This is a genomic window from Variovorax sp. GW821-FHT09D05 (genome assembly GCF_059416325.1).
This window is the reverse complement of the sequence record NZ_JBWKOZ010000017.1, coordinates 1-96,766: the sequence shown is the minus strand read 5'-3', so window position 1 is coordinate 96,766 and position 96,766 is coordinate 1. Positions and strand designations below refer to the sequence as shown.

The 96,766-nt window shown below is 67.1% G+C and carries 78 protein-coding genes; 18 read left to right on the top strand and 60 right to left on the bottom strand.

Annotated elements, in window-relative coordinates:
- Positions 1–345 precede the first annotated feature (345 nt).
- Entirely contained in the window at positions 346–1,896 is a 1,551-nt protein-coding gene (locus AC07O3_RS33105; protein WP_495341365.1) for a YifB family Mg chelatase-like AAA ATPase, read from the top strand.
- Between the two features lie 31 nt (positions 1,897–1,927).
- On the opposite strand, the gene AC07O3_RS33100 is transcribed toward AC07O3_RS33105, so the two are convergent.
- The 6 genes from AC07O3_RS33100 to tssJ form a co-directional block, all read right to left on the bottom strand.
- Positions 1,928–3,967: a serine/threonine-protein kinase gene (locus AC07O3_RS33100; RefSeq protein ID WP_495341364.1), complete on the bottom strand. Its 2,040-nt coding sequence runs from the start codon at positions 3,965–3,967 to the stop codon at positions 1,928–1,930.
- Positions 3,968–4,019: 52 nt separating this feature from the next.
- Complete coding sequence (gene tagF, locus AC07O3_RS33095) at positions 4,020–4,733, bottom strand: type VI secretion system-associated protein TagF (RefSeq protein WP_093058945.1); 714 nt, start codon at positions 4,731–4,733, stop codon at positions 4,020–4,022.
- Position 4,734: 1 nt separating this feature from the next.
- Positions 4,735–8,394, bottom strand: coding sequence for a type VI secretion system membrane subunit TssM (tssM, locus tag AC07O3_RS33090; RefSeq protein ID WP_093058946.1), 3,660 nt, complete (start codon positions 8,392–8,394; stop codon positions 4,735–4,737).
- Positions 8,394–9,794 (bottom strand): DotU family type VI secretion system protein, encoded by a 1,401-nt coding sequence (locus AC07O3_RS33085; RefSeq protein WP_093082808.1) that lies wholly within the window; start codon positions 9,792–9,794, stop codon positions 8,394–8,396. Before AC07O3_RS33085 ends, tssM begins: the two co-directional genes overlap by 1 nt.
- Positions 9,795–9,802: 8 nt before the next feature.
- Positions 9,803–11,098, bottom strand: coding sequence for a type VI secretion system baseplate subunit TssK (gene tssK, locus AC07O3_RS33080; protein WP_256217028.1), 1,296 nt, complete (start codon positions 11,096–11,098; stop codon positions 9,803–9,805).
- A gap of 255 nt (positions 11,099–11,353) precedes the next feature.
- Positions 11,354–11,872, bottom strand: coding sequence for a type VI secretion system lipoprotein TssJ (gene tssJ / locus AC07O3_RS33075; protein ID WP_093058949.1), 519 nt, complete (start codon positions 11,870–11,872; stop codon positions 11,354–11,356).
- Between the two features lie 150 nt (positions 11,873–12,022).
- Here tssJ and AC07O3_RS33070 point away from each other — a divergent pair, with 150 nt between their 5' ends.
- Genes AC07O3_RS33070 through AC07O3_RS33060 form a run of 3 tightly spaced genes read left to right on the top strand, consistent with a single transcriptional unit; the run spans position 12,023 to position 15,186 of the window.
- Entirely contained in the window at positions 12,023–12,409 is a 387-nt protein-coding gene (locus tag AC07O3_RS33070) for a TssQ family T6SS-associated lipoprotein (RefSeq protein WP_256217027.1), read from the top strand.
- Between the two features lie 58 nt (positions 12,410–12,467).
- Positions 12,468–14,402 carry a type VI secretion system-associated FHA domain protein TagH gene (gene tagH / locus AC07O3_RS33065; RefSeq protein WP_495341363.1) on the top strand — a complete coding sequence of 645 codons (1,935 nt, stop codon included), beginning with the start codon at positions 12,468–12,470 and terminating at the stop codon, positions 14,400–14,402.
- On the top strand, positions 14,395–15,186 hold the full coding sequence (locus AC07O3_RS33060) for a PP2C family protein-serine/threonine phosphatase (protein WP_093082813.1): 792 nt from the start codon (positions 14,395–14,397) through the stop codon (positions 15,184–15,186). Before tagH ends, AC07O3_RS33060 begins: the two co-directional genes overlap by 8 nt.
- 12 nt (positions 15,187–15,198) lie before the next feature.
- On the opposite strand, the gene AC07O3_RS33055 is transcribed toward AC07O3_RS33060, so the two are convergent.
- The 28 genes from AC07O3_RS33055 to AC07O3_RS32920 form a co-directional block, all read right to left on the bottom strand.
- Entirely contained in the window at positions 15,199–15,579 is a 381-nt protein-coding gene (locus tag AC07O3_RS33055) for a DUF4150 domain-containing protein (RefSeq protein ID WP_093058952.1), read from the bottom strand.
- A gap of 15 nt (positions 15,580–15,594) precedes the next feature.
- Positions 15,595–16,239: a DUF3540 domain-containing protein gene (locus AC07O3_RS33050; protein WP_495341362.1), complete on the bottom strand. Its 645-nt coding sequence runs from the start codon at positions 16,237–16,239 to the stop codon at positions 15,595–15,597.
- Positions 16,240–16,292: 53 nt separating this feature from the next.
- Positions 16,293–17,342, bottom strand: coding sequence for a pentapeptide repeat-containing protein (locus AC07O3_RS33045; protein ID WP_093180114.1), 1,050 nt, complete (start codon positions 17,340–17,342; stop codon positions 16,293–16,295).
- Positions 17,339–20,050: a DUF2169 family type VI secretion system accessory protein gene (locus AC07O3_RS33040; protein WP_495341361.1), complete on the bottom strand. Its 2,712-nt coding sequence runs from the start codon at positions 20,048–20,050 to the stop codon at positions 17,339–17,341. Before AC07O3_RS33040 ends, AC07O3_RS33045 begins: the two co-directional genes overlap by 4 nt.
- Before the next feature lie 19 nt (positions 20,051–20,069).
- Positions 20,070–20,501 (bottom strand): hypothetical protein, encoded by a 432-nt coding sequence (locus AC07O3_RS33035; protein WP_495341360.1) that lies wholly within the window; start codon positions 20,499–20,501, stop codon positions 20,070–20,072.
- A gap of 11 nt (positions 20,502–20,512) precedes the next feature.
- Positions 20,513–22,882 carry a type VI secretion system Vgr family protein gene (locus AC07O3_RS33030; protein ID WP_495341359.1) on the bottom strand — a complete coding sequence of 790 codons (2,370 nt, stop codon included), beginning with the start codon at positions 22,880–22,882 and terminating at the stop codon, positions 20,513–20,515.
- Between the two features lie 20 nt (positions 22,883–22,902).
- Positions 22,903–25,638, bottom strand: a complete 2,736-nt coding sequence (gene tssH / locus AC07O3_RS33025) for a type VI secretion system ATPase TssH (protein WP_495341358.1) — start codon at positions 25,636–25,638, stop codon at positions 22,903–22,905.
- Positions 25,635–26,840: a type VI secretion system baseplate subunit TssG gene (gene tssG, locus AC07O3_RS33020; RefSeq protein WP_495341357.1), complete on the bottom strand. Its 1,206-nt coding sequence runs from the start codon at positions 26,838–26,840 to the stop codon at positions 25,635–25,637. The genes tssH and tssG overlap by 4 nt, the downstream gene beginning before the upstream one ends.
- Entirely contained in the window at positions 26,837–28,708 is a 1,872-nt protein-coding gene (gene tssF, locus AC07O3_RS33015; protein WP_495341356.1) for a type VI secretion system baseplate subunit TssF, read from the bottom strand. Before tssF ends, tssG begins: the two co-directional genes overlap by 4 nt.
- Complete coding sequence (gene tssE, locus AC07O3_RS33010) at positions 28,709–29,236, bottom strand: type VI secretion system baseplate subunit TssE (RefSeq protein ID WP_042673168.1); 528 nt, start codon at positions 29,234–29,236, stop codon at positions 28,709–28,711.
- A gap of 11 nt (positions 29,237–29,247) precedes the next feature.
- Entirely contained in the window at positions 29,248–30,108 is an 861-nt protein-coding gene (locus tag AC07O3_RS33005) for a type VI secretion system accessory protein TagJ (protein ID WP_093082835.1), read from the bottom strand.
- Positions 30,109–30,236: 128 nt separating this feature from the next.
- The gene (locus AC07O3_RS33000) at positions 30,237–30,719 is read right to left on the bottom strand and encodes an Hcp family type VI secretion system effector (protein ID WP_097197420.1); all 483 of its coding nucleotides are present in this window, start codon (positions 30,717–30,719) and stop codon (positions 30,237–30,239) included.
- Positions 30,720–30,766: 47 nt separating this feature from the next.
- Positions 30,767–32,275: a type VI secretion system contractile sheath large subunit gene (tssC, locus tag AC07O3_RS32995; RefSeq protein ID WP_093059305.1), complete on the bottom strand. Its 1,509-nt coding sequence runs from the start codon at positions 32,273–32,275 to the stop codon at positions 30,767–30,769.
- A 33-nt stretch (positions 32,276–32,308) separates the two neighbouring features.
- Complete coding sequence (gene tssB / locus AC07O3_RS32990; protein ID WP_093081718.1) at positions 32,309–32,887, bottom strand: type VI secretion system contractile sheath small subunit; 579 nt, start codon at positions 32,885–32,887, stop codon at positions 32,309–32,311.
- Positions 32,888–32,978: 91 nt separating this feature from the next.
- The gene (gene tssA / locus AC07O3_RS32985) at positions 32,979–34,073 is read right to left on the bottom strand and encodes a type VI secretion system protein TssA (protein WP_495341355.1); all 1,095 of its coding nucleotides are present in this window, start codon (positions 34,071–34,073) and stop codon (positions 32,979–32,981) included.
- Between the two features lie 151 nt (positions 34,074–34,224).
- Entirely contained in the window at positions 34,225–35,406 is a 1,182-nt protein-coding gene (locus AC07O3_RS32980; RefSeq protein ID WP_495341354.1) for a fumarylacetoacetate hydrolase family protein, read from the bottom strand.
- An 89-nt stretch (positions 35,407–35,495) separates the two neighbouring features.
- Positions 35,496–39,197, bottom strand: a complete 3,702-nt coding sequence (locus AC07O3_RS32975; protein ID WP_495341353.1) for a molybdopterin cofactor-binding domain-containing protein — start codon at positions 39,195–39,197, stop codon at positions 35,496–35,498.
- Positions 39,194–39,694 (bottom strand): (2Fe-2S)-binding protein, encoded by a 501-nt coding sequence (locus AC07O3_RS32970; protein WP_495341352.1) that lies wholly within the window; start codon positions 39,692–39,694, stop codon positions 39,194–39,196. Before AC07O3_RS32970 ends, AC07O3_RS32975 begins: the two co-directional genes overlap by 4 nt.
- Entirely contained in the window at positions 39,672–40,832 is a 1,161-nt protein-coding gene (locus AC07O3_RS32965) for an ABC transporter substrate-binding protein (protein ID WP_307617430.1), read from the bottom strand. The genes AC07O3_RS32970 and AC07O3_RS32965 overlap by 23 nt, the downstream gene beginning before the upstream one ends.
- Before the next feature lie 55 nt (positions 40,833–40,887).
- Positions 40,888–41,613, bottom strand: a complete 726-nt coding sequence (pncA, locus tag AC07O3_RS32960; RefSeq protein ID WP_093059292.1) for a bifunctional nicotinamidase/pyrazinamidase — start codon at positions 41,611–41,613, stop codon at positions 40,888–40,890.
- Between the two features lie 31 nt (positions 41,614–41,644).
- Positions 41,645–42,379, bottom strand: coding sequence for an ABC transporter ATP-binding protein (locus AC07O3_RS32955; protein WP_093059290.1), 735 nt, complete (start codon positions 42,377–42,379; stop codon positions 41,645–41,647).
- The gene (locus AC07O3_RS32950) at positions 42,376–43,185 is read right to left on the bottom strand and encodes an ABC transporter ATP-binding protein (RefSeq protein WP_097197427.1); all 810 of its coding nucleotides are present in this window, start codon (positions 43,183–43,185) and stop codon (positions 42,376–42,378) included. The genes AC07O3_RS32955 and AC07O3_RS32950 overlap by 4 nt, the downstream gene beginning before the upstream one ends.
- A complete protein-coding gene (locus tag AC07O3_RS32945; protein ID WP_093081733.1) occupies positions 43,182–45,116 on the bottom strand; it encodes an ABC transporter permease in 1,935 nt (644 codons plus the stop codon). The genes AC07O3_RS32950 and AC07O3_RS32945 overlap by 4 nt, the downstream gene beginning before the upstream one ends.
- A 30-nt stretch (positions 45,117–45,146) precedes the next feature.
- Entirely contained in the window at positions 45,147–46,352 is a 1,206-nt protein-coding gene (locus tag AC07O3_RS32940; protein WP_097197429.1) for an ABC transporter substrate-binding protein, read from the bottom strand.
- A 67-nt stretch (positions 46,353–46,419) separates the two neighbouring features.
- Positions 46,420–47,004, bottom strand: coding sequence for an amino acid synthesis family protein (locus AC07O3_RS32935; protein ID WP_495341351.1), 585 nt, complete (start codon positions 47,002–47,004; stop codon positions 46,420–46,422).
- Between the two features lie 32 nt (positions 47,005–47,036).
- Positions 47,037–47,678, bottom strand: coding sequence for an amino acid synthesis family protein (locus AC07O3_RS32930; RefSeq protein ID WP_093059280.1), 642 nt, complete (start codon positions 47,676–47,678; stop codon positions 47,037–47,039).
- Positions 47,679–47,699: 21 nt separating this feature from the next.
- Positions 47,700–48,605: a UPF0280 family protein gene (locus tag AC07O3_RS32925; RefSeq protein WP_495341350.1), complete on the bottom strand. Its 906-nt coding sequence runs from the start codon at positions 48,603–48,605 to the stop codon at positions 47,700–47,702.
- Between the two features lie 2 nt (positions 48,606–48,607).
- Complete coding sequence (locus tag AC07O3_RS32920; RefSeq protein WP_495341349.1) at positions 48,608–50,227, bottom strand: 6-hydroxynicotinate reductase; 1,620 nt, start codon at positions 50,225–50,227, stop codon at positions 48,608–48,610.
- Between the two features lie 311 nt (positions 50,228–50,538).
- Between AC07O3_RS32920 and AC07O3_RS32915 the strand changes: the two genes are divergently transcribed.
- Genes AC07O3_RS32915 through AC07O3_RS32905 form a run of 3 tightly spaced genes read left to right on the top strand, consistent with a single transcriptional unit; the run spans position 50,539 to position 53,259 of the window.
- Entirely contained in the window at positions 50,539–51,312 is a 774-nt protein-coding gene (locus AC07O3_RS32915; RefSeq protein ID WP_093059274.1) for a ferredoxin--NADP reductase, read from the top strand.
- Between the two features lie 19 nt (positions 51,313–51,331).
- The gene (locus tag AC07O3_RS32910; protein ID WP_093059272.1) at positions 51,332–52,105 is read left to right on the top strand and encodes a TetR/AcrR family transcriptional regulator; all 774 of its coding nucleotides are present in this window, start codon (positions 51,332–51,334) and stop codon (positions 52,103–52,105) included.
- Entirely contained in the window at positions 52,060–53,259 is a 1,200-nt protein-coding gene (locus AC07O3_RS32905; protein ID WP_093059271.1) for an amidohydrolase family protein, read from the top strand. The genes AC07O3_RS32910 and AC07O3_RS32905 overlap by 46 nt, the downstream gene beginning before the upstream one ends.
- A 21-nt stretch (positions 53,260–53,280) precedes the next feature.
- On the opposite strand, the gene AC07O3_RS32900 is transcribed toward AC07O3_RS32905, so the two are convergent.
- The 4 genes from AC07O3_RS32900 to metH are packed head-to-tail and all read right to left on the bottom strand — an operon-like array spanning position 53,281 to position 59,291.
- Positions 53,281–53,682: a GtrA family protein gene (locus AC07O3_RS32900; protein ID WP_426391055.1), complete on the bottom strand. Its 402-nt coding sequence runs from the start codon at positions 53,680–53,682 to the stop codon at positions 53,281–53,283.
- Positions 53,679–54,674: a glycosyltransferase family 2 protein gene (locus tag AC07O3_RS32895; RefSeq protein ID WP_495341348.1), complete on the bottom strand. Its 996-nt coding sequence runs from the start codon at positions 54,672–54,674 to the stop codon at positions 53,679–53,681. Before AC07O3_RS32895 ends, AC07O3_RS32900 begins: the two co-directional genes overlap by 4 nt.
- Positions 54,671–56,500, bottom strand: coding sequence for an ArnT family glycosyltransferase (locus AC07O3_RS32890; protein WP_495341347.1), 1,830 nt, complete (start codon positions 56,498–56,500; stop codon positions 54,671–54,673). Before AC07O3_RS32890 ends, AC07O3_RS32895 begins: the two co-directional genes overlap by 4 nt.
- Positions 56,501–56,552: 52 nt before the next feature.
- Entirely contained in the window at positions 56,553–59,291 is a 2,739-nt protein-coding gene (metH, locus tag AC07O3_RS32885; RefSeq protein ID WP_093059265.1) for a methionine synthase, read from the bottom strand.
- 224 nt (positions 59,292–59,515) lie between these two features.
- On the opposite strand from metH, the gene AC07O3_RS32880 reads away from it, so the two are divergent.
- Together AC07O3_RS32880 and AC07O3_RS32875 are read left to right on the top strand one after the other, a co-directional pair.
- Positions 59,516–60,487, top strand: a complete 972-nt coding sequence (locus tag AC07O3_RS32880) for an esterase/lipase family protein (RefSeq protein WP_495341366.1) — start codon at positions 59,516–59,518, stop codon at positions 60,485–60,487.
- A 7-nt stretch (positions 60,488–60,494) separates the two neighbouring features.
- A complete protein-coding gene (locus AC07O3_RS32875; protein ID WP_495341346.1) occupies positions 60,495–61,424 on the top strand; it encodes a lipase secretion chaperone in 930 nt (309 codons plus the stop codon).
- Here AC07O3_RS32875 and AC07O3_RS32870 read toward each other — a convergent pair.
- Positions 61,414–61,857 carry a PACE efflux transporter gene (locus tag AC07O3_RS32870; RefSeq protein WP_093081758.1) on the bottom strand — a complete coding sequence of 148 codons (444 nt, stop codon included), beginning with the start codon at positions 61,855–61,857 and terminating at the stop codon, positions 61,414–61,416. The two genes, AC07O3_RS32875 and AC07O3_RS32870, sit on opposite strands and share 11 nt — an antisense overlap.
- Before the next feature lie 101 nt (positions 61,858–61,958).
- Here AC07O3_RS32870 and AC07O3_RS32865 point away from each other — a divergent pair, with 101 nt between their 5' ends.
- From AC07O3_RS32865 to curA, 3 genes are all read left to right on the top strand, one after another.
- A complete protein-coding gene (locus AC07O3_RS32865; protein WP_093059259.1) occupies positions 61,959–62,891 on the top strand; it encodes a LysR family transcriptional regulator in 933 nt (310 codons plus the stop codon).
- A gap of 33 nt (positions 62,892–62,924) precedes the next feature.
- Positions 62,925–63,545, top strand: a complete 621-nt coding sequence (locus AC07O3_RS32860; RefSeq protein WP_495341345.1) for a TetR/AcrR family transcriptional regulator — start codon at positions 62,925–62,927, stop codon at positions 63,543–63,545.
- A 116-nt stretch (positions 63,546–63,661) separates the two neighbouring features.
- Positions 63,662–64,696 carry an NADPH-dependent curcumin/dihydrocurcumin reductase gene (curA, locus tag AC07O3_RS32855; RefSeq protein WP_495341344.1) on the top strand — a complete coding sequence of 345 codons (1,035 nt, stop codon included), beginning with the start codon at positions 63,662–63,664 and terminating at the stop codon, positions 64,694–64,696.
- A gap of 11 nt (positions 64,697–64,707) precedes the next feature.
- On the opposite strand, the gene AC07O3_RS32850 is transcribed toward curA, so the two are convergent.
- Positions 64,708–65,439 (bottom strand): SH3 domain-containing protein, encoded by a 732-nt coding sequence (locus AC07O3_RS32850; RefSeq protein ID WP_097197443.1) that lies wholly within the window; start codon positions 65,437–65,439, stop codon positions 64,708–64,710.
- Positions 65,440–65,517: 78 nt separating this feature from the next.
- Positions 65,518–66,570, bottom strand: a complete 1,053-nt coding sequence (locus tag AC07O3_RS32845) for a homocysteine S-methyltransferase family protein (protein ID WP_093059252.1) — start codon at positions 66,568–66,570, stop codon at positions 65,518–65,520.
- Between the two features lie 113 nt (positions 66,571–66,683).
- Here AC07O3_RS32845 and AC07O3_RS32840 point away from each other — a divergent pair, with 113 nt between their 5' ends.
- Entirely contained in the window at positions 66,684–68,543 is a 1,860-nt protein-coding gene (locus tag AC07O3_RS32840) for a DUF1963 domain-containing protein (RefSeq protein ID WP_495341343.1), read from the top strand.
- A gap of 12 nt (positions 68,544–68,555) precedes the next feature.
- Here AC07O3_RS32840 and hutG read toward each other — a convergent pair whose 3' ends face one another.
- From hutG to AC07O3_RS32770, 14 genes are all read right to left on the bottom strand, one after another.
- A complete protein-coding gene (hutG, locus tag AC07O3_RS32835; protein ID WP_097197446.1) occupies positions 68,556–69,380 on the bottom strand; it encodes an N-formylglutamate deformylase in 825 nt (274 codons plus the stop codon).
- A 7-nt stretch (positions 69,381–69,387) separates the two neighbouring features.
- Positions 69,388–70,770, bottom strand: coding sequence for a formimidoylglutamate deiminase (locus AC07O3_RS32830; RefSeq protein WP_495341342.1), 1,383 nt, complete (start codon positions 70,768–70,770; stop codon positions 69,388–69,390).
- Entirely contained in the window at positions 70,767–71,993 is a 1,227-nt protein-coding gene (hutI, locus tag AC07O3_RS32825) for an imidazolonepropionase (RefSeq protein WP_495341341.1), read from the bottom strand. The genes AC07O3_RS32830 and hutI overlap by 4 nt, the downstream gene beginning before the upstream one ends.
- A gap of 27 nt (positions 71,994–72,020) precedes the next feature.
- Positions 72,021–72,593, bottom strand: coding sequence for a HutD/Ves family protein (locus tag AC07O3_RS32820; protein WP_495341340.1), 573 nt, complete (start codon positions 72,591–72,593; stop codon positions 72,021–72,023).
- Positions 72,590–73,258, bottom strand: a complete 669-nt coding sequence (locus AC07O3_RS32815) for an amino acid ABC transporter permease (RefSeq protein ID WP_495341339.1) — start codon at positions 73,256–73,258, stop codon at positions 72,590–72,592. The genes AC07O3_RS32820 and AC07O3_RS32815 overlap by 4 nt, the downstream gene beginning before the upstream one ends.
- 7 nt (positions 73,259–73,265) lie before the next feature.
- Positions 73,266–74,018: a transporter substrate-binding domain-containing protein gene (locus tag AC07O3_RS32810; RefSeq protein ID WP_495341338.1), complete on the bottom strand. Its 753-nt coding sequence runs from the start codon at positions 74,016–74,018 to the stop codon at positions 73,266–73,268.
- Positions 74,019–74,063: 45 nt separating this feature from the next.
- A complete protein-coding gene (locus AC07O3_RS32805; RefSeq protein WP_097197449.1) occupies positions 74,064–74,798 on the bottom strand; it encodes an IclR family transcriptional regulator in 735 nt (244 codons plus the stop codon).
- Between the two features lie 122 nt (positions 74,799–74,920).
- Positions 74,921–75,772: a phytanoyl-CoA dioxygenase family protein gene (locus tag AC07O3_RS32800; protein WP_495341337.1), complete on the bottom strand. Its 852-nt coding sequence runs from the start codon at positions 75,770–75,772 to the stop codon at positions 74,921–74,923.
- Complete coding sequence (gene hutU, locus AC07O3_RS32795) at positions 75,772–77,508, bottom strand: urocanate hydratase (protein WP_307617412.1); 1,737 nt, start codon at positions 77,506–77,508, stop codon at positions 75,772–75,774. The genes AC07O3_RS32800 and hutU overlap by 1 nt, the downstream gene beginning before the upstream one ends.
- Positions 77,509–77,536: 28 nt before the next feature.
- On the bottom strand, positions 77,537–79,096 hold the full coding sequence (gene hutH / locus AC07O3_RS32790; RefSeq protein ID WP_307617411.1) for a histidine ammonia-lyase: 1,560 nt from the start codon (positions 79,094–79,096) through the stop codon (positions 77,537–77,539).
- Between the two features lie 60 nt (positions 79,097–79,156).
- Positions 79,157–79,894, bottom strand: coding sequence for a histidine utilization transcriptional repressor HutC (hutC, locus tag AC07O3_RS32785; RefSeq protein WP_093081817.1), 738 nt, complete (start codon positions 79,892–79,894; stop codon positions 79,157–79,159).
- An 8-nt stretch (positions 79,895–79,902) separates the two neighbouring features.
- Positions 79,903–80,700, bottom strand: coding sequence for an ABC transporter ATP-binding protein (locus AC07O3_RS32780; RefSeq protein WP_093059229.1), 798 nt, complete (start codon positions 80,698–80,700; stop codon positions 79,903–79,905).
- Positions 80,685–81,539, bottom strand: a complete 855-nt coding sequence (locus AC07O3_RS32775) for an ABC transporter permease (RefSeq protein WP_093059309.1) — start codon at positions 81,537–81,539, stop codon at positions 80,685–80,687. Before AC07O3_RS32775 ends, AC07O3_RS32780 begins: the two co-directional genes overlap by 16 nt.
- A 13-nt stretch (positions 81,540–81,552) precedes the next feature.
- Complete coding sequence (locus tag AC07O3_RS32770; RefSeq protein ID WP_093180024.1) at positions 81,553–82,527, bottom strand: ABC transporter substrate-binding protein; 975 nt, start codon at positions 82,525–82,527, stop codon at positions 81,553–81,555.
- Between the two features lie 303 nt (positions 82,528–82,830).
- Here AC07O3_RS32770 and recQ point away from each other — a divergent pair, with 303 nt between their 5' ends.
- Together recQ and AC07O3_RS32760 are read left to right on the top strand one after the other, a co-directional pair.
- Entirely contained in the window at positions 82,831–84,723 is a 1,893-nt protein-coding gene (recQ, locus tag AC07O3_RS32765) for a DNA helicase RecQ (protein ID WP_354339326.1), read from the top strand.
- Between the two features lie 28 nt (positions 84,724–84,751).
- Positions 84,752–85,633: a LysR family transcriptional regulator gene (locus tag AC07O3_RS32760; RefSeq protein WP_093081796.1), complete on the top strand. Its 882-nt coding sequence runs from the start codon at positions 84,752–84,754 to the stop codon at positions 85,631–85,633.
- A gap of 12 nt (positions 85,634–85,645) precedes the next feature.
- Here the strand turns inward: AC07O3_RS32760 and AC07O3_RS32755 are convergent, their stop codons facing one another.
- From AC07O3_RS32755 to AC07O3_RS32735, 5 genes are all read right to left on the bottom strand, one after another.
- Positions 85,646–86,638 (bottom strand): tripartite tricarboxylate transporter substrate binding protein, encoded by a 993-nt coding sequence (locus tag AC07O3_RS32755; protein ID WP_495341336.1) that lies wholly within the window; start codon positions 86,636–86,638, stop codon positions 85,646–85,648.
- Positions 86,635–87,474: an amidohydrolase family protein gene (locus AC07O3_RS32750; RefSeq protein WP_495341335.1), complete on the bottom strand. Its 840-nt coding sequence runs from the start codon at positions 87,472–87,474 to the stop codon at positions 86,635–86,637. Before AC07O3_RS32750 ends, AC07O3_RS32755 begins: the two co-directional genes overlap by 4 nt.
- A gap of 125 nt (positions 87,475–87,599) precedes the next feature.
- Positions 87,600–88,793 (bottom strand): nucleoside hydrolase, encoded by a 1,194-nt coding sequence (locus AC07O3_RS32745; protein WP_495341334.1) that lies wholly within the window; start codon positions 88,791–88,793, stop codon positions 87,600–87,602.
- Positions 88,794–88,963: 170 nt separating this feature from the next.
- Positions 88,964–90,595 (bottom strand): S41 family peptidase, encoded by a 1,632-nt coding sequence (locus AC07O3_RS32740; protein WP_495341333.1) that lies wholly within the window; start codon positions 90,593–90,595, stop codon positions 88,964–88,966.
- Between the two features lie 64 nt (positions 90,596–90,659).
- Positions 90,660–92,984 carry an ATP-binding protein gene (locus AC07O3_RS32735; RefSeq protein ID WP_093180033.1) on the bottom strand — a complete coding sequence of 775 codons (2,325 nt, stop codon included), beginning with the start codon at positions 92,982–92,984 and terminating at the stop codon, positions 90,660–90,662.
- Positions 92,985–93,105: 121 nt separating this feature from the next.
- Here AC07O3_RS32735 and AC07O3_RS32730 point away from each other — a divergent pair, with 121 nt between their 5' ends.
- The 3 genes from AC07O3_RS32730 (at position 93,106) to AC07O3_RS32720 (ending at position 96,596) form a co-directional block, all read left to right on the top strand.
- Positions 93,106–94,305 carry a threonine ammonia-lyase gene (locus AC07O3_RS32730; RefSeq protein ID WP_176929023.1) on the top strand — a complete coding sequence of 400 codons (1,200 nt, stop codon included), beginning with the start codon at positions 93,106–93,108 and terminating at the stop codon, positions 94,303–94,305.
- 119 nt (positions 94,306–94,424) lie between these two features.
- Positions 94,425–94,577, top strand: coding sequence for a hypothetical protein (locus AC07O3_RS32725; RefSeq protein WP_177142503.1), 153 nt, complete (start codon positions 94,425–94,427; stop codon positions 94,575–94,577).
- Positions 94,578–94,730: 153 nt separating this feature from the next.
- Entirely contained in the window at positions 94,731–96,596 is a 1,866-nt protein-coding gene (locus AC07O3_RS32720; protein WP_495341332.1) for a phosphoenolpyruvate carboxykinase (GTP), read from the top strand.
- Positions 96,597–96,766 lie beyond the last annotated feature (170 nt).

Sequence of the window (96,766 nt, the reverse complement as noted above, 5' to 3'; positions counted from 1 at the left end):
ATTCGGGGCGGGAGCGGCTGCCGGTGCTGCTGCGGCATCCGTCGTTGCTGTTTGCGCCAGGGCTGCGCCCGAAGCGGTCAATGCAGCGGCCAGAACGATCAGCGCCTGGGCGGCGGTACGGTGCGTCATCAGGGAACTCCTCGCAAGTGTGTTGTTGGACCTGTGAGGCTCAAAGCAGGGAGCGTGCCAAACTGCACAAATACCGGTCATAACCACCCCCGCCCCCGCATTGGTTGAGAGCCAAATCGTTACAACGTCTGTTGCGAGTGGTTGCAGATATCCGGTGCGCCGCACCACCGCGGACATGTCGAAGATAGGCGCACCATCTTGGGGAGAGGGAGAAGAATGGGATTGTCTTTGGTGCAGAGCCGCGCCTTGCTGGGCCTGGAAGCGGCCAGTGTCACTGTCGAGGTGCATCTGGCGAACGGTTTACCCAGCTTCACGCTGGTCGGGCTGGTGGAAACCGAGGTCAAGGAGGCGCGCGAACGGGTGCGTTCGGCGCTCCAGAACGCGGGGCTGGAGTTTCCGAACAACAAGCGCATCACGGTGAACCTTGCGCCGGCCGACCTGCCGAAGGACTCCGGGCGCTTCGATTTGCCCATTGCGCTGGGCATCCTCGCGGCCAGCGGGCAGATCGACAACGCCCGGCTCGCCGGCCACGAGTTCGCCGGGGAGCTGTCGCTGTCGGGCGAGCTGCGGCCCGTTCGTGGTGCGCTGGCCATGGCACTGGCGCTGCACACGCGCGGCGTTGCCACGCGGCTGGTGCTGCCCCTGGAGAGTGCACAGGAGGCCGCACTGGTGCCGGGCGGCGAGGTGTATGGCGCGAAGCACCTGCTCGATGTGGTGCGCCAGTTCATCGCCGAAGGCAGCGATGCCGCATCGCAGCTGCCCGAATCGCCAGACGACAGTGGCTGGGCGCGCGTCCAGGCCGCGCCCGGCGCGATTCCACCGCAGTACGCAGACCTGTCTGAAGTGAAGGGGCACGCCGGCGCCAAGCGCGCGCTCGAAATCGCGGCGGCCGGCGGCCACAGCCTGCTGATGGTCGGCGAGCCGGGTTCGGGCAAGTCGATGCTCGCGCAGCGCTTCGCGGGCCTGCTTCCGGCGATGCACATCGACGAGGCACTGGAAAGCGCGGCCGTGGCCAGCCTGGGCGGGCGCTTTGCGACCGAGCGGTGGATGAGCCGGCCTACCTGCTCACCGCATCACACATCGAGCGCGGTGGCGCTGGTCGGCGGGGGCTCTCCGCCCCGGCCCGGAGAAATCTCGCGAGCGCACCACGGAGTGCTCTTTCTCGACGAATTTCCCGAGTTCGCCCGCTCGGCACTGGAGGCGCTGCGCGAGCCGCTGGAGACCGGCACCATCACCATCGCCCGGGCCGCGCGGCGCGCCGAATTCCCGGCGCGCTTTCAGCTGATTGCCGCCATGAACCCCTGCCCTTGCGGCTACCTGGGTTCTTCGTCGAGACCCTGCCGCTGCACGCCGGACCAGGTCTCGCGCTACCAGGGCAAGCTCAGCGGCCCGCTGCTGGACCGCATCGACCTGCACATCGAAGTGCCAGCGGTGTCGGCGCAGCTGCTGCTCGAAGCGCCGCCCGGTGAATCGACCGACAGCATCCGCACCCGCGTGGTCGATGCGCGCGAGCGTGCGATACGGCGGCAAGGCCACGCCAACCAGTCGCTGCAAGGCGCTGCCATCGACCGGCATGCCGTGCTCGACGACGCGGCGCGCAAGTTCATGTTCAACGCGGCGAACAAGCTCGGCTGGTCGGCGCGCAGCACGCACCGCGCGCTCAAGGTGGCGCGCACGATCGCCGATCTCGTGGGGGCGGATGCGGTGCAAGCGGCGCACGTGGCGGAGGCGGTGCAGTACCGCAGGGCACTGCGCGGCGCCAAATGAACGCAGGAGCCCAGCCGCGGCGCAGACCGTACTACTTGAACTCGTGGCTCACCACAGGCGCCGACTTGCTGTCCTGCACCGTCACGCGCTGCCGGAACACCTCGAGATCGCCGTTGCGCACTTCGATGTTGTAGATGCCCGGGCGCAGCGACAGCGACTTGAGCGGCGGGCTCACGCCGCGGTCCGCGCCGTCGACGAACACCTGGCCCCAGGGGCGGACGTTGAACAGCACCCGGCCCATGCCGGGCGAGGCCGCAGGCGTGGCGGGAGCGGCAGCAGGTGCGCCCGGCGTGCCGGCGGGTGTGGCACCCGCCACGGTCGTCGTCGTGGTCCCAGGCGGCAACGTGCCGGGCGCGACGGGCACTGACGGCGGCGAGAGCCGGTTGATTTCGGCGATTGCATTGCGCGCCTCGCGCGCATGCACGCCGCGGCGGTAGCGGCGCAGGTAAGCCTCGTAGCCTTCGCGCGTGTTCTCGGTCTGCGCGAGGTTCCAGTCTTCGGCTTCGGCGGTGGCCAGCGCGGATTCGGGCGGCGCGGCCGGTGGGCCGACCGGGACGTTCTCCAGCGGTGTCAGCGGCGCCGTGGCCGTCGCGGCGGGCGCACTGGCCGGTGCAGCGGGCAGCGGCGCTGCTGCACTACCGCCGGCCGCAGGCGTTCCAGGCGCGGCCGGCACGCCATCGGTGGTGGTGGCCGGTGGCATTGCCGCCGGCGGCGCGGTGTTGCTCGACATCGGCGCGGCCGGAGGCGGCACCGGCACCATCGCGGTCTTGGTCTCTTGCGGCTGCATGCCCGAGGTCAGGCGCAGGCCGATCCAGCTGCCCACGGCCACTAGCGCGATCAGCAGCGCGCCCACCATGCCCCACGGCGGGCGCTTGAGCTTGTTCTTCTGCGCGGTTGGTGCTGCGGCTTTGTGCCCTTGCGCCTTGCTGCGGTCCTGCGGTGCGACGCGCGGTGCGGGCGCCGGCACTGGCGTAGGCGCTGCCCTCGGCTGCTCCAGCGCTGCCACCGGCATCGGCTCCAGCGGCACCGGTGCCGACATCGGCGAGAACTGCTGCGGCACCAGCGGCGGAGGTGGCGGCGTCGCCGAAACGGGCGCCGCGGGAATGATCACCGTCGGGGCGCTCATGCCGCTCACGTAGATGTCGCCGAGCTTCACAAGCCCCAGCTCGGCCGCGAAGGCGGCCACGGTCTGCGTGCGGTCCTTGCTGTGCACGGCCAGCGTGTGGTCGACCGCGGTGCAGAAGCTCGGGCTCAGGTCGTCGCGGCCCATCGACGACAGGGGCACGTAGGCGTCCTGCACGCTGCGCACCACGGCCGAAGGCGGCGGATGGCCCGTGACCGCGCGGTACAGCACTGCCCCCAGCGCATACATGTCGGTCCACGCGCCCTGCAGCAGCGTGTTGTCGTCGGCGTACTGCTCGATGGGCGAGTAGCCCGACTTCACCATCACCGCCACTTCGTCGACGAGGTCGGCGATCGACTTGCGCGCCGCGCCGAAGTCGAGCAGCACCGGCAGGTCGTCCTGCTGGATGAAGATGTTGTCGGGCGCGATGTCGCGGTGGAAGCACTGGCTGCGGTGCAGCGTCTCCAGCGCACCCAGCAGCGGCCCCAGCATGCCGAGCAGCCAGGGCTCGGTGATCCTGCCCGGCTCGTCCTCGGCCAGGCGGCGCAGCGTGCGGCCCTTGTAGAGCTGGATCGCCATGTAGGCGGTGGAGTTGGCCTCCCAGAAGCGATGCACGCGCACCAGCGCCGGATGGCTGAATTGCGCGAGCGTGCGCGCCTCGTTGATGAAGCTGCGCAGGCCCGCCTGGAAGGTGGCCGTGAGCCGCTCGGAGCGCACGTGCACGCTGTTGTCGCCCACGCGGCGCGCGAGCATCGAAGGCATGTATTCCTTGATGGCCACCTCGCGCTGCAGCGAGTGGTCGTAAGCGCGGTAGACGATGCCGAAGCCGCCTTCGCCGATCACCTCCAGCAGCTCGAATTCGGCCAGCCGGTGGTTCACGCCCAGCGGGTGCGGCCGTTCGTCATCCGTCTCGGCCGGCGGGCTTCCGATGCCGTGCGTCGTCGTCATGCTTCTCCTCCTGCGGGACTGCTGTGGCCCCTATGGCCGGTCTGGCTCTTCTTCATGCCCATGGCACATGCCCCTGCGAAAACAACTTGGAAAACAGTGGTGTGTTGAGGCCTCCGCCATGGGCAGCGGTCCGCAACGGCGATCCGTCGGCTTGATTGGTCCACCAGTAGCTGGTGCTGCCGAAAGGGTCGAAGCACAGTGGAAGCTCTGGCCAGCCCAGGGGCTGCTGGGCACTCGCGCCACCGGCTGTAGGCCCGAGGATCGAGAGGATGTCGTCCGAGCCGCCGCTGGCGGTCTGGAAGCCGGCACGCCCCGCGGCCAGCACCTGGCTGTCGAACTGGTCGGGCGCCACGCCGTGGCGGATGGCCTGCAGCAGCGCGGTGCCGCACTGCCGGTACCACGCGGCCGAGCCTTCGAGCACCGATGGGCGGTAGTTCTGCGCGGCCACCTGCAGCGTGATGCACACGGGGTAGTAGCGGCCCACGCGGTCGCAGCTCGGCGCAATGCAGCCGAACTGCACGGCGTCCACGCCCTGCGTGGCGGGAATCGCGAAGTTCCATACCGGCGCAACGGCGTAGTGCCGCGTCATCGCGTCAGGCCAGCGCTTGAAGCTGCCCAGGCCGTTCTGCATCCAGCGGTCCCACCACGCCTGCAGTTCGCGCGGCATGCGGCGGTAGAGAAAGTCGCCGGCTGCCGGCAGCTTGCCGTACCAGCCGATCTGTTCGTCGACTGGCACCCAGGCCTGAGGAGGAATGCTGCTGTTCATTTCAGGATTTCCCCGGGCAGGAGAAGCCGTTCATCTGCGGCAGGCGCAGCGGGTTGTAGACGCTGTTGGCCGTCACCGCGAGCACGACCTTCTTGCCCTGCAGGTCGAAGCTGGCGTTGAACGATTCGGGCGAGCTGCCCGCGGAGATCGAGGCCTTGTCGAACAGCCGGTGCAGCGCCCACGGCCCTTCGGTCACGATACCGCCGGCCGGCGTGCCGTTGGCTGTGGTCACCTGCAGGCGCACCTGGTTGCTGTTGCGCGGGCCGGGCCACTTGATGGTGCTGGGCGCCTGCGGACCGTGCGCGTAGCGCACCGTCTGCCCATCGACGTCGAGCGTGAACTGCGTGAGCGCTGCATCCATGTCCTCGGGCCGGATGTCGATGGTGAACGAGGGCGTGCGTCCGCCCGCCATGCCCGAGAAGAACACGTCGCGAATGGCCTGCGCCTTCTGGAACGAATCGAGGTACGCCGAGCGGCCGGCCGCGCTGCCGTCCACGCCGCGCTTGAAAGCCCACGGATTGACCGAGGTGTCGACCTGCGTGACGAGGTTCTTCTGGAAGAAGTCGTCCATCATCCCGCCCGGCGCGAACAGTTGCGCGAAGTCGCCCGAGGCCACGTCGCGGTTCGATCCACGCGTGAACGGATAGCGCCCCGCGATCGCCTGGTTGCAGAACGAGCCGATGCTGGCCGCAGCGCTCTGCCCGATGTTCTGCCGAGTCACTGCCGCCGCCTTCGACGACGCAGTGGCCGACAGGTCGTTCAGCATCCCCTGGAACGGCACCGGCAGGCGCCCGGCTTCTGCCTGCACCTTGGTGACCGAATCGCTGGTCGGCGGGATGTTGCCGCTGCGCAGCGCGGTGTCGGTGGCGGTGAGGTAGTTGTAGAGCTCATTGATGAGCGCGGCCGTCGCGTCGATGGGGGCCTGCCCGCCCTGCTTGGGCGCGGTCACCATGCGGCGCAGCGGCTCGAAGTGGTTGTCCACCAGCGACTCGGGGCGATCTACCCGCGTGTTGCGGCGCTGGCTGCCGTCGGGCTGGCCGATGAGCTGTTCGATGCGCTCGCGCGTGCTCTGCACACGGTTCTGCGCCTGGTCGAGCAGGCTGCGCGCGGCCTCGTCGTGGTTGCGCAGCAGGTCGGTTTCGCGCGCCGCGCCGCGGATGAGCCGCGACATCGGCGACTCCGCGGTCGAGAGCACGCGCGTCATCTGGATGCTCTGCAGCAGCGAGCGGCTGTCGGCCAGGCGGATGTCGACGAGGTAGTCGTCCCACACCTTGATGTAGTCGGTGAGGTAGAGCCGGCGCACTTCGCGCAGCAGCAACTCGCGCGAGGTGATGTCGGTGATGCCGGGCGCGCGGATCTGCAGCACCCAGCGGTCTTCCTGTTCGAGCGACAGCGTGGTCTCGGCGATGCGCTTGTCGAAGATGTCCCAGTAGCCGCGGTAGGTGAACAGCGTGGGAATGCCGTCGGTCAGCGGCTTGCCGCTCGCACGGCGGATGACCAGCGCCGACTCGGCGCCGCCCGCCTCGGCGATGGTGAAGGCATTGGGCTGGCTGGTCTGCAGCAGGATGCGGCGCAGCCGCGCATACGAGCGCTGCGCCAGCGGCACGCCGGCCAGGCGCTCGCGCGTCTGCGTGATGAGCCGGTCGTCCTTTGCGAACGGCGAGGTCAGCACGCGGCCCACGAACAGCGCCTTCAGGTGCGATTCGAGGTTCGCACGCTGCTCGCGCGTGAGCGAGGCGCCGATCTTGCGGTCCACGTCGGCGAGCAGCCAGGCCTGCAGGAAGTCGGCGTCGTAGCGCTCTGCGTCATACAGCATGAGATACGCCTTGAGCGCCTCGTAGCTGTATTCGGCGTCGATCTTCGCGGCGTCGCGCAGCGACTGCTCGACGCGCTGCGCGGCCTGCGGCAGCAGCACCGTCTCCAGCGCGCGCTGGTACACGCCATCAGTTGCGGCCTGCAGCTTCTCGCCCTGGTAGAGGCCGAAGCGGTAGGACGTGGGCGGATCGCCGATGTCGAAGTGGCTGGACTTCGGCAGGTCGCGCAGCTTGTCGAGGATGAGCAGCGAGCTGGCGATGTCGCCACTCGAATCGACCACCGTCGGTAGCTCGCCGCGCGCGGCTGCCTTGTTGAAGGCCTTGGCGTTGGTGTCGACCTCGGCCACGTAGTCTTTGTTGTTGCGCCAGCTGTTCACGCAGGCACCCAGGAACAGCACCAGCAGCACGCCGATGGCGCTGTAGCCCGCGATGTCGATGGCCCGCTTGCGCCGGTACCAGCGCAGGTTGGTGCCGGCCACGCCAGCGTCGCGGAAGATCACCTGCTGCAGCAGCTCCTTCAGGAAGTAGCTCTTGCCCGGGCCCGGCGGCGGCGCCGGCGGCGCGTTGACCTGCAGGTAGCGCTTGATGGCGCCCATCACGCGGTCGAAGGCCGTGCCTTCCTGCGTGCCGCTGGTGAAGTACACACCGCGCAGCATCGACGCGGCCTCGAACTTCGACGGGTTGAACACGTCGGCCAGGAAGGTGCCGAGGATGTCCTCGAAGCTCGCGAACTGCTGCGGCAGCAGGTAGGCCTGCGCGCGGCGCATCGGGTCGGACTCGGCCGCCAGCAGCTCGGGCAGGCGCTCGTCCAGGCGCTGGTGCAGCAGCTTGTATTCCTGGTGGAAGCGCTCGCGCAGGTCGCCGCTACCCACAGGGGCCGCTCCCTTGCCGGCCTTGTTCGCCGGGTTGCCCTGGATCGGGAAGGTGAAGCCCCACACCTGTTGCCGCTCAGCTCGGCCCAGCGAGCCGAAGTACTCGTTGAAGCCGGCCAGCAGGTCGGTCTTGGTGACCAGCACGTACACCGGGAAGTCGATGCCCAGGTCGTTGCGCAGCTCCAGCAGCCGCTTGCGCAGCGCCATCGCATGGCGCGCGCGCTGCGCGTCGTCGGCCAGCGGCAGGTCGGCAATGCTGATGGTGAGGATCGCGCCATTGATCGGCTGGCGCGGGCGGAACTTCTTCAGCAGATCGATGAAACCCTTCCACTCGCCCTCGTCGGTCTCGCGGTTGCTCTCGTGCGTGGTGTAGCGGCCCGCGGTGTCGATCAGCACTGCTTCGTTGGTGAACCACCAGTCGCAATTGCGCGTGCCGCCGATGCCGCGCACGGCAGCCTTGCCGAGCTGGTCGGCCAGCGGAAAGTCGAGGTCGGAGTTCACCAGCGCTGTGGTCTTGCCCGAGCCCGGCGCGCCGATGAAGATGTACCAGGGCAGCTGGTACAGGTACTGCCGGTCGAACAGCGAGAAGCGCCCACCGGACTTACCGTCGGCTCCTTCGCCGAAGCGCATGTTCTTCAGGATGGCCGTGGCGTCGGTGAAGCCGCTTTGCAGCTCCTTGATCTCGGGCGCGTCCTCGGGCTTGGCTTCCTTCTCTTTCTTGGAAGGGGTGCGCAGCTGGTTGAGCAGCTGCGCATTGAGCCGGCGCTCGCGCCACTTGCGGTAGATGACGCGCGCGATCCAGATCGCGAACATCAGCGCGATGACCACGATGCGCACGATCTCGTCTTCGAGCGGGCGGTAGCGGCCCACCGCGATGGCCGGGCCGATGATCCAGATCAGGAAGGCGAGCGCGACCAGGCCCAGAAAGACCCACAGATCGCGGCTGATGAGAAAACGGAAGATGGCGCGCAGCATCAGCGGGTGCCTCCAGGCTGCGGTGCTGCTGGAGCTGTAAGTGGCGCGGAGTTGGCGGGCACGCCGGCCACGGGCGCTACCAGCAGCGTCACCTCGACGCGCCGGTTGCGCGCGCGGTTGGCCGGGGAGTCGTTGGGCACGAGCGGGTCGGCATCGCCGCGGCCTTCGGCTCGCAGGCGTTCGGGGCGCGCAAGGCGCGTGGCGATCATTTTCTTCACCGCGTCGGCGCGGGCCTGCGAGAGTTGCCAGTTGGAGGGAAAGCGCACGCTGCGGATCGGCTGGTCGTCACTGAAGCCGCTGACCAGCACGTTGCCGTCCACGGCGTTGAGCGCATCGGCCACGCGCGCGAGCACCGGCGCATAGCGGTCGAGCACGCGGTCGGAGCCCGAGGCGAACAGGCCGTCGCCGCGCAGCACCACCACGCTGCGGTCGGCCTCGTCGCGCACGGTCAGCAGGCCGTCGCGGATCTCTGGCTCGAGAAAGCGCTGCAGGCGCGGCGTTGGCGCTGGCATGACCACGGCGCGCGTGGTCTGCGGCAGACGTACCGCGTTGACGGCCGCGAAAGCACCGTCGGAATGGCCAGCGAGGTTGAAGGTGAGCAGCGCGAACACGACGAGCAGCAGCACCGCCGCCACCGCGCCCACCGCCCACACGGGCAGCCAGTTGCGCGTGCGGCGCACGGGCGCACTCGCGTCCTGCCAGTGCGGCGACAGCGGCACGGCGATTTCGCCGCGCGTCTGCCGGATGATCTGCAGCAGCCGCTGCTTGAGAGTTTCGAGCTGCGTGCGGCCGTTGTCGATGACGCGAAAGCGCCCCTCGAAACCCATGGCCAGGCAGAAGTAGATGAGCTCGATCAGGTGCAGGTGCTGCTGCGGGTTCTGCACCAGGCGCGACAGTAGCTGGAAGAACTTCTCGCCGCCCCAGGTCTCGTTGTGGAACATCACGAGCAGGCTCTGCGACGACCAGATGCTGCCGCCCCACGGCGTGAGCGCCGCGGCCTCGTCGACTGCCGTGCACAGGCAGTAGCGCGCGCCGATGATCACCTCGGGCGAAATACCCGCCTGCTGCGCGCGCGTTTCGAAGCGGCGCACTTCATCGACAAGGTGCTCGCGCAGCTGCGCCGGCGCGGGATGGTGGCCGGTGGCGCGGATCTGCGGAATCAGGTCGAGCAGCGGATTGGCGGCCGCCACCAGCGGGTTGTTGCCCGCGAGCGCCGTGTCGCCCGCATGCGGGCGCCGCGCGTCGTGCCATGCGGTGAAGGACTCGGGCTGCGCGCCAAGGCCGCTACCACCACGCGAGGCATTCGGCATGCCGCCTGCGTCGCCCATTGCATTGCCGCCGCCGGGATTCGGCGGCACGAAGCCTCCCGGACCGACGGCCATGTCGTTGACACCGTTCATAGAGTCCCTCACGGACGGATGGCCCAGAACTCCATGGCCAGCCCGGGAAAGTCACCGGCCAGGTGCATCGCCACGCCGCCCGATTTTTCGAGCTGGCGCCACATGTCGCCGCTCTTGTCGAGTTCGAAATAGTGGTAGCCCGCGTTGTACGGAATCTGCCGCGGCGCCACCGGCAGCGGCCGCACCACCACCCCCGGCAGTTGCAGTTGCACGAGGTCGCGGATGCGCTCGACCGAGCCGATCTTCACCTGCGTGGGGAAGCGCTGCTGAATTGCATCGGCCGGCAGGTCGGCATGCACCGCGAGCACGAAGCCCGCGTTGCGCACCAGCACCGGGTCGGGCATGCGGCCCACGCGCACGCCGTGGCTGCGCTCTTCGAGTTCGATGGCGATCGCGCTCTGCTCGAGCACGGCCGACAGCGAACGCCGCAGCTCCTCAAGCAGCGGGCGGATGCACTCGTTGAGGTTGTCGTGGTCGTATATCGGCCACAGCACCGGACGGCGCGTGGGCGATGTGTGCGTGGCCAGATGGCAGGCCAGCTTGAGCCAGTCGACGAACAGGTTTTCTGGGTGCACCTGCACCGCCTGCTGCGAATGCCACGTGAGCGCAAGGTAGCGGTTGACCAGCTCGAGCAAAAGGAAGTCAGAGACCTCGCTCACCCCGCCGCGACCCGGCTGCGAGAGCCGCGAGGCCAATGCCTCGGAGCGCTGCGTGAGCAGGCCGTGCAGCTCCGCGATCATGCTGCGCAGCATTGCGTGCGCAGAAGCGTCGAGCACCGGCGGAATGTAGTTGGCATCGACCACCAGCTTGTGGTCGGTGCGCCGCTCGATCACGCGCACCGCGCCAATGGCTTGCCATTCGGCGGTGAGTGAGGAAGCGCGCGCAAGACGCAGGCGCGGCGCGGCGAGCTGCAGCACGGCGGGGCCGAGTGCCACCGCATTGCCGTCGTTCACTTCGCGCTCGATCACGCCGAAGCGCGCGGCCGAACCTTCGTCTTCCGCGAAGATGACCTCTTCGCTGCCGGGCCTGCGCAGCGGCAGCGCGAGCACGATGAGCTCGTCGGTGAGATCGGTCGGCACTTCATAAGGCAGCGGCGCGTCTTCGGCGCCGAACGAGAACGGCGTGCCGTCGGGCATCACCCCCGCGCCTCCGAGCAGCGACACACGGCCCAGCGCATAGGCGTCGCGGTCGATCTCCAGACTCAGCCAACCCCAATAGGCGCCTTGCAGGCCTGCGGTGCGCCGGGTCACGTATTGCTCGACATAGCGTTCCATTTGCTGGAAATGCTGCGGCCGCAGGTACATCCCTTCGGACCACACCACACGATTCGCCAATGCCTGCGGATGGGCGCCATTCTTTGCGGCGCCCGAATTGCGAACTGTCACCAAAAGACCTCCTGGGGAGTGCTCACATCGAAGCGGGAGATGCGCTGAGGAGCGGCCTCCCGGTCCACTTGTTTTGCTCCTGATGCTACACGGCGCGTCTTACGTTTTGCACCGCATTTCGCTCAAGAATTTCTCGCACTTTCGTACTAGCAGGCCAGCACCCCAAGCCGAAAGTTAACGACTTGGTAGCAGCTCTATGCCCGTCTTGCGCACGGCAACGTGCACGGCCTGCTCGCTCGGCGAAAACTGCCACACCTTGTACAGGTTGGTTTGCTTCGGTTCCTTCAACGGCAACACGATGCGCCAGCGCGCGGCCTCGAGTTTGCGATAGCCCGCGATGATGCCGATGGCGCGCGAGTCGAGTCCTGCCTCGCGCTTGAACACGCGCTCTTCGCCGCTGCGCATGATGGCCTGGTCGGCATTCACGAGCTCGGTCATGAGCGTCTCGCGGTCGCGATCCTGTAGTGCAAAGTAGTCTGCGGTTTCGAAGTTACCGGAAGATTTCAGTTCGAAGACCTTCACGAGGATGGGTGCGGCCTGGCCGCGTCCGTCGGGGTTGACGCCATCGTCGATCTTGACTGTGACGGCATAGGGCGTGGGCATGGACTTGGCTGTCGATGCGCATCCGCCGATGAGGCCCGCAAACAACGGTGTGGTGGCAAGTGCGCCTTGTAGCAAGCTTCGTCGATGCATTGAAATCTCCCCGAGGGTTCGCGGCCTATATTATCGAAGTCATGCGCACTTACGATGGCGCATAACGTGCATGTCGCAACACAGCGGCACACTATCTCAAGCATTCCTTTTGCAAGGTAGGAGAGAAGATTGAAGTCATGTCTGCCTGCTTTGGCGTTCGCTCTTTTCGTGGTCGCGGGTTGCACGACCACACCGCCGCCAGAGCCCGCGCCGCAACCCGAACGACTGAGCCAGCAAGTGGCGCGCACCACGCTCGAGAAGGCGCAGCAAGCGTATGACGAAGGCGACTATGCCAAGGCCGTCAGCACGCTCAAGAGCGGCGGCGTGTCGGTATTCGAAGGTGCCGAGCCGGGCACCCGGCTCGATGCGATGAAGCTCGAGGCCTTCAGCTACTGCGTGGCCAACCAGATCGCCGAGTGCCGCAACCAGTTCCGCAAGATCCTCGATGCGTTCCCGACCTTCGAGCTCAACGTGGCGGAGCGCAAGCATCCGGTGTGGGGCCCCGCGTTCGAGGCCGCCAAGCGAATGAAGCGTTGATGAAGAACATCGCGGCCGCACCAGTGCGGCGGCGCGAGACGACGAACACGGAGAAGCCATGCGTTGGACAGTGATCGAACATGCCGGCAGGCCGGTGACCGTGGGCCCCTCGGCATTGCTCGCCGCGCCCGGCGGAACGATCGGACGCAGCCCCGACAACCACCTCGTGCTGCCCGACGAGCAGCGGCAGATCTCGCGCCTGCAGGCCACCGTGCGCTTCGACGAAGATGGCGTGGCGGTGCTGCGCAACATGAGCGCGGTGCTGCCGATCAGCGTGAACGGACACACGCTCGCGCACGAGCAGGAAGCGCGCGTGGCCGATGGCGACCGCGTCGCGATCGGAAGCTATGTGCTGGAGGCCGCGAGCGCGCAGCGCGCGGCGCCCGTAGCGGCTGCGGTTCAGCCACCACCACCTCCTCCCCCGCCGCCGCTGCCATCGACGCAGCCGCCGATGGCCGCGCCGATGTCGGCGAGCCCCATCGACGCACTGCTGCCGTCCTCCGGCGCATCCGACGTGTTCTCCGATCTGTTCGGCGAAGGCGCATTGCCCATCGGCGACACGCAACCCACGGTGGCGATGCCACCGCCGCGGCAGGCAACGCCCGTGCCGCCACCGATGCAGCCGCCCGCATTCGCTCCGGCGCCGCGCGAGTCCTTCGCTGCCCCTTTGCAGCCGTCCGCGCCACCGCCGGCGCCGCAACCCAAGGTGAGCCCGACCCTCGCCTCGTCACAGATCCCTTCTGCGGCTGACTGGGACGCCATCCTCGCCAACGCACCGCGCCGCGTCGACAGCACGCCCGCGCCGATGCCCGACCCGATGGCGCACGAGCCCTTCGAGTTGCCGTCGCAGGCGCGCCGCAACCCGGTCGATCCGCTCGCGGAGCTGAACCCCGACGCGGCCAACGACATGTCGGACATGGCGCTCAAGCGCGGTGTCGATCCGCTTTCTTTCTTCGCAGCCGACGAGAGCGCGCACTCGCCGCTGACCGATCCGCGCCCCACCGCGCTGACGCATACCGACCCGATGCTGCCGGGCGACACGCACCCCGCGCTCGACCTGTTGCAGAACAACAGACCAGCCGTGCAGGGGTACAGCCATTCGAACCATACGCGGGAAGTGGCGGCTCAGTTCCGTCCGCCGACTCCGGTGGCGATGCCGGTGCCAGCACCTGCGCCGGCACCCGTGCCCGCCGTCGAACCTGTGAAGGTGGAGGCGCCACCGCCACCGCCGCCGCCTGCGCCCGCTCCGCCGCCGCCTCCTGCACCACCGCCCGTGGTGCAAGAGAGCCCGCCCGAGCCGCCACCTGTCGCAGTGCCGCCCGTAGTTGCTGAACCTGCGGCTGCACCCGTCGCAGCAGCAACACAACCCGCCGCAGCCCCATCGTCCTCGTCGGAAGCCCTCTTCAAGGCCTTCCTCGAAGGCGCGGGCGTGCCCGAAGTCGCTGGCCAGCAACCGCTCGACATCGAAGCCATGCAGCGCCTGGGCCGCATCATGCGGGCCTTCACAGACGGCACCATCGAGCTGCTGTCCTCGCGCGCCATGCTCAAGCGCGAGGTGCGCGCCGAAATCACGATGATCGTGGACGAGGAAAACAACCCGTTCAAGATCCTGCCCAACGGCCGCGCCGTGCTGATGCAGATGTTCGGCGCGCGCATGCCCGGCTTTTTGCCGCCCGAGGCCGCCGTGCACGACGCGCTCGGCGACCTGCAGTCGCACCAGCTCGGCATGGTCGCCGGCATGCGCGCCGCACTGCTCACGCTGCTCAAGCGCTTCGACCCCGCCGCGCTGAGCCGCGAAACCCCGCACGACGGCAGCCTGGGCGAGAAGCTGCTGCCCGGCGGCCGCGAGGCGCGCCTGTGGCGAGAGCTCCAGCAGCTGCACACCGAAACGACAGCGGCCGTCGAGGACGACTTCCAGGCCGTCTTCGGCCGTGCCTTCCAGCAGGCCTACGACAAGGAAATGGAACGGCTGAAGGAGGCGCGCCGTGCTTGAAGCCACCCGCTCTTTCGCCGTACCCATCTCGACCTCGCAGTTCTCCTGCGTGGGCGAACGCAGCGGCAACCAGGACGCCATCGGCTACCACCTCGACGAGCGCAACGGCTGCTTCGTAGTGAGCGACGGCGTCGGCGGCAACGCAGGCGGCGAACTGGCCTCGCGCATCGCGGTCGACACCGCCCTCAACACCTTTGTCGACGCCCCTTCGCTGGCCGCCGACAACATCCAGCGCTGCGTGAAGGCGGCCAACGACGCCATCCTCGCGAAGCAGCGCGAACTGACCGAGCAGAGCCGCATGAGCGCGACCTTCGTGTCGCTGTTCATCGACCGCATCACCAACCAGGCCTGCTGGGCCCACGTGGGCGACAGCCGCCTCTACTGGTTCCGCCGCGGCGCGCTGATGCAGCGCACAGAAGACCACAGCCTGTCGGAGCGCTCGGGTGATGCGGCCGCGAGCCACCAGAACGGCGGTGAGCGCCTTGTGAAGACCAACCTGCTCTACCGCGCGCTGGGTGCACGCGCCACGGCCGAAGCCACCATCACGGCGCCGCAACGCCTGGCCGATGGCGATGCTTTCCTGCTGTGCACCGACGGGCTCTGGCAGCTGATCTCGCAGCAGGTGATGGAACGCTCATTGCAGCTGGCCGACAGCGCGGAAGAATGGCTCGCGCTGATTCGCCGCGCGGCCGAATCCAAGGCTGATGAATCGCGCGACAACTACTCGGCGCTGGCCGTGTGGGTGGGCTTTCCGCAGCAGGTGACGCTGGCAGGGCCGGTCTGAATCGACGCGCCCTCAGGGCGCCAGCATCAGCACCTTGAACTGGCTCGGCACGATGCGCATGCCGACGATGTTGCAACGGTTCTGCGTCGTGATGCTGGTGACCCGCGTGGCCGGCGTACCCTTGAGAAGCACGGTGAACGCGCCTGTCACATGACGCGATTGCTGCATGAACGTCTGCGACACAACGCCGCCCAGCGCCCCGGGCTGATCCCCCAGGGTGATTGGCGTGGTCGTAGCCATGTTGTGTGCCGGCATCGCCATGAAAAGGATGTTCCAAGCATTCGGAACAGCCATCGGCCCCATAGCCATGTTCGGGTATGGAATGGGCACCGGCGTCTTGCAGACGTCGGGGAATGCCATGTCCATTCCCATGAGCTGACAATTGGCAAACATCTGGTACCTCCTCGCTTAGCCCATGTGGATCTGAGCCGCGTCCACCTTCACCAGCTCCTGGCCGGTGACCATCGTGTGGTGGCCATGAATGCGCACCGTCTCGCTGGCCTTGTAGTCCACGTGGCCCGCACGCACCTGGTCGACTTCATCCGTCAGGCGTAGCGTCTGACGCGCCATCTGCACGATGCGATCGGCCACGGTCTCGAATACCTTGCCGACCAGCCGGACGCTTCCTGCCGCGGCCTGCACGGAGCGCGTCACCAGCCGCAGTTCACCAATGTCACACTCGCCCTCTTCTGCCTTGAGTACGAAGCGCTTGTCCGCGCGAAGCCTGAGCTCCGAAGTACTCGCGATGGTCACCCGGCCGTTGCTGGTAGACGCGAAGGTGATGTCGCCCGCCGCCTCGATGCAGCTTGACGACGCATCGGCCTGCTCGATCACGGCGATCAGGTAGGCTCGCGCGCTGTCGGGACCGGACACCAGCACGGTATCGCCGCTGGCCGGTTTGAGCAGGCAGCTAGCCGCGCGCCGGCAAACCCAGACAGCACCCTGCTCGTCATCGACGCTGATACGTCCATCCGGCAGCAATGCGGCGACCACCCCTTGGAAGTGAACCGGAGCCGTCAGCAACGAGGCTTTGCGCAGTGAAACGACTGACATGGAGATCTCCTTGTTTCGATGGGTAAACAGTGGAACGGGCAGGCCTGGCGGCATCAGCTCGGCGGACGGATCTCTTGGGCCTTGAACAGCTCCGAATCGTTTTCGATGATGCCACCGCTTCCCGAGAAACGCGCACCTTCGCGCGCGGCCCGATGAAAGCGAGTACGCAAAAAGCGTGCATTGCGCAAATCGGCGCCATGAAGATCGGCATAGGAGAGATCGGCATCGTGCAGATCCGCGTCGCGAAAGCTGGCACCCCTCGCCCGCGCGCGATGGAACACGCTCAGCGGCAGGCGCGAGCGGCTGAAATCGGTACCTTCGAGTTTGGCGTCGGACCAGATCGACTGATCGAAGACGGCATCGCTGCAATTCGCTCCACGCAGATCGGCCTGCGGGAACATGGCTTGGGCGGCATCCGCTCCACTGAAGTTCGCATGGGTCAGCGTGGCGCCCTTGAAATTGCTCTGGGTCAGCACGGCGCCGCTGAAATCGACGCCTGCCATCGCGCTGTCGGTGAACTGGCAGCGCAGGAAGGCGGTGTGCGGCAGGCGCTGACCTTCGAGATTGCACTCCATCAAGATCGAACCATCGCATCGGGCCTGAGCGAACTCCACCGTGCGCAGATCCATGCGAAACAACATCAGGTGCAACAGCTGTGCCCCGCGGCAATCGAGCTGATCGACCCTTGATTCGGTGACGACGATCTGATCGCAAATGCTCGGCTTCAGCACGGCATTCCCGAGTTCGCATCTGGCAAAGGCCACGCGTTCCATTTGGGCTTTCCCGAAATCCGCATGAGCCAGCGAAGATTCGAAGAAGTTGGTGTCCTGCATGAACGCGCGGCCGAGTTGCGCAGCCTCCAACCGACACCGAAACACGCGCACGCCTCTCAAGCTGGCCGCCGACAGGTCTGCCCGGTCGAAGTTGCATTGCGTCAGCGAACTGTCGTCGAGGCTGGCGCCACGCAGATTCGTCAGGCTCAGGTCGACGTGCTCCATCTGCGCCCCCGACAAGTCGACGCCGCTGAGGTCCTGACCCGCGAGACTCGCTTTGACCACCGGTTCGCCATGCCGAATCTTGTCCAGAAGTTCTTCGACTGTCATCGAACCGGCTCAGTCCTTCGTGCGGGCAAGGTCTTGGCTCCTTGGGTGTAGGCGCCGATGAAAGTGGTCGAGCCGTCGATGGCGGCCTGCGACACGTCGGCGCGAAACAGATTGGCATCCTGCAGGCTGGCAAAGCGCAGGTCGGCCTTGGAAAGATTGGCGTCGATGAGGTTGGCACCGCGCAACGAGGCTTCGCGAAAGTCCGCGCGAATGAACAGGCTCTCGCCGGCATGCAGTCCCTCGAGCCGCGCGCGCCGCAGGTCGCACTCGGAGAAATCACAGCCTTCGAGGCGCGCCCTCGCGAGATCGGCGCCGACCAATATGGCTCCGCGCAGGCCGCACTGCCTGAGCGAAGCGGCGCAGAACACTGCCTGCACCAGGCTGCAGCCATGGACGAAGGAACAGGTGACGAGGCTGGCCTCGGTGAAGTCGACCCCCTCCCGCGCATCGACGGCGACGAAAGCACAGGCGTTCAGCGAGGCGCGTACGAAGGATGTTTCCTTGAAGCTGCACTCGACCCAGCTCACCTGCTTGAACGCGGCGTCGTCGAAAGCGATGTCTTCCAGTGCCAGCTTCACCATCGCCATCTGCTCCCAGTGCGAGCCGCGCGCGTCGCAGCGCGCCCATTCGCTTTCGAATAGATCGGCTTGATTGAACGCGGCCTTCGCCAGCACGCAGGAACGAAAAATGGTCTTGCTGCAACGCGTCTGCACGAAGCTGGCCGCCGTGAAGTTCGCCCCGTCGCATTGCGCGCCGCCCAGATTGGCCTCGTCCAGCCGCGCATCGGTGAGCGAAGCCCGGACCAGCCGCGCCCGCGCAAGCACGGCACGTGTGAAGTTGCAGCCATCGAGCCGCGCGTCGCTGAAGTCGACGTCTTCGAGGTTCGCTTCCGTGAAGTCGGCACCGCGCAGATCCAGGCCCGAGAGGTCGGCGCCGACGAAGTTCATGCCTGCGAAACGACGCTCGCCGCTGGCTGCGGCCTCGAGGCGCCGGCGCAGCCGCCTGGAGCGCAGGCTGCTGGCCGGCGGCGCCGGCTCGAGCAGGTGTGCGCCGTAGAGGTGCCCCATGCGCGCGCTGCGCCCGGCCTGCTCGCGCAGCCGCGCGTTTTCGGCGGCCTCGTCGGATGTGAGGGGGGTCCGGCGCTCTCGCGCCGCTTCTTCCTCGAGGCGCGCGAGGTCACGCAGCAGGCGGTCCGGGTCGAATCGGCGCTGCACAGGCTTGCCGGTCCGCGCCTCCACCTCGGTCATGGCCTTGTCGATGCTCGCCTTGATCTCGTCGGACAGCTGGCGCGGTTCCATCTGCGACAGCGGTGGGATATCGACGTCGGGTTGAACGGCAGCGGGCATCCCGCGCGCGACGGCCTGAGCGCGCCCCTCGGCGCCGCGGGCAAGGGCCGACTCGCGCATCTGCTCGAGGGCTCGATCGGCCTTCTCGGCGAAGTCTGGCAGATCGTCCATGGAGGCAGGCGGCCGCAGATCCGGTTCGGACACGGGCGGCAGATACTGCTCGGGATCCAGGCCCTGCTCCAGCAGACGGGCACGCATGCGTTCGCGCTCGCGCTGCCGGCCTGCGTGCAGATTGCGCGCCAGCGGAAGCGAAGCGATATCGGGCATCTGGTCGCCTGCCCATGGCCCCATGATCGCCTTGGGGACCAGGTCGCTGTCGCGCAGGACCAGCACCGCCTTGGCTGGATCGATGCGCTGCTGCAGCACCTGTTGGTAGTGGGCGAGCGGCCGCGGCTGCCCGCGCAACTCGAGCGCGGGCATGACGTGCTTGACGTCGGCCGCGTCATCCTCTGCGATGGGCGATACACCGTGCCAGACCAGGATGACGCGCTCGGCGTGCGGAAAGAACCAGGCCGTGCTCATGCGCAGCGAAATTTCCGACAGCGCGCCACCGTCTTTCTGGAAGCTAGCGAAGCAGCGCGCCTGCCAATCGGGCAGCTGGCCGCGCATCACCGGCTGCCGGGGGTGCATGTTCCACAGTTCGTAGGCGGCGCCCGGAGGCAATTCGCTCTGGCCAGGTAGGCGCTGGTCGGCAGGTGCGGCATTGAAGTAGCGCCAGTCCATGTCCTCGGCGAAACCCGGGTACTCGTGCTGCAGCCACTGCTGGTCGTAGGCGCGCCCCATCAGCGCGAGCCGCTGCGGCCGATCGGGAGGCACGGCGCCGAAACCCGCAGGCACGATGCGCCGCCCGGGTGCGTCCTGACGCGCGCCGGGCAACTCGACATTGGGAAGCCGGCGCGCCTGTACGCCGTTGATCGTTTCATCGAAGCTGCCGATGCCTTCCGGGTTTTCAGGCTCGCCCGGGCCGCCATAGGCATGCGCCCAATCCAGCCTCAGGCGCTCGAAAGGCTGCGCGGGCGTGGCGCGGCCGTCGAGCCAGTAGCGATCACCGCTCACCAGCAACGACTTGGCCTGGCCATGGAAGACGGCCTGGGTCGCGCACAGTGTCTTGTCCTCCTGATGCGCGGTGTACGCATAGCCGCTGACCAGCCACTCCGGCTCGATCTTGGGCACGCCCATGTCCAGCACGTTGCCGGGCCCTATCTCGTCGGCCGCCAGCTTCCAGAGATCCTGGTCGGGCATCAGCAGGGGCTCGGGCGCCAGGCTGGCCATCGCGAAGACCGAGACGCCCAGGAAGTCTCGCCGCTGCCGTCGGAAGGGCCGGGTGATGATGCTCAGGCGAAAGGGCTTGATGGTCTTCATCGGGGGCAGCGCACCTGCTTCAGCGCACCGGCTGATCGATGGCGATCTCGCGCGAGACCGGGTCGAAGCGCAGCTTCACGGAGCGCCCTGGTGCAAAGTCGGCGAGCTTCACCGGGCTGATCGGGGCGACCAGTTCGGTCTCGTAGGCGGGCAGTCCACCCTCAGGCCGTACCTGGAACTTGAGCCGCACGAGGATATAGATGCGCTCGACCCGCATGGCCGTGTCATAGCTCTCGAGCACCACCCCTACGGCCGGCTGGCCCGTGCGAAGCACTCTTTCGGCGCGATCCGTCCCCATCACCTGGCGGTTGACCACACTCTGCTGATCTATCACGCGGAATACATAGCGCTTGGCCAGCGTAGTCAGCACGGACGGCAGCAGCACGACGACAGCGATGATGACGATCAGATACCAATACTTGGTGAACCACACGACGAAAAGATCCAACACGCGCTCCAGGCTCAGAGATAGACGGTGATGCCCCTGGGGTTCACCCTGATTTGGGAGTAGTCGATTTTTGTCGCCGGGTTGTCCGTCGTGAAAAGCGTCCGGGTGGCGGTATAGAGGCCGATCGCACCGCTGGCGGAATACATGTCGAACTTGTTGATGGCGCCCGTGAGCGAGTAGGCGTTGAAGCCCAGGTTCTGCGCGGCAACGCTGACCACCCTTCCGTTGGCGAAGACGGCGAGCCCGTTGATGCTCACGTTGATCCCGTTGATCCCCATGTTGAAGCCCTTGAAGGCAATGCCCCAGTCCGTGAAGGTCACCTTCTTGGCCGACTTGTCCTCCACGTGAGGGGCATCCAGGATGATCTTGGTCGGCGACTTGACCGAGATGTCCGCCGCGGTGCTTTCCAGGTTCATGGGGCCATCCGTCGTCGCACTCAACGACGTGTTCGCGTGCACCTTTTGTGCCCCCTCGACGAGATAGTCCTCGTCGCCGTGGACCGTCACCTTCTTCCCCTTGGTTTCCTCGGTGTACAGGCCGACCACCTTGGTGGTCTGCGGACCCGCGATGTCCTCCTTGAGCGACTTGCCGATGATTCGCTCTTCACCGCTGTCTACCGTGTCCGTGCGCTTGCCGGTGACATGGATGGTCTGGTTGCCGATGACGTCGACCTGCTGGTCGCCGCCATCCACCTTGATGAACTGGTTGCCGCCGTTGACGGTGATCGTCTGCGGCCCGCCCTTGTTCACCGTCAGCGTGTGCGGCCCGTTGACCGTCTCGTTGAGCGAGGTGTTGGTCGTGTAGGTGTCCGCGCCCTCGATCAACGTGTCGCGCGTGCCGTCCACGGTGTGCGTTTCATTGTTCTCTACGCTGAGGCTGAAGTCCTTCTGAGCGTGCATCTTGATCGACTCGCTGCCGGGGTCGTCGTCGATCACGAAGTGGTTGGCCAGTTCGCCGTCGCCCTTGATGGTGCGGCTGATGAAGCCGCTGACCGTCGCCTTGGCCGGCAGTTCGAGCGGCGGCATCTGGTCGGCGTTGTAGACACGGCCGATGATGATCGGCCGGTCGGGGCAACCGGCGATGAAATCGACGATCACTTCCTGCCCCACGCGCGGGTGATTCACCGCTCCGAAGTTCGAACCTGCCCATGCGCTGGACACACGCACCCAGCAGGAGCTGTCCTCGTTCCGCTGGCCGTAGCGGTCCCAGCGGAACTGCACCTTCACGCGGCCGTACTTGTCGATCCAGATGTCTTCCCCGGGCGGGCCCACGACCGTGGCGGTCTGCGGGCCGTGCGTGGTCGGCATCCGCGTGACGCGCGGCGCGCGGAACGGAAACGACGTGGGCTGCACGTCGAAGTCGAAGCTGTAGAGACCGTCGGGGCTGCCGGTGGCATAGCCGCCCTCGCGCAGGTTGTACGTCACCGAGACGATCAGGTATTCCTTGTTGTCCTCGTCGCGCGGCGCGTTCTGCATGCTGAAACGGTAGCCGGGCGCCATGCCGCGCACGTTGGAGTGACCGGTGTCGACCTCGGCCTGCGCCTGCGCTTCCTCGAGCCGTATGCGCGCGTAGTGCTCGCCATCCCCGGCGTCGCTGTAGCCGCCGAGCCACTCGTACATCTCGTAGCGGCCGTGATCGTTCTCCCGCGGCTGGCTGCGCGTGTTGAGCAGGTCGGCCTTGGGCTTCTTGAAGTCGAAGTCGTCGACCACGAAGGTGCCGGGGCGAATCTCCTCGGTCACCTCCCACTGGTCGATCACTTCGCGGCCCGTCTCGCCCGCGCGATCGGTGGCGAGATAGCCGATGCGCGGGTAGCCCGGCAGCGTGTCGTGCGCACCCATGTCGTCGGCCAGCACCAGCGTGTGCTGGTTCTTCTCGTGCTTGAAGTAGTAGTAGATGCCCTCGTGCTCCATCAGGCGGCTCACGAATGCGAAGTCGGTCTCCTGGTACTGCACCGAATAGTCGCGCTGGCGGTAGGTGGCGCTGAGCTTCTTCTCGAACGCGAACCCGTACTCGCCGAGCACTTCGTCCAGGATGTCGACCACCGACTTGTTCTGGAAGATCTTGCAATCGCTGGTGCGCGTGAGATACCAGAGCCAGGGCCGCACCAGAGCCCGATACACCACATAGCGCGACGAGCTCTCTTCGCGGCCGATCATCGTGAAACGCGTGATCTGCCCGTTGAGGTAGCGCGGCGTCCCGTCGATCGTCACGATCTCGAGAGTGAGCGGCTTGCCGAGCACCGCCTTCATGTCGACGGAAGTGTTGGGGCTCAGCAGGTCCACTTCGAACTCGAAGAGCTCCGACAGCCCTTCCTTGCCGTGCATCGAACGGAACAGCAACTGGTCCGGTGCAAGCGGCGTGTGTGCAGTGACGACTCTGGCCATGTGGTGCTCCCTTTCTGCGCTCAATGTTCGAAGAATTCGTAGCGGAAGTCGTCATCCGCCGCACTCAGTTGCACACTCGCGAGCTTGCGCGCACTGACCGTGGCCCCGATGACTTCCTCGCTCAGCCTTGGAAGGATCGTGTGCGTGAGGATCGCGTCGATCATCCGGCCGCCCGATTCGATGGCGGTGCAACGGCGCGCGACGAGTTCGACGGCGCTGTCGTCGTAGGCCAGTGCGATGCCGTGGTTCGCCTGCAGGCGCGTCGCGATGCGATCGAGCTGCAGACGGATGATGCGATGCAACGCCTCTGCGTGCAACGGGTAATAAGGCACTACAACGAGGCGGCCGAGCAGCGCGGGCGCGAACACCTTGAGCAGCGGCTCGCGCAGTGCGGCAGCCAGCGGCTCGGGGTCGGGGCGCAGGGTCGGGTCTTCGCACAGCTGCATGACCAGGTCGGTGCCGACATTGGAGGTCATGATGATCACGGTGTTGCGGAAGTCGATGTGGCGGCCCTCGCCGTCTTCCATCCAGCCCTTGTCGAAGACCTGGAAGAAGATCTCGTGCACGTCGGTGTGCGCCTTCTCGATCTCGTCGAGCAGCACCACGCTGTAAGGCCTGCGGCGCACGGCCTCGGTGAGTACGCCGCCTTCGCCGTAACCCACGTAACCGGGCGGTGCGCCCTTGAGCGTGGAGACGGTGTGCGACTCCTGGAACTCGCTCATGTTGATGGTGACGAGGTTCTGTTCGCCGCCGTACAGCGCTTCGGACAAAGCCAGCGCTGTCTCGGTCTTGCCCACGCCCGAGGGGCCGCACAGCAGGAACACGCCGACGGGCTTGTTGGGGTTGTCGAGACGTGCGCGCGCGGTGCGTATGCGGCGCGAAATGGTCTCCAGCGCATCGGGCTGCGCGACCACGCGGGCCGAGAGAATTTCGCCGAGCTTCAACACCGACTGCGCGTCGTCGCGCACCATGCGGCCGATAGGAATGCCGGTCCAGTCGGCCACCACGGTGGCGATGGCTTGCGCATCGACGGCCGCGAGGATGAGTGGCGATTCGCCCTGCAGTTGCACGAGCTTGTCTTGTGCTTCGTTGAGTTCGGCGCGGATCTCCTCGGGCGTGCGCTGGGGTTCAGCGGGCGGTGTGTCGACATCCGCATCGACATTCGCCTCGCTGGCTTCAGCCGTCTCCGTCTCCGTCTGCACCGGAACCGCCGCCGGCGACAGCTGCTTGCGCAGCGCCACGATGCGTTCGACCAGCGCGCTTTCTTCCACGCGCCGCGTCTCCAGCAGATCGAGCTCGGCCTGCGCCGCAGCCACCTGGACCGCGATGTCTTCCACGCGCTGATGCTCGCCCACGCCAATGGCTGCCTCGCGCCCCGCGATGCCCGACTCGATGCCCAGCACCTCGATGCGGCGCTGCAGGTCTTCGATGGCGGCGGGCAGTGCGTGCTGGCTCAGCGCCACGCGCGCGCACGCTGTGTCGAGCAGGCTCACGGCCTTGTCGGGCAATTGCCGCGCGGGAATGTAGCGGTGCGAAAGGCTCACGGCCGCTTCGAGTGCGGCATCGAGAATGAGCACGCCGTGGTGCTTCTCCAGCTCGGCCGAGATGCCGCGCAGCATGATCACCGCCTTGGGCTCGGTGGGCTCGTGCACCTGGATGGTCTGGAAGCGCCGCGTGAGCGCCGGGTCTTTCTCGATGTACTTCTTGTACTCCGACCAGGTGGTCGCGCCGATGGTCCGCAGCCGCCCACGCGCCAGCGCCGGCTTGAGCAGGTTGGCCGCGTCGCCGGTGCCGGCCGTGCCGCCTGCGCCCACCAGCGTGTGCACCTCGTCGACGAAAAGCACGATGGGCTTGGGACTCTTCTCGACCTCGTCGATCACCTGGCGCAGGCGCTGTTCGAATTCGCCCTTTACGCCCGCACCAGCCTGCAGCAGCGTGGGGTCGAGCACCCACAGCGACACGTCTTTCAGTGAAGGCGGCACGTCGCCCGCGGCGAGGCGCGAGGCAAGCCCCTCGACCACTGCCGTCTTGCCGACGCCGGCCTCACCGGTGAGCAGCGGGTTGTTCTGGCGGCGGCGCATGAGGATGTCGATGATCTGTCGGATCTCGTCGTCGCGGCCGTAGACCGGATCGAGCTCGCCTGCGCGTGCCTTGGCGGTGAGGTCGCTCGCATACTTGGCGAGCGCCGAACCACCTGCCGCGGGGCTATCGCCTTGGTGGTGCGCGGCAGCGGCTGCGCCGCCGGCCGCGACGCCGCTTGGTGCGGCATCGAAGTCGTCTTCAGGCGAGCCTTCGGTCCATGCAGCGAGCTGCGCCACCAGCACGTCGGGCACGATCTTGTCGAACTCGCGCGAGATGCCCGAGAGCACCTGGCGCAGCCCCGGCGTCTTGATGATGCCCGCGAGCAAATACGCACCGCGGATCGAGGTAGCCTCGAAGCGCAGGCTCGCATAGACCCACGCGCGCTCGACGGCGTTGTCGACGTGCTCGGAGATGTCGCTGATCGACGTGGCGCCGTGCGGCAGCCGGTCGAGCGCGCGCACGAGGTCTTGCTCGACCGCGTCGAGGTTGAGCCCCGCGCGCTTGATGATGCGCAGCATGTCGCTGTCCTGCAGCTGCAGGATCTGGTGCAGCCAGTGCACCAGCTCGACGTAGGCATTGCCGCGCAGCTTGGCGAAGGCGGTGGCGGTCTCCAATGCCTTGTAGAGCATCGGATTGAGTTTCGAAAAGAGAGAGACGCGGCGGATGTCGGTCATAGAGCCATGGAGGAAGATGCGGGCGCGGCAACGGGTGCCGCCGATGCGGAACGGGAAAACAATGCTTCGGGCTGGAACACCATGTCGCCGGCGTCGGTGTCCGACAGGCGCGTGCCGAGCCAGCTGCCCCAGCCGAGGCGCTGGTTGCTGTTGAGCCGCATGCCGTGCGCGTCCTGCTTCTTGAGCACGAGCCGCAGGTCCCACGCGAACTCGATGCCGACGTACTGGCGCACCCAGTCGACCACTTGCTGCAGTCGCTTGCTGCCCGGCAGGAACTCGCGGAACTCTTCCTGCGAGAGCGGCCCGAGTTCGAGGCGGAACTTGCTCTGCGCATCGCGCACCGCAAGGCCGATGGTGGCGCCGCCGCCGAGCCGGTGGTTGCGGCCGGTGATGCCGATGCGGCTGACCTGACGCTCGTCGATCATCACCCAGTCGCTCACGAACTCATCGACGCGCACGGGCACGTTGAAGTAGAGCTTGAGGATCTGGATCAGGCCCTCGGGGTTGCGCGTCTGGCGCACGAGATGACCCGCCATGAAGGTGCGCGCATGGTCGGCGATGCGGTCGCGCTCCTTGAGGCCGGGCTGCCCCATGTTCATGAGGCTGGCCACGTAGTCGACGAAGCGATGGCCGTCGGGGCGGTCGAGGCTGTTGACTGACTGCGCATCGGCCCAGGCCCGGTAGAACAGCAGGATCAGCCGGTGATGGAACAGGTCGGCGAACGCGCTGATGGTGTTGTCGGCGTGATGCCGCTTGCGTTCGCGCGCGTACTCCGTCAGGTGCAGCGGCAGCGGACCGTTGGGGCCGAACAGGCCGAAGCCGTAGATCGAGATACGCGGCGGGCCGTCGCTGTCGACATCGACGCCCGACACATTCGAGGGCGCGAAGGCCATCGAGGGCTCTTGCCCGAGGCGCAGCGGTTCGTCGAGCGGGCGCGGCGCGCGGCCCAGCAGCGGATGATCGCCCTGCGCGTCGAGCCGGCGCAGCAGCATGAACAGGTCGTGCTCGAAGGGCTGCTCGACCAGCTTGGCCCAGAGCACTGGATCGGCCTGCGGTACGCCGCGCCGCGCCGCGGCACCGTACGCAGGTTGCACAGGCTGCGCGATGTCGTGGCGAGCCTCGGCCGCATCCAGCACCTCCTGGGCCTCCTCAGTCGGCGCTGCGGCCTGTTGCATCCCGTCGGTGAAGCCGGTTTCGCTCATACGGCGGGGCGGCGTCCCACGCGCGGAGTCCACCGCGCGATCTCGCCACGCTGCAGGCTGGACAGCGCGAACTCGGTGAACGCATTGAGCGACACATGCCGGCTGAAGAACTGCTCCAGCACGGCGCCGAAAAGATACGGGCTCGCGCCCGAGAACGCGACCTCGTCGATCTTCAGCGCAATCTCCACGCCGCGCCCGAACACGATGGGGCCCGGCTCCGGCAGGCGACGGAATACCGGCGCCAGCGCCATCGAGCGCACGCCCTGGATCTGGCGGCGCACCGAAGGGTCGGCGAGGTTGCCGTACAGGTCGAGCATCTCGCGCAGCGCGGCCGCGCCCTGCGTCGCATCGACGTCGGTAAGACTCAGGTAGTTGAGGCCGAGGTGGCTGATGAGACGCCACGTAAGCGCGCCTTCGGCCAGTGCGGGGTACGGCCGCGAAGGCCCGCGCAGGATGCGGATCGATCGCACGGGTGCCGACACGCGCAGCGTGAAATCCGACTCGAGCCCGGTCGGCAGCAGCAGCGGCAGGTCGCGGTTGGTGCACAGCGCGTCGAGCGTGATGTGCCGCAGGCTGTGCGGAAACGGCGCGTCGTGCTGGTCGACCAGCGACACATAGACCTCACTGCCGGTGTAGCTGGTGCGCGTACCCTGGGCGCGTGCGCGGTCCGACACCAGGCGCGGCTCGCGGCGCAGCGAGAAGTACGCGCCGAAGTCACCGTCGTCCGCCGCGAACGAACCGAGGAAGGGCCGGAACTCGCGCTCTTCCGAGCCATTGGCCATGTGGCCGGTGACGCGCTCGACGGTGAAGATCTCAAAGTCGCGCGGGCGCGTGCGATCGATCACCGCATGGTGCTCGTGCTGGCCCGGCCCAACCGGAATGCGGTCGCTGCGGCGCGGCACGAGGTTGATGATGGGCGTGCAGAACAGCGAGAAATGCTTGGCGTCTACCAGCCGTTCGAGGTCGCCGTCGGCGCGGTCGAGCAGGATCACGATCTCCATCGTGGTGCCGCCCATGGCCTGCACCGCCGCGCGCAGCTTGTTCACGCTGAAGAACAGATAGCGGTCGGGAAACGCGAAATACTCGTGCAGCAGGCGGTAGCCCTGGAAGGAGCGCGCGTCGTAGGGCAGCAGCGCCTGGTCGGGGTCGAAGCCCTCGTGCCTGATGGCCTCGTCGCCCAGCGGCACGATGCGCGCCGTGCTGCCCGGTCCGCTGCGGCACACGACGCCGATGCTGTGGTGCGCCGCGAGTTCGAGCACGCGCAGCGCATGCAGCTCCGCACCCGAAAGAAAGAACTCGAGCCGGTCGAGCGGCATGTCGGCAAAGCGCGCACCGCCCACCGCTTCGAGCTTGATGGTGATGGCGCTCTTCGCCTGCCGCGCAGCCATGGGCATCGCATGCGCGATTTCCGCGGGCACCGGGCCGATGCCGGCGTCGGCGATGCGAATGGGCCACAGCGTGACGGCATGGCCGGTGCGGAACTCGCAGGCCGTCTGCTCGCCCTTGATCATTCGCCCGCGCAGGATGGTGTGGCGCGGCAGCTCGTAGCCGGCTTTCAGCGAGCCTTCGTTGAGGTTGCCGTCGATCTGCACCACGGCCATGGCGGGCAGCGGCGCGAGGAAGTTGGGGTACACCACTTCGAGCAGCCGCTGCGAGAAGCGCGGAAACTCCGCGTCCATCTTGAGCTGGATGCGCGCGGTGAGAAAGCTGAAGCCTTCGAGCAGGCGCTCCACGTACGGGTCGCTGACCTCGATGCCGCGCATGCCGAGGCGACCCGCGATCTTCGGGTAGCGCTGCGCGAACTCGGCCCCGAGCTCGTGCATGTAGGTGAGCTCGCGGTTGTAGTAGTCGAGCAGCCTGGCATCCATTCAGAGGCCTCCGGTGGGCCGCAGCACCATGTGCCCGCTTTCGAGGTCGAGCTCCGAGCGCAGGATGAATTCGATCGGGTACGGCACCGACCACAGCGTGCCGCGGATCTCCAGCGCGAGCAGGTTGTGGTGTTCGAGATCGGTGGCGTCGGTCACGCAGCGCACGTCGATGCTGTCTTTCATGATGCGCGGCTCGAAGTCGATGATGGCCGAGCGGATGGCCGCTTCGACGTCCGCAAAGTCGACCTCCGACATGCGGCCGCCGGCCCAGCCGCGCACGCCGAAGTTCAACACCGAGCGGCGCGCGCGCGGCATGGTGTTGATGTTGTGGTCCGCACCGAAGTTGGTGGTGTTGAGCAGCCACTGCAGATCGCGCAGCACCGAGTCGCGCAACAGCCTGCCGCTCATGAGGAAGGCGCCCGCGCGCTCCTGGCGGGTCTGCGGCGTCTTGTCGGTGAGGCGGTCGAGCAGCACCGGCTGCAGGCGGTCGCGCGCGACGCTTTCCTGCTGGTCGCCGTCGGTGTCCATGATGCTGCTCATCAGGTCGCGTCCTCGCGCGAGAACTCGATGAGCCGCAGGTCGAGCAGCGAATGGTCACCAGCCTCGCTGATCAGCGTGCGCTGGCCGAGGCCCGCGTATTGATCTTCGCCGGCCAGCGGCAGCCAGTCGGTGCGGCGGCCCAGCGTGGTCTCGTCGTCGAGGCCTTCGAGCGAGCCCGGATAGCGCACCGGCACCAGGCCGTTGAGCGCGCGGCCGTCATGCAGCTCGAATTCGGCAGGCGCCCACAGCAGGTCGACCAGGTGTTGCGGCCGCGAGAACTTGATGCGGCGCACTTCGGGCAGGGGCAGCCATGCATAGCCCGAGGGCGTGAGCAGCTCAAGCACCGCGCCGATGCGCACGTCGCCGTCGCACAGCCACGCGAAAATGCTGCGCTCCACCGGTTCGCCGTCGAGCGCCTGCACGGCGCGCGAATCGGAGCGGTCGACGCTGGTGAGCGCGCCATGCAAGGCGGGCGCGGCCTGCCGCGCGGTCTCGCGCAGGGCGGCGGCTTCCTCGGCACGGTCGGCCGGCAGGGCCGCGGCAGCGATCAGCTGTTCGACCCATTCCGCGTTGCCGCAGATGATGGCCGGAGCGCGTCCGCCGGACCAGAAGTCGCTGCGATGCCGTTCGCCCGAAAGCGCCATCGAACAGGTGACGCTGGCGGGAGTGAAAGTGGGGTCGAGCTTGGTGGCGAGCTTGAGCTGATCTTCAGCCCGCTGCCATTCGCCGCGCAGCGCGAGGAAGTGACACAGGGCAAGACGCAAGCTTGCATTCTGGGGATTGGCGCGGATCTGCCTCTGTACCCATTCGGTGTGCTCGGCCACGGAGCGTTCGCCCAGCACTGCAAACCCATCGCCCATGAAGCTTCCTCGCTGACTGAATGGCACACGGCGCGAAAGGCCTGTGTGCGAAGGACGGCCGTGGAGGCCGTCGGGAAAAACGTCGCGGGCGGCCCGCTGGGCCGGCCGCGCATCGGGGAAAAAGGAAATCAGGCTTCCTTGTTTTCCTTGATGTTCCAGCCCAGCACCGTCTCGGCGCCCTTGCCGCCCTTGTCGGTCTGTTCCCAGTACTGCTGCTTCACCTTCGCGGCCTGGAAGGCGTACTGCACGAACACGGCGTCCGAACCCTGCTCGGCCGTGTACTGCACCGAGGTGACCAGCACTTCTTCGAGTGTGACGCGCGTGTATTCGATCTGCGCGCCGCCGGCCTTGCAGACCGACACTTCCACCTTGCTCAGGTGCTTGCCGCTGGCGCAGTTCTTCAGGACGGACGGCGCCGCCTTGTCGATGCGTGCGAGCACCTGCAGGTCATTGAAGCTCGCCTTGCCCACGCCGCCGCCACCGCCGCTGACCATGTTTCCAGGCTGCGTTGCTCCCCACGCAAACGACTTGATGTCCGTCCACTCCTTGTGGTTCGAGTCCTTCGATTCGCCGTTCGCGCCTTCAACGCGCATGAACATGTCTACTGCCATGATTAACCCCCAAAGTTATATGTGCCCGATTCCGGGACACCGTTGAATTAGCTGCTGTCCTTCTTGTTGGATGGCAGCTTCGAAACCAGCCGCAACGACACCGTCAGCCCTTCGAGCTGATAGTGCGGCCGGAGAAAAAACTTGGCGGCGTAGTAGCCCGGGTTGTCCTCGATGGCTTCCACCTGGACTTCCGCCGCCGCCAGCGGCTTCATTGCCTTCGTGTCCTGCGACGAGGTGCCGGGGCTGCCGTCGACGTAGTTCATGATCCAGTCGTTGAGCCAACGCTCCATGTCCTCGCGCTCGCGGAACGAACCGATCTTGTCTCGCACGATGCACTTCAGGTAGTGCGCGAAGCGGCAGCAGGCGAACAGATACGGCAGGCGCGCCGCGAGGTTCGCGTTGGCCGTTGCGTCGGCGTCGTAGTACTCAGCCGGCAGCTGCAGCGATTGCGCACCGATGAAGGCCGCGAAGTCGGAGTTCTTGCGGTGCACCAGCGGCATGAAGCCGTTCTTGGCGAGCTCGGCCTCGCGCCGGTCGCTGATGGCGATCTCGGTCGGGCACTTCATGTCCACGCCGCCGTCGTCGGTCGGGAAGGTGTGCGTGGGCAGGTTCTCCACCGCACCGCCGGACTCCACACCGCGGATGGAAGTGCACCAGCCGTATTGCTTGAACGAGCGGTTGATGTTCACGCCCATTGCATAGGCCGAGTTGGCCCAGGTGTAGCGGCTGTGCGCGGCCGAGTCGGTCTCTTCCTCGAACTCGAATTCGTCGACCGGATTGGTGCGCGCGCCGTACGGCAGGCGCGCCAGGAAGCGCGGCATGGCCAGGCCGATGTAGCGCGCGTCTTCCGAGTCGCGCAGGCTGCGCCATGCGGTGTGCTCGGTGTTCTGGAAGATCTTGGTCAGGTCGCGCGGGTTCGACAGCTCCTGCCACGAGTCCATCTGCATCACGGTGGGCGATGCGCCGGCGATGAAGGGGCAGTGCGCGGCCGCGGCGATCTTGGCCATTTCGCTGAGCATCTCGACGTCGGGTGGGCTATGGTCGAAATGGAAGTCGCCGATCAGCGCGCCGAAGGGCTCGCCGCCGAACTGGCCGTACTCGGCTTCGTAGATCTTCTTGAACAGCGGGCTCTGGTCCCAGCCGATACCCTTGTGGCGCTTGAGCGAGCGCGCCACTTCACGCTTGGACGCGCACATCACGCGGATCTTGAGCTGCTCGTCGGTCTCGGTGTTGTTCACGAGATAGTGCAGGCCGCGCCACGCGCCTTCGAGCTGCTGGAAGTCCTCGTGGTGCAGGATCTGGTTGATCTGCTCGGAGAGCTTGCGGTCGATCTCGGTGATGATGGCCTGCACCGTGCGGTAGGCATCGTTGGAGACGGTGACGGTGCTTTCCAGCGCCTGCACGGCCAGCGTCTTGACGGCGTTCTCGACCGCCTCGCGGGCCTGGTCGGTCTTGGGCTTGAACTCGCGCTGCAGCAGGTCGGAGAACTCGTTCGGCTCGAGCGTTTCGACGGAGGCGGGTGCGCGCGCGGCGGTCTGTTTGGGGGCGGTGCTCATGATGATGACGGTCCTTGCTGCTCGTGCTCGCGCTTACTCGGAAGAGGTCCCTGGGTTGCCGGGCGTACCGGCCTTTTCGTTGGCGGCTTCCACTGCCTTGGCGACGGCCGGGTTCGGCGCAGAGGCCAGCGACTTGAGAAGCCCCGGGTTCTGCAGTGCCTGCGCTATCAGTTGCTCCGCGCCGTTCTTGCCGTCCATGTAGGACAGCAGGTTCGACAGCTCGGTGCGCGCTTCGAGCAGGTGCTGCAGCGCGCCGACCTGGCGGGCGATGCGCGCGGGCGAGAAGTCGTCCATGCTGTCGAAGGTGATGTCGACGTTCATCTGGCCGTCGCCGGTGAGCGTGTTGGGCACCTGGAAGGCAACGCGCGGCTTGATGGACTTCATGCGTTCATCGAAGTTGTCGATGTCCACCGCCATGAACTCGCGCTCGCCGAGGTCGGGCATCGGGTCGACCTGCTTGCCCGCGAGATCGGCGATGACGCCCATCACGAAGGGCAGCTGGATCTTGCGTTCGCTGCCGTAGATCTCGACGTCGTATTCGATCTGCACACGCGGCGCGCGGTTACGCGCAATGAACTTCTGACCACTGTTTCTGACACGGTTGTCTGCCATAAGCTTCCTCTTGAATCTGTAATGCGTGTGGGTACGACCCCGGCAGTCCTGCCGGCCAGCGGAGTCCGCGACGGCCTCCGCCTTCTTCTTATTACGTGCTGCCCCCACTGTTCAGCGGGCGTCCAGCAAGGCTTTCTATCTTTTGCAATCCCTCGGGCACGAGCTCTTCGATGATCTGGAAGAAGTTGAGATCCAGCAGCCGCTGCGCTCTGCGAATCAGCATGGGCGCCGGATGACTGGGTTCCGTGCGCTCCATGAACTGGCAAGCTTTTTCCAACAACACTTGCACATCATCACGAGTCGATATTTCAATATCTTTAACAAGCACCGTGCGTAGGCCAGCACCACCATTTGCACTGCCGGCAGCAGCACCCTTCGCAGCCGGCCCGGGAACTCCCTCCCCTTGCGGATCGGCTCCAGAGTGGGTTTCGCCAGCCTCGACCCCTTCGCTCTGCGCCTGCTCGGGCAACAGCTGGGCCACGGTGCGCAGCGAGCGTTCGAGCCGCGAGAAATCAGGCGCCCAGCTCTGACCTAGCGCGCGCTCGCAGGTCTCGCGTATGCGCTGCAGCAGGTCGAGCGCAGCACGCAATGCCACCACCGGGGGCGCCGCCTTTTCCTGCGCGCGCCGCGCCGCGTCCCGCAGCCGGCCGATGCCGCCCGGGTAATCGATCTGATGGTCGGTCTTGCTCGAATCGAGCAAGGCTTCGACCTGTCGCAGGCTCATTGATGCGCCGCCGTCTTCGAGCAGCCTTGCATCGCGAACACTGCGCCCCAATCCCTCGGCCTCGGCCAGCGCGGCCAGTGCATTCATGCGCGGCAGCGGGTCTTCGAAGCCATCGTCGACAACGCGCGGATGCACACCGTCCCAGAATTTCTGCAGCACGGCGTCGACGAGTTGCAACCCATCGACATAGCCGGGCAAGCCACGGTTTTCGGTCCAGGCCAGCGTGAGGGGCACCAGCACCCGCAGGTCGCGCGTACGTGTGCACAGCTGCTTCGCGATGCGCTCCACGCGGGCCCAGTCGGGTGGCTCGGCGGGGATGATCGTCGAGCCGAATTGCTGCTCGCGCTTACCGGTTGTTGCTTGGTGCAACGCCATGAAATCGGGGTCGTATTCCAGGTCTTCACCGCACGGATGCGAGCCTTCCACAGGCAACTGCAATAGATCGATTTCGCTCGGCGACAAACCTCTTCTCCCTGTTCAACCGTTTCGTAACAGCGGCAATCTTGAGGGGAACAAGAGGCGCGGTCAACAGCAACAGATTGCAACACGACGCATATGAATTACTAAGAAGTACAACTCCTTTTGAAATTCAAACGGAACGTCTACATGCGAATCACAGCAGACCGCGTTCACTCAAATTGCGCATCAACGCACTGATACCCAAAGTCCACATCGGCGCCTGGTCCGCGTGCACAACGCGATTGACCAGGGCGCCGAGTTCCGGTGCGGCAATGCACACGCGGTCGCCCACGACGTGGGTGAATCCTTGCCCAGGCCCATGACGGTCTTGTGTCGGCGCGAACATCGTTCCAAGAAACAACATGAAACCATCAGGGTAGGCGTGATGCCTACCCACGGTCTGCGCCACGAGGTCGAGCGGATCGCGGCTGATCTTCGACAGCGAGCTCGAACCCTCGAGCGTGAAGCCCTCGGGGCCGGTCACTTCCAGCGCGACGGTGATGCGGCGCACGTCCGCAATGCCGAAGTGCGCATCGAACAGGCGGATGAAGGGGCCGATGGCGCACGAGGCGTTGTTGTCCTTGGCCTTGCCGAGCAGCAGCGCGCTGCGGCCTTCGAAGTCGCGCAGGTTGACGTCGTTGCCCAGCGCGGCGCCAAGCGTCTCGCCGCGGCTGTTGACGGCGAGGACGACCTCGGGCTCCGGGTTGTTCCACACCGAGCCCGAATGAATGCCGACGTCGGCCCCTGTGCCCACGGCGGAGAGCACCGGGGCCTTGGTGAAGATCTCGGCGTCGGGGCCGATGCCGACTTCGAGGTACTGCGACCACGCGCCCTGCGCGATCAGCACTTCCTTGACCTTCATGGCCTCGGGCGAGCCCGGCACGATGTCGGCAAGGTTGTCGCCGAGCACGCCGCCGATGGCCGCGCGCGTGGCCTCGGCCTTCGATGCGTCGCCGCGCGCCTGCTCTTCGATCACGCGTTCGAGCAGGCTCGCGACGAAGGTGACGCCGCTGGCCTTGATGGCCTGCAGGTCGCAGGGTGCGAGCAGCCAGGGCTTGCTCGTGTCGCGCACGGTCTCGTCGCTGTTGGCAAGGACTTCGTCGAGCGCGGCGATGCGCGGCGCGCCCTGCAATGCGTGGCGAACGGCTTCTGCAGGCCCTTTCTTGCCCTCGAGCAGGTCGCTCATGGTCGGCGCGAGCTTCGACAGGTCGTACAGGTCGCCGTCGTGCACGGCCACCAGCACGGGGCCCACGCCGGGTTGCCAGATGCGACCGACGAGGGTGGCGCGTTCGGCGTCGCGGGGCAGGCTGGAAGAGATTGAAAGATCGAGCGGCATGGCGTGGTGTCTCCTTGGATGTGTGCGCTACGTTGCATCGTAGCGGCGCACAGCGGATTGCGACGCGGCCGGCTCTTCTCTTTCTGGTGTCAGTGTCCCGGCGCGGCGCGCACGCGCGCCACGTCGGCAGGCAGGTTGGCCCACGCAGGCTCCTGCGGTGCAAAGCGTGTGCGCATGTAGCCGGCAAGCTCGGCGATCTGCCGGTCGTCGAGCACTTCGCGGAACGCGGGCATGAAACCGATGTCGCGGCTCGCGGGCTCGCGCACGCCGTCGAGGATGGTGCGCAGCAGGTTGTCTGGCCTCGCGCTCGTGAGGTTGCTGTTGAGCGCGAGCGGCGTGTTCACGCCAAGCAGCGCGGGGCCGTTGCCGTCGTGGTGGCAGGAGGCGCAGGCGCTGTCGAACATGCGCTGCGCGGGACCGAGCAACTGGCCCTGCGTGCGTGCGGCGTTATCGACCGCTTGCTGTGCCACGACAGTCGGTTGCACGGACGGTGCTGGATTGAACGAACCGAGATAGGTTGCCATCGCGCGTACGTCTTCATCCGGCACCTGCGCAAGCTCGCGCACCACCTCGGCCATCGGCCCGCCGGCGATGCCATGGCGCTGCGTGTGGCCGTGGCGCAAGTAGCGATAGAGCTCGTCGGCGTCCCACGGCACCGCTGACTTCGACAGGTGCGTGAGTGCCGGTGCTTCCCAGCCATCGATCATGGCGCCCGACAGGAAGGCGCTGCCGCCCTGCTCCGCGCCAAGCGCATTGCGCGGCGTGTGGCAGGCGCCGCAATGACCGAGGCCGTTGACGAGATACGCGCCACGGTTCCATTCCGCGCTCTGCGTGGCCACAGGCCGCATCGGCGCCGGGTCATGGAAGAGCGCATTCCAGCCGGCCATCAGCGGCCGCATGCTGAACGGGAACTTGAGCTCGGACTTCGGCGTTTCCGCACGCACCGCAGGCATCGACATGAAGTACGCATAGAGCGCCTGCAGGTCGTCGTCGCTGGTCTTCGCGAATGCTGTGTAGGGGAACGCGGGGTACAGGTAGTGACCGTCTCGCGAGACGCCTTCGCGCATCGCGCGCTGGAAGGCGCTGAAGGACCAGCGGCCGAGGCCCGTCTCGGGGTCGGGCGTGAGGTTGGTCGTGTAGAGCGTGCCGAAGGGCGTTTCCATCGCGCGGCCGCCCGCATTGGGAGTGCCATTGGGTGCGGTGTGGCACACGGCGCAGTCACCGGCGGCTGCGAGCACGCGCCCGCGGTCGATGGTGGCCTGGCTGTAGACCGGTGCGGTGAGCGATACGGGCGCGATGGCGGAGCGCCAGCCGAGCAGGCCGGCGACAACGCCGATGCCGCCGACGACGAGCGCGGCGCCGGTAGCCCACAAGCCTTTGCGGCGCGGCCAGGCTGCATTGCTCCGCCCCTCTCTGGGGGAAGGTTGGGATGGGGGCACAGCGGCGTCACCAGGCACCCCCCGGTTCAATTCCGCCAGCACCGTCTCCGGCGTAAACGGCGGCGAACGAAACCGCACCCCCGTCGCATCGAAGATGGCATTCGCGATCGCCGCAGTCCCCGGCACCGAAGACGACTCGCCCGCCCCCAGCGAAGGCTCGCCGGGCCGGGGCATGTGCATCACCTCGATCACCGGCACTTCGCGGAAATTGATGATCGGGTAGCTGCCCCACTCGCGGCTCACGACCACGCCCGAAGGCAGCACGCCCGGCAGCTGCGCGCCAGCCGCCGTGCCTTGCTGCTGTTGTTGCGGTGCGAACTGCACCTGCTCCTTCAACGCCCGGCTCGTGGTCTGGATCACATTGCCATGTATCTGATGCTCGACCCCCGCCGGGTTGATCATCAGCCCCGCGTCATGCCCCACCACCACGCGGCGCACATGCACCTCGCCGGTCTTGCGATTGACCTCGACGTCAGCCACCCACGCGGCCCACGCGGCGCCGAAGCCCGGCCACTTGCTGTGGATGTAGCGGGCGTATGCAAAACCCTGCCCGAAGAGGATGTCGCCCCCTTCGCCGAGCCCACCGTCCGCGTTCTCCTGCGGCCCGGTGCGCATGCGCCAGCCGGCCTTCTGCGCGGTGGCCTGCACCAGCTCGACCGCACGCGGATCTTCCAGATGCCGCAAGCGGAACTGCACCGGGTCCACACCCGCAGCAGTCGCCAGCTCATCGATGTACGACTCGTGTGCGAACGAACTGGGCAGCGCCGACACGCCGCGCAACCACGAGGCGCGCACGATCGGCGCCATGTCGTTGACCTTCACGCGCAGGTTGTCGTACGTATAGGGCGGTCGCGCGGTGCGGTCGCCCATCTCGAAAGCCTGCGCCACCGGTTCGATGGTGCGCGTGAGCAGCAGCGCAAGCGTCGGCGCGCCGTTCGACGGATAAGAGGTTTCGAAGTCGTAGGCGGCGACGCGGCCGTCTGCCATGAGGCCGCCGTCGATCTCCATGAGCTGCGCGGCGCCCTTGGGCTCCCACGCATGCTCCTGCTCGCGCGTGAGCTGCACGCGCACCGGCGCGCCGACCGCACGGGCGAGCAGCGCCGCATCGGCGGCCACGTCGTCGGCGCCGTTGCGGCCATAGCAGCCAGCAGCTTCCATGCGGACCACGTCGACCTGAACGTCCTCCACGCCCATGAGCTTCGCGAGATCGGCGCGCAGCACGTGCGGATTCTGCGAGCCGGCCCAGCAACGCAGCTGCATGCCGCTGCCGTCGGCCGGCTGCCAGTCGGCGAGCGCGCACGAAGGGCCAATGGAGGCATGCATCTGGTATGGCCACACGTAGGTGCGATGCATCGGCTGCGCGGCGGCGGCAATGGCGCCATCGACATCGCCTTCGTCGACCAGCAGGCGCTGCGTCGACGGGTTGTCGCGCAGCGCCTGCGCCAGGTCACCCAGGTCAGGCATGCCGGGCCACGCCTTCCATGTGACGCGCAGTTCGCGCAAGGCTTGCTCGGCGTGCTCCTCGCGCTCGGCCACGATGCCGACGAAGTCGCAGATCACGACCACGGCGCGGATGCCGGGGATGTGCGCAATCGACGATTCATCGACCGCCTCGAGCGTGTTGCCGATGAACTCGCCATGGTCCGCACCCGCATACGGCGGGCGCACCACGCGACCGTGCAGCATGCCGGGCACGCGCATGTCGTGCACGAACACGAGCTCGCCTGCCAGCTTGGCCGGAATGTCGACGCGCGCCTGCCGTGTGCCGACGACGCGGTAATCGGCGGGGGTCTTTGGCTGCGCCAGCGGATCGAGCCGAAGCACGGTGCGCTGGCCGGCAACCAGCTCGGCATAGCTGACGTGTCGGTCCGGCGCTTCGGTGACTCGCACCACGCCGTTGTGCACCTGCAGCGCATCGTCGGCCACGCCCAGGCGCTCAGCCGCGCGCGCCATCAGCCACGCGCGCGCCTGCGCAGCGGCAAGCCGCATCGGCTGCGCATGGATCTGGATCGACGCGCTCGCAATCGTCGCGCCCTGGTTGGGCGCGCGCGCGGTGTCGCCGAGCATCACGCGCACGCAGGGCATGCCGAGGTCTAGTTCCTCGGCCGCGATCTGCCCGAGCGCGGTCTGGATGCCGGTGCCCAGGTCGACGTGGCCGTTGAGTGCCGAGGCGCTGCCGTCGTCCCACACGGCGAGCAGGATCTCGTCGCCTTCGATCGGGTTGCCGGCGATGAACGCGGGCTGGCCCTTGGCGGGCGGCGGTGCGAGCGGGGTCTCGCGCACCACCAGCAGCACGCCATTGGCCGACAGGAACTCGGCGCGTGTCCGCGGAAGATCGGCGCGTCGCGTCATGGGGCCGGATGCGCGCGCATGCGCGCCGCCGCGCGTTGCACGGCGTCGAGAATTTCGATGTGGGTGCCGCAGCGGCACAGGTTGCCCGAAAGCTCGCTGCGGATGCGCGCATCGCTCACATCAGGATCGCGCGCAAGCAAGGCCGCCGCCTGCATCACCATGCCGTTGAGGCAGTAGCCGCACTGCGCGGCCTGCGCGTCTTCAAAGGCGGCCTGCACCGGATGCCAGTCGCCGCGCGCGCCCAGCCCTTCGAGCGTTGTGATGGATCGCCCCGCCACGCCACGCGCAGGAATCACGCACGAGCGTGCCGCCACGCCGTCGACATGCACCGTGCACGCGCCGCACTGTCCCAGCCCGCAGCCGTACTTGGGGCCGTTCAGCCCCAGGTCGTTGCGCAGCAGGTGCAGCAGCGTTGCTTCGCGCGGCACGCCCTCGATCGATTGCGCCTGGCCGTTGACCAGCAGGTGCAGCGGCTCAGCGCCGCAACTGGCCGTCACGGGTGTACATCTCCAGGTCCACGAAGGTCGAGCCGTTGTGGTTCTTCGCGCTGTACTCGACGGGGAAGTCGCCGATGCGCGTGCTGCCGATGCTTTCGAGCCCGGCGATGAAGCTGTCGCGCGTGAGTGTCTTGCCCGCGCGGCGCAGGCCCTCGACCATCACGCGCGCGACGATGTAGCCCTCCAGCGCGGTGTAGCTGTCGATCTTCTCGCCGAACTCCGCGCGGTCGCGCTGGTAGTCGGCCACGATGGGCATGCGCTGCGCCTGCGGCGGCGGCACGATGCTGGCCGTGACCAGCCCCGCGAGCTTGCCGTCGAGCCGCTTGGCCGAACCGGCCGCGTCGGTGATGCCGACCGACAGCGTGTACAGCGGCGCGCCCACGCCGTTCGCGCGGTAATCGCGCATGAACACTTCGACCATGCGCCCGGCCATGATCATCACGACCGCGCCCGGCTTGGTTTCAGACAGACCGGTGACGACCTGCTTCGCGTCCTCGGCCGTGATGGCCAGCGGGAAGGTCTTCAGCACCTTCACCTTGTGGTCGGCCGCCAGCTCCTCGCAGGTGGCGAGGTTCGACTTGCCGAAGGCGCTGTCCTGGTAGACCACCGCGATCGACTGGATGCCGATGGTCGAGAGGTGGCTGATGATCTTGCGCAGCTCCAGGTCGTAGCCCGCACGCACGTGGAACAGGTAGCGGTTGACCTTGGTGCGGAACGAGCTGGTGCCCACCAGCGGTGCGAACATCGGCACGCCCGCCTTCTCGGCCAGCGGCATCGCGGCCGCGAGGTTGCCGGTGGCCACGTAGCCGGTGAGCGCGAAGACCTTGTCCTCGTCGATCAGCTTCGCCGTGTTGACGGCGGTCTTTGCGGGGTCGTATGCGTCGTCGTAGGTGACGAGTTCGATCTTGCGACCGTTGACGCCGCCCGACTTGTTGACCCGGTCGAAGTACAGCTTGATGCCCGCGCGGTAGTCGACGCCGAAGTCTTTCGCCGGCCCACTGAACACGGCCGACTGGCCGATGCGGATGGTGGTGTCGGTCACGCCGTTTTCCGCGCGTGCCGAACGCAGCAGGCCGGGGCCGAGGGCCAGGGCCGCACTGCCCGCCACCATGGCGCGCCTTGAGATCGAAAGCTTCATGCGTCGTGTGTCTCGTGTTTTCTTGTTGTTCGTCGTAGTTCTTCGCGGTGCGGTCTCAGGCGGTCTGGATGTCGGCGGACTGTATGCGCTTGACGCCCTTGGCCGTCATCTGCTTCCACGCCGCGGCCAGCGAGCCGTTGAGGTCGATGCCGCGCGTGGCGTCCTCGATCACGTAGGCCTCGAAGCCGGCCTTGCGCGCATCCATCGCGGTCCAGGCCACGCAGAAATCGGTGGCCAGGCCGGTAACGTACACGGTCTTGATGCCGCGCGCCTTCAGGTAGCCGGCCAGGCCCGTGGCCGTCTTGTGATCGGCTTCCTCGAAGGCCGAGTAGCTGTCCATCTCCTTGTGGAAGCCCTTGCGGATGATCAGCTGCGCGGTGGGCACCTTCAGCTCCTTGCCGAGCGCGGCGTCTTCCGTGCCCTGCACGCAGTGGTCGGGCCACAGCACCTGCGTGCCGTAGCTGAGCTTGGTGGTCTCGAAGGGCTTCTTGCCGCTGTAGGTGCTCGCGAAGGATGCATGGCCCGCCGTGTGCCAGTCTTGCGTGACAACGATGTTCTGGAACGCGGGCGCCAGTGCGTTGATGACCGGAATGACTTCGTTGCCGCCCTTCACCGCCAGCGTGCCGCCGTCGAGAAAGCAGTTCTGCACGTCGACCACGATCAGTGCGGCCTTGTCGCCAGGCTTGATCTTGCCCGCCGCGAAGGCGTTGAAACCGACACTGCCCAAACCGCCAACCAGCCCGAGGGCGGCGGCGGATTTCACGAGGGTTCTGCGATGCATGGCGTGGACTCCGATGGGTTGAAGGAAAAACTCAGACGCTGAGGTAGGCGCGGCGAACTTCGTCGTTGGCCGCAAGCTCGGCCATGGTGGCGTGATAGCGGATCTGCCCCTTCTCGAGCACATAGGCCCGGTCGGACACCAGTTCGGCGAAGTGCATGTTCTGCTCCGACAGCAGGATGCTCACGCCCTGCGCCTTGAGCTCCAGGATCATGTTGGCCATCTGCTCAACGATCACCGGTGCCACACCTTCGGAAGGCTCGTCGAGCAGCACGAGGTACGGGTTGCCCATGAGCGTGCGCGCCACGGTCAGCATCTGCTGCTCGCCGCCGCTCATGCGTCCGCCCGGACGGTTCGGCATTTCGCCGAGGTTGGGGAACAGCTTGAACAGGCGCTCGGGCGTCCACAGCGGCGCATCGGTACCGTCGGCCCAGCGGCGCGCGGGCTGCTTGCCGACTTCGAGGTTCTCCATCACCGTGAGGTCGGTGAACACACGGCGGTCTTCGGGCACGAAGCCCAGGCCCAGGCGCGCTGCGTGGTGCGGCTCGCTCCTGGAGATGTCATGACCCAGGAAGCGCACCGCGCCGCGACGCTTGGTCAGCATGCCGATCAGCGTCTTCAGCGTGGTCGACTTGCCCGCGCCGTTGCGGCCCATGAGCGCAACCACTTCGCCGCGACGCACTTCGAGGTCGACGTCATAAAGGATTTGCGCGGCGCCATACCAGGCGCACAGGGCCTTGGCCTGCAGGAGGGGTTCGTGTGTGCTCATGCGGCGACTCCAAGGGCTGCGGCTTTCTCTGCGATCTTCTCGAATGTCTTGCCGCTGCCGAAGTACACCTCCTGCACCTTCGGGTGGTCTCGGATTTCGAGCGGCTTGCCCTGTGCGATGAGGCGTCCGCGCGCGAGCACGATCATGCGGTCGGCATACGCGAACACCACGTCCATGCTGTGCTCGGTGAAGAGCACGGCCATGCCGCGCTGGATGACGAGATCTTTGGTCAGCGCCATGAGCGAGTTGCGCTCCTTGGGCGCCATGCCGGCGGTGGGCTCGTCCATCAGCAGCAGCTTGGGGCTGTTGGCCATCGCGATGGCGAGCTCGACCCGCTTCACGTCGCCATACGCCAGCACGCTGCAGGGCCGGTCGGCCTGCGACTTCATGCCGACCTGGTCGAGCAGCGCCAGTGCTTCGTCGCGCTTGTGGTCGGCCGCGCGGCGCCACATGGAGAACAGCTTGCCGTCGTGCGACAGCAGCGCCATCTGCACGTTCTCGACCACGGTGAGCGAGGCAAAAGTCTCGGCAATCTGGAAGGTGCGGCCCACGCCCTGGCGCCAGATGGCGCGCGGCTTCTGGCCCACGAGCTCGTGCCCGTCGAACAGGATCGAACCCTGGTCGGCCTTGAGCTGGCCGTTGACCATGTTGAAGGTGGTCGACTTGCCGGCGCCGTTGGGGCCGATGAGGGCGAGCAGTTCGCCGGCATGCAGCTCGAAGCTGATGCCGTCGACGGCTTTCACGCCGCCGAAGGACTTGCCGAGGTTCTCGACCTTGAGCAGGGGTGTGTTGGAGGTGGTCGTCATGCCTTGGCCTCCTTCGCCTCGGCGGCCACAGGCGCCGCATCGGGCTTGGTGCGGCGCAGCAGCTTGTCGGTCAGCTGCTTCGCAAAGCCAGCGATACCCTGCGGGAACAGCAGCACGAGGATCAGGATGATGGCGCCGAGCGTCGCGCGCCAGTAGTCGGTGTTGCGTGCCACGGTGTCGTGCAGCCAGCTGAAGGTGACGGCGCCGACCACCGGCCCCGCCAGCGTCTGGATGCCGCCGAGCAGCACCATCACCAGCCCGTCGACCGACTTGTCGACGCTGAGGCTCTCTGGCGAGATGCTGCCCTTGGAGAAGGCGTAGAGCGAGCCGGCCAGCCCGGCCGCGGCGCCCGCGACGACAAAGGCCGTCCACTGCATGCGCTTGACGTCGATGCCGATGGCGTCGGCGCGCAGCACCGAATCGCGGCCCGCGCGCAGCGCGTAGCCGAAGGGCGAGAACAGCACGCGGCGCAGCATCATGACGCCGGCGGCCACGAGCACCAGCGTGAGCCAGTAGTAGGTGCGCTTGTCCGACAGCCACTCCGAAGGCCACACGCCCGTGAGGCCGTTGCTGCCGCCGGTGAACGAATCCCACTGGTAGACGATGGCCCAGGTGATCTGCGCGAAGGCCAACGTGAGCATGGCCAGGTACACGCCCGACAGCCGCACGGCGAACCAGCCATAGATGAAGGCGCCGATGGCCGCGACGAGCGGAGCCACGATGAGCGCCACTTCCATCGGCAGGCCGCTGGAGCGCACCAGCAGCGCGGCGCCGTAAGCCCCGAGGCCGAAGTAGGCGGCATGCCCGAACGAGTGCATGCCGGCCGGCCCCATGATGAAGTGCAGGCTGGCGGCGAACAGCGCGGCAATCAGCAGGTCGATCATCAGCACCGTGGTGTAGGGCGAATCGGCGGTGAGCAGCGGCATCGCCATGAGCACCACGCCGAGCGCGGCGACCAGCCACAGGTAGCCCTTGCTCGCGCGGCGCAGCGGCTCCTCGGCCATGCCCACGTAGCGGCTCGGCGCCTGCGGCCGGCCGAACAGGCCCCACGGGCGCCACACCAGCACGATGGCCATGACGATGAAGTCGACCACCAGCGTGAGCTTCGAGAAGGACACGCTGTAGCCGAAGATTTCGACCACACCGAGCCAGATGCACACGGCCTTGATCTCGGAGATCAGCAACGCGGCCGCGTAGGCGCCCGGAATGGAGCCCATGCCGCCCACCACCACGACCACGAAGGCCGCGCCGATGGTGTTGAGGTCCATCGCAAGCGTGGCCGGCTCGCGCGGCAGCTGCAGCGCACCGCCCAGGCCTGCGAGCATGGCGCCGAGCGCGAACACCGCGGTGAAGAGCCAGGCCTGGTTCACGCCCAGCGCGCTGACCATCTCGCGGTCTTGCGTAGCGGCACGCACCAGCGTGCCCCAGCGGGTGCGCGTGAGCAGCAGCCACATCAGGCCGAGCACGACCGGGCCGACGACGATCAGGAACAGGTCGTAGGTCGGAAACTGCCGGCCCAGGATTTCGACGGAGCCCGACAGGCCCGGCGCGCGCGGCCCGAGCAGTTCGTCAGGCCCCCAGATGTAGAGCACCGCATCCTTGATGACAAGGACCAGTGCGAAGGTCGCCAGCAACTGGAACAGCTCGGGCGACTTGTAGATGCGGCGCAGCAGCACCATCTCGATCAGCGCGCCGAGGATGCCGACCGCGAGCGCGGAAATCACCAGCGCGGGCCAGAAGCCCATGCCGCCGCCGAGCTTCTCGACCAGCGTGTAGGCCAGGTAGATGCCGACCATGAAGAAGGAGCCATGCGCAAAGTTGACGATGCGCGTGACGCCGAAGATCAACGAAAGGCCGGCCCCCACGAGGAACAGCGACGAAGCCGACGACAGCCCGGTGAGGAACTGAAGCAGCAGGGACGAGAGGCTCATGGGTGCAAGCGTTCCGGAAAAGGATCAGGGTCAGTCGGCGGCGCGCGACTTCTTGACGTCGGCGGCGGAGGGCTGGAACTTGGCGCCGTCGAAGTAGGTGTAGTCGACCATCACGCCCTTGCCGTTTTCGTTCTTCGTCTTGCCGACGAAGGCGCCCATGGTGGACTGGTGGTCTTCGGCGCGGTAGCTGATCTTGCCGAAGGGCGTATCGACCTGCAGGCCCTTGAAGGCTTCGAGGAGCTTCGGCGTTTCGGTGCTCTTGGCCTTGGCGGCGCCGGCCGCGACCGACTTGATCATGCTGTAGCCGACCACCGAGCCGAGGCGCGGATAGTCGTTGTACTTGGCGTGGTACGCGAGGAAGAAGGCCTTGTGCTCTGGCGTCTGGATGCCGTACCAGGGGTAGCCGGTCACGATCCAGCCGTTGGGCGTTTCGTCCTTCAGCGGGTCGAGGTACTCGGGCTCGCCGGTCAGCACGCTGACGACGGTGCGGTCCTTGAACAGGCCGCGAGTGTTGCCTTCGCGCACGAACTTCGACAGATCGGCGGCGAACAGCACGTTGAAGATTGCGTCGGGCTTGGCATCGGCCAGCGCCTGGACCACGGCGCCTGCGTCGACCTTGCCCAGCGGCGGCGCCTGTTCGGCGACGAACTCGACGTCGGGCTGCGCGGCCTTCAGCAGCGTCTTGAAGGCAGCCACGGCCGACTGGCCGTATTCGTAGTTGGGGTACACGACGGCCCAGCGCTTCTTCTTGAGCTTGACGGCCTCGGGCACGAGCATCGCTGCCTGCATGTAGGTGCCGGGACGCAGGCGGTAGGTGTATTCGTTGCCGCCCTGCCAGGTCATCTTGTCGGTCAGCGGCTCGCCGGCCAGGAAGAAGATCTTCTTCTGCTTGGCGAAGTCGGCCACGGCCAGGCCGGTGTTCGACAGGAAGGTGCCGGTGAGCACGTCGATCTTCTCGCGCGCCACCAGTTCTTCGGCCACGCGCACGGCGTCGCCGGGGTTGGCGTTGTCGTCGCGCGTGATGAGCTCGATCTTCTTTCCATTCACGCCGCCCTTGGCGTTGATTTCTTCGACGGCCAGCTCCATGCCCTTTTTGTAGGGCTCCAGGAAGGCGGGCTGTGCCTTGTAGCTGTTGACCTCGCCGATCTTGATCACGCCCTGCGCATGCGCGGGAACGAGAGCAGTGGTCAGCGCAGCGAGGGCCGCGGCGCTGAAGACGTGACGCAATGGGTTCATGGGGAAAGCTCCTTGAGATCGAATGAGGAAAGAAAACACCGTGATTGGGCGAGGGCGAAAGACAGCGTCAGCGAAGACCGTCTTCACCCTTGATTTCATGGGCCTGCAGGCCGCCGATGCGCGGCAGCGGACGGCCGCTGTCGGTGACGGCAACCGCCACCACGATCTCGTTGGCGCGCGGCGCATCGCTCACGCGGGCTTCGATCGCGTCGAAGTGACTGCGCACGAAGGCTGCGTCCTTGTGGCCGAGCGGCACGTCGATGGCGGTGCCCAGCGTGCCTTGCTTCTTGGCCGAGGGTACGAGTGCGGCGCCCTTCTCGACCGCAACGCGCAGCGGCGCGCCCAGCTTGGGATGCAGGATGGCGGCGGCGTGTTCGAGCTCGCCGCGCTCACCGACGATGGCGGCCTTGCCGTAGCTCTGCGCCTGGCCGGGCTCGATGCCCAGAGCCTTCACGGCCTTCTGGCCGAGCAGCGCGCCGAGTTCTTCGCCGATGGCGATCAGATCGTCGAGGTTCTCGCTGTAGCGGCCGGCGTAGGGGTTCTCGATCACGGCAATGGCGACGGCGCGGCGCGTGGGCGGCGTGACGTCCCTGCCCATTTCCTTGCGGGTTTCATCGACCTGGATGACGAGCTTGCGGATGTTGGCGGTCATGTTCTGTGTTCCTTGTCTTGTCTCTGTGCGGGTCAGCGCAGGCCGTCCCACTTGCTGATGTTCTCTGCGAGCAGGCCGCCGACACGGGCATGCACGCGATAGCCGGTGCTCATCGCGAGGATGAAGACGATCTCGTCCGCAGCCGGCGCGCCGGGCACTCGCACTTCGATGGCGTCGAACTGGCCGCGCACGTAGCTGGCGTTGATGTTGGTCAGCGGCACGTCGAGCGCGGCGCCGGGCGGGCCGACCTTCTTGGTCGAGGGCACGATGGACAGCGCATTGCCGGGCTGGCCGGTTTTCTCTTCGGCCGTGCCTGCGGTGTAGGCAACGCGGCTGCCCTTCCAGCCGAGCAGCTCGCGCATTGCGTATCCGCCGGGCACGTGCCACAACGCGCCGTGCTCCAGCTCGCCGTCGGCGCCGACGATGGCGCCCTTGCCGTAGGTGGCGATCTGCTCCAGCGGCACGTCCATGGCGGCGTGCAGCTTGTGCGCCATGTCGACGCCCACGGGGTCGAGCAGCGCCATCATCGGCAGGATGTCGGGCTCGTAGCGGCCGGCGAACGGATTGGTCAGCACCGCGCCGATGGCACCGCGCACCAACGGCGTTTCGGCGCGCGGTCCGAACTCGTGGTGGATGTGCTCGACATGGGTGAAGACGCGTCGGATTTCGATCATGAAAAAGAACCTTGCTTTTCGTTAAGCAAATACTGAACCAACTGCTTTCGGCAGCTCGGTCTTGAGCGCCTTCGAGCATAAGGGCTCGACAAGTCGCCACTGCCCCTGACAAACGAGTAGAGCGGCCCACACAAGCCCGCCTTTTTGCAGGACCTTGGCGCACACCACGCCCGTATCGAGTGCGCTGCGCACCTGCCCGGGGGCCAGCGTGGGCACGTCGACGGTGACGAGGGTGTCGCCGAGGTCGCTGTCGTCCTTGCATTCGTTCGCGGGGCGGCGCGCGATGGTGTCGTCGTCGACATCGACGGCGTTGGCAATCACTGTCGCCGCCGCATCGGCCTGCGCCGCAGTGGCGGCCAGGACCGTCACGCTGTCGGCGATGCCCAGCGAGAAGCTGCGCCCGCGCCAGCCGCTGGTGGCGACGCCTCGCACGGGCTGGTCGGCGTGCAGCTCGAACTGGCCGTCGGTGGTGAGGATGCCGCTGTTGTCACGCCAGTCGAAGCGCGCGAGGTCGGCGAACACGCCCACGCGCGCCGATTGGCCGGGCGCGAAATGCAGCGCAATGTCGCCGCCGTTGTTGATCCATGCGCGCTCGATGCCGGGGCGCTCGTAGAACGCGATCAGCTCCTGCGCGACCGAGCCGGCCACCGCCGCCATCGGCGTGATGAACATCGGCGAGAACGCGGCGCAGGCGTCCCACATGCGGCGCGCCACCACATTGCGCGGACGCATCTTGTCGGTGACGGGCAGGCGCAGCAGCGGCAGCTCGTGCACCAGTTCGTCGAGCACGTGGACGAAGCGCGCCCACGCGGCGTCGTGCGCGGCCGCGACGGCGTACGGATCGCCATGCGCCTCGGCCACGATGTCGATCGGGCCGTGGTTGAAATGCCAGCGGTTCTTGTCGAGCGCTGCGCGTTGGGCGGACATGATCAGCCCAGCATGGGAGCGTGGCCGAGCGGCCACGGATTGGCGTCGTCCATCGCGAGCCATTGGCGTGCGAGCGGTGCGCCGTCTTCCTGCCACGCACCGCGCGCGAGCGCCTGTTCGAGCGGGAAGATGTGTTCCATGTGGCCGCCGAGCGCTTCGTAGTCGTCGCGCCGCATGCTGAACTCGATGGGCGCGACGATGGCCGGCGTGGGCACGGTGCCGAAGCTGTTGTCGGGCATGCGCATGACGTCGGCCATCACGGTGATGCCGCCGCCGGGCCACACGTATGCCGGTGCGCCGCCGCAGGTGACGTTGACCAGCGCGCGCTTAATGGCACGCGTGAGCAGCACCGGGTTTTCGGTGACGCCCGCGCGCAGGCTTCCGCCCGCGCCGCCGAGGAACAGCACGGTGCACAGCGAGGGTTCGCAGTTTTCGCCGATGCGGTCGACGATGCGCTTCACCTCCGCAGGCATGGGCTGCTCGACGGGCTTCAGTGCATCGTCGAGCACGTACCACTGCGCGTGCTCGCCGGTGGTCGAGGTCATGAGAAGGCGCAGGCCGGGGCGCGCGACGCCCCCTTCCCAGCCCTCGATGATCGCGAGCGGATCGGCGATGTCGGTGCCGCCCCAGCCGTTGCCCGGATTCGCCACCTGGAAGTAGCGCCCCGGCGTGGACTTGCGCCCCAGCATCTGGATGCCCGAGGGCGCCATGTCGAGGCAGCGACCAGCCTGGTGCTCGGTGAGCACGCCGGTGATGTGGTCGTCGACCACCACCACTTCGTCGGCCACGCCCGCGAACTGGCGCGCGAAGATGCCGACCGCCGCGGAGCCGCAGCCCACGCGCATGCGCTGCTCTTCGACGCCGTTGACGATGGGCGCCTTGCCGGCCTGGATGACGAGGGTGGAGCCGCCGTCGATGGTGCACTCCACGGCCTTCTTGTTGCCCAGCAGCTGCATCAGCTCGGCCGTCATGCGGCCTTCCTTCTTGCTGCCGCCAGTAAGGTGGTGCACGCCGCCGAGCGAGAGCATCTGCGAGCCGTACTCGGCCGTGGTGACGTGGCCCACGACTTCGCCGCGATAGCGCACGTTGGCCTGCTCGGAGCCGAGGAAGCGGTCGGTGTCGATCTTCACCTTGAAGCTGCAGTAGCTGAAGATGCCTTCGGTGACGACGGTGACCATGTCTACGCCCTGGGCCTTCGATGCAACGATGAAGGGCGCGGGCTTGTAGTCGGGGTAGGTGGTGGACGAGCCCACGCCGGTGACGAAGACTTCGTCGGCGTGCAGCAGGTCGCCGCTCCAGTCGGGCTCGGCGGGAGCCGGGGCCGTTTCGGCGCCAGTGCGATTGAAGGGCACCAGCGCAGGCGCTTCGCTTTCGATCGTCCGGCGCAACAGCACCACGGGATCGACGCGCACCAGCACGCCTTCGCGGTTGGCATAGCGGTCGCAGGCGCCGGTGCGGCCGTCGGAGATCTGGCACAGCACCGGGCAGGCGTTGCACTCGACCTTGGCAGTGCTCATGCGCTCGTTGCGCGGCGGCGCCTTGCCGAAGGCGCCGCTGCCGGCTTCAGCCACCACGGGCATGTCCATGCCGGGGAGTCCATCTGTCTTGGTGTGTTCTGTCATCGGGCAATCTCGTGGGCGTATGTGGGCAAATCCTGGCTGTCGGGGTTTGCAACAAACGTGCCGTCCGCCCGCTTGTGCACCGACTTCCGTTTGTGTAGCATTCCCTACACTTTCATGTTGCGTTCACTACATTCGCAGTCAATGTAGCAAACAGGCCCGATGCTTGCAATGGTGTTTTCTCGCGATGTTCATCGGGGTTTTTACGACCAACGACAATGGAGGGTTCGGAGCCGGCCGGCGGTTTTCGCCCCAAAGGCGTGCACGTCGGCTCAGCCAACCTCCCCTGTTACCAACCAACTCTTGAGTTCCGTATGAGTGCATTCAGCGAAGAACGCGTCCTGAGCGTCCACCACTGGACCGACCGCCTGTTCACCTTCACCACCACGCGCGACCCGGCGCTGCGCTTCTCGAACGGTCATTTCACGATGATCGGCCTGAAGGTCAACAACAAGCCCCTGCTGCGCGCCTACAGCATCGTGAGCCCGAACTACGAGGAGCATCTCGAGTTCCTGAGCATCAAGGTGGAAGAAGGTCCGCTGACTTCGAAGCTGCAGCACATCCAGGTGGGCGACACCATCATCGTGGGCCGCAAGCCCACGGGCACGCTGCTGATCGACTACACGCTGCCGGCCAAGCGCCTGTACCTGTTCGGCACCGGCACCGGCCTCGCACCGTTCATGAGCATCATCCGCGACCCGGACACGTACGAGAAGTTCGAGCAGGTCATCCTGGTGCACGGCGTGCGCCAGGTCGACGAGCTGGCCTATCACGACCTCGTGACCGACCACCTGCCCAAACACGAGATCCTCGGCGAGATGATCGCCAAGCAGTTGCTGTACTACCCGACCGTCACGCGCGAGGAGTTCCGCAACCAGGGCCGCATCACCGACCTGATCGAGAGCAACAAGCTCACCGACGACCTCGGCCTGCCGCCGCTCAACGTCGAGGAAGACCGCGTCATGCTGTGCGGCAGCCCCGGCCTGCTGGTCGACCTGAAGCACATCCTGGAGAAGCGCGGCTTCAAGGAAGGCAACACGAGCACGCCGGGCGACTTCGTGGTCGAGCGCGCGTTCGCAGAGAAGTAATCGGCATCTCGCGCGCCCGATGGCCGACAGCCGCTCCGCACCCAAGACCAAGCCCCAGCGTCGCACGGGCGTGCGCGAGGCGGCCGCTCAGGCCACGCGCGACAGCATCCTGAAATCGGCGACCAAGGTGTTCGCCAAGTACGGCTACGACGGCGGCAGCGTGGAGAAGATCTCCAAGGCCGCGAAGTCGTACGACCGGATGATCTATTACTACTTCGGCAGCAAGGAAGGCCTCTTCATTGCGGTGCTCGAAGGCATCTACCAGCGCATGGACGACGCCGAGGCCGCCATCGCGCTCGACGCCTCGCGGCCGGTGGAAGCGCTCACCGAAGTCATCCGCTTCGTGCTGGGCTACTACCGCAAGAACCCCGAGTTCGTCACGCTCTTGAACACCGAGAACCTGCACAAGGGCCGGCACATTTCGAAGTCGCTGCGGGCGCGCGAGTATTCGTCGCGCGCGGTGGCGATCATTGCGGAAATCCTCGCCAGCGGCGCTGCGCAGGGCCTGTTCCGCAAGGAACTGGTGGCGCGCGACATCTACCTGCTGATCGCGTCCACGGGTTATTTCTACACCTCCAACCGCCACACGCTCACCGCCTTCCTCGGTGAACCGCTGGAGTCACCGGAGGCGATCACGCACTGGGAAGACTTCGTGATCGAGACGCTGCTGCGCACGGTGCGCGCTGACGCGGATACAGAAGCGGACGAGCCGCAAGACAACACACCACCCCACGAGGACACATCGAAATGGCAGAAATCGCAGCCGGCGGCAAGTCGGGCAAGGTCGTCATAAAGAACATCGGGCTGCTGCTCTCGGGCGACATCGACAAGCCCATCCTCGACGCCGACACCATCGTGGTGAACGACGGCCTGATCGTCGCGGTCGGCAAAGAGAAAGACTGCGATCTCGAAGGCGCGCAGACCGTCATCGACGCGAAGAAGACCTGCGTGGCGCCCGGCCTGATCGACAGCCACGTGCATCCGGTGTTCGGCGACTGGACGCCGCGCCAGGGCCAGATCGGCTGGATCGACTCCACCATGCACGGCGGCGTGACCACCATGATTTCCGCCGGCGAGGTGCACCTGCCCGGCCGTCCCAAGGACATCGTGGGCCTGAAGGCACTGGCCATCACCGCGCAGCGCGCCTTCGACAACTTCCGCCCCGGCGGCGTGAAGGTTCTGGCGGGCGCGCCCGTCATCGAGAAGGGCATGGTCGAGAGCGACTTCAAGGAACTCGCCGAAGCCGGCGTGGGCCTGCTTGGCGAAGTGGGCCTGGGCTCTGTCAAGGCTGGCTACGAGGCGAAAGAGATGGTGGCCTGGGCGCGCAAGTACGGCATCCAGAGCACCATCCACACGGGCGGCCCGTCGATCCCGGGCTCGGGCCTGATCGACAAGGATGTTGTGCTCGAGGCCGACGCCGACATCATCGGCCACATCAACGGCGGCCACACCTCACTGCCCGAGGCCCACGTGTGTGAGCTCTGCGAGAAGAGCTCGCGCGCCATCGAGATCGTGCACAACGGCAACGAGAAGGTGGCCATCGCGGCGGCCAAGGCGGCGCTGGAGCTCAAGTGCCCGCACCGCGTGATTCTCGGCACCGACGGGCCCGCGGGCTCGGGCGTGCAGCCGCTGGGCATCCTGCGCATGGTTGCAATGCTGTCGTCCATCGCGAACATTCCGGCCGAGCTGGTGTTCTGCTTCGCGACCGGCAACACGGCGAAGATCCGAAAGCTCAACTGCGGCCTGATCGAGGTGGGCCGCGACGCCGACTTCGTGTTCATGGACCGCGCACAGCATTCGCCCGCGCCAGGCCTGCTCGAAAGCGTGCAGCTCGGCGACATTCCGGGCGTGGGCATGGTGATGATCGACGGCATCGTGCGCTGCGGCCGCAGCCGCAACACGCCGCCTGCAACGGAGATTCCGGTCGTCGTTTCCGGCGCGCACTGAGCGCCCCGCGCACCGTCGGCCTCAGCCGCCGCGGTGCGAGCGAAAGACCAGGTAGCGCGCCGACAGGAAGTTGGCGCTCATGCCGGCGAGGCTGCCCAGCGCCACGCCCAGGGCAGCGGCCCAGCGCCCTTCGACCCAATGCAGCGTCAGCACATAGGCGCCGTAGTTCAGCACCGCGCCGGCCGCCATAGTCGCCAGGTAGCCCAGGTACTCGCGCCAGAGGGAGCTGCCAGCCGATGCGCTGGCCGCGAAGGTGTAGCGGCGGTTGAAGGCCCAGGTGGTGGTCGCCGCTGCAAGAAACGACACCACCCGCGCGCCGTACCAACCCAGCAGCGGCGCCAGCAGATACAGCACGACCACGTCGACCACGAGCCCGATCACACCGACGAGGGCGAAGGAGAGGAACTCGCGTCCGATCTTCATCGTGAAGTGCGCGTGCCGCGGGCCGCCTGCTCGCGCACGCTAGGAATCGCGAGATAGCTCAGCCGCTTGGCCTCCCGTCGCCCCAGCGTGATGGCCTGCATGACAACGCCGCACACGAAGGACAGCATGGCAGCCAGCATCGCACCCGTGGCCAGCACCGCCGTGGGGAGCCGGGGCACCAGGCCGGTGTGCATGTAGGTCATGACGAGCGGCAAGACCAGCGCGACCGACATCAGCACCAGCAGCCCCCCGATGATCGAGAAGAACTGCAGCGGCCGCTCGCTCACGAACAGCTTGCAGATGGTCTTGAGGATGCGCCAGCCGTCGCGGTAGGTCGAGAGCTTGCTGACCGAGCCTTCGGGGCGCGTGCTGTAGGCGGTGCTTTCCTCGGCATAGGGCATGCGCAGTTCGAGCGCGTGTACGGTGAGTTCGGTTTCGGTCTCGAAGCCGCGCGACAGCGCCGGGAACGACTTGGCATAGCGCCGCGAAAACACGCGGTAGCCCGAGAGCATGTCGCTCAGGCCTCCGCCGAACAGCTGCGCCACGGCGCCCGTGAGCATGCGGTTGCCCAGGCGGTGGCCGGTGCGATAGGTGTGCGCGTCCTGGCCGTCGTCCACGCGGCTGCCGACCACCATGTCGAGGTTATCGCTCACCAGCCGGTCGATGAGCCGGCGCGCGGCGCCGGCGTCGTAGGTGGCGTCGCCGTCGACCATCACGTACACGTCGGCATCGACGTCGGCGAACATGCGCCGCACCACGTTGCCCTTGCCGCGCAGGGTCACGTGCGTGACGATGGCGCCGGCCGCGCGCGCCACGGCGGCCGTGTCGTCGCTGGAGTTGTTGTCGAAGACGTGGATCTCGGCCTCTGGCAGCGCAGCGCGAAAGCCCGCCACCACCTGGGCGATGGCTAGCGCCTCGTTGTAGCAGGGGATCACCGCGGCAATGCGCAGGCCGCTGCTGCCGTGGGTGGTGGGGAAATTGGCGTCGGTCATGGTGCGGCGGGAAGGATACGGTAGACCCGGCTGCCGTCCTTCTCGTATTCGACGGCGAAGTACTTGTCGAAGTCGACGCGCGCGCTGAATACGGGCACCACGCTGTCCGGCAGGACGACCGCAACAAAGCCCAGGCCACCGAGCTTGCGCGCGAGATCGCCGCCCGACAGGCGCCCGAAGTCGGTGTAGCGCCACGGCCCGAGCGTGTCGCCCCAGATGGGGTTGGGGCCGTAGTAGATCGCCTCGTTCAGCGCGATCTGGTAGACGCGGCCGGTGGCCGTGCGGCGCAGGTAGTCCATGACTGCATAGCCCGGCACGTGCTTGCGCAGCACGGCATCGCGGGCTTCCGGGGTGATCGAGACCATCGACACCTTCACCGCGGTCTGGCGCACCGACACGGCGGCCAGCACGGCCAGCAGCAGCACCAACACCCAGTCGCCCGCGCGGGCGCCGGAACGCGCGGTGTCGCGGCTCATCGAGCCCGTTGCGACGGTGCCGGCATCCTGCGTCTTCTCCTTCGCACCGAACATGCGGCGCAAGCCCGATGCGGCCCAGCCGAACAGCACCTGCCAGCCGATGGCCGCGATGGCGGCCAGCAGCGGGAACGAGGCCGTCAGGTAGCGCGGATAGCGCGAGGTCACGACCCAGACCACCACCGAGTAAAGGCAGAACCAACCGGCGGCGCGCACGGCCGCGGAGCGCTTCCACAGCACGCTGAACGGCGCGAAGAACACGGACCAGATCAGCGCATTGGGCAGTTCGGCGTGCACGCGCACGTCCGCCACCTGCTGCACGTAGTCGGCCGGCGTCCACTCGGTGAAGCCGAACACGCGCGCACCGATAGGGTTGAACGGGTCGCCCGTCATGACGGCGTTGCGCGCGTACCAATAGAGGCAGGGAATCAGGAAGCAGACGAACACCAGCGCCCAAGCCTGGGGCCGGCGCTCGTGGCGAATGACGAACAGCGCCACCAGCGGCAGGAAGATCAGCGCCTGGTACTTCGAGCCCGCAGCCACGCCGAGGCAGAACGCGGCCACGCCGAGCCAGCGCATGCCGCCGTGCACGGGCTTGCCGGGCTCCGACTCGCGCCACCACCACAGCGCCACGCAGGCCGACAGCACGAACAGCGCCACGCCCATGTCGATCAGTGCGTTCGAATAATCGCCAAGCCCCAGCCAGATGGCCGCGCCGATGCAGGCGGTGAGCCGGTTGGCGTGCAGGACGCCGAGGCGGAAGATCATCACCACCGACAGGGCGCCCGCCAGTGCATTGAGGAAGTGCGGCAGCACGTCGTCGCCGACCTGCAGTGCGGCGGCGTAGAGCAGGTTGTAGTTGTACGGGAACCAGGGGTAGCGCAGCCAGTCGTGGATGCCCAGCGAGCCCTGCTGCGCGACCTGGCGCGCATAGGGCAGGTGGTACATCAGCTCGTCGAAGGCGATCGGCGGCGCGAGCGGCGCTACCAGCGCGGGTAATGCGACCAGAGCCAGTGCGATCATCGCGACGCGTTCGAAGTAGGTCCACGGCGCGGCGGGTTCGTTCGCGCGCAGGGCACGCCGCTCGCGCAGCCACGACGGCAGCTGGATCGCCGCCGCAACGAAGCCCGCCACGACAAGCGCCACGGTCGCGCCCATCTTGAAGGCCCCGAAGATGGCCAGCGCCTGGAAGGCGCAGATGAAAAGGCCGACGCCCAGCGCCACGGCCATGGCGGCTTCGAGCCCCGCGTCGCGGCGCGGCGGCGGGGCCATGCGGCCCAGCAATGCGCGGCCGTAACCCCAGCAGCTGAACACGAAAACCGCCAGTGCCGCGTAGTGCGCGGCTGCAAACATCAGCTTCTGAATAACAACTCCCGGCGCCGGGCGGCCGCGCCGGCCGGCAGGTTCAAAGATTGGGCGCCAGCAGACGCTCGAGATCGGACTCGCTCTCCTTGCGCCGCGCGGCCTGGTCCTGCAACTGATCGTGTCCGATCTTGCCGACGTTGAAGTACGTCGAATCGGGGTGGCTCAGGTAGAAACCACTCACGCTGGCGGCGGGCATCATAGCGAGGCTTTCCGTCAGGGTCATGCCAATGTCCGCGCAGGCCAGAAGGTCGAACATGGGGCGCTTCACGCTGTGGTCGGGGCAGGCCGGGTAGCCGGGCGCGGGGCGGATGCCACGGTACTTCTCCGCGATCATGTCGTCGTTGCTCAGGCTTTCGTCGCTCGCGTAGCCCCAGAGATCGGTGCGCACGCGGTGGTGCAGCGACTCGGCGAAGGCCTCGGCCAGCCGGTCGGCCAGGGCCTTGAGCATGATGGCCGAGTAGTCGTCGAGGTCGTCGATGAAGTACTTCTCTTTTTTCTCGACGCCCAGGCCGGCGGTGACGGCGAACATGCCGACGTAGTCTTTCACGCCACTGTCCTTGGGCGCGACGAAGTCGGACAGGCAGCGGCTGGGGCGCATCACACCGTCGATCATCTGCTTCTCGGTCTGCTGGCGCATGCCGTACCAGGTGAGCGCGACCTCGCTGCGCGACTCGTCGGTGTACAGCTCGATGTCGTCGTCGTTCACCGTGTTGGCGGGCCAGAAGCCGACGATGCCGCTCGCGCTGAGCCAGCGGCCTTCAATGAGGCGCTTGAGCATGCGCTGGCCATCGGCGTACACGCGCACGGCCTCGGTGCCGACGATCTCGTCCTTCAGGATGGCCGGGAACGGGCCGGCCAGGTCCCAGGTCTGGAAGAACGGGCCCCAGTCGATGTACTTGGCCAGATCGGTCAGGTCGAAGTTCTTGAACACGCGCCGGCCAATGAACTTGGGCACCGGCGGCAGGTAGTTCGCGAAGTCGATCGGGGTCTTGTTGGCGCGCGCCTTGGCCAGCGGCCACATCGGCACCTGCTTCTTGTTGGCGTGCTGCTGGCGCACCTTGACGTAGTCGGCGTTGATCTCGTCGATGTACGCGGTGGCCTGGTCGGAGAGCAGGCTCTGCGCCACGCTCACGCTGCGCGAGGCGTCGGGCACGTAGACCACGGGGCCTTCGTAGTGCGGCGCGATCTTCACGGCCGTGTGCACGCGGCTGGTGGTGGCGCCGCCGATGAGCAGCGGAATCTTCTTGATGCGGAAGTGGTCGTCCTTCTGCATCTCACCGGCCACGTACTGCATTTCTTCGAGGCTCGGCGTGATGAGGCCCGACAGGCCCACGATGTCCGCTCCCTCGACCTTCGCCTTGGCCAGGATCTCGTGGCACGGGACCATCACGCCCATGTTCACCACTTCGAAGTTGTTGCACTGGAGCACGACGGTGACGATGTTCTTGCCGATGTCGTGCACGTCGCCCTTCACGGTGGCGATGATGATCTTGCCCTTGGTGCGCACGTCGCGGCCCGCTGCCTCGTCCTGGCGCTTTTCTTCCTCGATGTAGGGAATGAGGTGGGCCACGGCCGACTTCATGACACGCGCCGACTTCACCACCTGCGGCAGGAACATCTTGCCCTGGCCGAACAGGTCGCCCACGATGTTCATGCCGTCCATCAGCGGGCCTTCGATCACGTGCAGCGGGCGGCCGCCCTTCGCAAGGATCTGCTGGTAGGCCTCTTCGGTGTCTTCGACGATGAAGTCGGTGATGCCGTGCACCATGGCATGCGACAGGCGCTGGTTGACGTGCACCGGGTTCTCCGGCGTGCCGCGCCATTCGAGCTTCTTGCTGTCGTCCTTGGCGCCGCTCTTGGCGGTTTCGGCCACTTCGACGAGGCGCTCGCCGGCGTCGGCGCGGCGGTTGAGCACCACGTCTTCGACGCGCTCGCGCAGTTCGGGTTCGAGGTCGTCGTACACGCCGACCATGCCGGCGTTGACGATGCCCATGTCCATGCCCGCCTTGATCGCGTGGTACAGGAACACGGTGTGAATCGCTTCGCGCACCGGGTCGTTGCCGCGGAAGCTGAAGCTCACGTTCGAAACGCCGCCCGACACCTTGGCGCCCGGCAGGTTCTCCTTGATCCAGCGCACGGCGTTGATGAAGTCGACCGCGTAGTTGTCGTGCTCCTCGATGCCGGTGGCAATGGCGAAGATGTTCGGGTCGAAGATGATGTCTTCGGGCGGGAAGCCCACCTCGTCGACCAGGATGCGGTAGGCGCGCTCGCAGATCTCGATCTTGCGTGCGTAGGTGTCGGCCTGGCCTTTTTCATCGAAGGCCATCACCACTGCGGCGGCGCCGTAGCGCTTCACCAGCTTGGCCTCGTGCTTGAACTTGTCGACCCCCTCCTTCATGGAGATGGAGTTGACGATGCCCTTGCCCTGGATGCAGCGCAGGCCGGCTTCGATGACTTCCCACTTCGAGCTGTCGACCATCACCGGCACGCGCGCGATGTCGGGTTCGCTGGCGATGAGGTTGAGAAAGCGGACCATTGCGGCCTTGCTGTCGAGCATGGCCTCGTCCATGTTGATGTCGATCACCTGCGCGCCGTTCTCGACCTGCTGGCGCGCCACGGCCAGGGCTTCTTCGAACTGGCCGTTCAGGATCATCCGCGCGAAGGCCTTGGAGCCCGTGACGTTGGTGCGCTCGCCGATGTTGACGAACAGCGTGCCCTCGCCGATGGCAACCGGTTCGAGGCCGGACAGCTTCATGGGAGGGGGCATTGGGGAAGACATGGTTTGACTCGAGGGCAAAAGCGGTTATTCGTGCGCGGGTTGGGGGAGTCTATCGCCCTCCCCCAAGCAGATAGCGTGCAAGGAGTAAGTCTGAATCATGAAAGGGTAAGTCCGAATCGATAGCGAATCCCTGATTTCGCAGAATGAAAAGAGCACGCTCGTTCTTTTTTGCGTGCATCCCCAAAACCGATCCAACCCAATTGCAGGGAGTTCCGATGATTCGACTGAAGACGATTCTGGCTTCGACGGGCAGGAAAAGCGGTACGGCGCGGCGCTCTGCCGGCGCGCTGCTGATGTGCGGCGTGCTGGCCTTCGCGCCCCTGGTGCAGACGGCCCAGGCAGCCACGAGCAAGACCGCGCAGACGGCCTACCCGATCGTGCTGGTGCACGGCATGCTGGGCTTCGACACCATCGCGGGCATCGACTACTGGTACGGCATTCCCGGTGAGCTGCGTGCCCAGGGCGCCAAGGTCTTCGTCGCCGAAGTGGCCGCCACCAACAGCAGCGAAGTGCGCGGCGAGCAGCTGCTCAAGCAGGTCAAGGACGTGCTGGCGCTCACCGGCGCGAGCAAGGTCAACCTGATCGGTCATTCGCACGGCGGCCCCACGGCGCGCTACGTCTCGGGCGTGGCGCCGGAGCTGGTGGCCTCCGTCACGACGGTAGGCAGCCCCCACAAGGGCAGCAAGGTGGCCGACGTGCTCGGCGACACGCTGCCGGCCGGCAGCCTCAGCCGGACCGTGGTGGTCAGCGCCGTCAACGCGTTCTCCAGCCTGCTCGGCATTCTCTCGGGCAACAACTCGCCCCAGAACGGGCTGGGCGCGCTCGATTCGCTGAACACCGTGGGCTCGGCGAAGTTCAACGCCAAGTTCCCCGACGGCGTGCCCACCACGGCCTGCGGCAACGGGGCCGAGCTGGTCAACGGCGTGCGGTATTTCTCCTGGTCGGGCACCCAGCCGCTGACCAACGTATTCGACGCCTCCGACTACCCGCTGTCACTGTTGAGCGCGGTCCACGGCGAAGCCAACGACGGGTTGGCATCGGCCTGCAGTTCGCATCTGGGCACCTACCTTGGCAGCTACCGGCAGAACCATCTGGACGAAGTCAATCAGCTGCTCGGGTTGCGCGACCTGTTCTCGGTGAGCCCGGTGACGCTGTACGTCAACCAGGCGGCGAAGCTGAAGCAGCTCGGCCTCTGAGGAGACGATGTTCCCGAAGCTCCTGCGTCCGCTGGCGGCGGTCGCGGTGGTGGTGGCCGCAGGCGTGGCGTGGTGGCAGCTCAGCGAGCCTGAAGCGCCAGCGGTCGCCGCGTCTTCGGTGCCGCCGGCCACCAACCCCGCGGCGGCGGAAGCATCCGCCATCGCGCTGCGCAACAACAGCCACGCCCCCGACCCACTGCTGACGCCCGACCTGCTGCGCATCTTCGAGCAGATGTTGAACGACAGCCGGGCCAGGGACAAGGAAGGCCTGATGGCCGAGATGCGCGCCAAGATCGACAAGTACCTGCCGCCGGAATGGCGAGTGCGCGGGCTGGGCCTGCTGGAGCGCTACATCGACTATCGCAACGCGCTAGAGGCGCTGCCGGCGGCCAGCATCGGCGACCCTGCCGGGCTGCGCAGGATCCTCGATGCGCGCGCGGGCATTCGGGCACGCTACTTCGCACCCGAAGAGGTCGAGGGCCTGTTCGGTGCCGAAGAGAAGTTCGACCGCTTCAGCGTCGAGAAGCTGGAAATCGAGCGCAACAAGGATCTGACGCCCGAGCAGAAGCGCGAGGCGCTGGCGCAGACCGAGAAGAACTGGCTTACGCCCGAGCAGCTAGCCGACCGAGCTGCCACCACGGCGCAACTGGGCGTCGCCGAGCAGACCGCGGCGCTGGAAGCACGCGGTGCGAGCCCCCAGGAGCGCTTTGCCGAGCGCTCCCAGCAGTACGGCTACGAGGCAGCGCAGCGGCTGGCCACGCTCGACCAGCAGGAGCAAGACTGGCAAAGCCGCCTCTCGCGCTATGCCGCAGCCGACGAGGCCACGCGGGCGCAGTTGCAGGCCCAGCTCTTCACGCCGCAGGAGGCGCTGCGGCTTCAGGCCGCACTGGAAGTCCGCGCCGCCAACGACAAGAAGAAGGCGCCCTCTACGCCGTGACCACCGTGCTGTTCGCCGCCGCAGAAGCCGGCAGGCCGAACACCCGGTCGAAGGCCCAGTTGAAGACGAAGGTGTAGACCAGGAAGAAGATCACCAGCCCCAGGTCCATCACCAGTGCCTGCCAGAGCGACACACCCAGGCCCCAGGCGAACATCGGCACCAGGAAGGCAACCAGCCCGCCCTCGAAGCCGATGGCGTGGGCGATACGGCGGCGCAGGCTGCGGCCGCGCACGACCTGGCGCGACTCCCAGCGCTCGAACAGCGAATTGAAGACCAGGTTCCAGATCACCGCGACGACCGAGGCGGCCACCGCCAGCACGCCCGAATGGCCGAGGCCGGCGTCCGTCATCAATGCCAGCCCGGCGCTGGCAGCGACGATGGCGATGCCCTCATAAAGGCTGATGTAGACGATGCGACGTTGAATGCCTTGCATGACTCTTCTCTTGGTTTCGTTACTGCGATGACTGGACTTTATGTGTCATCCGCTGATATAAAAAGTTAACTTGTTTCAGTTTTATTGATAGGTCGGGTGCCATGGCTTTTTCCAGCGACAACGTCGAAGTCTTCCTGGCCGTGATCGACCACGGCTCCTTCTCGGCCGCCGCCCGGGCGCTGCACAGGGTGCCGTCGGCCGTGAGCATGGCCATCGCCAACCTCGAGGCCGAGCTCGACCTGCCGTTGTTCGACCGCAGCGGCCGCGAGCCCCAGCCCACCGCCGCCGCGCGCTCGCTGGAGCCGCAGGCGCGGCTGCTGGCGGCCCAGCTCAGGCAGCTGCAGGTGCAGGCGCTGGCGCTGACCCAGGGGCTGGAAGACCGGCTCACGCTGGCCATTGCGCCCGAACTACTGGCCGCGCGCTGGAGCGGCCCGCTGGCCGAACTGGCACGGGAGCACCCGCTGCTGCAGGTCGAGGTTCTGGCGGCCCCGCAGGCCGACGCACTGGCGCTGCTGCACAGCGGGCGCGCGCAGCTGGCGTTGGTGTTCGAGCGCCCGAGCCTCGACGGGCGCGAAGGCTTCCAGGAAGTCGGCAGCGACCTGATGGTGGCGGTCATCGCGCCGGACCATCCCGTTCTCGCGGCCAACGGCGGCCGGCTGCGCGAGGACCACCTGACGAACACCCGGCAGATCGTCGTGGCCGGGCGCGACCTGACCACCAGCGACCCGCGCTTCGTGTTCGCGCGCCATGTCTGGCGCACCGACAACGCACTGGCCGCGCTGAGCCTGATCACCGCCGGGCTGGGCTGGGGCTGGCTGCAGCGCAACTTCGCAAAGCCGCATGTGGCGGCGGGCGCGCTGATCGAGATTCCGTTCGAGAACCTCAGCAACGGCCTGGACCTGTGGGTGGACGTGGTGTGGTCACGTGAGCGCCCACTCGGCCTGGGAGCCCAGCGCTTCGTGAAGTTGATAGCGAAGGACCGGGCAGCCGCCGGTGAGTGCAGCCCCAAGACCGGCGGCGATCAAGGCGACTAGACGACTGGTCTAATAGCCGCTAGAGTGCGGGCCATGAACGCGATCGCCCCCACTCCCGACGTCCGCCAGCACATCCTCGACGTGGCCCATCCGCTGTTGCTGCAAAGGGGCTTCACCGGGGTCGGACTGGCCGAGGTGCTGACGGCGGCGAAGGTGCCGAAGGGCTCGTTCTATCACTACTTTGGCTCCAAGGAGGCCTTCGGCGAGGCCGTGCTGGAAGCCTATTTCACCGAATACCTGGGGCGTACCGACGCGTTATTGACCGAGGCACCGGGCACGGCCGCGCAACGGCTGATCGGCTACTTCGACGACTGGCTCGACTCGCAGACCGGCGACGATGCGCAGAGCCGCTGCCTCGTGGTCAAGCTCGGCGCGGAGGTCTGCGACCTGTCCGAGAGCATGCGCGCGGCGCTGGCGCGCGGCACCAGTGGCATCACCGACCGGCTGGCGCGCTGCATCGAAGCCGGCCGGGCCGACGGCTCGTTGCAGGCCGCGCCGCAAGCAAAGGAACAGGACGCGCAGGGAATCGCCGTCGCGCTCTACCAGCGATGGCTCGGCGCCAGCCTGCTGGCCAAGATCACCCGCGACCGCGCATCGCTGGACATGGCCATGCGCGACACCCGGCAGCTGCTGGGCCTGTCTCCGGACACCTGAAAAAGCCTGAAGCGGGAGGCGCACGCGCTCCCGCTTTTTTTCGCTCATGCACTAGACGACTGGTCTATTCGCCTCCGCAGATCCGCATCCCCAACCACCACAGGAGCCACCAGCCCATGCCTCAAAGCGACATCCTCAACCGCCGCATCGTCCTTGCCGCACGCCCGCGCGGCCTGCCGACACCGGGCGACTTCCGCCTCGACGAGACTCCCGTCCCCACGCCCGGCGAAGGCCAGGTGCTGCTGCGCACGCTGCATCTCTCGCTCGATCCGTACATGCGCCAGCTGATGGACGAGGTCGCACCGGTCTATGCGGCCTCGGTGCCGCTGGGCGAGCCGATGCCGGGTGGCACGGTGAACCGCGTCGTCGCCTCAAAGCACCCGCAGTTCCGCCCCGGCGATCTCGTGCTCGGCAACGCCGGCTGGCAGGACTACGCGCTGTCCGACGGCCAGGACCTGCTCCCGCTCGGCGAGATGGCGCAGCCTTCGCTGGCGCTGGGCGGGCTCGGCATGCCTGCCTTCACCGCCTACGTCGGCCTGCTCGACATCGGCCAGCCGAAACCGGGCGACACCGTTGTCGTGGCCGCGGCGACCGGCGCGGTCGGCTCGGTGGTCGGGCAGATCGCCAAGCTCAAGGGCGCGCGCGTGGTCGGCATCGCGGGCGGTGCGGACAAGTGCCGCTACGCGGTCGAAACACTGGGCTTCGACGCCTGCCTCGACCGCCATGACCCGGAGTTCGCATCGCGCCTCGCGACCGCGTGCCCCAAGGGCATCGACGTCTACTTCGAGAACGTCGGCGGCGCAGTGTTCGACGCGGTGCTGCCGCTGCTCAACATCGGCGCGCGCGTGCCGGTGTGCGGGCACATCGCCGACTACAACAACGAGAAGCTGCCGTCCGGCCCGAACCGGCTGCCGCTGCTGATGGCGGCGCTGCTGCAGAAGCGCATCCGCATGCAGGGCTTCGTCATCCTCGACCACTACGGCGACCGCTTCGACGCCTTCCGGCGCGAGATGGGCGAATGGGTCGATGCGGGCCGCGTGACGCTGCGCGAGGACCGGGTCGACGGGCTGGATAACGCGCCGGCTGCGCTCATCGGCCTGCTGGAGGGGCGCAACTTCGGCAAGCGCGTCGTGCACGTCGCCGAGGGCTGACGCACGCGCCTTCAGGGCCGGTGGCCACCTCCATGGCCGCCACCATGTCCGCCGCCGTGTCCGCCACCGCCATGCGGGCGTTCGCCGCCGCCCCCACCGGGCCTCGGCCGGCCGCCGGGGTGTGGATGTGCCACGCCGGGCGGAGGCCCGGGACGAAAGCCCGGCTGCGGCCGCGGCGGCCTGATGCCGGGATCGTGCGGCGGGCGGAATCCAGGCCCGGGTGGTGGGCGGAACCCGGGCCCTGGCGGCCGGAAACCCGGCCCCGGCCGCCACGGGTGCGGCTGCCATCCCGGCCTCACCGGCGGCGGTGGACGCCAGCCCGCCATGGGTGGCGGAGGCGGCCGGCCGCCCCACCAGCGCCGGTCGCCGTACCACGGCCGGTCGCGGTAGTAGTCGGCCCAGTAGCTGCCGATCGCGAAGCCGATGATCGGCACGCCGATCACCGCGCCGTAGGTGGCCAGCGGCACGCGCTGCTCCTGATATGCGTAGTCGAGGTTGCGCGACCAGACCCAGCCGCGCCCGCCGTCGGGCAGCACCACGTCGCACCAGCCATAGCCGCTGGTGCAGCCGACCACGTCGAGCGGCTGGCCCGGCCCGAGCCGCGCCACCAACGGATAGTCGCCCGAGGGCCCGGCGCGCATGTTGACCGCGCCACGCGTGAAGGCCTGTTGCGCCGCGGCCGCGAGCGGAAGCAGCAATGCCAGTGCGCCAATGCCGATCCAGCGCGGGACGAGTGTGTTCATGGGTAGGCTCCTTGCGCCCCAGCGTAGGCCGGGGGCCAAGAGCCTGTCAATCGGCCGCGGGCGCGACCGGAGTGGTGCTTACGCGGCTTCCTTGTAGAAGCCCGCGTTGTTGCTGCCCAGCACGCGGCCTGCCACTGGCGCCACAGCCTTGCCGATGGCCGCGATGTGGTCCGGCGTGGTGCCGCAGCAGCCACCCACGATGTTCACCAGCCCCTCGGCCGCGAACTCGTGCAGCAGCCGCGAGGTCACGTCGGGCGTCTCGTCGAAGCCCGTGTCGCTCATCGGATTGGGCAGGCCCGCGTTCGGGTAGCAGCTGATGAAGGTGTCGCCGGCCACACGCGCCAGCTCCTGGATGTACGGGCGCATCAGCGCCGCGCCCAGCGCGCAGTTCAGGCCAATGGCCAGCGGCTGCGCATGGCGCACGCTATGCCAGAAGGCGGTGACGGTCTGGCCGCTGAGGATGCGGCCCGAGGCGTCGGTCACCGTGCCGCTGATGATGAGCGGCAGGCGCTGGCCGCTGTTGTCGAAATACTCGTCGACCGCGAACAGTGCGGCCTTGGCGTTGAGCGTGTCGAAGATGGTCTCGACTAGGATCACGTCGGCGCCGCCTTCGACCAGCGCTTCGGTCTGCTCGTAGTAGGCCGCGCGCAGTTCCTCGAAGTTGACGTTGCGCGCGCCCGGGTCGTTCACGTCGGGGCTGATGCTCGCCGTCTTGGGCGTCGGGCCAAGCGCGCCGGCCACGAAGCGCGGCTTGTCGGGCGTGCTGAACTTGTCGCAGGCCGCGCGCGCCAGCTTGGCGGATTCGAGATTCATCTCGCGCGCGAGGTGAGCCATCTTGTAGTCCTCCTGCGCGATGGTGGTCGCGCCGAAGGTGTTGGTCTCGATCAGGTCGGCGCCGGCCGCGAGGTAGCTCTCGTGGATGTCGCGAATCACGTCGGGCCGCGTGAGCGACAGCAGCTCGTTGTTGCCCTTGATGTCGCGATCGAAGTCCTTGAAGCGCTCGCCGCGGTACTGCTCCTCGGTGAGCTTGAAGCGCTGGATCATCGTGCCCATGGCGCCGTCGAGGATGGCGATACGCTTGGCGAGGATGCCGGCCAGGGCCTGGCCGCGGGTGTAAACAAGGGGCTTCATAAGCTCCGATTGTAGAAACCAGCCCATCGCCCCGCTCTGCCCCGGGACTTGGCCTTGTCCATGCCTTGCCGGTCTGGCAAGGTTGGACGCAGGCACCCGACGCTTTCATCTCCATGCAAGAAGACATCTTCCAGGTCGGCGACGCGCACTTCGCGTTCACCGCGCAATCCTCGGCCAGCTTCGTCGATGGGGGCATGCAGTTCCAGCTGCACACGGCCCCGGTCGCGTTCGATGCGGCGCTGCATGCACCCGCCTTCCAGCCCGACGACGTGGACAACCCCTCGCAGGGCTTGATCGCGCCGCAGTTCGGCACCTACGGCGCGTTCTTCTTCCACGACAAGACCGGCGAGCCGCTGCGCATCGTGCAGATGCCGCAAAACCAGCCGGCCACCTTCGACTTTCACCTGTACGAGCGCGGCTTCGCGCTCGACAGCTTCCACGGCACAGTGACGCTGACGCCTTCGTCGGTCGAGCTGCGCGGCACGATGCGTTCGCGCTACGACGACAGCAAGAGCGTTCCCACCCACGTCCGCAAGGCTTTCGAGCCGGGTGAAGTGACATTGCAGCCGCACACGTACATCAGCCTCGAGGAGGCTGCCGAGGTGCCGCCCGAACGGGTGCGGCGGCTGCTGATCCGGCAGCCGTGGCAAGGCGACACACCGAAGATCGAGGCCTTCCCGCCCGAGATCCTGCGCTTCAGGAACCTCGAGTTCCTGTCGCTGCAGTTCATGTCGCCGGCGCACGCGCCCTTCACAGCCTTGCCGGACGAATTCTGTTCGCTCTCGTCGTTGAAGGAGCTGTTCGTGCGCGGCTCGGCCATCGAGCACCTGCCCGAGAACTTCGGCGCGCTCGAGCAGCTGGAAGCGCTGTTCCTGCAGTACGGCAAGCTGCGCGACCTGCCCGACAGCATCGGCCGCCTCTCGCGGCTGCAACGGCTGGTGCTGCCCGGCAACGCACTCGCCACGCTGCCCGAATGCGTCGGCCACCTGCCGGTGCTGACCTTGCTGAACGTCGAGAAGAATCCCTTCGTGTCGCTGCCGGCGTCGCTGAAGAAAATCAAGAAGGTCACGCTCGAGAACAAGCTCAAGGCGCTGTATCTCGACATCCGCTATCGCCCGGACGTCGACGTGGCGGTGGCGCCCGAAAGCTTCCTGGCGCGCGCCAGCGCGGAACACGCGGCGATCCTGGAAGCCGCCTGCGCCCGGCACAAGCTCAAGCGCTACCTGCCCGCGCTGCTGCGCCTGGCCCGCAACACCGTGCGCTACCGCACCACCGAGCCGGAAGACTATGCGCAGAAGGGCAACACGCGCTTCGGCGGCGCACCCGACCTTCCGCCGGACATCGAATTTCCCCGTGCGGAAGACGGCACGCACTGGCGCTTCTATGCGCAACTGCGCCTGGCCGACGTGGCCGGGTTTCAGCCCTGGCTGCCGCGCGACGGCATGCTCTACTTTTTCGGCGAGGACCAGGAGGAGCTGCACAAGCACCGGGTGATCCACTCGACCGCCCCCGCCTCGTCGCTAGAGACTTACGTCTACCCGGACGACGCCACGTTCGAGAACGGCGACGCGTTTCCCGGCTTCAAGGCCGTCGCCACTGCCACCGTGTCGGTGCCGAGCCTCTACAACGCGCGCGACCGCCTGACCGGCCGCGACGCGGTGCTGCTGAACATCGAGGACGACGACAAGCTGCAGAAGGCCTACTGGGCGCTGCAGGAAGAGCTTTCGGGCAAGAGCGAGGACTGCCACCTCGTCAACGCGCACGTGTTCACGCAGCACGAATCGCCCGAGGAGCAGGCATCGGCCGAGCGCGGCGGCCTGCCTGGCGAATGGGTCAACCTGCTGATGCTCGAGTCGGACAACCGGCGCGGCTTCTGCTTCTGGGATGCGGGCACGCTGAGCTTCAGCATCCACATGAAGGACCTGGCACTCGGCGATTTCTCCAGGACTTTCGCGAGCCTGGAAAGCAGTTGAGCCTGCGGCCGCTCAGCGCGCCGCGCGCGATTCGGCGAACGCCAGCACCGCCTCGATCATGCGCCGCACGTGCGGCTGCACGCCCGCCGCCACCTCGGGCAGATAGTCGAAGGGCAAGGCCTCCTGCATGTAGCTGCTCTGCGTCATCTCCAGCTGCACCGCGTGCACGTTCTGCGCAGGGTTGCCGTAGTTGCGCGTGATGTAGCCACCGGTGAAGCGGCCATTGAGCACTCCCGTGTAGCCGGTGGCGCCTTCGGCGATGCCCAGCAGCGTCTGCGCCAGCGCCGGGTCGCAGCTGATGCCCTTGCCGGTGCCCAGGTTCAGGTCGGGCAGCTTGCCTTCGAAGAAACGCGGCAGCACCGAGCGGATCGAGTGCGCGTCCCACAGCGCGGCCACGCCATGCTGCGCTCGGATGCGCGCGAGTTCTTCGGCCAGCTTCGCGTGATAGGGCTGCCAGATGGCATCGCGGCGCTCGGCGGTTTCCGCATCGCCCGGCAGATCGCCGGGGTTGGCATACACCGGCGTGTCGTCGAAGGTGTCGACCGGGCACAGGCCGGTGACGCTCTGTCCCGGGTAAAGGCTCGCGCCGTCCGGCGGACGGTTCAGGTCGATCACGTAGCGCGAGTGCGTGGCCACGAGCACCGAGGCACCGAGTTCGTCGGCGAAGTCGTAGAGCCGTTCGAGGTGCCAGTCGGTGTCGGGCACATGGCGCGCTTCCTCCGTGAGGCGGGCAGCCAGCGCGGGCGGCACGTGCGTGCCGACGTGCGGCATCGAAATGAGCAGCGGGCGCGTGCCCTGGCGGAAGCGGAATGGCGGTTCGGCGGTGGTGAAGGCCATGGTGGAGTCAATCCTTGAGTAGTTGGGTGCGCGCGGCCACGAAGGCGGCCGCGGCTTCGTCGTGCAGCGCATGGCGGCCGGCCGATACGCGCGCGCGGCCCGCCACCCAGACGGTGTCGACGGCCGAGGTGCGATGGCTCGCGAAGACGTGGGCCGAGAGCATATCGGGCGCAAGCAGGCCCTGCAGCGCGAGGTGCGAGGCGTCGAGCACGGCGAAGTCGGCCTGCTGCCCCGCTGCAAGCCCACCGACGGCGCGGGCCGATGCCTGCGCACCGCCCTGCACCGCCTCGAGTGTGAGCGCGGTCGCTACATGCGGCTGCGCCGCGCTGGCGCCGACGTTGCGCTGGCGCCTGGCCAGACGCTGGCTGTATTCGAGCATCAGCAGCTCTTCGGCCGCGTTCACGCTGGCGTGGCTGTCCGAGCCCACGCCCCATGCGCCGCCGTGGCTGCGCCATTTGGCGAAGTCGAAGATGCCGTCGCCGAGGTTGGCTTCGGTCGTCGGGCACAGGCCCGCGATCGCGCCGCTCTGGGCCGCGTATTCGTACTCGGCGTCGTTCATGTGCGTGGCGTGCACGAGGCACCAGCGCGCATCGACCGGCGCGTGATCGAGCAGCCACTCGACCGGACGCAGGCCGCTCCAGGCCACGCAGTCGTCCACTTCCTTCGTCTGCTCGGCAATGTGGATGTGGATGGGCGCGGTGCGGTCGATGGCTTCGAGCCCCGCGATCGCATCGCGCAAGCCTTCGGGCGGCACTGCGCGCAGCGAATGCGGTGCCAGGCCGAGGCGTGCGCCCTGCGCGTCGCAAACCGGCTTGAGCGCTTCGAGCAGGCGCAGCATCGAATCGGTCGAGCGGATGAAGCGGCGCTGCCCCTCGGTGGGCGGCAGGTCGCCGAAGCCGCCGGTCTGGTAGAGCACCGGCAGCAGCGTGAAGCCGATACCGGTCTTCTTCGCCGCGCGCAGCAGGGCGAGGCTCAGCGTCGCGTCGTCGGCATACGGACGGCCGTCCACGTCGTGATGCACGTACTGGAACTCGCACACGCTGGTGTAGCCCGCTTCGAGCATCTCGGCATAGAGCCAGGTGGCGATGGCTTCCATGTGCTGCGGGCCGAGGCGCGCGGCAAAGCGGTACATCAGCGTGCGCCAGCTCCAGAAGCTGTCCTGCTGCTCGGCGCGGTGTTCGGTAAGGCCGGCAAAGGCGCGCTGGAAGGCGTGCGAATGCAGGTTGGGCATGCCGGGGATCACGGGGCCGTTGGCGGCTTGCGTGTCGGCAGGCCGTTGCGCACCTGCTTGCACCTGCGTGAGCTGGCCCGCATCGTTCCACGTCAGCAGGACGTTTCTGGCCCAGCCTTCGGGCAGCAGCGCATCGGCTGCAAAAAGCGTTTGTGTCATTCCTTGGCTCCGATGGCGATGCGGCCCTGCCTCACCACCGCGCGCACGGGCTGCTGGCCAAACCAGTAGGCGAGTTCGGCGGCTTCGCGCACGTTCCACAGCACGAAGTTGGCGGGCATGCCTGGCGCGATGGCGCCGTGCGTGTCCTGCAGGCCCAGCGCGCGCGCGGCATGCACCGTGACGCCGTCGAGCGCCTCGGGCACGGTGAGGCGGAACAGCGTGCAGGCCATGTTCACCATCAGCAGCAGGCTCAGTGCCGGCGAGGTGCCGGGGTTGTGGTCGGTGGACACCGCCATCGGCACGGCCGCAGCGCGCAGCGCGGCGATGGGCGGCAGGTGCGTGTCGCGCAGCGTGTAGTACGCGCCGGGCAGCAGCACGGCCACCGTGCCCGACTTGCGCATCGCCTCGATGCCTTCGGCCGACAGGTGTTCGATGTGGTCGCACGAGAGCGCCCCATAGCGCGCGGCCAGTGCCGCGCCGCCCATGTCCGACAACTGCTCGGCATGCAGCTTCACCGGCAGGCCCAGCGCCTGTGCGGCCTTGAAGACCTGCCCGGTTTCCTCGAGCGAGAAGGCGATGCGTTCGCAGAACACGTCGACCGCATCGACCAGCCCTTCGGCCGCCAGCGCGGGCAGCATCTCGTTGCAGACGAGGTCGATGTAGTCGCCGCTGCGGTCTGCGTATTCGGGCGGCAGCGCGTGCGCGCCGAGGAAGGTGGTGCGCACCGTCACGCCATAGGCGTCGCCCAGGCGCCGCGCCACGCGCAGTTGCTTGCGCTCGTGTTCCAGCGAAAGGCCGTAGCCCGACTTGATCTCGATGGCGCACACGCCGTCGGCCAGCAACTGTTCGAGCCGCGACGCGGCCTGCGCGAAGAGCGTGTCTTCATCGGCCTCGCGCGTGGCGCGCACCGACGAGACGATGCCGCCACCAGCCTTCGCCACTTCTTCGTACGTAGCGCCCGCAAGCCGCATTGCGAACTCGTTGGCGCGCTGGCCGCCGTAGACCAGGTGCGTGTGGCAATCGACCAGGCCCGGCGTGACGAGCGCGCCGCCGCCGTCGTGCAGCGCAAGGCCCGCGAACCCTTCAGGCAGTGCGCTGCGCGCGCCGACCCAGCGGATCGCGCCCTGCTCCACCACGATGGCAGCTTCCGCCCCGGCATCGGTGGCGAGGCGTAGACCGGTCCAGAGGCCGTCGGCCGAAGGGAATTCGTTGGCGGGTTTCATCGTCTTTCCTGTCTTTGCTGTTGCAGGTTACGCCGGCACGACGCGCACTGCGAGCAACCGTGCATCGGTGCCCTCGGGCACTGCCTGCCAGGCCTGTGCTGCGTCAGCCCACTGCAGGCCCTCGCCTTCGCGGCACGCTTCGTCGTTCAACCGCCACGCGCCGCGCAACGCCAGCAACACGCCATGCGGCGCGGCGTCGATGGCTGAAACGCCATCGAGCACCAGCACCTCGGCGCGCCACTGGCCGCGCCGTGTCATCACGTTGAAGTCGTTCGACACACCGCCGAGCAGCGTGCAGTCGATGGACTCGTCGCCGCTGAAGGCGAAGGGCCGGTGCGGCACGTCGAGCCGATGGTCGATGCGCCCGTCGTGCGTGAAGAGGCGCACGCCGTCGCCCTCCAGCAGCGTGATGCTGCGGTCGACACCGGCGAACACCGAGAACGGCCCCGCCGCCGCGATGGTGGCGATGCTCACGCGCCAGCCGAAGCTGTCGAGCCCCGCGCCCTGTGGCCAGCTGGCGATTTCCTGCGTGGTGCCGCCGCCGTTCTTCCACGGCGTGACGGGCAGCGCGGCGCGCGAGAAACGAAGCACAACGCTCATCGCATCAACCCGCCCTGGCGCAGCCGCCGCTCGAAGTGCCGCAGCACCAGCGTCATGGTGCCGGTCAGCACGAAGTACACGACCGCGATAGCCAGGTACACCTCCAGCGAGCGGTAAGACACGCTGATGATCTTCTGCCCTTCATGCATCACGTCGTGGATGGTCAGCAACGACACCAGTGCCGAGTTCTTGATGAGCGCGATGAACTCGTTGCCCAGCGGCGGAATCATGCGCACCACCGCCTGCGGCAGCACGATCTGGCGCATTGCCACGCCGGGCGTCATGCCCAGCGACTGCGCCGCCATCGTCTGGCCCTTGTCGATCGACTGGATCGCGCCGCGCACGATCTCCGACACGTATGCGCCCGAGTACACGCCGAGCCCCAGCACGCCGCACAGGAAGGCCGGCAGCAGGATGCCGAAGTGCGGCAGCCCGAAGAACAGGATGAACAGCTGCACCAGCAGCGGCGTGCCGCGAATGGCCGCCACATACGCGGTGCACACGCCGTAGAGCCAGCGCCGCTTCGGGTTCAGCCGGCCGATGCCGACCAAGAGGCCCAGCACGCAGCCCAGCGCCAGCGCGCAGGAGGTGATCTCCACCGTGACCAGCGCGCCGCGCAGCAGGTCGGGCCAGCCCTCCCAGACGGGCGAGAAATCGAAATCCATGGCTCGCTTACTTGGCGTTGGCGCTGAACCACTTCTTCACGATCTGGTCGTAGGTGCCGTCGGCCTTGAGCTTCTCGATGGCACCGTTCACCGCTTTGGTGAGTTCCGGCGTGTCCTTGCGGATGGCCATGCCGTATTCCTCGGTGGTGATCTGCTCGGGCAGCACCTTCAGGCCGCCGCGCGTGCGTACGTACTGGTAGGCGGCGGGCTTGCCGGTCACGGCGGCGTCGGCACGGCCGATGTCGACGAGGTTGAACATTTCCTGGTTCTTCTCGACTTCCATCAGCTGCACCTGCGGGAATTTCTCCTTGGTGTACGACACCGACTTGGTGCCCACCTGCACGCTGACCTTCTTGCCGTTGATGTCGGCCGGCGTCTTGATGGCGGTGTTGCCGTCCTTCACCATCACCACGAGGCCGCCCGCGTAGTACGGCACGGTGAAGTCGACGACCTTCTTGCGCTCGTCGGTGATGTAGATGCCCGAGACGGCCATGTCGAAGCGCTTGGAGATCAGGCCCGGCACGAGGCCCTTGAAGTCGATGTCGATCCACTCGATCTTGCGGCCCAGCGTCTTGCCGATGGCCTCGACCAGCTCCACGTCGAAGCCGGTGCGCTTGCCGTTCTCCACGAACTCCATCGGCGGGAAGGTGGCGTCGGTGGCCACGCGCAGCGGCTCACCCTGCGCCTGGGCAGCGCCGGCGAAACCGAAGAGAGCGAGGCCGGAGAGTGCGGCGGCGATGAGGGAGCGACGGGTGTTCATGGTGAAAGGCTTCCGTGGGAGTAAAGAAGAAAAAGCAGCGCGCGACTACTGCAGGGCGCGAGAGATGCGGGCCGCCGTGACGACGGTCATGTGGAGCAATGCAGCTTCCATGCCCTCGACGCGCGTGAGCGGCGCCATGAGCGTGATCGCGCCGCGCAGGCGCCGCCCCGAGGCGAGCACCGGCGCACTCGCGCCCCACACGCCGGCATCGACCTCGCCGTGGGTCACGGCATGGCCGGCTTCGCGGATGGCATCGAGTTCGGCGGCGCGTTCGGCGCGGCGTTCGGGGCTTTCGGCCAGCCCGTCGAGCAGGGCATCGCGCTGGTCGAGCGGCATGTGGGCCAGCAGGCACTTGGCGCTGGCGCCGTCGCGCGCCGGCACGCTGCGGCCGCGATCGAAGGAGCAACGCAGCGACTGCTCGCTGTCGATCATCTCCAGGCACACGACGCGCTCGTTCACGGCCGTGACCAGCGCCACGCTCTCGTGCGTCTGCTGGGCCAGCACGCGCATGTCGGCGCGCGCCGCCATCACGAGGTCGGAGTTGCCGTCGAAGCCGGTGGCCAGCTGCACGCTCACCGGGCCCGGTGAGTAGCGGCCTTCGGACTCCATCACGAAACCCCAGCGGCGCAGCGTGGCGATCTGCCGGTACAGCGTGCTCTGCGACAGGCCGGTGGCCTGCACCAGCTCGGCCGCCGTCATCGCCGCCTTGCTTTGCGCCAGCACCGACAGCACGAACAGCGCGCGGTCGTTGTGGGCGGGAGCTTCAATCGGGGGCGTCATCGGAGGCAATCGCTGGAGGTCGAAAGTGGATGCGGCGTGCAGTATCTTGCTCGCCGTTCTCACTTCCAAGCCTTGATTCCCACTCGATGGGAATGAGCGCGTTTTTTCTTTCTACCTTCGTCTTAACCCACCAGCAGCGGAAAGCGCGCGTCGTCCATGGGCGCGCCCGCCGGCAGCGTGTCGGCCAGTCCGGGGAAGTCGGGCGAGGTCTTCCAGCTGCGCGGCGCATGGCGGATGTCGTCGCCCAGAAAGCGCACCGAGAATACGCGGCGCCGGTTCGGCCCCTCGACCCCGGCGGCCGCATGCAGCGTGAGCATGTGGAAGCAGACGAAATCGCCGAGCTCGATGTTCCAGCCGACGATGGGGAAGCGCTCGCGCGCGCCCTCGATGTCGGGCAGGTCCTGCAGGCTGCCTTCGGGGAACCACTTGGCGTGGTTGTCCATGAAGGTGCGCGGCATCAGCCACGGCCCCTTGTGGGAGCCGGCCACGAACTCGAGCGTGGCGGCGCGCGACACCGGATCGACCGGAATCCACATGCTGACGTTCTGCTCGCCCTCGATGTTGTAGTAGGGCTGGTCCTGGTGCCACGGTGTGCGCTGGCGCGTGCCGGGCTCCTTGACCAACAAGTGGTCGTGGTACAGCCGCACGGTCTGCGAGCCCATCAGGCGCTGCGCCAACTGCGCGAGCGGCGCCTCGAAGATGAAGCGTCGGAAGGCGTCGATGTCCTGCCAGTTGCAGAAGTCCTCGAAGAAGCGGCCCGGGTCGTCGGGCCGGCTCGCCACCTTGGCGCGCGGGCTGGGTGCGGCGAGGTTGGCTTCGATGCCGTCACGCAGCAATGCCAGTTCATCGGCCGTGAGCAGCTGGCGGATGCAGACCGCGCCGTCGCGCTGGAACTGCGCGACCAGCGCGTCGTCCACGCGCGCCTGCACGCGGCGCTGCAACTCCCGGGCGTCGGGAAGGACCGCGCCCGCCATCACTTCACCATCGGCAGCTTCAGGCCCTGCTTCTTCGCGGTGGCGACGGCGATGTCGTAGCCCGCGTCGGCATGGCGCATCACGCCGGTGGCCGGGTCGTTGAAGAGCACGCGCTCGATGCGCTTGGCCGCGGCATCGGTGCCGTCGCACACGATCACCACGCCCGAATGCTGCGAGTAACCCATGCCCACGCCGCCGCCGTGATGCAGGCTCACCCAGGTGGCGCCGCCCGCCGTGTTGAGCAGCGCATTCAGCAGCGGCCAATCGGACACGGCATCGGTGCCGTCCTTCATGGCTTCGGTCTCACGATTGGGGCTGGCGACCGAGCCGGTGTCGAGGTGGTCGCGGCCGATGACGATGGGCGCCTTCAGCTCGCCGTTCTTCACCATCTCGTTGAAGGCCAGGCCCGCGATGTGGCGTTCGCCCAGGCCCAGCCAGCAGATGCGCGCCGGCAGGCCCTGGAAGGCGATGCGCTCGCGCGCCATGTCGAGCCAGCGATGCGTGTGCTTGTTCTCGGGGAACAGCTCCTTGATCTTGGCGTCGGTCTTGTAGATGTCTTCCGGGTCGCCCGAAAGCGCCACCCAGCGGAACGGGCCCTTGCCTTCGCAGAACAGCGGGCGAATGTAGGCCGGCACGAAGCCCGGGAAGTCGAATGCATTCTTCACGCCTTCGTCGAACGCGACCTGGCGGATGTTGTTGCCGTAGTCGACCGTGGGGATGCCCATGGCCTGGAAGTCGAGCATGGCCTGCACGTGCACGGCGCACGACTTGGCGGCGGCCTTCTTGAGCGCGTCGTGCTGCGACACGTCCTTCATGGCGGCCTGCCATTGGGGCACGCTCCAGCCCGAAGGCAGGTAGCCGTTGATGAGGTCGTGCGCGGAGGTCTGGTCGGTCACGAGGTCAGGCTTCAGGCCGCCGGCCTGTCCTGATTTCACGCGCTTGACCAGTTCGGGCAGGATGTCGGCCGCATTGCCGAGCAGCGCGATCGACACAGCTTCCTTTGCGTCGCAATGCTGCTTGATGAGCTCGAAGGCATGGTCGATGTCGCGCGCCTGCTTGTCGACGTAGCGCGTGCGCAGGCGGAAGTCGATGCTCGACTGCTGGCATTCGATGTTGAGCGACACGGCGCCGGCCAGCGTGGCCGCGAGAGGCTGCGCGCCGCCCATGCCGCCCAGGCCGGCCGTGAGGATCCACTTGCCCGCGAGGCTGTTGTTGTAGTGCTGGCGGCCGGCTTCGACGAAGGTCTCGAAGGTGCCCTGCACGATGCCCTGGCTGCCGATGTAGATCCAGCTGCCGGCCGTCATCTGGCCGTACATGAAAAGGCCCTGGCGGTCGAGCTCGTTGAAGTGCTCCCAGTTGGCCCACTTGGGCACGAGGTTCGAGTTGGCCAGCAGCACGCGCGGTGCGTTCTCGTGCGTCTTGAACACGCCGACGGGCTTGCCCGACTGGATGAGCAGCGTCTCGTCGTCGTTCAGCTCTTTCAGCGACGCGAGGATCTGGTCGTAGCAGGCCCAGTTGCGCGCGGCGCGGCCGATGCCGCCGTACACCACGAGGTCTTGCGGGCGCTCGGCCACCTCGGCGTCGAGGTTGTTCTGCAGCATGCGGAACGGGGCTTCGGTGAGCCAGCTCTTGCAGTTGAGCTCGCTGCCGCGCGGGGCGCGGATCACGCGGGTCGGGTCATGGCGCGGGTCGGCAGCGTCAGGGTTGTTCAGGGCGAATTTCTCGGGAGCGTTCATGGCGTGGTTCTCCTAATCGGGGTGTGTTTTACGAGTGACTGGGCAGGATGTCGAGCAGCGCGGCCGGCAGCTCGGCCTTCAGCGCCCACTGGCGCATGGCTTCGATGTCGGGGGCAAGGTAGCGGTCGCGTTCGAGGAAAGCGACCTTCTGGCGGATGCTGGCGAATTCGGCTTCGACCAGCGGCGAGCTCTTGAGATTGCGCTTGAGTTCGATGCCTTGGGCGGCGGCCATGGCTTCGATGCCGACGACCACGGCCGTGTTGTTGACCATGTCAGCCAGGCGCCGGCCCGCGAAGGTGGCCATCGAGACGTGGTCTTCCTGGTTGGCCGAGGTCGGCAGGCTGTCGACGCTGGCGGGGTGCGCGAGCGACTTGTTTTCCGACGCGAGCGCCGCGGCAGTGACCTGCGCGATCATGAAACCGGAGTTGAGGCCACCGTCGCGCACCAGGAACGGCGGCAGGCCCGAAAGACCCGTGTCCAGCAGCAACGCGATGCGGCGTTCGGCAATCGCGCCGACTTCGCTGATGGCCAGCGCAATGATGTCCGCTGCAAAGGCGACGGGCTCGGCGTGGAAGTTGCCGCCCGAGATCACCTCGCCGGTGTCTACGAACACCAGCGGGTTGTCCGACGCGGCATTGGCTTCGATGACCAGCACGCGCGCGGCGTGCGCGAGGTTGTCGAGGCAGGCGCCCATCACCTGCGGGATGCAGCGCACCGAGTACGGGTCTTGCACGCGACCGCAGTCGGCGTGCGAGGGAACGATCTCGCTGCCTTCGAGCAGCGTGCGCACCGCGCCCGCCACGGCAATCTGGCCGAGCTGGCCGCGCGCGGCGTGGATGCGCGCGTCGAAAGGCTTGATCGAGCCCTGGATGGCTTCGAGCGACAGCGCACCCGACATCAGCGAAGAGGCGAACACGTCTTCCGCGCCGAACAGGCCGAAGAGCGCGAGCGCGGTCGACACCTGCGTGCCGTTGAGCAGCGCGAGGCCTTCCTTGGGGCCGAGCACGAAGGGTTCGAGGCCGATGCTGCGCATCGCCTCGGCGCCACCGACGACCTTGCCATCGGCCAGGGTCGCCTGGCCTTCGCCGATCAGCACGCAGGCCATGTGCGCGAGCGGCGCGAGGTCGCCGGAAGCGCCGACCGAGCCCTTGCACGGAATGCTCGGCGTGACGCCCGCGTTGAACAGGGCCAGCAGCGCATCGACCAGCGCGGGCCGCACGCCCGAATGGCCGCGCGCCAGGCTCACGGCCTTGGTCGCGAGGATCATGCGCACCACCGGCGCAGCCAGCGGCTCGCCCGTGCCCACGCTGTGCGACAACACGAGGTTGCGCTGCAGCTCGGCCAGGTGGTCGTTGCCGATACGCGTGCTGGCGAGCTTGCCGAAGCCGGTGTTGATGCCGTAGACGACTTGGTCGTTCTCGACGATGTGGCGCACGGCGGCTTCGGCGCGAAGCATGCCGTCGCGCACCGACGGATCGAGCGCAAGTTGCACGCCGCCGGCCTGGATGCGTCGCAGCATCGCTAGATCGACCTTGCCGGGCATGAGGGTCAAAGTGGCATCTGGAGTGGCGGTGTGATTGCTTGGCATGTGAACCTGTCTATACAAGTAGTTGCGAGAGAAAACGTAGGTCTCTGAGGACGAAAAAAACTAGCCGAAGCTCGGGTTGCCGTCGGCTTTGAAACGGCTGCCCAGGCTGTAGCGTGAAGCGGGATGCAGGCAGCGCACCCAGGTCACGGGCGTGTTGCGTATCCACGTGCGGCGCGTCAGCAGCAGGCAGGGGTCGGTGGGCGCCATCGCGAGCCTCTGCGCCTGTTCCAGGTTGGGCAGCACGGCATCGACGACGTGTTCGATCTGGTCGAAGGGCACGTTGCGCACCAGGTACTCGCTGGGCGGCATGGCGGTGAAGTCCTGCTCGAGGTAGTCGGGCACGACCTGCGGGTTGACGTAGCGCTCTTCGAGCTGCACCGGCGTTTCGTTCTCCAGGTGCAGGCAGGCGCTGTGGAACACCGAGTCGCCCGCGCGCAGGTCGAGCCACGCAGCCACGTCTGGCGAGGCGGCGATGCGCTCGACCTCGATCATTTCGCAGCGATAGTCGTGCCCGCGCTGGCGGATTTCGCTGGCGATGTTGGCGATCTGCAGCAGCGTGGACTGCGGCTTGTTCTCGGCCACGAAGCTGCCGACGCCGGCCACGCGCACGATGCGGCCCTGCTCCACCAGCTCGCGCAGCGCGCGGTTCACCGTCATGCGGGCCATGCCGAACTGCGCCACCAGCTCGTGCTCCGAAGGCAGGCGGTGGCCGGGCGGCCACGTGCCGTCCTGGATCTTGCGGGAGATGTGATCCTTGACTTGCGCGTAGAGCGCGAGGGTCGGCAGGTCGCGTTTCATCGTTTCGGTCAATGCTCCGCCGCCGCCATCGACTCGGCGCGAATTTCTTCCGTCAGGCGCGCCTTGATGTCCATGAATTCCGGCGAGGTCTTGATGGTGTAGCTGCGCGGATGCGGAAAGTCGACCGCGATCTCGGTCTTGATGCGCCCCGGCCGCGCGCTGAACACCGCCACGCGGTTGGCCATGAAGATCGCCTCGTCGATGTCGTGCGTGACGAACAGCACCGTCTTCTGCGCCGACTCCCAGATGCCGAGCAGCAACTCCTGCATCAGCACGCGGGTCTGGTTGTCGAGCGCGCCGAAGGGCTCGTCGAGCAGCAGCATCTTGGGGTCGTTGGCCAGCGCGCGCGCAATGGCCGTGCGCTGCTGCATGCCGCCCGAGAGCTGCTTCGGAAAGTGGTTCTCGAAACCGCGCAGGCCTACCTTGGCGATGAAGAACTCGCTGCGCTCCTTCTGGTCGGCCTCGCTCATGCCGCGCTCGCGCAGGCCGAAGCGGATGTTCTGCGCCACCGTGAGCCACGGGAACAGCGTGTAGCTCTGGAACACCACGCCGCGGTCGGCGCCCGGGCCATCGATGCGCTCGCCGTCGAGCAGCACCTGGCCGGTGGTCGGAAAGTCGAGCCCCGCCACGATGCGCAGCAGCGTCGACTTGCCGCAGCCCGAGGGGCCGAGGATGGTGACGAAGTCGTTCTCCTTCACCTCGAAGTCGATGGGCTGCAGCGCTTGCGTGCGTTGCCCCTTGGTGCCGGTGAAGACGCGTGACACGCCCTGGATGGAAAGTTGGTTCTTCGTCACAGTGCGGCCCATGCAAACAGACGGCGGTTCAATGCCTTGAAGGCGAAGTCGGAAAGGAGCCCGATGACGCCGATCACGATGATCCCGAAGATGATCTGGCCGGTGTTCAAGAGCGCCTGGCTGTCGGTGATCATGTGACCGATGCCCGACGAAGAGCCGATCAGCTCCGCCACGATCACATACGTCCACGCCCAGCCCAGCACGAGGCGCAGCGTTTCAGCAATGCCCGGTGCGGCGCCCGGAATGAGCACGCGCGCCACGATGCCGCGGCTGTTGGCGCCCAGCGTGTAGGCGGCCTCGACGAGGTCGCGCCGCGCGCCGCCGACGGTAACGGCCACCATCAGCACGATCTGGAAGAACGAGCCGATGAAGATCACCAGCAGCTTCTGCATCTCGCCCAGGCCCGCCCACAGGATCAGCAGCGGAATGAAGGCCGAGGCCGGCAGGTAGCGGCAAAACGAGACGAAGGGCTCGAAGAAGGCTTCGACGGTCTTCCAGGTACCCATGGCAATGCCCAGCGGCACCGCGAACACCGCCGCCAGCAGGAAGCCGCCGAACACGCGCCACACGGTCATGCCGATGTCGCCGATGAAGCCGTACTCGGTGAAGAGAAGCCAGCCCTCCTTGACCATGGTCGGCGGGCTCGCGAGGAAGGTCGGCGGCACGAAGCCGCCGAGCGTGGCAATGGCCCACACCAGCACGAAGACGACGAAGAACGCGAGCCCCAGCAGCACGCGCGCACGCGTGCCGATGGGTTCGAGCGGTGCGAACGCGCGGCGGCGCGCAGGCGCGACGACCGGCGCCGCTGCGGGCCTGGGGGCAGGCGCCGCGGCCACCGCGGCGGACGGCATTTGCGACATGGTCTTACTTGACGAAGCTTGCATCGAAGGTCGCGGCGAAATCTTCAGGCGCCTTGCGGATCACGCCGGCTTCCAGAAGGATGGGCGCGGCTTCCTTCATGAAGCTGGTGAGTTCGCCCGCGAAGAACTTCTGGTTGGCGGCCTTGTCCTGCCAGCGCAGGAAGGCCGACGACTTGGCGAACTGCTCGCCGCTCTGCTTCACGGCCGAGCCCATGAGCTCGTTCGACTTCTCCGGCTCGGCCTTGATCATGTCGAGCGCCTCGAAGTACGACTTGGTGAGCGCGGCGGCGGCCTTGGCGTTGGCCTTGAGCCAGGTGGGCGCGCAGCCGACGGTGTCCATCACCATCGGGTAGTCGAGCGTGGTGGCCAGGATCTTGCCGGCGGCGGGGTTGGCGCGCACGGTCGAGAGGTACGGCTCGTAAGTCATGGCGGCGTCGTTCTGGCCGGCCACGAAGGCCTGGGCCGAGGCCTGCGGCGACAGCGTGGTGGTCTTCACGTCCTTCAGCGTCATGCCGTTCTTGTTGAGCATCCAGGCCAGGCCGAAGTAAGGCGCGGTGCCGGGGGCGTCGACGCCGATGGTCTTGCCCTTGAGGTCGGAGAACTTGGTGATGTCGCCGCGCACCGCGAGGCCGTCGGCGCCGTAGGACTTGTCCATCTGGAAGATCTGCACGATGGGCACGCCGTTGGCGTTCCAGGCCACGTGCGTCTCGACCGTGGTGGCCGCGCACTGAATGGCGCCGGAAGCGAGGGCCAGGTGGCGGTCCTTCTGCGGGATCATCTTGAGTTCGACGTCGAGCCCGTTCTTCTTGAAGATGCCGGCCTTGTCGGCCAGCGAGAGCGGCGCGAAGCCGGTCCAGCCCGACATGCCGAGCGCAATCTTCGTCATGTCCTGGGCGGCGGCCGTTCCGGCCATGCCCGCTGCACATGCGCCCACTGCAACCAGCGAGGCGAACTTCACAACTACCGTCTTCTTGACCATGGGTACTCCTGGGTCTGTTTCTTTGGAAAAGGCTCGGCGGCGGGCCCGATGGCCGGGTAACGCACGCCTCGCATTGTTGCCAAGCGCCCCAACTTGTATATACAGGATAACCCGAAAGGTCATTTTTGGTGCACTTCCTTGGGAAATGCACCGCTTTGCTGTCTAGACAAGGGAGGCCGCGGGACGGGGATGACCATCGCAAACCTCGTGCCACAGTCATATCGACGGGGCTGGGGGACAATCGACGGCCCGCCCCCTTTTGCCCTCTGCGCCTCCTTTCCGACCTCCCATCGCTCGCTGCCTGTGTCCTCTCTCGCTCCCCACCCCATCGACGTCTCCGGCAGCAGCGCCCCTTCCGACATCCTCCACGAGGTCTTCGGCTATGCGCAGTTCCGGGGGGCCCAGCAGGACATCGTCGATCACGTGGTGGGCGGCGGCGATGCGCTGGTGCTGATGCCCACGGGTGGCGGCAAGTCGCTGTGCTATCAGATTCCCGCCATCGCGCGGCAGCGTGCGGGGCGCGGCGTGGCAATCGTGGTGTCGCCGCTGATCGCACTGATGCACGACCAGGTGGGCGCGCTGCACGAGGCCGGGGTGAGCGCGGCCTTTCTCAATTCGACGCTCGATTGGGAGCAGACGCAGGACGTGGAGCGCCGCATGCTGCGCGGCGAGATCACGCTGCTGTACGCGGCGCCCGAGCGCGTGAACACGCCGCGCTTTCTGTCGCAGCTCGATTCGCTGAAGGAGCGCGGCAAGCTCTCGCTGTTTGCCATCGACGAGGCGCATTGCGTGAGCCAGTGGGGCCACGACTTCCGCCCCGAGTACCGCGCGCTGACTGTGCTGCACGAGCGCTACGCGGGCGTGCCGCGCATCGCGCTCACGGCCACGGCCGACGACCTGACGCGCGCCGACATCGTCGAGCGGCTGCAGCTGGAGGACGCGCGCCAGTTCGTCTCCAGCTTCGACCGGCCGAACATCCGCTACACCATCGTCGAGAAGAAAGACGCCACCACGCAGCTGCTGCGCTTCATCGAGCGCGAACACGAAGGCGATGCGGGCGTGGTCTATTGCCAGTCGCGCAAGCGGGTGGAAGACGTGGCCGTGACGCTGCGCGACGCGGGCATCAACGCGCTGCCGTACCACGCGGGCCTCGATGCGGCGGTGCGACAGAAGCACCAGGACCGCTTCCTGCGCGAGGAAGGCATCGTGATGGTCGCGACCATCGCCTTCGGCATGGGCATCGACAAACCCGACGTGCGTTTTGTCGGCCACCTCGACATGCCGAAGAACATCGAGGGCTACTACCAGGAAACCGGCCGCGCGGGCCGCGACGGCGGCCCCGCCGACGCCTGGATGGCCTACGGCCTGCAGGACGTGGTCAACCAGCGCCGCATGATCGACGAGAGCCCCGCCGGCGAAGAGTTCAAGCAGGTGATGCGCGGCAAGCTCGATGCGCTGCTCTCACTGGCAGAGGCCAGCGACTGCCGGCGCGTGCGCCTCCTGGGCTACTTCGGCGAGAAGAGCACACCCTGCGGCAACTGCGACAACTGCCTGAACCCGCCGCAGGTGTGGGACGGCACCGATGCCGCGCGCAAGCTGCTGAGCACCATCTACCGCGTGCAGCAGTTGAGCGGCATCAGCTTCGGCGCAGGGCACATCATGGACATCCTGCGCGGCAAGCCGACCGAGAAGGTCAAGCAGTTCGGCCATGAGCGCGTGAGCACCTTCGGCATTGGCGCGGAGTTCAGCGAGGTGGCGCTGCGCGGCGTGCTGCGCCAGCTGATTGCCACCGGTGCGCTGGCGGTGGACGCGGAGGCGTTCAACACGCTGAAGCTCACGGAAGGCTCGCGCGCGGTGCTCAAGGGCGAGGCGAGCGTGACGCTGCGCGAGTCGGTTTCGTCACCGGCCGAGCGCAAGCCCCGGCGCGAGAAGGTCGCCAAGGGCGCACCCTCGCCGGCTGCTGCCAAGCTCGACGACATGGGCAAGAAGCGCTTCGATGCGCTCAAGGCCTGGCGCGCCGAGGTGGCGAAGGAGCACAACCTGCCGGCCTACGTGATCTTCCACGACGCCACGCTGGCAGCCATTGCCGAGCGCGCGCCCGCGACGCTCGAAGACCTGCAGGGCATCAGCGGGATCGGCACCAAGAAGCTCGAGGCCTACGGCAGCGAGGTGCTTCGCGTCTGCGAAGCCTTCTGACGCCAGAGCATCTTCGAGGGGAACCGCATTGGACACCCGCCAGATGCGCTGCGTGGTCGCGATCGCCGAGGCGGGCAGCCTCACGAAGGCGGCCGAGCGGCTGGGCCTGGCGCAGCCAGCGCTCACGCAAACGCTGAACCGGCTCGAAAAGGAGCTCGGCACACCGCTCTTCACGCGCTCGCGCCGCGGGGCCACGCTCACCGACGCGGGCCTGGCCGTCATCGACGACCTGCGCGCCAGCCTTGCCTATGGCGACACGGCCGCAGAGCGCGCCCGCGCGATAGGCGCCGGACGCGCAGGCCGGCTCACGATCGGCTTCGTGACGCATGCGGTCTACCAGGTGCTGCCGAACGCGCTGCGCCAGCTGCGCGTCGAGCATCCGCAGCTCGACGTGGTGCTGCGCGAGATGAGCAATGCCGAGCAGGTGGCGGCGCTGGAAGGCGGGCGCATCGACATCGCGCTGCTGCATCCGCCGGTGTCAGTCACGGCCCGGGTGCACGAGCTGCGGCTGGGCGAGGAGCCGATGATCGCCGCGCTGCCCGCCGCCTGGCCACTGGACGACGACGGCTGCGTGTCGCTCGCCGACATCGCGCGGCACGGGCTGGTGTGGTTTCCGGAGCAGCAGATACCCGCCCTGCGCGCGCAGCTGCTGGGCGCGCTGCGCCGCGCCGGCCACGAGACGCGCGTGGTGCAGGACGCCAACCGCACGCTGACGGTGCTGGCCTGCGTGGCTGCGGGGCTGGGCTGGTCGCTGCTGCCGCGCTCGGTGCGCGCACTGCAGCACGAGGGCGTGCGCTATGCCGAAGTGCGCGATGGCGCGGGGCTGCCGGCCTTCGAGCTTTCGGCTCTGTGGCTGGCGCGCTCGCGGCCGACCTTCGCGGACACCTTCGCCGCCATGCTGCGCGGCTGAGGCACGGCCCGATCAATCCATCTGGATCTTGTTGTCCTTGGCGAGCTTGGTCCACTTGGTGATCTCTGCACGGCGGAAGCCGTCGAGCTCGGCGGGGCTGGAGCCGATCACCTCGGCGCCCAATGCTTCGAGCCGGCCGCGCACCTCCGGGTCCTTGAGCGTGGCCGCCAGTTCCTTCGAAAGCCGCTCCACCACCGGCGCGGGCGTGCCGGCCGGCACGAACACCGCATTCCATTCGTAGACCTCGTAGCCGGGCAGGCCGGCCTGCGCCACCGTGGGCAACTGAGGCAAGGCGGGCGCATGCGCCTTGCCGGTCACCGCCAGCGCGCGCAGCTTGCCGCCCTGGATGAAGGGCAGGCTCGAAGCCATGCTGGCAAAGAACACAGGCACGTGCCCCGACATCACGTCGGTTAGCGCGGGGCCGCCGCCCTTGTAGGCCACGTGCGTCATCTGGACGCCAGCCATCGAGGCGAACAGTTCGCCCGCCAGATGCTGCGCCGAGCCGTTGCCCGACGAGGCGTAGTTGATGCCGCCCGGCTTCGCCTTGGCCTGCGCGATCAGGTCGGCCACGTTCTTCATCGGTGCCGACGGATTCACCACCAGCACGTTGGGCACCTTCACCAGCAGGGACACCGGCGCCAGTTCGCGCAGCGTGTCGAAGGGCATCTTGCGCAGCGCGGGGTTCTGCGCGTGATTGGAGGCGTCGAGCAGCACGGTGTAGCCGTCGGGCGAACTCTTGGCGACCAGGTCGCCTCCGATGGCGCCGCCGGCACCGCCGCGGTTGTCGATCACCACCGGCTGACCCAGCTTCGCCGACAGCTTGGGCGCAACGATGCGCGCCACGGCGTCGACCGTGCCGCCGGGCGGATAGCTCACGACCAGCCGCACGGGCTTGGCCGGCCACGCCTGGGCCTGCGCGCTGACGCCGCCCATCAGCAGGGCCGCGCCCGCGAGGGCAAGGGGAATGGCGCGCAGCAGGCGCGCGCGAGAGATTTCGTTGGTCATTGGTCGATGTCTCCTGTATTGAACTTGAACAAGCGGGCCGGCGTGTCGACCAGGATGCGGCGGCGCACAGCGGCGTCGGGCACCCAGTCGGCCAGAGCCGCGTGTGCGGTGGCGAAATCGGCGATCTCGCGGTGCTGCGTGTGCGGCCAGTCGCTGCCCCACACGAGGCGTTCGGGGCCGAAGGACTTCAGCAGTGCCTGTGCGGCGTCGTGCGCGGCCGTGGCTGCGGTGGCCACGGGCCAGTTCCGGTAGGCGGCCGACAGCTTGACCCAGATGCGTTCGCAGGCCGCGGCGGCAAGCAGCCAGGCGAAGCCTTCGTCAGCGATGGCAGGCGCCGACGCGGGGCGGCCGAAGTGGTCCACGACCAGCGCGCATCCGGCGTCGAGCACGGCCCGTGCGGCCAGCGGCAGGTCGCGCGATTCGCGATGCAGCTCCACATGCCAGCCCAGCGCATGCACGCGGGCGAAAAGCCGCTGCCAGTCCGGCCGCAAGAAGTCGGGCAGCGGCATGCCCACGATGTTGAGGCGGATGCCGACGATGCCGGCGTCGGCCATCGCCCGCAGCGTGGCGTCGTCCACCCGCGGATCGACCACCGCGACACCGCGCAGGCGAGCGGGGCTGGCGCGCAGCGCATCAATCAGGAAGCGGTTGTCGGTACCGAGGAAGCTCGGCTGCACCAGCACGCCGTGCGAGACGCCGTGCGCATCGAGCAAGGCGAGGTACTCAGCCAGCGTGGCGTCGTAGTCGGGCGCATGCCGGCGCATCTCCGCCAGGGGCAGGCCGCGCACGAACACATGGGCGTGGCTGTCGATAGCGGTGATGGTGGAGAGGGGCACTGCGTTGTCTCTGTCGGATTCGTTGTGCGTCCGCGGGGGCTGCGGACGTGGGCGAGTATCCGAAGAGCAATGCCTGTTGGGAACGTGTCTCCCGGTTGCGTTTGGATAAGCGCGGCTTATGGCGCTCAGTTCGCTGTCGGGGGCAGCGTGATCGGCACCGGCCGCGTCAGCAGGTCGACGTACAGCTCGAAGAAGCGCGCGTTGTCGAACTTCTTCACCACCGTCATCTTCTGAAGCGTCGCCCCCGCCGGCTGCGAGGCGTAGCCGATGGATTGGCCGTTGTTGGCGGCACCGGGCTTGGCGATCACGTCGACGTAGCGGTCCACGGTCTGCGTGGCGTAGCTCGGGTCGATGAGGTAGGCCAGCGTGAGGGTGTCCCAGATGTTCTGCGTGTAGTTCGGGTTGGTCTCGAAGCCGTTCTTGCCGTCGAAGCCGTAGCCGTTGAGCTTCTGGAACACGTCGGTCACGGCCGTGGGCTTGGCGGCATGCGCGATGCGGTCGTAGATGGGCTTGGTGAGGAAGACGGTGTCGGTCACGTCCAGCGGCACCACCACCTGCGGAATGGGCAGCCGCACCACGAACTGCGCGGCGTCGGGGTCGAACCACCAGTTGAACTCGGCAGCCTTGGTGGTGTTGCCCGGCACGTCGATGGCGCCGCCCATGTAGATGATCTTCTTGATGAGCGGAACGATCTCTGGGTTCTGCTTCACCGCGAGCGCGATGTTGGTGAGCGGGCCAATGGCGAGGATGGTGATCTCGTTCGGGTTGGCCTTCACGGTGTCGACGATGAAGTCGACCGCGCTCTTGCGCTGCACCACGGTGTGCTGGGCGAAGCCGTCGGGCGAGGGCTTGAGGTCGGCGTCGGTCTTGGGTTCGGGGCCGCCCCAGGCGCCGAGGTAGCCGTCACCGCCTGCGCCGGCGGCCATTTCGGCTTCCACGTCGGCGAAGGTATGGTTGAGCGCGTAGTTCGCACCGACGTAGATGCCGATGCTGCCGCCCACGCCGAGCCGCTCCACCGACATCAGCGCGTCGGACACGCCCTGCTTGAGCCACTGGTTGCCCGAGACCACGCTGATGCCCATGACCTGCACCTGGCCCGTGGCCTGCAGCTGCGCGGCCATGACGCCGAGCTGGCCGTCGTCGCTCATGGTGTTGTAGTCGCTGTCGATGATGATCTTCTGCGCGCTGGTGGAGCCGCCCGATCCGCCGCCACCGAAGCCCGGACCGAGGCCGATGCCGCCGCCTCCATCGCCACCTCCGCCGCAGCCCGCCAACACCGTGATGACGGCGAAGAACATCGCCCCGATCCATTTGCGCATCTTCTTCTCCTGAAACTAGGAATTTGGTTTTCAGGCTTCGACACCGAATACCACTGAAATACAAACGTTTGCGCAAAGCTTTGCGCAAACGTTTGCCAACTCTAAATGGCGAGCCACGGGTGTGGCAAGCGCCATGGCCTAGGGGTTTTCCGCGGGAACGGAGAGAAGGGTCAACCCGGGTTGGGCTGGGGGTCGATCAGGCGGTTCTCGCGCAGCGGCGGGCGGCCCGGCATGTAGGGTTGCTCCACATCGGCCTGCTCTGTCTTCTCCAGGCCCGAGGCGGCGGACTTGGCCGACCCGGCCGGGCAGGCTCCGGTGCTGCGCAGCGTGAGCGCCGCGGACAGCCGCGCCTCGTCTTTATCGCCAAGCTGATGGCTGAAGTCGTCGGCCACGGTGCAGCCGGGGTTGGGCGTGAAGCCGTCGCCGTAGTCGCCGTAGCCCTGCTGGTTCACGCCCTTGAACTGGATCGCGAAGTAGGTGGTGCCGCAGTTGTCCTGCGGATAGAAGCCGTAGGGCTTGCCGCAGGTGGTGCCGCCGACGAGGTTGACGGTGACGCCCACGCCCCGAAGGCTGTTGACGACAGACTCGCTCGCCGAGCAGGTGTCTGGGCCGGTCAGCACGGTGACGCGCGAGAGGCCGAGCGTGGGCAGGGCCTGACCGCTGCGGCTGGTGGCGGTGAAGGGCGTGAGGGTCTGCGCGACTGTCAGGTGGAACGGGTTCTTGTCGTTGAAGGCCAGTTGCTCGAAGGTCTTGCCCGCGGTCACTGACGGCGACGAGATCATGTAGGCCAGCCGGCTGGCAATGAGCAGCTGGCCGCCGCCGTTGTAGCGCATGTCGAGCACGAGGTCCTGGATGCCGGCGCCCTGCTTGAAGGTGTTCACCGCGGAGATGAGCTGCGCCTCGGAGGTCGTGATGTGGTCGTTGAACAGCAGGTAGCCGACGCGGCCGCTGCCGGTGTCGATGACCTGGACGTTCTGCACCGGCGTGCTGGTGATCTTGGCCGCCGTCAGCTGCACGGCAGGCTGCGCCGTGCCGCCCACCTCGAAGGTGAAGGTGTGCGATTCGCCAATGGCCTTGGGCGACAGGGCCGCGTTGATCGCGTTGACGTTGGCGGTGCCTGTGCTGCTGACGACATTGATGCCGTCGATCGTGAGGATCTTCGCGCCGCGCTGCAGGCCCGCCGTGGTGGCGGGCGAATTCGGCTCGACGAAGGCGATGCGGATGTCGCGCGGCGGCGAGCTGCGCACCGACGCCGTTTCCATGCCGTAGCCGGCCGACACGCCGCCCTGCGACAGCTGGCGGTACACCTCGGTGTCGTACGTGAAGTGAAAGCGGTCCTTGGCGCGGCCGGAGTTCGTGGTGGCCGTGGTCTTGAGCACGTTGAACCAGGTGATCGGCGTGGCGTAGTCGGCGGCCTTGAGGGTGGTCGGCACCTCGCCGTACCAGAGGTAGGTTTCGTCGATCCAGCCGCGCACCCAGCTTTTCTCGTTGTCGAGCGTGCCGCTGTGGTCGGGGTAGGCCGTGCCGGTGTCGGGGTTGATGCCGCTGCGCGGCGCGGCGCACAGGCCGGCGACCGTGGCCGAGGCGACGATGCCGTTGCCGCCGTCACCGCCGCTGGCGGGCGGCGGTGTGGTGGTGCCGGGCACCAGGCCGATCGGCAATCCACCGCCGCCTCCTCCTCCACCGCCGCCCCCACAGCCCGCCAGCAGGCAGGCCACGGCGAGCGCAGCGCTTGCTGCTGCCGCAGCCCATGTGCCAGGAGGCGGCAGTTGCCGCGCGTCATCGACCTTGCGAGAGCCCATGTGTTCCTCCTTGTTCTTCCTCACAGCACCGTCTTCTTCGTCCGGCTGCTGCCATTGAAGCCGGCTACTGCAGGAAGCCCATGCCGCGCGATTCGCGCACTTCAGGCTTGATGCGGTGCTCGGCTTCGAGCTGGTCGAGAAACTCGGTCGCGGAAAACTCCGCCGCGAGGATATCGACCTGTCGTTTCACCGCCGCGAAATCCCCCGGGCACAGTTGCGTCAGCGGTGCCAGCCGCGAGCGCATGGCGCTCGTCATGAGTGCGGCGTCGCCGGCGAGCGCCTCGGTGATGAACATACGCTCCCGCTGCGTGGCGGTGAGCGGCATGAACTTGATCTTGAAGGTGAAGCGCCGCAGCGCAGCCTGGTCGAGCCGGTCGAGCAGGTTGGTGGTGCAGATGAAGACGCCGTTGAAGCGCTCCATGCCCTGCAGCATCTCGTTGACCTCGGTGACCTCGTAGGTGCGCTGCGCGCCGCGCCGGTCCTGCAGGAAGCTGTCGGCCTCGTCGAGCAGCAGCACGGCCTTTTCATTCTCGGCCTCGCGGAACATGGCGGCCATGTTCTGCTCGGTTTCGCCGACGTACTTGCTCATCAGGTCGCTGGCCTGCTTGACGATGAGCGGGCGGCCGACGGCCTTGGCGATGTGTTCGGCCAGCGCGGTCTTGCCGGTGCCTGGTGCGCCGTAGAAGCACAGCGTGCCGTGGCCGCGCGCCTTCAATGCCTCGACGATGCGCGGGATCTCGAAGCGGGTCTCGACGTTGAGCATGTCGAGGTCGTAGGTGGTGACGCTGCGGCGCTCGCCGCGGCCGGTGTCGAGCGTGCCCAGCGCCAGGTCGGCGTTGCGCAGCTGGCGCTCTATGAGCGCTTCCATCGACGCGTCGTCGGTTCGCGCGAGCCCTGCGAAACGCACTGCAGTGCGGATCTGCGCGGGCGTGAGACCCTTGCGCTCGGCCAGCTTGGCAGTGAAGGCCTCGGACACGACCACGCCTTCGAGCGTCTTCTTCACGAGCTGCTCGCGCGCGCCGGGCGGCGGCGACTTGAGCTCGAGGTGATAGGCGAAGCGACGACGGAAGGCCGGGTCGATCTGCTCGATGCGGTTGGTGACCCACAGCGTGGGCACGGGGTTGGCTTCGAGGATCTGGTTGACCCAGGCTTTGCCGCTGACGCTGCCACTGGTGGGCGCCGGAATCTGCTCGGCGCGCGCCATGAACTGCGCGGCTTCTGTGCTGATGGGCGGGAAGACGTCTTCGACTTCGTCGAACAGCAGCGCGGCCTGCGCGCTGCCCTTGAGGAACACCTGCGCGATCTGCAACGAGCGGTAGCGGTCGCGGCCGCTCAGCGAGTTGCCGTCGCGGTCTGCGTATTCGACTTCGAAGAGCTCGAGTCCGGCCGCCTGCGCAACGACTTTCGCGAGTTCGGTCTTGCCGGTGCCGGGCGGGCCGTAGAGCAGCACGTTGACGCCGGGCTCCTTGCGCGCGACCGCAGCGCGCAGCAGCGTGACGAGCATCTGCGCGTCTTCCTGCACGAAGGAGAAGTCGTGCGGCGTGAGCGCGCTCTTGGCCGAAGGCCGCGTGAACACGGCCATCAACTCGTTGTGGTCGCGGTACTCGCGCATGAGCACGGGTGGCAGCTTCTCGCTGACCTTCATGAGGTCTGCGAGGTCGGTGATGTTGTGCTCGGAGATGAGGTTCTCGACGAGCCCGATGCGTTCGAGCCGCGAGCCCGCGCGCAGCGCCTCGCCCACTTCGCTTGCGTTAACGCCCGCGATGTCGGCGATGGCCGCATAGGCCTCGGGTGCGTTGTTGACCTTGAACTCGACCAGCAGCGAGCGCAGGTCACGCTGGTAGCGCGCAAGCGTGCCGTAGAGCAGCAGCGCGCGCTCGGCCTTGTTGAGCTGCAGCAGGCCTGCGAGCGCATCGATGTTCTTCTCGACCAGCGTCGACTGCTTGCGCAGTGCGTGCGTGAGCCAGTCGCGCGTGACGGCCAGCACCGAGAGCAGGTCCTTCGGCTGGTCCTTGGCGTATTCGTCGAGGTAGAAGAAGAGCGTGCCCTCTTCATACGGGCCGCGCCACACGCCGTGGCGCTCCAGCAGCGTGCGGCCGTCGAAGTCTTCGACGCCCTTCCATGCTTCGTTGCCCGCGCAGCGGCGTCCGAGGAATTCGCGCAGCCGCTGCAGCACCGCCGCGGGCCACACCAGGTGCCGCCCCGTGAGCGACAGGAGGCCGTTGATATCGCGCCGCACATTGAAGCGCGGCCCCTGCTTGGCCGCGAGCGTGAGCACGAAGTGCGAGCACATGAGCTCGAGCACCGGCGCCTCCTTGAGGCCGGGCGACGGCAATGCCTGCCCGCGTACCGCAGCAGCCACTACATCGACACCCGCACGCTTGGCCATCAGGCAACCTCCAACGAGGACAATCTCAATCTCGGAGCGACCATAACGCAGACTTTTAGCTTCGGGAAGGCCAGTAAACGGGAAAAACCCTGATGGTGCGATTCCAGCCACAATGCGCGCCATGATCGGAATCCAGGAAATCGAGCGCGCCGCGGCGCGCCTGCAAGGCCAGGTGCTCAACACGCCGTGTGTCGAATCGCGCACCCTGTCGGAAATCGTCGGCGCTCAGGTGTTCCTGAAATTCGAGAACCTGCAGTTCACATCCTCGTTCAAGGAGCGGGGGGCGTGCAACAAGCTGGTCGATCTTTCCCAGAACGGTACACGCGGAGTGATCGCCATGTCTGCCGGCAACCATGCGCAGGGTGTGGCCTATCACGCGCAGCGCCTCGGATTGCGCGCCCTGATCGTGATGCCGCGCTTCACCCCCGGCGTGAAGATCGAACGCACGCGCGGCTTCGGCGCGGAGGTGGTGCTGCACGGCGACACGCTGGAGGCGGCGCGAACCCACGCTTTCGAGCTTGCGCAGCGCGAAGGGCTGACCTTCGTGCATCCCTACGACGACGAGGCGATCATCGCGGGCCAGGGCACGGTAGCGCTCGAGATGCTCGACGCCGTACCCGACCTGGACACGCTGGTGGTGGCGGTGGGCGGCGGCGGGCTGATCGCGGGCATGGCGGTCGCCGCGCGCGAGCGCAAGCCGGGCATTGAGATCGTCGGAGTGCAAACCACGCGCTTTCCGGCGATGGTCAACGCCATCAAGGGCACGCATCACGTGCAGGGCAAGAGCACGATCGCCGAAGGCATTGCGGTCGGCACGCCCGGCGTGCTGACGCAGGAAATCATCGCGAGCAAGGTCGACGACCTGCTGCTGGTGGACGAAGGCGACATCGAGCAAGGCGTGCTGATGCTGCTCGAAATCGAGAAGACGCTGGTCGAAGGCGCGGGCGCGGCGGGGCTGGCGGCGCTGATCCGGCACCCCGAACGCTTCAAGGGCAAGCGCGTGGGGCTGGTTCTGTCGGGCGGCAACATCGATCCACTGCTGCTAGCGGCCATCATCGAGCGGGGCATGGTGCGGGCTGGTCGGCTGGCCCGAGTGCGTGTAAGCGCACGCGATGTGCCGGGTTCGCTGGCCCAGATTACGGCCACTGTGGCCGAAGCGGGCGCTAACGTCGACGAGGTTCACCATCAACGGGCCTTCACGATGCTGGCGGCGCAGAACGTCGACGTCGAGCTGGTGCTGCAGACGCGCGGGCGGGCCCATCTGGCCAGCGTGCTGGCCGCGTTGAAGGACGCGGGCTTCGAAGCCGAAGAGCAGCATTGAGCCGCAAGATCAACCCCGGCAAGCCTGATTCAGGGGCTCGCATCCCCCTAGACCGGCCCTGGGCTACCCGCCGGTAAAATGCCATCAGTTTGTCAATTGAGCCTTCGAGGAATTTCCCGATGTCCAACCCTACTCCCGTAGAGCCGAGCCACGCTGCCGCTGTCGAAAAAGACGCCGTCGAATCGGTCGTTCACCTGATGCCATTGGTGCTTCCGCTGGCCGGCGGCGTGCTGATGCTGCTTCTGGCATCGATCGCGGTCTTCTTGGCCTGACGCTGACAGGCACTGTCGCCTTTGTCTGCGGGCGGTGCGGCCCGCACTGACGCAATCTCCCGAAGCGAAACGTTTTCTCAAACGGACCTCCGTGCCTGAGCAGGCACAGCGCCCCGTTCGGAAAGACGATTTTTCAACTTAGGAGATTTTCCGATGAACGCACCCACGATGCAGGGCCTCAACATTCAGGCGCCCTCATACGTCAAGAACGCGAAACTGATTGCCTGGGTGGCCGACATGGCCGCGCTGTGCAAACCCGAAGCCATCCACTGGTGCGACGGGAGCAAGGAAGAATACGATCGCCTCTGCCAGCAATTGGTCGACGCCGGCACCTTCAAGAAGCTCAACCCCGCCAAGCGCCCCAATTCGTTCCTCGCGGTGTCCGACCCGAGCGACGTGGCGCGCGTCGAAGACCGCACCTTCATCTGCTCCGCAGAAAAGGAAAACGCCGGCCCCACCAACAACTGGATGGCACCGGCTGAAATGCGGGCGACGCTGCAGCCCCTGTTCGACGGCTGCATGAAGGGCCGCACGATGTACGTCGTGCCGTTCAGCATGGGCCCGCTGGGCTCGCCGATTGCCCACATTGGCATCGAGCTCTCCGACTCGCCTTATGTGGCCGTCAACATGCGCATCATGACCCGCATGGGCAAGGCCGTGTACGAGGTGCTGGGCGCTGACGGCGACTTCGTGCCTTGCGTGCACACCGTGGGCGCGCCGCTCGAAGCCGGCCAGAAAGACGTGGTCTGGCCCTGCAACAAGACCAAGTACATCGTTCACTACCCCGAGACGCGCGAGATCTGGAGCTACGGCTCGGGCTACGGCGGCAACGCACTGCTGGGCAAGAAGTGCTTCGCGCTTCGCATCGCTTCCAACATGGGCCGCGATGAAGGCTGGCTGGCCGAGCACATGCTCATCCTTGGCGTGACAAGTCCCGAAGGCAAGAAGTACCACGTGGCGGCTGCGTTCCCTAGCGCTTGCGGCAAGACCAACTTCTCGATGCTGGTGCCGCCTGCCGGCTTCGAAGGCTGGAAGGTCACGACCATCGGCGACGACATCGCCTGGATCAAGCCCGGCAAGGACGGCCGCCTCTACGCCATCAACCCCGAGGCGGGTTACTTCGGCGTGGCGCCCGGCACCAACATGCTGACCAATCCGAACTGCATGGACAGCCTGCATCACGACGTGATCTTCACGAACGTGGCACTGACCGATGACGGCGACGTCTGGTGGGAAGGCATGGAGCAGGACACCAAGACGCTGCCCGAGCATCTGACCGACTGGCAAGGCAATGACTGGACGCCGCAGATCGCCAGGGAAACCGGCGCCAAGGCTGCTCACCCGAACTCCCGTTTTACCGTGGCGGCCACGAACAACCCCGCGCTCGACGACGCTTGGGACGACCCGAAGGGCGTGGCAATCGACGCCTTCATCTTCGGCGGTCGGCGCTCGACCACCGTGCCGCTGGTGACCGAAGCCCGCAATTGGGTTGAAGGCGTCTATATGGCTGCGACCATGGGTTCAGAGACCACTGCCGCCGCCGCCGGCCAGCAAGGCGTGGTGCGCCGCGATCCGTTCGCGATGCTGCCGTTCATGGGCTACAACATGAGCGACTATTTCCAGCACTGGCTCAATCTCGGCAAGAAGCTCGAAGCCTCGGGCGCCAAGCTGCCGAAGATTTACACGACCAACTGGTTCCGCAAGGGTGCCGACGGCAAGTTTGTCTGGCCAGGCTACGGCGAGAACATGCGCGTGCTGAAGTGGATGATCGATCGCGTCGAAGGTAGCAAGACGGAGGGCGTGGAGCACATCACCGGTGTGAGCCCGCGCTATGAGGATCTGAACTGGACGGGCCTGAACTTCAGCGCCGAGCAATTCGCCACTGTGACCAGCATTGACAAGGCGGCTTGGCAAGCAGAGTTGAAGCTGCACGCAGAACTGTTCAAGCAGCTGGAGCACCATCTGCCGACGGAATTGCCGGAAACCAAGGCTGCTATTGAGCAGCGCCTGGCCGCCTAATCACACTGGCTGCGTTAATAACAAAGCCCGATGGACTCATCGGGCTTTTTTGTTGCCGTGCATTTGGATATTTGCAAGTTCCAAAAGCCTCCCCCAAAGCAAAAACCCCCAGTCATTTCTGACTGGGGGTTTCTGGGCTGTAAGAGCCTGACGATGACCTACTTTCACAC

Coding starts and splice junctions, on each gene's coding strand:
- AC07O3_RS32805 (WP_097197449.1), bottom strand. CDS start 74,798: ATGACGCCCCCGATTGAAGCTCCCGCCCACAACGACCGCGCGCTGTTC.
- AC07O3_RS33050 (WP_495341362.1), bottom strand. CDS start 16,239: ATGTCAGTCGTTTCACTGCGCAAAGCCTCGTTGCTGACGGCTCCGGTT.
- AC07O3_RS32875 (WP_495341346.1), top strand. CDS start 60,495: ATGTTCCCGAAGCTCCTGCGTCCGCTGGCGGCGGTCGCGGTGGTGGTG.
- AC07O3_RS33105 (WP_495341365.1), top strand. CDS start 346: ATGGGATTGTCTTTGGTGCAGAGCCGCGCCTTGCTGGGCCTGGAAGCG.
- AC07O3_RS32770 (WP_093180024.1), bottom strand. CDS start 82,527: ATGGTCAAGAAGACGGTAGTTGTGAAGTTCGCCTCGCTGGTTGCAGTG.
- AC07O3_RS32870 (WP_093081758.1), bottom strand. CDS start 61,857: ATGCAAGGCATTCAACGTCGCATCGTCTACATCAGCCTTTATGAGGGC.
- tagH (WP_495341363.1), top strand. CDS start 12,468: ATGCGTTGGACAGTGATCGAACATGCCGGCAGGCCGGTGACCGTGGGC.
- tssJ (WP_093058949.1), bottom strand. CDS start 11,872: ATGCATCGACGAAGCTTGCTACAAGGCGCACTTGCCACCACACCGTTG.
- pncA (WP_093059292.1), bottom strand. CDS start 41,613: ATGCATCGCAGAACCCTCGTGAAATCCGCCGCCGCCCTCGGGCTGGTT.
- tssC (WP_093059305.1), bottom strand. CDS start 32,275: ATGAGCACCGCCCCCAAACAGACCGCCGCGCGCGCACCCGCCTCCGTC.
- metH (WP_093059265.1), bottom strand. CDS start 59,291: ATGTCTTCCCCAATGCCCCCTCCCATGAAGCTGTCCGGCCTCGAACCG.
- AC07O3_RS33040 (WP_495341361.1), bottom strand. CDS start 20,050: ATGAAGACCATCAAGCCCTTTCGCCTGAGCATCATCACCCGGCCCTTC.
- AC07O3_RS32775 (WP_093059309.1), bottom strand. CDS start 81,539: ATGCCGTCCGCCGCGGTGGCCGCGGCGCCTGCCCCCAGGCCCGCAGCG.
- tssM (WP_093058946.1), bottom strand. CDS start 8,394: ATGCTGCGCGCCATCTTCCGTTTTCTCATCAGCCGCGATCTGTGGGTC.
- AC07O3_RS32890 (WP_495341347.1), bottom strand. CDS start 56,500: ATGTTTGCAGCCGCGCACTACGCGGCACTGGCGGTTTTCGTGTTCAGC.
- AC07O3_RS32895 (WP_495341348.1), bottom strand. CDS start 54,674: ATGACCGACGCCAATTTCCCCACCACCCACGGCAGCAGCGGCCTGCGC.
- AC07O3_RS32950 (WP_097197427.1), bottom strand. CDS start 43,185: ATGACGACCACCTCCAACACACCCCTGCTCAAGGTCGAGAACCTCGGC.
- AC07O3_RS32920 (WP_495341349.1), bottom strand. CDS start 50,227: ATGACAGAACACACCAAGACAGATGGACTCCCCGGCATGGACATGCCC.
- AC07O3_RS32940 (WP_097197429.1), bottom strand. CDS start 46,352: ATGAACCCATTGCGTCACGTCTTCAGCGCCGCGGCCCTCGCTGCGCTG.
- AC07O3_RS33000 (WP_097197420.1), bottom strand. CDS start 30,719: ATGGCAGTAGACATGTTCATGCGCGTTGAAGGCGCGAACGGCGAATCG.
- AC07O3_RS32910 (WP_093059272.1), top strand. CDS start 51,332: ATGGCCGACAGCCGCTCCGCACCCAAGACCAAGCCCCAGCGTCGCACG.
- AC07O3_RS32975 (WP_495341353.1), bottom strand. CDS start 39,197: ATGACGCGACGCGCCGATCTTCCGCGGACACGCGCCGAGTTCCTGTCG.
- AC07O3_RS32935 (WP_495341351.1), bottom strand. CDS start 47,004: ATGACCGCCAACATCCGCAAGCTCGTCATCCAGGTCGATGAAACCCGC.
- AC07O3_RS33005 (WP_093082835.1), bottom strand. CDS start 30,108: ATGGGCGATGGGTTTGCAGTGCTGGGCGAACGCTCCGTGGCCGAGCAC.
- AC07O3_RS32905 (WP_093059271.1), top strand. CDS start 52,060: ATGGCAGAAATCGCAGCCGGCGGCAAGTCGGGCAAGGTCGTCATAAAG.
- AC07O3_RS32740 (WP_495341333.1), bottom strand. CDS start 90,595: ATGGGCTCTCGCAAGGTCGATGACGCGCGGCAACTGCCGCCTCCTGGC.
- tagF (WP_093058945.1), bottom strand. CDS start 4,733: ATGAACAGCAGCATTCCTCCTCAGGCCTGGGTGCCAGTCGACGAACAG.
- AC07O3_RS33030 (WP_495341359.1), bottom strand. CDS start 22,882: ATGGCCAGAGTCGTCACTGCACACACGCCGCTTGCACCGGACCAGTTG.
- AC07O3_RS32965 (WP_307617430.1), bottom strand. CDS start 40,832: ATGAAGCTTTCGATCTCAAGGCGCGCCATGGTGGCGGGCAGTGCGGCC.
- hutG (WP_097197446.1), bottom strand. CDS start 69,380: ATGGCCTTCACCACCGCCGAACCGCCATTCCGCTTCCGCCAGGGCACG.
- tssG (WP_495341357.1), bottom strand. CDS start 26,840: ATGAGCGAAACCGGCTTCACCGACGGGATGCAACAGGCCGCAGCGCCG.
- AC07O3_RS32830 (WP_495341342.1), bottom strand. CDS start 70,770: ATGACACAAACGCTTTTTGCAGCCGATGCGCTGCTGCCCGAAGGCTGG.
- AC07O3_RS33100 (WP_495341364.1), bottom strand. CDS start 3,967: ATGACGACGACGCACGGCATCGGAAGCCCGCCGGCCGAGACGGATGAC.
- AC07O3_RS32815 (WP_495341339.1), bottom strand. CDS start 73,258: ATGGATTTCGATTTCTCGCCCGTCTGGGAGGGCTGGCCCGACCTGCTG.
- AC07O3_RS32945 (WP_093081733.1), bottom strand. CDS start 45,116: ATGAGCCTCTCGTCCCTGCTGCTTCAGTTCCTCACCGGGCTGTCGTCG.
- AC07O3_RS32955 (WP_093059290.1), bottom strand. CDS start 42,379: ATGAGCACACACGAACCCCTCCTGCAGGCCAAGGCCCTGTGCGCCTGG.
- AC07O3_RS32800 (WP_495341337.1), bottom strand. CDS start 75,772: ATGGCGGGCGCGGTCCTTCCCGACGCCCGGGAGTTGCAGCGCCGCGTG.
- AC07O3_RS33085 (WP_093082808.1), bottom strand. CDS start 9,794: ATGAACGGTGTCAACGACATGGCCGTCGGTCCGGGAGGCTTCGTGCCG.
- tssF (WP_495341356.1), bottom strand. CDS start 28,708: ATGGATGCCAGGCTGCTCGACTACTACAACCGCGAGCTCACCTACATG.
- AC07O3_RS33055 (WP_093058952.1), bottom strand. CDS start 15,579: ATGTTTGCCAATTGTCAGCTCATGGGAATGGACATGGCATTCCCCGAC.
- AC07O3_RS32780 (WP_093059229.1), bottom strand. CDS start 80,700: ATGGGCCGCACTGTGACGAAGAACCAACTTTCCATCCAGGGCGTGTCA.
- AC07O3_RS32730 (WP_176929023.1), top strand. CDS start 93,106: ATGATCGGAATCCAGGAAATCGAGCGCGCCGCGGCGCGCCTGCAAGGC.
- AC07O3_RS32860 (WP_495341345.1), top strand. CDS start 62,925: ATGAACGCGATCGCCCCCACTCCCGACGTCCGCCAGCACATCCTCGAC.
- curA (WP_495341344.1), top strand. CDS start 63,662: ATGCCTCAAAGCGACATCCTCAACCGCCGCATCGTCCTTGCCGCACGC.
- tssE (WP_042673168.1), bottom strand. CDS start 29,236: ATGGACACCGACGGCGACCAGCAGGAAAGCGTCGCGCGCGACCGCCTG.
- tssK (WP_256217028.1), bottom strand. CDS start 11,098: ATGTACCTGCGGCCGCAGCATTTCCAGCAAATGGAACGCTATGTCGAG.
- AC07O3_RS32840 (WP_495341343.1), top strand. CDS start 66,684: ATGCAAGAAGACATCTTCCAGGTCGGCGACGCGCACTTCGCGTTCACC.
- AC07O3_RS32820 (WP_495341340.1), bottom strand. CDS start 72,593: ATGAGCGTTGTGCTTCGTTTCTCGCGCGCCGCGCTGCCCGTCACGCCG.
- AC07O3_RS32980 (WP_495341354.1), bottom strand. CDS start 35,406: ATGCCGCTCGATCTTTCAATCTCTTCCAGCCTGCCCCGCGACGCCGAA.
- AC07O3_RS32755 (WP_495341336.1), bottom strand. CDS start 86,638: ATGACCAACGAAATCTCTCGCGCGCGCCTGCTGCGCGCCATTCCCCTT.
- AC07O3_RS32900 (WP_426391055.1), bottom strand. CDS start 53,682: ATGAAGATCGGACGCGAGTTCCTCTCCTTCGCCCTCGTCGGTGTGATC.
- AC07O3_RS32930 (WP_093059280.1), bottom strand. CDS start 47,678: ATGATCGAAATCCGACGCGTCTTCACCCATGTCGAGCACATCCACCAC.
- hutC (WP_093081817.1), bottom strand. CDS start 79,894: ATGAAACGCGACCTGCCGACCCTCGCGCTCTACGCGCAAGTCAAGGAT.
- AC07O3_RS32850 (WP_097197443.1), bottom strand. CDS start 65,439: ATGAACACACTCGTCCCGCGCTGGATCGGCATTGGCGCACTGGCATTG.
- AC07O3_RS32745 (WP_495341334.1), bottom strand. CDS start 88,793: ATGCGCAAATGGATCGGGGCGATGTTCTTCGCCGTCATCACGGTGTTG.
- AC07O3_RS32865 (WP_093059259.1), top strand. CDS start 61,959: ATGGCTTTTTCCAGCGACAACGTCGAAGTCTTCCTGGCCGTGATCGAC.
- tssH (WP_495341358.1), bottom strand. CDS start 25,638: ATGACCGACATCCGCCGCGTCTCTCTCTTTTCGAAACTCAATCCGATG.
- AC07O3_RS32810 (WP_495341338.1), bottom strand. CDS start 74,018: ATGAACACCCGTCGCTCCCTCATCGCCGCCGCACTCTCCGGCCTCGCT.
- AC07O3_RS33045 (WP_093180114.1), bottom strand. CDS start 17,342: ATGACAGTCGAAGAACTTCTGGACAAGATTCGGCATGGCGAACCGGTG.
- AC07O3_RS32845 (WP_093059252.1), bottom strand. CDS start 66,570: ATGAAGCCCCTTGTTTACACCCGCGGCCAGGCCCTGGCCGGCATCCTC.
- AC07O3_RS32720 (WP_495341332.1), top strand. CDS start 94,731: ATGAACGCACCCACGATGCAGGGCCTCAACATTCAGGCGCCCTCATAC.
- AC07O3_RS32735 (WP_093180033.1), bottom strand. CDS start 92,984: ATGGCCAAGCGTGCGGGTGTCGATGTAGTGGCTGCTGCGGTACGCGGG.
- hutI (WP_495341341.1), bottom strand. CDS start 71,993: ATGAAACCCGCCAACGAATTCCCTTCGGCCGACGGCCTCTGGACCGGT.
- hutU (WP_307617412.1), bottom strand. CDS start 77,508: ATGAACGCTCCCGAGAAATTCGCCCTGAACAACCCTGACGCTGCCGAC.
- AC07O3_RS32725 (WP_177142503.1), top strand. CDS start 94,425: ATGTCCAACCCTACTCCCGTAGAGCCGAGCCACGCTGCCGCTGTCGAA.
- AC07O3_RS32915 (WP_093059274.1), top strand. CDS start 50,539: ATGAGTGCATTCAGCGAAGAACGCGTCCTGAGCGTCCACCACTGGACC.
- tssB (WP_093081718.1), bottom strand. CDS start 32,887: ATGGCAGACAACCGTGTCAGAAACAGTGGTCAGAAGTTCATTGCGCGT.
- hutH (WP_307617411.1), bottom strand. CDS start 79,096: ATGCCAAGCAATCACACCGCCACTCCAGATGCCACTTTGACCCTCATG.
- AC07O3_RS32925 (WP_495341350.1), bottom strand. CDS start 48,605: ATGTCCGCCCAACGCGCAGCGCTCGACAAGAACCGCTGGCATTTCAAC.